We start from the raw sequence: 115,343 nt of genomic DNA, 5'->3' as shown, positions 1-115,343 counted from the left end.
CGGGTTGACGATCCAGCAGGCGGTAGGCGAGTTTGGCCGTCTGATCGCCCTCGTAGCGCCACTCCGCCAGTAGAGGCTTGCCGGTGGTGGCGTTGAATGCACTCACCACGTGCGAGGTGTGTGTATTGCGGTAGGAACTGGCGCTGTACCTGGCGCCGAACACACGCAGCGTGCCGCTACCGAGTTCGCTCTGAATGACGTAGCGCTGACCGGGACCAGACTCGACGGTCGTCGAGCCGCTGCGCTTGATCTCGTAGCGCAGACTCACCACCTTTCCTTCCAGCGCCTCGATGTAAGCCCCGGGAATTTCGACATTCAGCGCCCGGTTGGCACGCTCGGGCGGTACCGTGACTTCGAGGTGTCGGGAGGCATTGGATGCCTCGTCTTCGAGCCAGATCGTAACTTTATCCGAAGCCTGGAGTTTGGCATCGGCGCCAATACGCACTGTGGCCTTGTCAGGAACATCACCTGGGTTCAGATGCCCATCGACGCCTTCGAGAAAGTACGCCTGAGGCAATCCCCCTTTCTTGATGAACACCGTACGACTCAAGGAGCTGTCCACAGAACCAGAGAGCCGCGTGACCTCGTAGCGCACGTCCACTTTGCCGCCCAAATTGGCAATCACATAAGGGTAATCGATCACCAAACCCTCGGGAGACACACCCTCTTCGATCACGACATCGTTGACAACGGTGACACCGCCAGGATTGGAGCCATCCCAGTAGACATCGACGAAATCGCCGGCCTGCAATTGCACCGAGGCGGGAATGACAATCAATGCGCCATCGATCACGGCGCCCGGATCCAGGTTGTCCTCCTGAGCTGCCGGGATCTCGACAGGCTCCAGGTCAGTCACCTGCGACACGTCGATGACGAAGTCCAGGTAATCCGAATAGCGCTCCGTTTCCCCGGGCTCGGTCACGAAGTAGCGCACTTGTACAGAACCGCCGAAGTTAGCCATCAGTTGATCGTGAGGCACTTCGAATACCAAGGGTTCACCTGGCCAGACGACCGTGCTGTCGTCCCATGGCGGTCCCATCTCGGGTAGCCACTGAAGCGAGACATCCTGCATCTCGTTCATGTTGAGGAACGGGTCGATATGAATTTTCAGACCGTTGGCGAACTGCGGCAGGTTTGGATCGACGATGCCATTGATCAACTCAGGCTCCATTCGTGCCGCAGGCAGCGCCGCTTGGGCTTCGCCAACCTGAATGATCTGATGCTCGGAATAAAGAGGCAGCAACATGCCCCGGCGCTGGATCTGGTAACTCAGGTCCAGCTTCCCACCGTCAAGCGGGGCCAGGTACTTCAAGCCATCTGCGACTGGAAAGGTGAAAATCAGCCCCACATCCTTGGTGTTGACGACCTTGGTGAACTGTTCATAGAGCGCCGTCCCGTTGGCGCGTGTGCCCAACCACACCAAGGTCACCCGGTCACCGCGCTGCAGATCGGCGGCGACTGGAATCTGCACGGTCACCGACGTGAGCGAGGGGTCTACGTTGCCATCAGCATCGGCCTGGACCAACTCCGGCTTGATGGCCGAGCGCTGGAGGCCGGCGAACACCGCGAAATCCTTGCCCGAGACGAATCCGCGGGTAGTGAGGTTCTCGTACGATGCACTGGCGCGACCACCACGCAGCGGTAGCAGCGAGGCGCCACTGACGGCGAAGAACAAGGTACGCCCCAGCCGGCGGATAGGTTGTGCGGCCGTCGGTAGCGTCACATCCGGCCCTTGGGCAGGGCTGCCAGTCAAGGTCACACGGATGCTGTCACCCAGTTTAAAGCTGGGATGGACGGTATCGACCTCGACCTGCAAGTCGTTGCCGTCCAGTTGATCCAGATCGATGAGATAGCGTGGAACGGCCGTGGGGTCAGGGTTGGCGATATACGGCGAAGGCGTCAGATTGGCAACCAGCCGCACAGGCACTTCCACCTGCTGCGACCATCGTTCGGAAATATTGCCGACCTCGTCGATCACCCGATAGGCCAGCGCCATGCGCTCGCTGTTGCCCGCAGCGATCAGAGTCCGCTCATCGACCACCAAGTTGATGCCGTTAGTCACCTCGGCCATCGTTACCGTATGGGAGACCTTCTGCGTGCCCCAGGCAAACTCGACCAGATCGTACTGACGAATCCCGTCATAGGGTGGGATATGCACCTTGACGCCCTGGCGAGCATCGTCCGGTCCCACGAACCCTGAGGCGGGCACTTCCGGCACGAGCAACGACAACTCGCTTAGAGGCGTGATCTGACTGATGACGGTGAGTCGGGTCGATTCCTCGACGACACCCGAAACACGCTTGACCTGGTACCAGAGCTCGGTAGTCCCTTCCGGCACTTTGCTTGCCCTGACGAACAACGCGATGCGATTGCCCACGTCGCTTTGCACGACCACCATCGAGGCCACCGAGACCCTGGAATCGTTCCAGAAGACCTCGACCCAGTCGCCGGGACGCATGTCGTCATAGGCCTGGAGGACGATCAACAAACCGCTCGGATTGTCGTAGACCAGTTTGCGATTGATACCGATTGCCAGCCGCGGCGCCGATTTCAAGCCCGAGATATGCCCGGGGATGAAGATCGCCGGCATGATGGGGGTCAGGGAGGAAGCACCCATCACCGACATGGTGCCCATGCCCTGGACGCCCATGCTCTGGACACCGGCAAGCTGGATCCCCATGCCGTGACCAGCCCTGCTCTGGATACCCATCGGTGGTGCGTCGTCTTCCTGGAAGCGCTGGTTGTACTGTTGGAGGATCTGGTCGAGGGTTTGCACGCCATCGGCGTCATGGTCGAAGTCTGTGTCGTCTGTCATGGGAGTGCTCCTGATGTGAGGCAAGCCAACTGCAGGTCGGGTCAGCTGATTTCAGGGCACGGCAGCGAACGGCACAACTGGCAAAATTGTCAGGTAGGCGCTGCCAGGACGGGCTCGCAGGTGAAGCACGAGCACTGGGCACAGACACAGCGCGGCGCTATGCGGTAGTCTTGGGTTTTCTCTCACCCAAGGAAATCTTGTCATGGCACGTGCCACCGCCCGTCACATCCTCGTCAGCACCGAAGACAAGTGCAACGAACTCAAAGCCCAGATCGAAGCCGGTGCCGACTTCGGCGAAATTGCCAAGGCCAACTCCAGTTGCCCCTCCAACCGCCAAGGCGGCGACCTGGGTTCCTTCGGCCCCGGTCAGATGGTCAGGGAATTCGATACCGTGGTGTTCAGCGCGCCGGTCAACACCGTGCAAGGTCCGGTGAAGACCCAGTTCGGCTATCACCTGCTGGAAGTGACCAGCCGCCAGGACTGACCCTCTCTTGTCCGCCCGCCCCTGCAGTGCCCTTGTGGGAGCGGGCGCCGCCTGCCCCCGTCTGGCCGTGTTGCTGGTCGGGGCCTGGCTGAGCACCGCCAGCCTCGCCGCCCCCTCGCACGCGTTGACCGTCTACGACGAAGCGCCTCGCTACCGCGCCGACTTTGCGCATTTCGATTACGTTGACCCGGACGCGCCCAAGGGCGGCAGTCTGCGCCGCTCGGCGCTCGAAATCGGCCAGTACGACCATGTCCTGCCCTTCATCGATGAAGGCACCGGGGTCAGTCAGGTCGATGGCTGGCTCTATGCGCCCTTGGCCGTGCGCTCGCTGGATGAGCCGTACACCGTCTATGGACTGATCGCCCGACGCCTGGAGCGCGGCCCTGACGATGCCTGGCTGCGGGTGGAGATCGATCCCCGCGCGACCTTTGCAGACGGTAAGCCGGTACGCGCCGAAGATGTACGCTTCACCTTCGAGCTGCTGATGAGCAAAGGTAGCCTCAAGTACCGCACCCAGTTCGCCGACGTGACCGCCGTCAGCGTCGAAGGTCCGCGCAGCGTGCGTTTCGATTTTCGCCAACCTCACGGTCGAACCCTGGCACTGGACCTGGCCAGCCTGCCGGTGCTGCCTGAACATGACTGGCAAACCCGCGACTTCGCCCACGGTGGCGGCTTCGACACACCGCTGGGCAGCGGCCCCTACCGCATCGCGCGCCTGGACAATGGCCGCAGCATCACCTTCGAGCGCGACCCCAACTGGTGGGCCCGCGATCTGCCCGTCAACCGCGGACGCTACAACTTCCAGCGCATCCGCGTGGAGTACTTCGGCGACACCGAGGTGGCCCGCCAAGTGCTCAAAGGCGGCGGTTACGACTACAACCGCGAGTTTTCCGCCACCGGGTATACCCAAGGCTACAACGGTGCCGCGCTGGCCGACGGTCGCCTGCAGCGCGCGCAACTGGGGCCGGACAAACCGCAAAGCGCCCAAGGCTTCGTGTTCAACCTGTCCAGGCCGATGTTCGCCGACCGCCGTGTGCGCCAGGCCCTGGGCCTGCTCTGGGATTTCGAGTGGAGCAACCGGCAGATGATGCGCAACCTCTACATCCGCCAGCAGAGCCTGTTCTCCAATACGCCCTTGGCCGCCCGCGAACTGCCCGATGTCGAAGAACTGAAGATCCTCGAACCCTTGCGCGGGCAGATCCCCGACCACGTGTTCACCCAGGTGTTCAAGGCACCGGTGACCGATGGCTCGGGCATCATCCGCCCGCAACAGTTGCACGCGCTGCAGCTGCTGCAAGCCGCTGGCTGGCGCCCCGAGGGGGATCGCCTGGTCGATGCCGAGGGCACGCCGTTGAGTTTCACCTTCCTCAACGGCCAGGCCGGCCTGGAGCGCCTGCTGCTGCCCTGGAAGCGCAACCTGGCGCAGATCGGCATCGAGCTGAACATCCGCAACGTGGACTCGGCCCAATACATCAACCGGCTCATGGCGCGCGACTACGACATGGTCATCACCGGCTATCCCGTCACTCTGTCGCCTGGGGCCGAGCAGTACAACTACTTCGGCTCCGCCGCGGCCCACGATCCCGGCTCGAACAACCTCATGGTGCTCCAGGATCCTGCCGTGGACCGGCTACTCGACGGCCTGGTCCACGCCTCGACCCAGGCCGACATGCAGCGCTACGCCCATGCGCTGGATCGGGTGCTGCAGTGGAATTATTACTGGATCCCCAACTACTACCCGCCGGGAAGTTCCACCGTCTGGTGGAATCGCTTCGGACTGCCCAAGGTGCAGGCCAGGTATGACGAGGGGCTGGACACCTGGTGGGAGGTCAGCCCAACGGCGCTGACCGATGCGCAGATGGCCGAGCGCTTGAAGGCGGCACCATGACCGGCTATCTGCTGCGGCGTCTGCTGCTGATCGTGCCCACGCTGCTGGCGATCCTGCTGGTGAATTTCGCCATCGTCCAGGCCGCCCCCGGCGGGCCTGTGGAACAGGCCGTGGCCCGCCTGCAGGGCATCGGTGGCGGCGCGCCGGGGGCACGGGTCGAAGCGCTTCAAGGCCAGTCTCGCGCCAGCCGGGGCCTGGACCCGAAGATGATCGAGCAGATCAAACACCAGTACGGCTTCGGCAAGAGTGCCCCCGAGCGGCTCTGGCTGATGCTCGGCCAGTACGCCAGGCTCGACTTCGGCCACAGCTTCTTTCGCGGCGCCAAGGTCACCGACCTGATCCTCGACAAGCTGCCAGTCACCCTGTCGCTGGGCCTGTGGGCCACGCTCATCACCTACCTGGTGTCGATCCCCCTGGGCATCGCCAAGGCCGTGCGCCATGGCAGCCGCTTCGACGCCTGGAGCAGTGTGCTGATCGTGGTCGGCTACGCCCTGCCCTCGTTTCTGTTCGCCCTGCTGCTGATCGTCCTGTTCGCCGGCGGCACCTCGCTGAACTGGTTTCCCGTGCGCGGGCTGGTCTCCGAAGATTTCGACCAACTGAGCCTGCTGGGCAAAGTCGCCGATTACTTCTGGCATCTGGTACTGCCGGTCGGTGCCCTGGTGATCGGCGGTTTCGCCACCCTGACGCTGCTGACCAAGAATGCGTTTCTCGAGGAGATTTCCCGACACTACGTGGTCACTGCCAGGGCCAAGGGCTTGAGCGAGCGCCGGGTGCTGTACGGCCATGTGCTGCGCAATGCCCTGCTGCTGGTGGTCGCCGGCGTGCCGCAGGCCTTGATCAGCGTGTTCTTCGCCGGCTCCCTGCTGATCGAGGTGATCTTCTCCCTCGACGGCCTCGGGCGCCTGAGTTACGACGCAGCAGTGTCCCGGGATTACCCGGTGGTGTTCGGCACTTTGTTCATCTTCACCTTGGGCGGCCTGCTGATTCGCCTGATCGGCGACCTCTGCTACACGCTGCTCGACCCGCGGATCGACTTCGACGCGAGGGCGCACTGATGCTGTCGCCCATCGCCCGACGTCGCCTGCAACGTTTTCGCCGTAACCGCCTGGGCTGGGTGTCGCTGTGGCTGTTCGGCGCGATCCTGCTGCTGAGCCTGGGCGCCGAACTGGTCGCCAACGACAAACCGCTGCTGCTCAGCTACCAGGGCGAGCTCTACAGTCCGGCACTCAAACGCTACACCGAGCAGCAGTTCGGCGGTGAACTGCCCTTCCAGCCCGATTACCGCAGCACCTACGTGCGCCGGCTGATCGAAGCCCAAGGCGGATGGATGCTGTTCGCCCCCATCCCCTTCAGCGCCGATACGCCCAACTACGACCTGCAGGTGCCCACGCCCAGTGCACCGAGCACGGTGAACTGGCTGGGGACCGACGACCAGGGCCGCGACGTGCTCGCCCGGGTACTGTACGGCACCCGGGTGTCGCTGCTGTTTGCCTTCGCGCTGACGCTGCTCAGCGTGCTGATCGGCGTCAGCGCCGGGGCCTTGCAGGGCTACCACGGGGGTTGGGTCGACCTGCTCGGGCAGCGACTGCTGGAGGTCTGGTCGGGGATGCCCGTGCTGTACCTGCTGATCATCCTTTCCGGCTTCGTCGAACCGGACTTCTGGTGGCTGCTGGGCATCCTGGCGCTGTTTTCCTGGCTCACGCTGGTGGATGTGGTGCGCGCCGAATTTCTCCGCGGCCGCAACCTGGAATACGTCAAGGCCGCCCGCGCCCTGGGCCTGAGCGACATCCAGGTGATGCTCCGGCACATCCTGCCCAATGCCCTGAACGCGACGCTGACCTATATTCCCTTCATGCTCACCGGCGCCATCACCACCCTCACCGCCCTGGACTTCCTCGGCTTCGGCATGCCCGCCGGCAGCGCCTCCTTGGGCGAGCTGGTAACCCAGGGCAAGCAGCACCTGGAGGCGCCGTGGCTGGGCTTCACGGCATTCTTCGCACTGGCGACGATCCTTTCGCTGCTGGTGTTCGTCGGCGATGCACTGCGCGAGGCATTCGACCCGCGACGCTGACCCGGTCCCTGTTCATCCGTTCGCTACCAGGAGTTGCACATGACGCTCGCAGGCAAGACAGCATTGGTCACCGGTTCCACCAGCGGTATCGGCCTGGGCATCGCCCAGATGCTGGCGCGGGCGGGCGCGAACATTCTGCTCAACGGCTTCGGCGATCCACAGCCGGCCCTCGACGCGATCCGCGGCCATGGCGTGAAGGTCGGCCATCACGCAGCGGACCTTGCCGACGTGGCACAGATCGAAGCGCTGTTCGCTTTCGCCGAGCATGAGTTCGGCGGCATCGACATTCTCGTCAACAATGCCGGAATCCAGCACGTCGCACCGGTTGAGGCGTTCCCGGTACAGCGCTGGGACCAGATCATCGCGCTCAACCTGTCGGCCGTGTTCCATGGCATTCGCCTGGCCCTGCCGGGCATGCGCGCGCGTGGCTGGGGGCGCATCATCAACATCGCCTCGGTGCACGGGCTGGTCGGCTCCACGGGCAAAAGCGCCTACGTCGCCGCCAAGCACGGCGTGGTCGGGCTGACCAAGGTCGTGGCGCTGGAGACGGCGACCACCTCGATCACCTGCAATGCCGTGTGCCCAGGCTTCGTGCTGACCCCGCTGGTGCAGCAACAGATCGACGCGCGTGCTGGCGATGGCGATCCACAGCAGGCCGAGCATGAGCTGCTGGCCGAGAAGCAGCCTTCACTGGCCTTCGTGACCCCGCAGCAGTTGGGCGAATTGGCGCTGTTCCTGTCCAGCGAGGCTGGCAGCCAAGTGCGTGGCGCGGCCTGGAACGTCGATGGTGGGTGGTTGGCGCAGTGACAGGGAGCGCTGCGTATTGGGCAGGTCCGAAGCGACGTCATCAGGCATAATGCCCCCTTTTTTCGCCGCAGCTACAGGTACGCCATGAAAGCACAAGCCCGCCACATCCTGGTCAAGACCGCCGAAGAAGCCGAGCAGCTCAAGCAGCGCCTGGCCAAGGGCGAGGCGTTCGACGTGCTGGCCAAGAGGTTCTCCACCTGCCCTTCCGGCAAACGCGGCGGCGACCTGGGCGAAGTGCGCCCTGGGCAGATGGTGGGCGCCATCGACCAGGTGATTTTCAAGAAACCGCTGCGGGTGGTGCACGGCCCGATCAAGAGCAAGTTCGGCTATCACCTGGTGCAAGTGTTCTACCGCGATTGAGGGTGTTCACCGACGCACGGTTCAGCGCGGCCGCGCGACCAGCAAGCCGATCCCGGCACACCCCAGCAGCGAGGCACTGACCCGGTTGAACAGCCGCCGCGCGCGTGGGCGGTTGAACCAACGCTGCAGGAACACGCCCAGGCCGGCGTAGACGGCGATAGCGATCCACTCCAGCAACAGGAACCACAACCCCAGCCAAAGGAACTGCTCAGCGAACGGCGTGCTGCTGTCCACCGTCACGAACTGCGGCAGAAACGCAGTGAACAACAGGATCGCCTTGGGATTGCCAAGATAAGCTCAGCAACCCTAGCGCTTCAATCATATACATCACGCAAATATAAATTTTGTGCCAGCACATGACTCAAACTAGAGTATGGGAGGTTGCCATCCCTCCCCCTACCTAGGCTCTGAGCAATTCAACGCAGCTGCCACATAAAAAGCATAATTCTTGTCAAGCACTCTCAACTGAAGAAAGCCGATCAATTCTTGTCTGCAGCCTTGTAGCTTCTGACTTGAACTTCCAAAGCAAGGAGTCCTGTTGAGGGGCTTTGTCTATTGCAGCAAGAATGGCCTTTCGCGCTAGCCCTGGATTAGGAGGCATATGATTAACGTAAGCATAAGCAAGCTGGAGCAAGCACAGGTGTATCTGCTTACCGTAAGCACTTGACTTTGCAAGTGAGTCTTTGGCGTCTGATGCCAAACCTAGCCGGCTTTCGATCGCGCCTTTAGTAAACCATGCGTCTGGATCGTTTGGAATAAGGGCAATCGCCTTTCTCGACCAGTCAAGAGCTTCATCCAGACGATTATTAACCTTCGTGGATAGGAAGAAGGCAAATCTATCATACAACCAACCATTACCCGTATCGGAATTTACGGCAAGCTCATAGAAGAGCTCACAATCGTCCAGCCGACCTTCTTTGAAACTAGTATGGGCAGCTCGTGCATAAGGATGTCGATAAGCCTTCGCAACTCTATCAACAATCATCGAGGATTTACTTCTAAGAAACTCGTTGTACCTACTTTTAACCTGGTCAACCTCTTCCCGGGAAGGGAAATCAGCACCATCAACACTGACAGTACGACTCGCACAGAACTTCAAAAACTCCGGAGAGAATAGTATTTGCAGGTTGCCGTCATATTTCGACAACTGGGCGATACCGCGACTTTCTTCGAGCGCCTCATAAGCTTCAAGTACTGCTATTTTAGCAGCGCCACAGCACAACTTAAGCAGGGTATCATCATGGACGTCAGAAACTTTTGTCATTAACAGCAATAGCTTCTTCATGGAGTCTGACATTCGATTCCAAGCATCGGTATACAGGAACTCTCCTAAGTCCTGAGCTTGCATCCTCATCACCCTATCAAACGCTTGTTGCAGCCCGATTCCACTCTCTCCAAGCGCCTGAACGAACACTTCCAAAACCAGTGGCTTATTTCCAAGTTTTTTAGAGTAACCGAGCAATTTACTCCGGGCTGCTGAAAGTATGGGCTTTCGAGAAAGCGTTGAAGCGCGAGCCTTGAGAAAATCTACGGACTCATTATCACTTAGAGGTTTGATCTCAATCTGCTTCGCTTCAAGAGCTTCCCTACGCCTAGATGTCAAGAGAACTCGGCCAACGCGCCTAGACAACTCGTGAATTTGTTTTGATAGCAGCCTAACCTCTTCGTCATTGGAGGCCATCGTTTCAGTGTTATCCAGAACTAGCAAGTGCGAAGATTTATGAACACCCCACTCTTTAGTCAAATAAGTAGACAGCATTTGAATCAGTTCCATTGGGGGCTTGGTATACCAAGATTTATCCAAGGCGCCACCATCTAAACCCAAAGGTATAAATATCGCTACGTCCGCGACACCTACCTCATCGAGTCGGATAATTTCCAGCCCACCTATACCCCAACGTGTCTTCTTAGCGGTAAAGAAAGTAATAAGCTCAGGCTTAAAATCACACTTAACATGCCCTTCAAGCATCCGCCATATGAACTCAACAGCCAAAGTCGTTTTACCGATACCCCCATCACCATAAAGCATACATGCGCGAGACTCACCATCATTAGCCCATTCGGTGAGCTCTTCAAGTTCCCGCTGTCGCCCTGTAAACTCAGCAGTTAACCTTTCAGGAATGAGTGCTAATGGAGACCATTCATTATCTGATGTTTTTTTAATTTCATATTTGTGAGAATCACCCGCATGATCCGAATCAAAAAAATCCTGCGCCTCGTAGGAAGTCTCCTCTCGACCAAACCAGTTTCTTTCCACCTGAACCTTGAACACAAACTTCCCTGGGGAGCTCTTCCTTATAGATCTGTAGCAGACTAGGCATCCATTAAAAGGCCTCAACCCCTTTAGATCATAGACTTCACTATTCGGAAGGACAAAGCGATAGCTCTGCTTATCATCAGACATAACTGGAAGAACTGGACTCAAAATTTCTATGACATACGCCAGAGCATCACTCTCTGCTTCAATATCATTTGGCCCTGGTATACCATGCCCTTCCACACCATCATTGCGAAGAACTATTAGAGCACTTATCAAGCGCTCCGCATTCCTCCGCTCCCGCTCCTCCAGAAGCCGCCAGCAGGGGCGTTCTTCTGATGAATCTCTCCAGACGGCCTTGGCGTAACTTTGAAGATTTTCGTTGCCGGCAATAACCAACAAATCCAACATAACCCCAAACAGGGTGCCGTCGGCAGGATTATAAAGAAGGTCGGTCGGCAACCTTTTGAATCCAATATCCCTTTTTTTGGTTCTGCGTCTTTTTTCTAGGATCACCTCTACCAATGTCAAACATGAGTGCTGGAGAATTATCCTTAAGAGGGCAATATGTGCGGCTTTACGCTCAGTTTCAGAAACTAATTTCCCAGCCTCGGCATGCAGGTAGAGCAGACGATCCTTCATTCAACTATCCTTTTTCGCAAACAGTCAGAACACTATCCATCGCCTGAGCTTAATGACTCTACGCGCAAATTTCCAGAATCATTTTGCCACTATATATATTGACCATCGCTAGGCTTGCCCGCCGCCACCCAGAACTCTTGCCGTGCCAGGCGCCAGAGCCCCCTGCGCGGGCTATCGTCGACCGGCCCGGTCGCGACCGGGGCGCGCCACAGCTGCCAGGCGATGTAGAACAGATACGCCGCCCCCGCCAGCTTGATGCCCAGGAACAGTTACTCGCTGGTGTGCAACACCACGGTCAGCCCCATCGCCGCCAGGGCGATCATTGCGGCGAAGGCCAGCAGCCGCCCGCCTCCGGCCAGGCAGGCGGTGCGCAGGCCGTAACGGCTGGCATTGTGCAGCGACAGCAGGTTGTTCGGGCCCGGCGCCATGTTCAGGGCAAAACAGGCGGGGACGAATAGCAGCAGGTTCGACGCGTCCATTGTTGTTCTCCGTAGCGGACGGCCGCAGCGTCGCGCCGCAGCCCCCGCACGGTCAAGCACAGTGGCGCGTCATTTGGCCGGCACAGTAGCGCCAATCTGAGGCGATCAGAGCCTGCGCCTGGCCTTGAGGCCGGGGATCGTGGTGGCTGCGATCTGCACCTCGGCACGTGGCTGGCCGGCACTGGCCGCCAGTGCGGCCAGGGTCGGCTGACGGAACAACAGGCGGGCATCGGCCTGCAGCCCGGCTTGACGCATCCGCGCCACCACATTCACCGCCAACAGGGAATGACCGCCCAGCTCGAAGAAATTGTCGTCGCGGCCCACCTGTTCGACCTTGAGTACCTCGCTCCAGATGTGCGCCAGGGTGCACTCCAACTCCCCGCGTGGTGCCTCGAAAGCACGCGTGATCAGGGCTTGCGGGCCGGGTTCGGGCAGCGCCTTGCGGTCGATCTTGCCGTTGGGGCTCAACGGCATTTCGTCTAGCGCGACGAAAGCCGCAGGCACCATGTACGCCGGCAGCCGTGCCAGCAAATGATTGCGCAGCACTTCGAGCGACGGCGCACACTGCCCTTCGCGGCAGGTAAAGTAGGCCACCAGGCGCTCATCGCGCACCCGTACCGCACTCTGACCCAGCGCCGGATGCGCCGCCAGCAGGGCCTCGATTTCGCCCAATTCCACACGCAATCCGCGCAGTTTGACCTGAAAATCGTTGCGACCGACGAACTCCAGCTCGCCGTCTTCACGCCAGCGCGCCAGGTCGCCCGTGCGGTACAGGCGGTCGCCTTGGACGAAAGGACTGGCGATGAAGCGGTCGGCTTCCAGCGTTGGCAGCCCGAGGTAGCCGCGGGCCACCCCAATACCCCCGATCAACAGCTCTCCCACAACGCCCTTGGGCACCGGCCGGCCATGGGTATCGACCACGTAGAGGCGGGTATTGGCGATCGCACGGCCAATGGGCGGTGCCACCGACGGCAAGGGTTGATCAGGTTCCAAGGTCCAGGCGGTGCTGTCCACCGTGGCCTCGGTAGGGCCATAGACGTTGTGCAGGCGCACTTGGGGCAGGCGCTCGCGCAGCAGCGTGGCCAAGGCCAGGGTCAGCTCGCCGCCGCCGCAGAAGATGTCCCTCAGGCTGGTGCATTGCTCCACGCCCGCTTGCTCGAGGAAAACATGCAGCAGCGCCGGTACGAACTTGACCGTGGTCACCTGCCGGGCCTGGATCAATTGCATCAGGTAGTGCGGGTCGCGGTGCCCGTCCGGGCGCGGCAGCACCAGGCGCAGCCCGGCGCACAGCGGCCAGAACAGCTCCCAGACCGAGCCGTCGAAGCTGAACGGCGCCCGCTGCAGCAGCGCGTCACCTGGCCGTGGCGGACACAGCGTCGAGCTCCAGTGCATCAGGTTGCCCAGGCCGCGGTGCTCGACCATCACCCCCTTTGGCGTGCCGGTGGAGCCTGAGGTGTACATCACATAGGCCAGGTTCGACGCGCTCAAGGCCACCTCAGGCGCCTGCTTCGACTGCGCCTGCCAGGCCGGCAGGTCGAGATCGACCAGCGCCACCGCCTGCGCCTCGAACAAGCCACGGGTCGCGGCCTGGACCAGCACGGCCACAGGCGAACTGTCCTGCACCAGATAGCGCAGGCGCTCGTCCGGGTATTCAGGATCGAGCGGCACGTAGGCCGCCCCAGCCTTGAGCACGCCCAGCAGCCCTACCAGCAACGGCAGGCCGCGCTCCAGGCATACACCGACGCGGCTGTCGGGCTTCACCCCGAGGCCAATCAGATGATGGGCCAACTGGTTGGCCTGCTCGTCGAGCGCGCGGTAAGTCAGCGTGGCCTCGTCGGTCTGCAGGGCGATTGCCTCAGGCGTACGCTGCACTTGGTCCTCGAACAGCGACGGCAAGGTTCGACCCCGCAGTGCGTGGGCTTGCGCAGTATCGTTGAAGCCCTCCAGCAGCTCCCGCCGTTCGCCCGGCGGTACGCAGCACAGCCGCTCGAGGGGTTGCGAACTGTCCTGGTCGAGCGCCTCGCACAGCACCTCCAAGGCATGCTGCAGATACGTCAGCACCCGGCTGGCGCCCAGCGCCTGGGGCGCACGCACGCCCAGACGCAGGCTGTCGTGCTGATCGTCCACCGACAGCACCAGGGCGTGACTCTGCACCTCGCTGGCCTCCAGGAGTTGCGCACCGGGCAGCGTCGACTGTCCACGGGTCAGTCCATGGCGGAAATTGATCAGGCTGTTGAACAGCGGCACACCCGCAGGCAGACCACTGCACTGTTGGGCCAGCGAAAGCGGTGCGTCCTCGTGCTCCAACAAGGCAGCCAATGCGCCTTGAGTGTCACCCAGCGCCTGGGCCACGCTGCGTCCGGCCAGGTGCAGGCGCAGCGGCAAGCTGTTGACGAACATGCCCAGCGCGCGATCGGCGCCCTCGCCGGCCATCATCCGGCCCAGCAGCACCGTGCCGGTCACCACCTCGTCACGCCCGGCCAGCGCACCGAGGACCTGGGCCCAGGCCAGGTGCAACAGGCTGGGCAACCCGACGTCGTGCTGCCTGGCCAAGCGTCGCAGGCTCCCGTTCAGCCTACCGGACAGCGGCTGTTCGAGGCTTTCCAACGTTTGCGGCGACACATCGTGCGTCGGCATGCCTGGCAAGGATGGCGGCGCCTCGACCCCTGCCAGCAGCGCGCGCAGGAACACCTCGTGCTGCGCCTGGCGCGCCTCGGCGCCGCTGAGTGCGACGTAGTTGCGGTAAGGCACGGGCGTTGCCAAAGCCTGTTGTGTGCCGCTCAGCACGGCGCGCAACTCGCCCAGCAGCACCTGTACCGAGACGGCGTCGTTGACCAAATGGTGGAAGCGCAGCAAGCCCAGCCAGCGCCCGTGCTCGACGTCCTCGGTGCCGGCCAGCGCCATCATCGGGGCGTGGCGCAGGTCCAGGGAACGTTGCGCGATGGCGAAATGCGCGCGCAACTGCCCAGCCGCGTCGTGGGAGGCGATCTGCAGGACTTCCACGGGCAGGCGAGCCTCACGCCACACCACCTGCTGCGGCTGCTCCAACCCGTCCCAGTACAGGCTGGTGCGCAGAATGTCGTGGCACTCGACCACGTGCTGCAACGCCTGGGCGAAGGCCTCGAAGCCGGCGCGGTCGACGAAGGTGAACAAGGCCTGCTGCTGGTAGGGATCATCGCCGCCACGCAGGTGGTGATAGAGCAAGCCTTGTTGCAGCGGTGCCAGCGGGTAGATCTCCTGAACGTTGGCGGCGCCTCCCGGTACGCTGGCGACGATCTGGTCGACCTGGGCCTGATCCAGGCGGGCAAGGCTCAACAATTGCGGGGTTATGCGGGTGCAGCCGCGGGGTACGCGGTTCCCGGCGACCTCGATCACACCTGCCTGACTGGCGGCTGCCAGGCTCGCCAAGGTCGGCTGCCCGAACAGCACCTGGACATCGGCGCGCAGGCCCTGCTGACGCATGCGCTCGACCAGTTGCACCGCCAGCAGCGAGTGGCCGCCGAGCTCGAAGAAGTGATCGTGTCGGCCGACAGCGGGTACGCCAAGCAGTTCGCTCCACAGCGCCGCCAGACGCTCTTCCACGTCGCCGCGCGGCGCTTCGTGGACGCGGCGCACCCAAGCGTCCTGGCCCAACGCCGGCAGCGCGCGACGGTCGAGCTTGCCATTGGCGGTCAGTGGCCACTGCTCCACAGGCTGATAACCCGCGGGTAGCAAGGCCGGTGGCAGCATGGCGCGCAGGTGCTCGTGCAAGTCGCCCGGGGTTGGCGCATCGCCGATGAACCAGGCCTGCAACTGCTCGTCGCGCAGCAGCACCACCGCTTCGTGCACCTGCTCATGGCTGGCCAGCGCGGCCTCGATCTCGCCAAGCTCCACGCGCACTCCACGGATCTTCACTTGATCGTCGTTGCGTCCCAGGTATTCCAGGGCGCCGTCGTCACGCCAGCGCACCAGATCCCCCGTGCGGTACATTCGCGCTCCGGCTCGAGAGCTGAACGGATCGATCAGGAAACGCTCGGCGCTCATCTGCTCGCGTCCCAGATAGCCGCGAGCAACACCCAGTCCGCCGACGTACAGCTCTCCGGGTACGCCAATCGGCAGCAACCGTCGCTGAGCATCCAGGACGTACAACTGGGTATTGGCGATCGGGCCGCCGATGTGCAGCGCCGCCCCAGCGGTGACTCGCCCGGAACTGGCGACCACCGTTGCTTCGGTGGGTCCGTAGTTATTGATCACCGCATAAGTTCGCTCACACGACAGCGTGCGCAGGCGGTCTCCACCAATCAGCAGGGTGCGCAGGGTCGGATGATCTAGCTGCGTAAAGGCGTATTCGGCCACGGGGGTCGGCAGGAAGCTCACCTGCAGCGGCTGGGCACGCCACCAGCGCAGCAGCGCGTCGAGATCCTCGCCTGCTTCACCGACCGGTGCCAAGTGCAGGGTGGCGCCCGCGCACAGGGCGGGCCAGACTTCCCAGGCCATCGCATCGAAGCCGAAGCCTGCCAAGCTCGAGGTGTGCGTATCGACCGTCACATCGAAGGCGGCGCAATGCCAATCGACCAGATTGGCAAGCATCTGGTGTTCGACCATCACCCCCTTGGGCTGCCCGGTCGAGCCGGAGGTGTAGATCACATAGACCAAGCTGTGGGAATCAAGGCCGGCGACGCTAGGGTTATCCAGTGCGCCCTCAGGCAGCGGGCAGTCGTCCAGCATGATCACCGGTACGTCGTGGCGTGGCAGATGGTCGAGCAGTCGGCGTTGGGTCAGCAGCGCCACCGGCGCGCTGTCTTCGAGCAGATAAGCCAGGCGCTCGCGAGGATGCGCCGGATCGATCGGCACGTAGGCTGCTCCGGCCTTGAGCACGGCCAACAGCCCCACCAGCGTGTCGAGTCCGCGACGCGCCAGCACGGCCACCCGCTGCTCGGGCTGCACGCCTTGGGCGATCAAGCGCCAGGCCAGGGCGTTGGCCCGCTGGTTCAGTTCGCCGTAGCTCAGCGATTGCCCCTGATGGACCGCCGCCAACGCGTGCGGCCGCTGTGCGGCCTGGACTTCGATCCGTCGATGGACACAGGGTTCGCCTATCGGCTGCTGCGTCGCGTTCCAGTGACGTAGCCGATCATGTTCATGAGCGGTGAGCAGGTCGAAATCGGCAACCGTCAGCGTGGGCGTTCGCAGGCCTTGATCGAGCACATGCATCAAGCGCTCGCCCAAGGCGTGGGCCTCATCGGCCGAAAGCCAGGCACGGTGATGCACCAGGTGCAACCAGGCTTTGTCGGTGTGCCGGTTGCTGCGCAAATGGATGGCCAGTGGCGTGGATTCGTGGCTATTGGACACCTTGACCGTGTGGCCGCTGGCGGCGCCAAAGCGGTAGTCATGATCGTCCTGTTCGTAGGACACCGACACTTCGAACAACTGGCGGCGCTCTTCGCCCAGCAGACCCAGCGCTCGATTCAGTTCGCTGACCGGCAGACGCTGATGGCGGAAATCCTGGCGCAGGGTATCGCGGATGGCCGCGATCAGCTCGGCGAAGGACAGGCTCGCAGAGAACGCCAGCGGCACCGCGCTGACCTGAACGAAGGTGCCCAGGGTGGTCTTGAACCGCGCCCCACCCCGATTGAGTATCGGCAGCCCCACCACCCAGTCCTCGCGCTGGCCGCTGCGCGTGAACAGCACATGCAGCGCCGCCAGCAACACATGAAACGCCGAGGCCTTGTGGGTCTGCGCCAGTTGTTGCATGCGTGCGTGCAGGCTCGCGGGAAACGCCTGCACGCAGGTGCGTGCCGGGGCCTGGTCGGTGGCGCGGCGGTGATGATGACGCGCGGCCAGCAAGGGTTCGGGCACCTGCGCGAAGCGGGCCAGCCAGTAGTCGCGGTCGCGTGCCAGGCGGGGCGAATGGCAATAGTGGTGATCCTCGTCGATGAACGCCGAGTAACAGGTGTGCGCGGCCGGCGGCGAGGTGCCTTCGACCAGCGCTGTGTAATGTTCGCCCAGCGTCTTGATCAACTGCGCGAAGCCCCATCCATCGACGAGCAAATGGTGTGCATGGCTGGCCAGCCAATGGCGGTCCGGCGCCAGACGCAACAGGGTGAACGTCAACAGCGGGCTGCCGTCGAAGCGATAGGTGTGCTGCATGTACGCCTGTACCCACGTGAGCGCGGCAGCGGCGGGATCGGTTTCTGCGGACAGATCCAGCACTGGCAACTCGATGGCTTCAGCTTCACCGGCGGGCGCGAAGCGCTGTAGCGGCAAACCCTCGGCACCGGCGTCGAGCAGCAACTCGGTACGCAGTACCGGATGGGCCGCCAACAAGGCCCGTAAGGCCAGGTGCAGCTGGTGCGGTTGCAAGCCACCGCGTAGGTCGATGTACCCACCGATGGTGTAGAGCGGCGAGTCACCTCGACTCAACTGGTCGAGCCAGATGTCGCGTTGAGCACTGGTCAGAGGGTAAGTATCGGCGGCAGGCATGGGCTGGGAGGTCCTTCTCCGTTGTTCGTCGGTCGATTCAAGCACCCTGCCCCTGTGACGTATGGCCCATTAAACCCGGACACTGACGGGATAAGCGCAGTTTGCGGATTCTTCTGTAGGACATTGGCTATTTGTTCGCCGCCGAGATCACCTACTCGTCCGCACTTAGCCTGGAAACGTGTTGCGATCATCGGCATTTTGACGCCAATTTGCTGACCTTCACCGCGCAAACGTTTTACTCCACCTGAAACCGCTCGCCAATTCGCCGCTTATCGGTGCCATTTTCTGTCCCCGGTTTCCACTACAGACGCGACCTGCACCGCCGGTCTTGAATAGCGCCGCCTTCGCTCGGGCAGCTTCTGCGCCGGTGGGTGACTCTTCGGTGTGGTACACGAATCAAGGATGAACAGACATGAAACTCGACCCCCGCCGCCTGAGGCCGCACGATGCGCGCCTCTATCTGCAACTGGGTGAACTGATCGCCAGTGCCAGCGAGCCTGACTTCGCCGGTCACATGCTGCGATTCGTCGACGGACTCGTGCCGGTGCACCGGCTCGACCTGAGTGAGTGGACGATCGACAGCCGCCAGGGCTGCGTCGAGCGGACCAGGATGCTGGGCAGTGCCGGGGCGAGCGACGCGCTCTCCTCGGCAACCCCCACCGGCCTTGCCTTGCTGCAGGACATCGTGCAGATGAAAGACCCGCTGCTGATCCAGCACAAGCGCTCACAGCGCAAGGGCAGCGCACACCAGCACCTGCATCAGTGCAAGCTGGTGTCGCGCAGCGGTGACCGGCGCTGGGTGATCGGCTTTCATCGATCGCCCAACCAACGCGCCTTTTCGCTCACTGAGCTGTCGCTGCTCAAGCGTCTGGCCGACACTCTGCTGCCCTTGCTGGAGTATCACGCGCAGCGCCTGACACCCGGCGTCGACGAGGACTCGGACAGCGCCGACCTATTGCGCCAGGGCTTCGACGAGCGTTTGGCGCAGGAAGCTGTGCAGCTCTCCAGCCGCGAACAGCAGGTGTGCCTGGGCCTGCTGACCGGAGGCACCGTGCCGGAAATGGCGCAGCGGCTGAACGTGAAGAACAGTTCGGTGGAAACCTACCTCAAGCGCGCCACCGCCAAGCTCGGCGTCAGTGGACGCCACGGCCTGGCCCGATGGATGGCCGGCGCTTGAGCCAGACAGAGAACACCATGCTTAGATACCCTGCCGCCCTGCTCGTGTTGCTGCTCAGCGGCTGTACCCTCACGCCCGATTACCAGCGGCCACCCTCGCCCGTGCCAGCGCGCTTCGCCCAGACCGAGGCGGCCCCGGTCGAGCCTGGCGTTTCTGATGACCGCCTGCGCGGCCAGACGATCTTTCGCGACCCGCTGCTGCGCGAGTTGATCGAACGCGCCCTGCGCGACAACCGCGACCTGCGCGTGGCGGCGCTCAACGTCCAGGCCTACCGCGCGCAATTTCGCCTCCAGCGCGCCGAGCAGTTGCCGCACCTCTCCGCCGATGCCCAAGGCCAGCGCCAGTACCTGCCACGGCGGATGACCGGCAGCGATGAGGGCGCCATCAGCCAGACCTACTCCGCCACGTTGGGCCTGAGTGCATTCGAGCTCGACCTGTTCGGCCGCCTGCGCAGCCTTAGCGACAAGGCCCTGCTGACCTACCTGGCCAGCGAGCAGGCCCGCCGCAGCGTGCAACTCACCCTGGTGGCCAGCGTCGCCAGCAGCTACCTGACCTGGCGCGCCGACCTGGAATTGCTGGCGCTGTCACGCCAGACCCTGGAGGCCGATCAACAGCGCCTGCGCCTGACTCAAGGTCAGCGTCGTGCCGGCAGCGTGTCGGCCTTGCAGGTGCTGCAAGCCCAGACCCGCGTCGAGACGGGCCGTACGGCGGTTGCTCGCTACCAGCGCCAGGTCGCCCAGGACGTCAATCAGTTGTCCCTGCTGGTGGGCTCAACGCTCGACGAGCGCCTGCCGGGCTTGCCGCTGGCGGCCGAACAGGTGGTCGAGCTACCCGCCGGGCTGCCCGACGACCTGCTGCAACGGCGGCCCGATATTCTCGAGGCCGAGTACCGTCTGCGCGCGGCCAACGCGGATATCGGAGCAGCGCGCGCCGCCTTCTTCCCTGGCATTCGCCTGACTGCCAGCGCCGGCAGTGCCAGCCGCGAACTCTCCGGGCTGTTCGACGGCGGCAGCGGCACGTGGCTGTTCCAGCCGCAAATCAGCCTGCCACTGTTCACCGCCGGCAGCCTGCGCGCGAGTCTTGATTATGCGCAACTGCAGAAAACACTCGAGGTGGCGCGCTACGAAAAATCCATCCAGACCGCGTTCCAGGAGGTGTCCGATGGTTTGGCTGCGCGCTCGACCTATCGTCGGCAACTGCTGGCGCAGCGCGACCTGGTGGACGCCACTCAGCGCTACTACGACCTGGCGAGCAACCGCTATCGGGCGGGAGTGGACAGCAGCCTGACCTTCCTCGATGCGCAGCGTTCGTTGTTCAGCGCGCGTCAGGGGCTGATCGATGATCGACTGGCACAACTGCTCGCCGAGGTGAACCTGTATGTGGCCTTGGGCGGCGGGTGGGCAGTGGACGAACAGCACCGTCGGTCGGCCCCTTGAGCGTTCGCATGGACACTGCGGGTGTTGGCTGACTCACAGCCTATGAGGGCGGCCAATGGGCTGCCCCTCACTCCTGTGTTGGCCTGCCTGCGGGCAGGCCTTTTTTCCAGCCTGCGGTACAGCGAGAGTCTCGAGGTGAATACCATGAACGACAAACACCGGATGGGTGGCGGCGATGCGCAGACCGAATGGCCTGACCTGGATCCTGAACAGCGCAACGACCGCGTCGACGACCCCGACGCGGCACCTAACCTCACCGACGATGACCAGGAAAAGCACCCCACCGTGCCACGTGTCGACCCTGACTCGGGCGCCTGAGCCCAACGCCTGCCGTCACCCGGTGCCGGACACACGCATGATCAGCACTGCCTTGATCACCAGCAGATGCAAAGGATAGAACCCGTAGGCCCAACGTCCTACAGGGCTGATGCGCCAGCGGTTGCACGCGAGCATTCGCCACCCAAGCGGAATCGCCAAGGCAGCGCTGGCCATTACCATCCATGTGAAGGGCTGTGCCAGATGCGAGGCCAGCCAACTGTTGGTCATGTTGCCGGCGATGGCCAACACCATCGGCAACATGAGTCCCACCCGCAGTCCGTTCCACAGCAAAAGGCAACCGGCGGGCAGTAACACGCCCGGCAGCCCGTACATCAACCGATCACGGAGTAGCCATGCCACCAGCACCGCCGAGACTGCTGCCAGCCGCGCCAGCCGTTGCGGATGATGCACGCCCCATGCGCAGAGCAGGCCCAAGGTCAGCGTCGGCATCACGCTGAAGGTCGCTGTTCCCGTGTCCAGCCAGCGATAAGGCGGCTCCGAAAGCACGCAGAACGCCAGCATCCAAACCAAGTAGCGCGCATGGGTCGAGCGGTACAACTGCCCCGATGGCACGCGCATCACATGGCAGGCGATCACCAGACAGAACAACGGGAACGCCAGCCGACCGATGACGAACAGATCGACGGCCTCGGGCCACAGATAACGCAGGTGATCGGCGACCATGCTCAGGATGGCCACCCACTTCACCAGATCGAGCCCGGCCGAACGGCCGTTCAGCGAGACACCCCGGACGCTGCCGCAGGCGTCATCGCCCGTGCCGTCCATGCCTGCAACGGCAGCGGCGGGTGCTGGTCGAGGATGCGCCGCCCGATCAGCGCCAGATCACCGCCGTTGAACATCGAAGTGCCATTGTCGCGCCAGCGCGACGGCGTTTCGACCTGCCACTGACCTTGTGCGTCGCGACGGGCCATGGCGAAGCGGAAATTGTAATTACCGGGAATCCCCATGCGCAGGTCGGTGACTACCAGCGTACTGCCGACCACGTCGTAGCGCAGCCAGTCATCGGTAAACCAGCGCAGACGCGTGTACAACGGGTCGTCCTGCAACACCTTGGCCAGCGGCGCATTCAGCGACAGGTATTGCATCTCCGGCGGCTCGCGGTCGAACAGACTGCTCACCCCTTCGTAATAGCCGCCGTCTTCAGTCTTGGCCAGGACTCGCCAGAGCAGGTTGTTGAAAGCCATCGGCATGGCGCGAACTTCGCGCGGCGCCACGCCTTGCGCCTGCAAGGCCTGCTCGAAGCGCTGCTCGACGGTCATGCGCCCGGCCAGTCCAAAACCCAGGTACGCCGTGCTGAAGATCAACGCCGCCGTCATCAAACCCCGGGCTCTGCGCCCCGGCCCGCGCCAGAAGGCGTAAGCCACGGCCATCAGCAAGGGCAAGGTGTAGATCGGGTCGATGATGAACACGGCGGCCCAGCTCAGCGGCGTCAGTGTCAGCGGCCAGAACAACTGGGTGCCGTAGACCGTGAAGGCGTCCAGCAGCGGATGAGTGACCAGCACCAGCCAGAACGCCACGAACAGTCGCGGCCAGCGGTAGCCTGCATCGGGCCTGCGGCGCTGACCGATCCAGGCCACCAGCCAGGCGAGCAGCAAGGCCACCCCGGTGAGGACGAAGATCGAGTGGGAAAAACCGCGGTGATAGGTCATCTGCGACACCGGATCGGCATAGTGGATCACCACATCCAGATCCGGCACAGTGGCCAGTGCCGCGCCATAGACCAGCGCACGGCGTCCCTGCAGACGGCCGAGCAAAGTGCCCTGCAGCGCCGCGCCCAGTACAGCTTGGGTAATCGAGTCCAAGATCAGCGTTCCATTGACAGTATCGGAGAAAGCTAACCCTCCTACGCCACTGCGAGCAAGGACCGGCCTGGCTGTTGTGCCGTGAGTGACACAGCTTGTAACCCTGTCGCCGAACCGCTCGGGGAAAATTTCCTACAGCCAGCAGCGAGGTTCTGCTAAAACGCTTCGGTGCCTTGTCCTGCGACCTTATTCATGACCGCCACCCTGTTCTCTCATCTCAAACGCCGCTGGTTCACCTGGCTGGTGATGGCCCTGCTGGTGATCGGCCTGCCAACGGGCTGCGCCGTGCTGCAACATAAAGAGCGTGAGCTGGTGTTTCGTATCGAACCCGGTCAGGCCAGCTGGTTCCATGGCCTGCCGGCTGGCGTACAGGAGCTGGACTTGCGCGCGCGCAGCTTCACCCAGGGGCAGAGCCTGCATGCCTGGTGGTGGCCAGCCAAACGCGCGGATGCACCGGCGATCCTTTATCTGCATGGCGTACGCTGGAACCTGACCGGCCAGTTGTTCCGCATCCAGCAACTGCATGCCATGGGTTATTCGGTACTGGCGGTCGACTACCGCGGCTTCGGCCAGAGCCGGGGCGGCCTGCCGTCGGAAACCACGGTCTACGAAGACGCGCGCATCGCCTGGGACCGCTTTGCCCAGCTGCAGCCGGTACCGGGCAAGCGCTTGATCTTCGGCCACTCGCTCGGTGGCGCCGTAGCGGTTGAACTGGCCTCCGAGCTTTCCCGGCAGGCCCGCAGTGACGGCACGCCAGTGCCCGCACGCGGCCTGATTCTGGAATCGACCTTTACGACACTTGGCGACGTCGCCGCTGCCGTGGCCAATACCAGCCTGCCGGTGCGCTGGTTGCTGTCGCAGAAGTTCGACTCGCTGGGCAAGATCGGCGAAGTCGGCCTGCCCGTGCTGCTGGTGCATGGCCTGGACGATCGCTACGTGCCGCCGCGCTTCAGCCAGGCCCTGTTCGACGCCGCCCAGGAGCCCAAGGCACTGCTGCTGGTGCCCGGCGCGACCCACAACAACAGCATGAGCCTGGCGGGCCAGCGCTATCGGCGCGCAATCGAAGCCTTGCTGTAGGGGCGCCTGCGGCTCATTGCACGGGCAGGAAATTCATCAGCAACAGGCTTTGGGCGTAGTTCAGGCCAATGCGCCGATAGCGCTCGTCGAGCATCTGCGCCAGCAGGTCCAGGCGCGCGACGATCTTGCCGAACTCCACGGCGAAACTCAGGTTGCTGCCCTCCTCGGAAATCTCATTGGAGAACAACAGCAGCACGCCGTTGGCGTCCTGGCGTTGGCTGAGCATCCAAGTAGCCTTCTCGATGTTGCGCGCGGCGTTGTTGACGAACAATGGATCGATGGCGTCGGTCATGTAGAACTCGGTGCGCCCGCCATGGGCGGTCACCAGCATGCTGCCGATGGCATAGATGAAGGCGCCCACCCGGTCACCGCGAAACTCGGGGCTCAAGGCATAGCTCAGGGCCGCCAGGTCACGGCGTTGGCCCAGTTGCGCCAGCGGCTGGCGCTGCTCGATGGCTTGGCGGATCTGCCGCTCGGCGGTGGCAGCGTCCAGGTAGCCGGACTGACGCCACTGGTTGGGGTTGCGCAGGTACAGCTTGTTCATCAGCAGATAGAGGCTCTGCAGGTTGTCGCGCATCGACAGGGTCGCCATGCGGTCGACGCTGGTCTGGAACAGTTCGCTGGGATGGCCATTACCCAACTGAGTGAAGACATCCTGACCCTCCTCGCGAGTGCACGCGCACAGGGTGATCAACGCGCCCACCAGCAACAGGCGAGCGCCATGACGAAGAGCAGGAACAGGCATCGGCACCGTGGTCCGGGTCAGCGGCCAAGCCGGGAATCGGCGCAGCCAGGCCCTGCATAGAGCCTGCAAATGTAAAAAAGTGCGACGCCTGTGCACAAAGCCCGTCCATGGCGAGGGTATTTGGTAACAAGAATTGACGGCGCGCGCATGACCATGATCTGCTTACGCCCTTACGTTGGGTGCCCCTTGCAGGGGTGAAACGGGAAACCGGTGCGTCGAGGCCCATTCCAGGGTTCGATCAGTCCGGTGCTGCCCCCGCAACGGTAAGCGAGCGAGCGTCTGATCCACTGTGTCCAAGGCATGGGAAGGTGACGCTGCGGTTAGAGGCCTTGCTTCTGCTCGCCAGCCCGGAGACCGGCCTGACGTTCAGTCATCACACCCCGCGGTGGGCGGGCGCTGTTGCCGATTCCTGGGCGTTGTTGCTCCGGGCTCGCCGCGCTTGCTGTCGCCATGAAAAAAGCAGAGGAATGCGTCATGTCCGTCACCAGCGCCAAACACAGCATTGCCACGCCCGTCAGTCTCAGCCAACGCCTGGTGGTCGCCATCGGTGCCAGTCTGCTGGGCCTGTGCCTGGTCTACTTCGCCGGGTTCTCGCACCTGGAGGCCGTGCATAACGCGGCCCACGACACCCGCCACAGCGCCGCCTTCCCTTGCCATTGAGGGCCCAGCGATGATTACGCGTATTGCCCGCACCGCAGGCTTCAGTGGCCTGCTCGCCGCCCTGCTGCTGACCCTGCTGCAGAGCTTCTGGGTGGCCCCGTTGATTCTTCAGGCCGAAACCTACGAAAGCGCAGCCCCGGCCGAACAGCATGAGCACGCTGCAGGCCAAGCCGTGGCTGCCCATGAGCACGACAGCGAAGCCTGGTCTCCGGAAGATGGCTGGCAGCGTGTGTTATCGACCACCGGCGGCAACCTGGTGGTGGCGGTCGGGTTCGCCTTGATCCTCGCCGCGTTGTACAGCCTGCGCGAGCCGGGGCGCGTCAGCACGGGTGCGCTGTGGGGCCTGGGCGGCTTCGCAGTGTTCTGCCTAGCACCGACGCTGGGCCTGCCGCCGGAGCTGCCGGGCACGGCCGCTGCCGACCTGGGCCAGCGCCAGACCTGGTGGATCGGCACCGCAGCGGCCACAGCTGTGGGCCTGGCCCTGTTGGTGTTTGCCCGGCATTGGTTGTTCAAGGCATTGGGCGCCGCGCTGCTGGTCGTTCCCCACCTGATCGGTGCCCCTCAGCCCGAGGTACACGAGAGCTTGGCGCCCGAAGCACTCGAAGCGCAATTCAAGCTGGCCTCCTGGTTGACCAACGCGGTGTTCTGGATTGCCCTGGGCCTGCTCAGCGCCTGGCTCTACCGTCGTTCCGCTCAGGCCTGATGAGCGCGCTGTACGCAGGCTTCGGTTGCCGCCGAGGCTGCTCTGTCGAGGTGCTGGAGCACCTGCTACGGCGCAGCCTCGCGGCGCACGGCCTGGCCATCACGGCCCTGCGCGGGATCGCCAGCATCGCGTTGAAGGCCGATGAGCCGGGTCTCGACGCGCTGTCACGGCGCCTGGCCCTGCCGCTGGTGTGCTACGACGCACACCAACTGCAGCCCTTCCTGAACCAGCTCAGCCACCGCTCAGAAATATCCCACAAAAACACGGGCTGTTGGGGCGTCGCCGAAAGCGCGGCGCTGGCACTGGCCAGCAATCAAAGCGGTCAGCCGCGCTTGCGCATTCCCCGCCAAGTGTTCGCTAGCGCTACCCTGGCAATTGCCTGCAACGGCTAGCACTGCTTCTCCTACCCAAGGAAGTCTCATGACGGTCTACTTCATCGGGGCCGGCCCCGGCGATCCCGAGCTGATCACGGTCAAGGGCCAGCGCCTGATCCGCCAATGTCCGGTGATCATCTACGCGGGATCCCTGGTACCGGCAGCGGTGCTCGAGGGCCATAGCGCTCGCACCGTACTCAATAGCGCCGAACTGCATCTGCAGCAGATCGTCGACGCCATGCACGATGCCCACCAGCAAGGCCTGGACGTGGCTCGCGTGCACAGTGGTGACCCGAGCCTGTATGGGGCGATCGGTGAGCAGATACGCCATCTGCGCGAACTGGGAATCGACTACCAGATCATCCCCGGCGTCACCGCCACGGCCGCCAGTGCCGCCTTGCTCGGCTGCGAGCTGACGCTGCCGGATGTGGCGCAGACGGTGATCCTCACGCGTTACGCCGATGCCTCGCCCATGCCCGCCGGCGAGCAGTTGGCTGACCTGGCACGCCATCGCAGCACGCTGGCGATCCACCTGGGTGTGCGTCACCTGCCGAAGATCGTCGCCGAACTGCTGCCGTATTACGGCGCCGATTGCCCGGTTGCCGTGGTCCACCGCGCCACTTGGCCGGATCAGGACTGGGTGCGCGGCACACTGGCCGATATTGTCGAGGGTGTGGCAGCGAAGGGTTTTCGGCGTACCGCGCTGATTCTGGTCGGCCATGTCTTGGGCGATGCACCGTTCTCTGAATCGGCGCTCTACCGGGCAGGCCACGCCCACCTCTACCGGCCGCTCGGCTGACCGGGGCCCTTCCCTGCCCAGGCCGCGTCCTACACGCTCGCGACAGCGCTCGCCGCGAGCGTCATCTCAATCCCACATCCTCAGCCGCTTTTGTAGGGAATATCTACATCCTGTGGCGGCTTTTTCCACACGCCTATACTCGCCATTATCAAAGCGTTCTGATGGACGTATCGTGCGCGCAGCCAGATTGGCCCTACAGACGCATTCCTGGGTAATGCCAGGAACGAACATAAATTCTTACAGGAGCTTGCCCATGACCACCGTACTGATGGTCGATGATCACCCAACCGTCCGCCTGGCCGTGCGCATTCTGCTCGAGCGCGAACGCTTCGAGGTGGTCGGCGAATCCGGAAACGGGATCGAGGCCGTGCAAATGGCGCGTCAGCTCTCACCCAAGGTGGTGATCCTCGATATCGGTCTGCCGGGGCTGGACGGCATGGAGGTGATCAAGCGCCTGCAGATGCTGGAGCCGGCGCCGAAGATCATGGTCCTGACCGGGCAATCTTCCGAGCTGTACGTACGCCGCTGCCTGGATGCCGGCATCGCGGCCTTCGTCAACAAAGACGAAGACCTCGACGCCCTGCTGTTCGCGCTCAAGGCCTTGGTCAAGGGTTATTCGACGTTTCCGCAGATGTCGGTCAACAGCAACACGCTGGAGTCGGAGACGGTGCGCCTGAACAGTCTGTCGAACCGCGAGATGGAAGTGCTGCGCCGGCTTTCACGCGGGGAGAACAACAAGTACATCGGCACCGCCATGAACCTCAGTGCCAAGACCATCAGCACCTACCGTGGCCGGATCGGCGACAAGCTCAAGACCGAGTCGCTGGTGGAAATGGTCGATCTGGCCAAACGCAACAACATTACCTGAGCCCGCGCCCATGACGCCCTGGCTGCGCAGACTGTTGCTGATACTGACGCTCACAGTGTCGGCAGCCGCCCTGGCGGACAGCCAGCCGCGACAACTGCTGGCCCGCTCGCTCAGTGCCAGCCCTGCGCTGGTATTGAGTCAGGACGATCGGCAATGGCTCGATGAGCGCAAGGTGCTGGTGCTGGGTAGCTCCCAGCCCGACTATCCACCGTTTGAAATCAACGTCAGCCCGCAGGACTACGAAGGCCTGAGCGCCGACTATGCCGGTCTGATCGGCGAGCAGTTGGGCATTCCGATCACGGTGCGGCGCTTCGCTAGCCGTACAGAGGCCATCGATGCACTACGGCGCGGCCAGATCGATCTGCTCGGCAGTTCCAACGGCTTCGAGGCGGAAGATGGCGGTCTTGCACTGAGCCATTCCTACGCCGACGATCTACCGGTAATCGTGACCCGCCAGGACCGCCCTCAACTCGACGATCAAAGCCTGGCCGGAATGACTTTGGCCATGGTCGATCACTATGTGCCTGCCAGCACGGTACGTGCGCTTTACCCCCAGGCTCGACTACAGCTCTACCGCTCGACCCAGGCCGGCCTGAGCGCCGTGGCGCTGGGCAGTGCCGACGCCTATATCGGCGATGCGATCAGCTCGGACTATGCCATCGGCCGCGCCTACCAAGGTCTGGTGCGCATCGATCACTTCGTGCCAACGCCTGCCGGCAGCTTCGCCTTCGCGTTGGACCAGCACAACGTCAGGCTGCTGAAGCTGGTCGATCAGGCACTGGAGCGCATTACCGATAGCGAACGCCTGAACATTCTGCGCCGCTGGTCCAGCGGCAACACCAGCCTGCTGCTGCAACGTCGACTGGCCACGCTCACTGCCGAGGAGCAACAGTGGCTGGTCACGGCGCCGACGCTGCAGGTGCTGGTCAATCCCAGCCTGGCGCCCCTGACCTTCAATGACAGCCAACAGCAGCCAACCGGCATCACCCTGGAAGTGCTCAAGCAGATCAGCCTGCGCACCGGGCTGCGCTTCGAAATCGTCGAGCGCGATTCAGTGGCGGCCATGGTCGATGAGGTGGCAAGCGGCGCCGCACACATGGCCGGTGCGCTCGACTACAGTCGCGAACGCGCCTCGCGGGTGCGCTTCACCCGCCCTTATCTGATCAGCCCGACCGTGCGTGTTGTCCGCCGCAACGCACCGCTGACACAGCGCTTGGACGATCAGCGCATCGCCCTGGTGCGCGGCGCCTCCCCGCACGTGGCGCTGCTGCAACGCTACCCTGCGGCCAGGGTCATCGAGAGTGACAACGCGCTGACCATGATGGAGTCGGTGGCCAAGGGCGAAGCCGATGTCGCGCTCATCAGCTAGATCGCCGCGGCCTATTACCTCACCCACGTGTTCAAGGACAAGCTGCGCATCGCTGGCTTGCAAGACGACGAACAGTCCGTCGCTGCGTTTGCCGTGTCACCGGATCTGCCCGTGCTGCAATCGATTCTGGACAAGGCGCTGCTGAGCGTTCCGCCGGACGAACTCGACCAGTTGATCAACCGCTGGCGCACCAGCACCATCGCCAGCGATAGCCTGTGGGGCAACTACCGTTCACTGGCCCTGCAAGTGCTGGTGCTGTCGGCGGTCCTATTGGCCGGCGTGGTGTTCTGGAATGGCTACCTGCGCAAGCTCATCCACCAGCGCAGCGAGGCGCAACAGGCATTGCAGACGCAGTTGACGCTCAGTCGCAGCTTGCTCGAGCAATTACGTGTGGCCAAGGAGGAGGCAGAGCGCGCAAGCCAGGCCAAGAGCAGTTTTCTGGCGATCATGAGTCACGAAATTCGTACGCCGATGAACGCCATCATGGGGCTGCTGGAACTGGCGCTGAACGATCACCGCGAAGGCCGCAGCGATCCGCAGGGCCTGCAAACCGCGCATGATGCAGCGCGTGGCCTGCTCGACCTGATTGGCGACATTCTCGATATTTCACGGATCGAATCCGGCCATATGACCTTGCAACGCGTTCCAGCCGACCTGGTCGAGCTGGTCAGGTCCGTGCTGCGCGCATTCGAGGCCAATGCACGCCTGAAGGGTCTGGCGCTGCAGGCCAGCCTGCCAGACGCGCCGACCTGGGTCAGCGTCGATGCGGTGCGCTTGCGCCAGATCATCGCCAACCTCATCAGCAATGCCATCAAGTTCACCGACCAGGGTCAGGTCGATGTCCGGCTCAGGACCGAACCCGACGCCGAGGGCTGGCTGCACGTCGAGCTGCAGGTGCAGGACAGTGGCATCGGCATTAGCCAGGCGGACCAGGCGCGGCTGTTCAAAGCCTTCGGCCAGCTCGACAGCCAGCGCGTACGTCACGGTGCAGGACTGGGCCTGATCATCAGCCGAACCCTGTGCCAGCTCATGGCAGGCGAACTGCATTTGCAGAGCCTGGAAGGCGTCGGCACGCGGGTCGAGGTCAGACTCAGGCTACAGAGCGCCACCCCCGTGCCCAGCAGCGGCTCAGACTTGCCCATCGAAGTCGTCGGTGGCAACCCCTTGCGCATTCTGGTGGCTGACGACTACCCCGCCAATCTCATGCTCCTGGAAAAGCAACTGCATAGCCTCGGCCACCACGTCAGTCTCGCGGAAAACGGTGAGGCGGCGTGGGTCCTGTGGCAAGCGGAGGATTTCGACGTGGTGCTCACCGATTGCAGCATGCCGGTGATGGACGGCCATGAATTGACACGTCGCATCCGCGCCTTGGAGCGCGAACGCGGCCTATCGCCTTGCACCATTCTGGGGATCACGGCCAATGCCCAGGCCGAAGCGCGAGCGCAATGCCTGGCCGACGGCATGGACGACTGCCTGTTCAAACCCATCGGCCTGCAACTGCTCAAGGCCCATCTGCCACAGGCGCCCGCGCATGCGCCTGATCGCCCGGAAAGCGGTTTCGACCTTGCTCAACTGCGTCACCTGACCCAGGACGACGCCAGTCTCACCCGGCGCCTGCTCGAACAACTCGCACGCAGCACCGCCGAAGATCTCCAAGCCCTGCGCGCGCTCACACCCGACAGCGCGCCTGCCGAGCTGAAAGCGCTGGTCCATCGGATCAAGGGCGGCGCGCGCATGCTCAAGGTGCGTGGCGTGGTCCGCGACTGCGAGGCCTTGGAACAGGCCCTCGCCGATGATAGCCCCAGCGCCGAGCACCTACGGCGCCTGGAGACGAATCTGCAGGGGCTGGAGCTGCAACTGCGCCAAGGGCTCAATGCAATTGCAGGGTCGAACTGATCTGGCTGATGGCATCGACCACGTGCCGCGAGCCCTGCTGGATCTCCATGATCACTGTGCCGGCTTCATTGGCCAACTCAACGCCCATCCCCGTGCGTGACAGGCTCGACTGCATGCTGGCAACTGCAGTCAACGACAGATCCTGGTTCTGGCGCACCACCTCGACAATCTCCAGCGTCGCCTTGCTGGTGCGTGCCGCCAGGCTGCGCACTTCATCGGCGACCACCGCGAACCCTCGACCATGCTCCCCGGCGCGTGCCGCCTCGATGGCTGCATTGAGCGCAAGCAAGTTGGTCTGGTCGGCGATCCCGCGAATGGTCAACACGATCTGCCCGATCACCTGCGACTGTCGACTCACGGCATCGATGCTGCGCGCGGCATCGTTGAGCTCGACGGAGATCTGTTCGATCACCTGCACGGCCTGCTGCACCACCTCGGTGCCCTTGCGCGCGCAAGCGTCGGTCTGCACCGAACTGGCATGGGCGGCCTCGGCTGCGCTCTGCTGGGTGCTGATCTGGTCGGTGATATCGCTGGCGAACTTGACCACCTTGTACAGGCGGCCCTTGCTGTCGAACATCGGGTTATAGGAAGCCTCCAGATACACTGTCCGGCCTTGTCTATCGATGCGCTCGAAGCGGTGGGAATGGTACTCGCCACGGTTCAGCGATGCCCAGAACTGTCGGTACTGCTCCGATTCACGCTCATGGGGTTGGCAGAACAGACCATGGTGGCGTCCGACCACCTCGTCGAGCTGATAGCCCATGGTGTCGAGGAAGTTCTGGTTGGCGGTGATCACCCGCCCTTCGGGGGTGAATTCGATGACCGCCATCGAGCGCCCGATGGCCTGGAGCAGGCTCTCGCGTTCATGGGATTCGCGGGAGTGCTGGGTGATATCGGCCGCCACTTTGATCACGCTGGTCACCTGCTGCTGCTCGTCGAGCACCGGCATGTAACTTGCCTCCAGCCACACCTCGCAGCCCGCCTTGTCGAGGCGCTCGAAGGTGCCGCTGATGGCCTTGCCCTGACTCAGTTCGTGCCACAGTTGCTGATACTCGGCACTCTTGGCGTACTCGGGTTCGCAGAACAGGCGATGATGCTGGCCGAGGATCTCGTCGACCGTGTAGCCCATCGCAGCACAGAACTTGGCATTGGCTTGGAGGATGACGCCGTCAACGGAGAACTCGATCATGGCCATCGACCGGCTGATCGCGTCCAGCTTGGCTTGCACCGCAGCCAACGCCTCCCGGCAGCGCTCGTTGTGCATCGAATCGGACTTGCGCTGAAAACCGAACATGCGCCGAACCTCCTTGTATGGGCGGGAATGTGCAGAGCATATAACGGAATTGGCACCATGCAAGCGATGCGGCATCGCCGTTTGTCCAGTGCCCCGATGACTGCAGTGGGGGCTCAGGAACTCTCCCGCACGACCAGTTCGAAGCCCATGTCCTGGCGCTCATCGACCACGCGTTTTCCGTCGAGCAGGTTCAATAGCGCCTGGGCAGCATGGCGCCCCACGGCGGCGCGCGGGGTTCGGATGGACGTCAGTCGCGGCACCATGTGCGCTGAGGCCGGCAGGTCATTGAAGCCGACCATGGCCACCTGCTGAGGCACCTCGATACCCTGGCGAAGGGCTTGCAACACAGCGCCTTGAGCCAGGTCGTCATTGCAGAAGAAAATCCCGTCCACCTCCGGCGCCTGTTCCAGCAGACGACTGAACAATTCGCCGCCCAGGCCAATGGACGACGGTTGCGGATCAAGCACCTCCAGCGCCGGTGCGGCCAGCCCGGCTTCGCGCAGGGCCTGCCGGAAGCCCTCGGCGCGCTGCATCACCCTCGGGTCCAGCTGCGCCGCGATGAAGGCCAGACGCCGCCGACCACGGGCGATCAAATGCTCGGCGGCGGCGCGACCGGCGCACTGCTGGGAAAAACCCACCGACAAATCGCCCGGCTCACCGCCCAGTTCCATCATGTGCACGCAAGGCACGCCGCTGGCCGCGAGCATCTGCCGCGAGGCCTCACTGCGCTCGAAGCCGGTCAGCAGGATGCCGCAGGGCTGGTAGGCCAGATAATTGCGGATGAGGTTCTCTTCTTCGCCGACATCGTAGTGGTAGTTGCCGATCAGCACTTCCAGGCCACGCGGACGCATCACCTCATGGATCGCTTCGAGGGTGTCGATGAACAACTGGTTGGACAACGACGGAATCAGCACCACCACCGAGTGGCTGCGCGCCGAAGCCAGGGCGCGTGCAGCGGGATTGGCCACGTAGCCCAGGCTCGCGGCCGCTGCCATGACTTTTTCCACCAACGCCGGGGCAACGGTGCTGACGCCGCGCAACGCGCGCGAAGCGGTGATCGGGGAAACCCCGGACAATCTGGCGACTTCGGCCAGGGTGGGACGACCGGTGGTGCGGGAGCCGATGCGGGTCATGGATGTTGTAATTTTACTACTTGCAAGAAGGGGGAACGGTCTCTAAGGTAGCGCTGTCTCAGGATGCAGGCAACGCCTCAATCGTTGCAGCAGTCCGAACTGCGTATCACAAAATCAATAACACCCGGGAGGGTGGCGCCTGCACCACTGCTCGTCGAGCGTGAGACAGCGCTGTCTTACCCCGCAGGAGGTACCGATGAACCCTTCCCTTTGCGCCATCGTGGTCATGGGCGTGGCAGGCTGCGGCAAAAGCTGCGTCGGCTCGGCCATCGCGGCCCGAAGCGGCGGTCGCCTGATCGAAGGCGATGCTTTCCACCCTGCCGAAAACATCCGCAAGATGAGCGCCGGTATTCCCTTGGACGACAACGACCGCGCCGGTTGGCTGACGCGCCTGGGCGAAGAATTGCAGGCCATCGTCAAGGCCGGCGAGCGCCCCATCCTCACCTGCTCCGCGCTCAAGCGCCGCTATCGTGAAACCTTGCGCCAGGCCATGCCGGGCCTGGGCTTCGTGTTTCTCGAGCTGAGCCCCGAAGAAGCCGAGCGCCGCGTGCTGGCCCGCCCCGGCCACTTCATGCCCGCCAGCCTGATCGACAGCCAGTTCGCGGCCCTCGAGCCGCCTCACGGCGAACCCCTCACGCTTGCGCTGGATGCCACACGTCCGATCGCCGCGCTGGCCGAGCGTGTGAACGACTGGCTAAAGCCCTGCGGTGAGCGGAGCCTGGCGCGAACCGCCTGAATGCGGTTCTCCGGCTCACCAAAGATAGCGCTGTCTTGATGCCTTGCACTCAAGACCTACCCTGCTCCGCCACTACAACAACGACAAGACCGAGGCATAGACTCCCATGTTCGGACTGGCTACTGATACCTACCTGCTGCTCGACGCGCTGGTCACCATCGTCGGGCTGATCCTGCTGATCACCCATTTCAAGGTTCACCCCTTCGTCGCCCTGACCCTGGCTGCCGGCTTTCTCGGCCTGACCTCGGGCATGCCGGTGGCCAAGGTCATGAAATCGTTCCAGGACGGCTTCGGCGGCGTGCTCGGCTTCGTCGGCATCGTCCTCGCGCTGGGCACCATGCTCGGCAAGCTGATGGCCGACTCCGGCGGCGCCGACCAGATCGCGCAGACGCTGATCCGCGCCTTCGGCAAGCAAAAGGTGCACTGGGCGATGATGTTCGCCGCCTTCCTCGTCGGCATCCCGCTGTTCTTCGAGATCGGCTTCGTGCTGCTGATCCCGCTGGTATTCATCGTCGCGCGCCGATCGGGCGTGTCGCTGGTGAAGATCGGCATCCCGCTGCTGGCGGGTTTGTCAGTGGTGCACGGCCTGGTGCCGCCGCATCCGGGACCGCTGCTGGCGATCGGCATCTTCCACGCCGATATCGGCAAGACCATCTTCTATGGCCTGCTGGTAGCACTGCCCACCGCCGTGATCGCCGGCCCGTTGTTCGGCAACTTCATTTCGCGCTACATCCCCGGCAACCCCTCCCAGGAACTGATGGACCAGATCGCCCGCGAATCGGACCAGAAGAACCTGCCCAGCTTCACCGTCACTCTGGTCACCGTGCTGTTGCCGGTCGCGCTGATGCTGCTCAAGACCTTCGCCGACGTGGTGCTGCCGACCGACCATATCGTGCGCCAATGGATGGACCTGATCGGGCACCCGATCACCGCCCTGCTCGCTGCCCTGCTGCTGGCCTTCTACACCTTCGGTTCGGCGCGCGGCTTCAGCCGTCAGCAGATCATGAAGATGCTCGACCACAGCCTGGCGCCCACCGCAGCCATCGTGCTGATCGTCGGCGCCGGGGGCGGCTTCAAACAGATGCTGGTCGATACCGGCGTCGGCAACGTGATCGGGCAGATGGCGGTCCAGGCCGAAATCTCGCCGATCCTGCTGGCCTGGCTGGTGGCCGCGGTGATTCGTATCGCCACCGGTTCAGCGACGGTAGCCACCATCACCGGCGCCGGCATCGTCGCACCAGTGATCGAGCTGGTGCCTGGGGTCAACCGTGAGCTGCTGGTATTGGCCACCGGTGCCGGTTCGCTGATCCTCTCCCACGTCAATGACGCCGGCTTCTGGTTGGTCAAGCAGTACTTCAACATGACCGTCGCTGAAACCTTCAAGACCTGGAGCATGATGGAAACCCTCCTCTCGGTGGTCGGCATCATCTTCATCATGTTGCTGTCGACGGTTGTCTGACCGTCGGTCGGGATAATGGCACCTTGCCGCGCATGACAGGGCCCAAGGGAAACACGCCCTGTTCTGCGCAAAGGAGTTTGCCCCATGAAGCGATCCCTGACCCGTTCCTGCCTGATGGCTGCCCTGCTGTGCTCACCGCTGGCGATGGCCGTCGGCACTGGCACCACCTACCCGGACGACCCGCACAACCCAGGCCCTGCGCCTGGGGTGGACAGCACCCTCAATCCCATCCAGCAGCCCATGCCTCGGGACACCGACCCACGTGTGCCCAACGCCGAGAGCGAAAGCCCGTCGATCAAGCAAAAGGATGATGCTGACCTGCCAGGTATGGATCAAACCGGGTCAGAAGGCGCTGGCGCGCAGGGCGATGGCGGCGCCAATCGCTGAGTGGCATTGACGCGGTGCAATCCGCTACACCGCTGCCTGCCCAGCAATACTCACTCGTTGACGCGACGCAGTACTGGCGTGCCTTCATGGCGCGCCAGAATCCGCCCTATCTGCTCGGCCAAGGCTCGCTCAGGTTCATCGAGGTGAAAATGGTGCCCACCCGGGTACCACGACACCTGTGCATGAGGGGGCAAGGCGGATTTACGGCGGTTGAACACGGGGCCTGCACACATGCCCTGGCGGGCCAGAATCAGGTACAACGGGCAGTGAATCTGCTGGAGCAGTTTGCACGCCTCTTTCTCGGTCAAGGGCATGCTTTCCGGGAGCGCCAGCCGTTCATCATGGCGCCAGCGATAACCATCGCCCGTCTGCAGCAGGTCTCGCTGAGCCAGTAACCTGATTGCCTCCTCGGATACCTCAGCGCCCAATCGGTCGCGACGCTGTCCCATGGCTTGCTCGAGGTTCTCGAATCTACTGCCCGACAACGGTCCGGTGCTGCCTGCCTGGCTGCGCTGCACCATGCGCTTGAGCCGATAGGCGCGGGCCAGATGCGGCAGCCGCTCGCCTTCATCGACGGTAAAGGGCACTCCCATGCCATCGAGAAAGGTCATGCTGACGACAGTGCTGGTGAGCAGGGCGAGTATCGAGGCGATGCCACTGCCCATGCCGTGCGCCACCACATGGAAAGGCCCAAGCCCCAGGCGATCGACCAATGCCAGAACATCTTCGGCATGCTCCCAGAGGTAGTACCCGCTGTCTTCACGTCGGTGATCGGAGCGGCCGTGCCCAATCAGGTCAGGGGCCACGATGAAACAGTCCTCCATGAGCGGCGCCAGGCGCTCGAACGAGGCCGCGTTATCCAGCCAGCCGTGCAGCGCGAGCACCGGAATGGCTCCCTGCTCTCCCCACGTGCGGACTGCCATCTCGATACCGTTGAGGTCCAGTAGGTAATCCTTGGGCATGGACTGCGTAGGCATGGCGCGCTCCCTGGCATGGCCCGACGTCCGAAACAACGCGGGCGAGTGAACCACCTTGGACCATCAGGGAACTGGCCAAAGGCCCGAGCGCGACCGTCACTTAGGCAGACGCGACGCCGCCGGCTAGCTATTTACCGCTTAGGCGCACGCCGCGCAGTGTTCAATGCGGCCTCCTTCGAGGAGAACCGCCATGACCCCACCCCTGCACCAACGACAAATCCTCACCGCCTTGCCGAACTGGAGCACCCAACTGCATGCCGATCACGCCCGGCAACTGATGGCCAGTCAGCGCAAGCCTTATCTCGATGCGCAGGGTCAACCTCTGGCCTGGTATGCCGCCGCGCCAGACAGCGATCAGCGCGCCCTGGACAACGCGCTTGAGCAGCGCGACGGCAGCCTGCGCGAACTGCAGGGAGCGCTGGCGGGGCTACAGGGCGTCACAGAGTTCTGCCGACCGCTGCTGCAAGCGCGTGTGCCCCGCAACGTCTCGGTGGATCGCACGTACTACCGCAGCCAAGCGGCGCGGGTTGAGCAGCCAGGGAGCTCGCCGCAGCACATGGAGTACACGCCGACTGGCAAGCCGAGACTTTCGAGTCTGCTGGAAGCGGCCCTGCACAATTTCGCCGGCCCGCTGGACACCCCTGCATTCTCCAGCCTGCAGTGCGGCGACGATCCGCGCGTGGCGCCGCCGCTGAGCCTGCGCGAGTTCATTACGCTCTGCCGCGAAGTTGATCTGGGCCGGCGCTATCAGGAGCATCTGGCCTCAATCTACGACACGGCCGATGCCCAGCGTATCCACAGTTTGTCCATTCAAGCGCGACAGGATGAGTTACGCGTGCAGACGCGCCTGGCGCAGTTGAAAAACGATATAAGCCAGCGTGAATCGGTGGCTTTGCACGCCTTCTGCGTGGCGACTGCGCCATCGAACTGCGGCTTCACGCGGATCAGTTGCCAGCGCTTGGAACTGTTCGGCATCCCCCTGCATGAACTCCTCCTGCTCACCCTGCATGGCCCGGCTGGAAACCGGCATATCCTCTATCTGCCAGGTATCCAGACGGCTGCGCTCAGGAGTTTCGCCTCGCTGCCCGAGGCCCATGCCGACCTGGTCTGTCGGCTCAAGCAGGCGACCCAGCGCCGCGCGCTGCTCGGTCTGGCCCCACTGAGCCTGCAACCTGAGTTGGCCACTCATCTGCGTAGGGCCCTGTACAGCAACCCAAACGTCAGCGACGACAGCGCGCTGCAGCCACGTGATCAAGTGCATCTGCAGGCGCAGCTCAAGGACCTGCCGGACATGCCCTGGACACACCTGCAGCAGTTGCACCTGCAGCGGATCAAGGGCGATGCACGCTGCGTCGCCGTACCGACCGCCGACGTGGATGCTCAGGCGCGCCTGCGGCGCTTGGCGTTCTGGGAGGACATTGGCCTCAGCGTCCTCAATGTGGCGGCGGCCTTCATTCCCGCCCTCAATCCGTTGATGCTGTGGATTGCCGGATCGCAGTTGGTGGGCGGGCTGTTCTATGCCATCCAGTCCTGGGAGGCTGGCGATACCGCACAGGCCCTGGCCCAGGTCGAATCGCTGCTGGTCAACGTGGCCATCGCCGGGGTCAGCGTGGGGGCCGCCAAGGTCGTGGGTGCACGTCTGGTCGATGACCTGCAACCGATCGAGGTCAACGAGCGACCGCTGTTGTGGCGACCCGATCTGGAGCACTACCGCAGCGCTGCGACGTTGCCGCAAACCCTTGCCCCCGATGCCCAGGGTCTGTACTGGCAGCAGGGCCGCAGCTACATCCGTCTGCAGCAGTCCATGCATGAGGTGGTGTCGGACACGCAAGGCCAGTGGTACGTCCGTCATCCCAGTGATGAACAGGCCTATCGACCGCCCCTGCAACACAATGGTCGCGGCGCCTGGCGCTTGGCATACGACAACCCGCTGGAGTGGGAAACCGACGAACTGCTCGCGCGCCAGGGATCGGTGGGTGAATCACTGAGTGCCGCCCAGCGAAACGCAGCCCTGCAAATCACGGGCCTTTCGGCCGACGTGCTACGACGCCAGCTGATCGACGGTGCCGCGCTGCCCTCCCCCCTGGAAGATCTGCTGCTGCGTCTTGAGGGGCGCGAAACGGCGTTGCCACAAGGCACGTCCGCCGCCGCACGGCTGAGCGCTCAATTCCCGGAACTGCCCGCATGTGCATTGGACGAATTGCTCGACCACGCCAGTCCAGCCGAACGTCGACGCATGGCCCCGAGCGACGGCAGAATCCCCCTGCGTGTCCTTGAAGAAGCACGCCTGCTGCAAGCGACGATACGCTTGAACAGGGCCATCCTTGGGCTGTACCAGCAGCATCTGGCAACCCGCGATACCGCCTTGCTGCGCAGCGGGCTTTCAGGTGGCGCAGTAACGAGCGATGCCGAGCTGTTCGCTGTCGCGGTAAACGACCGCACGCGCGCAAGCCACGTCTTAGGCCAGCAAAGGCGTCCTGGAGGGTTCCGCTCGCCGCTGCGCTTGAGCGAGGGCCGTCTCGGCTATCCGCTGAGCGGTCGTGGCACCCCGCTCGACCATCCCACCGCCGCCCAGCGACGACTGGCACGCCTGTTCCCTGCCGCGTCGCCTAGCCAACTGCAGGATGTGCAGAGAACCCTGATCGCCGCAGGCGATCTTGGCCAGGGGCTGCTCGACCTGGAGCGTCAGTGGCAAGACTTGCACCAGACCCTGCTGCGCTGGAAACACAGTGAAGTTCGTCTTCTCGAGCGAGATGCCCGTATCGAGTGCGCCAGACGACTCTACCGCGCCTGGCGTCGGGAGACCGACGGCGAGCTGGTGCTGGACCGCATGGCGCTCGATGAGCTGCCCGAGCTGACGACGGTTTTCCCGACTATCCGCCACGTGCGCATCGACAGCCTGGGCCTGTTGCGCCTGCCCGCGAAGCTGTTCGAGTGCTTCCCGGCACTTGAGTCTCTCTCGATCACCGGGAACTTCGAGATCGACAGCGTCACATTGGCCGAGGCGCTGCAACAGGCGGTGGGCGTGCGCAGGCTGGACCTCTCCAGCAACGCCCTGACCGACCTCGGCGTGCTGGCGCCGGCGCTGCGTGCCATGCCGCACCTGCGTCACCTGGTGCTCAGCCGCAACGCGCTGAGATTGAGCGTGACGGACGTGGAAATGCTCGCCCAGCGACGGCTGGACAGCCTGGATCTGCACAACAACCGGATCCAGCTCGATGCCGCGACCGCCGAAGCGTTCCAAGGACTGATCGACTTGCGCGAGCTGGATTTGAGTATCAACCCACTAACAGTGGCACCCGACGTCAGCTACATGGCACGCCTGTCACGCCTCGACCTGTCCCGGGCCAATCTCGATCGCTGGCCCGATGGCCTGATCCTGCTCATGAGTCAGCTGCAGTACCAACTGCGCCAGGTCGATCTCTCCTTCAATAATCTGCACAGTCTCGAGGCGCTCGACACGGTGCTGGCCACGCCCTTCATGCGTGATGTCGCCCAGCAACGCCCAGGGCTGCGCCTGAGCCTGCACTACAACTTGATGGATGAAGCCCCGCTGAGCCGTCTGCGCCGCAGCGGCCTGACGGTCTACGAGCACGATGAGGTTCGGGCGTCGAATTGGCAGCAGTTCTACCTTGACGGACGCACGGATGAGCGCATCCAACTGTGGAACGAGTTGCACGGCATGCCAGAAAACCAGGCGCTGTTCGAGCAGTTGCAGATGGTGACCGACTCGGCCCAGGCGCAACGTCAGCCGCAGGCCATGAGTGCCCGTGCCTGGGCGATACTCGAGCAAGCGGCCGCCGACACCCGCTTGCGAGACCAACTGAACGCGGTGGCCGAGAGCTATCCGGTCACCTGTGGGGACGCCGGCACCGATGCGCTCAGCGCTCTGGAGACCGAGCTCTACCTGCACCAACTGGCCAACGACCCCACACCGCTACACAGTAAATGGCAGGCGCTGCGCAAGGTGTATCGACGCAGCCTGGTCAATCGGTTGGCCGACCGGATCGCTTTGGCACGGACCTTACGCAAAGCGGCCCTGCAAGCCGTCGAAGCCCACGCATCGATCCCTTCGCTCGATCCACTGGACGATCCCGAAGCGGTTCCCGATACCTGGCTGCGCCACGGGCTGGTCGATGATATCGAGATACGTCTGGCACTACGCCAGAGCCTGGCAGTGATACTCGACTATCCGGAGCCTGAGGCCGGCATGCTGTACGAAAGCACTGCCAACCTCACGCCCACCGTCAGGAACAAAGTGGTCAAAGAGGTGCGACGCCTTGAAGAAAGCTCGAATCTGCGGCGCGCCTGGCTGCTGGAACAGCCGACGTGGCGGTACAGTGTGCGACGCGCCCATGAGCAGGCCTTTAGCACAAGCACCGACTTCTGGCAGCCGGGCATGGACTACCTCGACAGTTGCGTGGACGCGCTAGCGCCCAGGGTGGACCACCTATCGGCCTCGGTGAAGGCCTGTCTCGAACAGGCGCTTGGCCTGGTCTTGCCGCAAGCAGAGGGCCGCTTGAGCCCGGTTTCGCTCACCGATGCTCAGTACACCCAGGCCGCCAATGCGCTGCTGGCAGAACAGCAGCGCGTGGAGCTAGGCTTGTTCGACAGCTTTACGCGCGAGGTGGAACAGGCGTGATGCCTGCCCCGTTCAGCCTCGCAGATCGTCGAAACATGGCAGCCGGGCATCGACCCTGCGCGCAGCGCTAGGCAGCGTCCTGGCCTCGCCATCCGGCCGTTCCACGTACCAATAGCAGTGCCTGATCGCCCTGGTCACGCCGACGTAGGCCAGGCGCTGCACTTCGTCTTTCTGCGCATTGTCGTAGCCTTGCGCATCGCCATCGCGAGCCAAGCCTGCCAGACGGTACAGCTGGTTCTTGTGGGGTGAGCGAGTGAGGTACTGGCAATCGCCAAGCATGAAGACGGTATCGGCTTGCAATCCCTTGGCACTGTGATAGGTCAGCAGGCGGATTCGCCGGCGGTCATTCGGCAGTTCAGACTCTACTTTAAGTAATTGCTCGATACTCTTTAGAATCAATGATTTATCTGATGATTTTCGAAACAGGATGAGGATGATTTCACCTTGTTCGTAATGCTCGGCCACGGTGCGCGCCATGGCCTCGTCGTCGCGCTCGAATACCTTCACAGCCGACAGCGGCAGCTCGGCGGCGGCGCCGCTGGCCCTGGCTTTCTTGCCTCCGATCGCCGGCGCGCCACGCACCAAGTGCTCGGCGGCGTCGATGATGTGCTGCTGGCTGCGGTAATTCTCGACCATCAACACACGGGTGTTGGCAGGTGATGGAAAGGTCTGGGTGAAGCCGATGAAGTAGTCGGGCGAGCTGCCGCGCCAGCCATAGATCGACTGCCAGTCGTCGCCCACGCACAGCAAGGAAGAATGCGCCGCCGTACGCCCCGTAGTCAGACTCGGACCGCGCCGGCGGATTTCAGCCAGTGTGGCGCGCAGCCAACTGACGATCTGTGGCGAGACGTCCTGGAACTCGTCGAGCATCAGGTGAGCCATCGGACGCAGCAGCGTATCAGGCAGCAGTCGTAGATTCTGCGGGTTGAGCTCGCCGAACAGCGCGAACATGCGGTTATAGGTCATGACCGGCGGCGACATGCCCAGCAGATGGTGTTCGAACGCCTTCCAATACAGCGCCAACGCTTCGAAAAATGACGCATCGACATCGCCTGACGGGAAGCTCAGGTCCGCCACCGCACGCCCTACATCGAGGCCCAGGTTCTCGATGAAACCGGCAGCGGAGACGAACGCGTCGAGCAAAGGGGCCGCTGCCAGTTCATCCTTGACCTTGAACTCGAACCCTGGCCCGGCGACGGCATCCCCGGCGAGGGAGCCGGCCAGGCGTTTGGCGCTGTCGTAGTTATCCAGCCAAATCAGTGGCTTGTCGCAGAAAGCTTGAAGCAATGTGCGCTTGACCGACCATTCTGCCCGCACCGAAAGCTTGGCGCCGGGTCGCTGATACTGAGCACTCTCGCCGGGGTCGAAGCCCAACACGACCCAGGTGTCCTGCCCTGCGAGGCGCCCATGCACGTGAAAGCGCTGCCCACGTATCTGCACGGTCTCACGGCACGGCTCGATTCCCTTGATGGGCCAGGCGCCGGCTGCGAACCACAGGTCTTCGATCACATCGCACAGTTCTTCGTCCCGCTGCGCAGCCAACTGGGTGACCTGCACGCGCTTCTGCACATCCGGATGGTCCGGATCCAACGGTTTGAGCAGCAGCGCCTCGCGACGCAAGGAGGCCACCAGTTCAGCGAAGCGTGGGCTTTCAGCGAGCAGATCGCGGTAGCACAGGTTCATGGCCTGGCGCTGGGCGTCATTCAGGCGCAGGTCGAACGCGGTACTTTCTGCCAACGCCTCGCTGCCTGCCGGCAGGTCATTGCCCAGCGTCTCGAACGCCCGCAGTTGGGAAAAGCCCGGCAGGCTGCGCACCAGCGGCAGGATGCGTGAGTGGAAGGTGCGCACCAGCTCGCGGGCAGTGGCCGGAGTCATCTCGACGTGCCACAGCCCGAACACCTGCACCAAGCGTTTGATGAAGTCCTTGCGCGACTCCCGGGTGAAGGTCACCACGGTCATGGCATCGAGTTCGAAGCCCAGGTAATGACGCAGCAGCAGGATGCGCAGCACCAGGGACGTGGACTTGCCCGCCCCCGCACCGGCCACCACGCAGGTGCTGGGCGTGTCGCTGAAGATCAGCTTCCACTGCGCCGCACTGGGCTGGGCGGTGGCCGGCAGGCGCTGGGCGACATCGGCCTTGAAGCGCTTTTTCAGGTCGGCGGTGAGCGGCAGACGCCAATCGTCGAACAGGTTGTTGTCCTGCCCCGGCACGGCAGGCGTGTCGTCGCGACAGTCACGAATCACCAGCACCTGACGCCCGGCTTCATAGCCTTCGGCGCGCCCACGCTCGTAGCCATCGCGCACACCGTCGGTGTGTCCGCTGCGCTGGCCGACGGCGTGACCCAGGAACCAGGAATCGCGATGCTGCGCCTGTAATCGGCTCAGTCCGCGACCCAACAGGCGCGCAGCCAGGCGGCGTAGCCACGGCAACTGCGCGGGCGGGGTCAGGTCGGGCGGCGACGATGGCGGCTGCTCGTGGGACACGGTCACTCCAGGGCTAAACGAATCAGGCGAGCATGTTCCAACGATCCGCCGAAAAGTACCAGCTTCGGCTTGCAGATCAGGCAATTAGGCGATGAAACGTAGAAAGCACAATATATTGATTAATCAATCCAGCCGATCAATCTGAGTCGATATTTACGCTTAATTTCGATATTCAATCGGCGCATCATGGCTCCATCACGAATTAACGAGGACCTCACCATGCTGCAACTGCGCCCCTTCGAGAGCCTGGGCCACGCCAATCATGGCTGGCTCGACGCCCACCATCACTTTTCCTTCGCCGAGTACTACGACCCGCAGCGTATGAACTGGGGCAACCTGCGGGTATGGAACGACGACCTGATCGCGGCCGGCAGCGGATTCCCACCCCATCCTCATCGGGACATGGAAATCATCACCTACGTGCGTGAGGGAGCAATCAGTCACCAGGACAACCTGGGCAACAAGGGCCGTACCGAAGCCGGGGACGTTCAGGTGATGAGTGCCGGAACTGGCATCGTTCATGGCGAGTACAACCTGGAGCCAGTCGACACGCGTATTTTCCAGATCTGGATCGTGCCGGAGAACGTCGGTGGAGCGCCGTCCTGGGGCACTCGTCCGTTTCCCAAGGGCGAGCGTGGCGAAGGCTTCGTCACCTTGGCCAGCGGCCGTGAGGAACCCGGCGATACCCTGCGCATCCGCGCCGATGCACGCTTGGTGGCGGCCACCCTGCACGCTGGCGAAAGTGCCGAGTACCGATTCGATGAGGGGCGCCGTGGCTACCTGGTGCCTGCCAAGGGTGTGATCGAAGTCAATGGCGTGCGCGCCCATGCACGAGATGGCGTCGCCGTCGAAGATGAACGGGTCGTGCGGGTCACGGCCATCGAAGACAGCGAGATCGTGCTGGTGGATGTCGCCTGAGGTTCGATTCCCCCTGAATGCATGAATCCGAGGGCTGCCAGGCAGTCCTCGGATTCTTGTTGACGCTCATGCATCAGCGGCTTCAGCGGATCGCGGCATCCACCAAGACCTGCGCTTCCTGTACCAGTCGCTGCAGGTGCGCTTCGTCGATGAAGCTTTCGGCGTAGATCTTGTATATGTCCTCGGTGCCCGATGGCCGTGCGGCGAACCAGCCATTGGCGGTCATCACCTTCAGACCACCGATGGCCTGACCGTTGCCAGGCGCGTGGCTGAGAATCTGCTCGATGGCTTCGCCTGCCAGCTCTTTGGACGTGACCTGCTCGGGCGCCAGCTTGCTCAGCAGCGCTTTTTGCCGGGCATCGGCCTTGGCCTCTACACGGGTGGCGTAGGGTTTGCCAAGGGTGGCGGTGAGGTCAGCGTAGGCCTGGCTCGGGTTGCGTCCGGTGCGGGCGGTCATCTCGGCCGCCAGCAGTGCTGGTATCAGGCCGTCCTTATCGGTGGCCCAGACGCTGCCGTCCAGGCGCAGGAACGAGGCGCCGGCACTTTCTTCGCCGCCAAAGCCGAGCGTGCCTTCGAACAGGCCTTGGGCGAAGTACTTGAACCCCACTGGCACTTCGTAGAGCTCCCGGCCCAGTTGTGCGGTGACCCGGTCGATCATGCCGCTGCTCACCACGGTCTTGCCGACGGCTGCGTCGTGACGCCAGTGCGGGCGATGACGGAACAGATAGTCGATGGCCACGGCCAGGTAGTTGTTCGGCTGCAGCAGCCCGTCAGCAGTGACGATGCCATGGCGGTCGTGGTCCGGGTCGCAGGCGAACGCCACGTCGAAGCGCTCGCGCAAGCCGATCAGGCCTTGCATGGCGTGGGGCGAGGATGGGTCCATGCGGATCTGCCCGTCCCAGTCGACGCTCATGAAGCGGAAGGTTGGATCGACCTCGGTGTTGACCACTTCCAGATCCAGGCCATAGCGCTCGGCGATGGCCGACCAGTAGCGCACGCCAGCGCCACCCAATGGGTCGACGCCCAGGCGCAGCTTGGCGTTGCGAATCACCTCGAAGTCGATGACGTTTTCCAGGTCGGCGACGTAGTTGCCGAGGTAGTCATGGCGCTCGGTGGTCGCGGCCTGCAACGCCTGGGCGTAGGGCATACGTTTGACGCCAGCCAGTTCGGCCGCCAGCAGTTCATTGGCCTTGGCCTCGATCCACTTGGTCACATCGCTGTCGGCCGGCCCGCCGTTGGGCGGGTTGTACTTGAAGCCGCCGCTCTGGGGCGGATTGTGCGACGGGGTGATGACGATACCGTCGGCCAGCCCCTGCTGGCGCCCACGGTTGTAGCAGAGAATGGCGTGGGACACTGCGGGTGTCGGGGTGTATTCGTCATCTTTGGACAGCCGCACCTGCACGCCATTGGCCGCCAAGACTTCGAGCGCGCTGGCGGCAGCCGGGGCTGACAAGGCGTGGGTGTCGGCGCCGATGAACAACGGGCCATCAATGCCTTTTTCCTGGCGATACAGACAGATCGCCTGAGTGATGGCCAACACATGGTGCTCGTTGAAGCTCAGCTCGAACGAAGTGCCACGGTGCCCCGAGGTGCCGAAGGCCACGCGCTGGGCGGCGATGGAGGCGTCCGGGCGACCGGTGTAGTAGGCCGTCAACAGGCGGGGAATATCGACCAGCACGCTGGCGGGAGCCGGCTTGCCTGCCAAAGGACTGAGCGTCATGCAAAACCTCGAGTTCTACGGATGTAGGTGTTGGAACGCGCAGTGTACTGGGAGTTGCACGGCGGCGCGATGGCCACACGCCGCTCACTCGGCGATCTGCCACCAGGCGGGAAACATCTGCTGCACGCGCGGTTCGCTGAAGCGCTCGTCGATCAGAAACAGCACGCCGCGATCCTGTTCCCCCCGAATCACCCGACCGGCCGCCTGGATCACCTTGCGTACGCCCGGGTACAGGTAGGTGTAATCGAAGCCGGCACCGAACTGACGCCCTAGGCGCGCCTTGAACTGTTCGTTGACCGGATTGACCTGCGGTAGGCCCAAGGTGGCAACGAAGGCGCCGATCAGACGCGTACCGGGCAGGTCCACACCTTCACCGAACGCACCGCCGAGCACCGCGAAGCCGACCCCCTGCCCCTGCTCGACGAAGCGCGCCAGGAAAGCTTCCCGCGCCGCCTCGTCCATACCCGGGGCCTGACACCATTGCGTCACCTCGGGGTGCCGCTCGGCGAACAGCGAAGCGACCTGCTGCAGATACTCGAAACTGCTGAAGAACGCCAGGTAGTTGCCGGGTTGACGACGATATTGCCCGGCGATCAGCTCGACGATGGGGGCCAGGGAGCGCTGCCGTTGCTGGTAGCGGGTCGACACTTGGCTGACGATGTGCACCTGTAGCTGCTCGGCACGAAAGGGCGCGGCGACCTCCAGCCAGCCGGTGTCGGCGGGCATGCCCAGTAGATCGGCATAGAACCGTCGCGGGCCGAGGGTCGCCGAGAACAGCGTGACGCTGCGCGCGGCGGCCATGCGCGGTGCGAGCAAGCGCGCAGGCACCACATTGCGCAGCGTCAGCGTCGCCAGCCGCCGGCGCCGGGGGCCGTTGCGCAGTTGAATGTCGAACAGGAAGTGTTCGTCGAACAGCTCCGCCACTCGGGTGAACTGCAGGAGCTGGAAATAGAACTGCAACACCTGTGGATCGACTTGGGCAGGCATCTGTTCCAGGTGCTCCTGGATCACCCCGGTACACTGTTGCGATGCCCTGATGAAGGCGTCGGGGACCGGCTCGCTGGCGTGATACGGGGCCTGTTGCTCTTTGTACAGGGCGTTCCATTGACGATTGAGGCGCTCCAGCACAGTGGTCAATCCGGCCGGTTTACGCTGACGCAGCGCCATCAACTGACCCTGATCGAGACAGGCGCTGTACATGGCCCTACCGCGCTCGACCAAGTTGTGCGCTTCGTCCACCAGCACCGCCACGCGCCACTGGTTGAGCTGGGTCAGGCCGAACAGCAGCGCGTGGGCATCGAAGTAGTAGTTGTAGTCGGCAACCACCACGTCAACCCAACGCGCCATCTCCTGCCCCAGGTAGTAAGGACAGACCTCATGGGCCAGGGCCACCTCGCGCAGCGCGGCGCGATCGAGCAGCGGCACGTGCGACGCCGCCTCGCGCGCCGCCGGCAGACGATCGTAAAAGCCCTTAGCCAGTGGGCAGGACTCGCCGTGGCAAGCGCGGTCGGGATACTCGCAAGCTTTGTCCCGGGCAATCAGCTCCAGCGCTCGCAGCCCAGGTTGTGCGGTGGCGGCGCTGATCTGGCGCAGTGCATCGAGCGCCAAAGCCCGGCCCGGGGTCTTGGCCGTGAGGAAGAACAGTTTGTCCAGTTGCTGCGGGACCATGGCCTTGAGCAGCGGAAACAGCGTACCGAGTGTCTTGCCGATGCCGGTGCTGGCCTGGGCCATCAGACAGCGCCCGGTGGCGACCGCCTTGTACAGGGTTTCGGCCAACTGGCGCTGGCCCTGGCGAAACTGCGGGTAAGGAAACGCCAGACGTTGCAAGTCGCGGTTGCGTTCGGCCTGGCGCAGGCGCTGGGCCTGGGCCCAACCAATGTAGCGCTGGCACAGCGTCTCGAAGAAACGCTGCAGATCGTCGGCCTGCTGCTGCTCGCTGAACAGCGTCTGGCGGTCGCTGTCGATGTCCAGGTAGACCAGGGTGACCTCCATCTGCGCCAGCCCTCGCGACTGACACAACAGCCAGGCATAGACCCTGGCCTGGGCCCAGTGCAGTTGGCGGTGGTTGTCCGGCTGGCGGGCCAAGTCGCCACGGTGGGTCTTGATCTCTTCCACGCGATTACGCACCGGATCGTAGCCGTCGGCGCGGCCACGCACACGCAAACCTTGGTACTCGCTTTCGAGCGACACCTCCGACTGATAGCCGGGGTCGCGGCGTGCAACCACCTGTCGATGGCCTTCCATGCCTTGCTGGGCGGTGGGCGACGGGGTGAAACGCAGGTCCAGATCGCCCACCTTGGCGGCGAACTCGCACAGTGCTCGGACGGCCACGCTCAGGCTCACGCCACCGCCTCGCACCAACGCACATGACACACCGCCACCGGCATGGCGTGCTCCCGACAGAACTCCAGCCAGCGCAACTGGTTGTCCTGCAGGCGATCGCCCGGCCCCTTGACCTCGATCATCTGGTAGCGCGCCTGTTCGGGCCAGAACTGGATCAGATCGGGCATGCCGGTGCGATTGTTGCGAATGTCCTGCAACAGCCGCACGAAGCAGTGCTTCAGATGCTGCGCCGGCACACAGGCCAGCGCTTGCTCGATCAGGTTTTCATTCAGCGCGGCCCAGAATACGAAGGGCGACTGCAACCCGTATTTGGCGGCGAAGCGGTCGCGGATGGTCTGGCGATAGCGACCGTCGTCGAGCTGAGCGAAGCAGGCCTCGAACAACGCGGCGCGGCGGGTCTGGAAGTCGTCGTCGTGAAGGTCCTGCGGCGCGGCTTGGTAAGGGTGGAAGAAGGCGCCGGGCAGCGGCGCGAAAACCGCCTCCCAGCACAGCAGGCCGAACAGGCTGTTGAACAGGGTGTTCTCCACATAGTGCACCTCGCCCCCGGACTGCTGCAGATGCGCACGCACGGCACGCTCGACGCCTTGCCCGGCACTGTCCAGAGGCAATTGCAGCTCGATCAGTTCCTGCACCGCCGAAGCCCTGCGCCGATGCGGTGGCCCGCCGAGCTTGCGGTTCAGGCGCGGCAGCATGCGCGCCAGTGCCTGCACCTCCAGCGGGTTGGCCGGCGCCTGGGCCATGTGCAGAGCAAGTGCATGCGCCCTCTCCCACTGCTCGCTGCGCTCGAACACCCGCACCCGACGAATCCGCGCCTGCGGGTGGGCGAGCCCTTCATACACCGTAGCCGCCTGCGCCCAGTCACCCAGACGCTCACAGCGCTGGCCGATGGCATACAGCAACCGGGTGCGGCGCCGCGCCAGCCAGGGGTTATCACTGACCAGCCGACCCAACAGCAGCACCAGCCCCTCCGGCGCCTCGCCCTGTTCCAGCCGTTCGGCGCAGGCGTGCAGCGCCATGGCCAGATCGACATCGGCGCGCTGGCGCAGGGTGCGCGAGTCGCTGCTGAAGCTGACCTGCTCGTAGCGCAGCAGCCCCAGATCGGCCAGCACGAATTCGGACCAGTCCTGATACAGGTTGCCGAAGAACAACAAGCGCAAACGGTCGCACAACGGTTGCAGGCGCCAGTGCAGGATGCGCACCGGCGCCTCGGCGTACCAGGCGTGCAACGGGCGCTCGACCAATTCCAGCGCTTGCAGCTCAGCCAAAAGTCGCGCTTTGGTGGCCTTGGGCTGGCTGAGGTGGCCGGCGAAGCAGCACGCGAGTTCGTCCTTGCGCAGCAGCGCGAACAACTGCTCCAAGGTCAGTACCGGCTCTGCACAGACCCAGCCGAGACTCAGCAACGGCGCCAGGGCCTGGGCGGTATCGCCGATCTCGGTATAGTGCAGGCGATCATCGCGAAACAGGTCGCCCTTGCGCATCACCATGCGTACCAGCAGGGCCTGGGCAGGCTGGGGCAGGCGTGCAAACTGTAGGAGAAACGCCTGATCTTCGGCGTCGAGCAGGTCGGCATAACGTTGCTCGACCCAGCGCAGCACTTGCCGGAAGTTGTGCAGGTAATAGAACGGGTCGTCGACGGAGTGGGCAATCACGGCGAAGGATCGGAAGCTGAACAAAGAAGCACTGGTTATACATACAGATCGCCGATTCTGGCAAGCGCGCCGGATCGGCGGTCATCCCGCAACCGGGTGGTCGGCACCGTGGAGGTCTGACAAGGCTCGGGCCAGGTCCGCGAGTGCCTGACCCAGTGCCGCTGCATCGTCGCCCTCCCAGCTCAGCGCCAGGCTCTGTTCAAACAGCCCCTGCACACTGAACCGAGTTCCGGCAAGCACCCGCAGCGCCGGACTGTGCAGGCGGGCGCAGAGGCTATCGATGTCGATGGAACGATGCAAACGGCACCATAGCGTGTATCCGCCCTGCGGTGCAGCATAGGCCAGCCAGTCACCGAGGTGGTGCTGATCCATCAACTGGCAGAGTGTCGCCATGCGCCCTCGCAGCGTCGATCGTGCCTGCTCAAGCTGGCTGTCCAGATCGGACCGGCTCAGCACACGCGCCAAAGCCAACACACGTCGGGGTGGAAGCCGGAAGTTGCGCCGCGCGATGGCTTCGCGCACCTCAGGATGCGGGCTGAGCAGATAGGCAATGGGGGCTTCTGCGCCGACAATCGCCTCCAATGTGCCGTGCACCAACAGCCGGCGCGGGTCCACCCAATCGCGAAGGTGCGATGCCGGCGATCCTGCGAAACACTGTTCGCTGTCCTGATCGTTCTCCAGCAGCCAAACCCCATGAAGGCCCAGCAAGCGTGCCAACTCGCGTTGTTCGTCAGGCGAAAGCCAGCGCCCGGGCGGGCTGGCAAGGCAGGCGGGCATTACTACCAAGTGCACCTTTTCCGCCTCCAGCAGCCGCGCCAGTGCGTCGAAGTCCGGCACCTCAAGGGGCCACTCCACAATCCGCATGTCCAATTGCTCAAGCACCTGAACGTCTCGTGCGCAACAGGGCGTGGCCACCAGGATCGTGCTGCCCTGCAGATTCAAGGCGTGCAACGAGGTAGAGAGCAATGCCGGTAAGTCGGGCGACAGACTGACGTCTTCGGCCCGCCAGTAACGGCCTGATGAATGCGTCAGCCGCGCGGCAATCGCGCGGCGCAGCACCGCCTGAGCGACCCGCTCCTCCTGCGCCTGACCACCCAGGCGCCGCTCGTGGGCCAACAGCAACGGTTCGAGCGTCGCGCAGGGTGGCGGGGAACCGCTCAAAGGCAGGACCTGGTGATGAACTGTCTCATTGGGCCCCAGGTGCGCGGGTCGAGCGTAATAGCCCGACTTGGGCACCGTATGTACGCGACCCTCGGCCTCCAGCAGGCTGTAGGCGCACTGCACGGTAGCCAGCGAAACGCGCAGCCGTCGTGCCAGATCGCGCAACGAAGGCAGACGTTCATCCTCAGCCCCCCGCATTTGCGTGATCTGCGTCAGCAGATAGCGATAGACCGCCTGATAGGCGAACTCCCCACGTACCGAACGCCCCATCAGCAGGCAATCGGCGCGGTGACGCCTACGCGCAGCATCGGTGGTAGCACCAGGCGCAGACGCGCATCGCGGCGAGCCACTCGGTGCATCAGCCGCGCGGCCGTCGGATCGATACGTCCGTTATAGATACCGCGCAGTTGAGCCAGGCTCAGCCCACTGGTATCGAGCAACCACTGCACCACCGCTTCCGGGCACGGCTCGCCCTGAAGCGCCCGGTGCAGATACGGCAGCGCCACACGCATGGCCGGATGACAGCGCTGGACGAAGGCCGCCAATCCTTCGCCTCGCTCGGCGAAGGGGGCGAACAGCAGGCAGGTGGACTGAACGTCGTCGATGCCGAAAGCGCGCTGAAGCATGGCGAGCCCGGGCTCGCTTGCCAACCACGCGGTATCGCTGGCGCTTCCCAGCCAGTGGGTGCGCAGGCGTTGCAAGTGCGCCAGATAGGCAGGATCGGAGAACGCGGCCAGAGGTGTCGGGCTGGCAGATGATGCCGCGCCGAGGCCCAGCGCCTCGACCAGATGATCATCGTCGCGCCGCTCGTTGAGCAGGTCATCGACGGCGATGATGCGCAGCGCCAATTTGCCATTACGTCCGTAAGGCACAGGATCCGGCCGCTGCATCGGGGACGCTAGCGTGCAGTGCATGCGCCCGAGCAACTCGCACAAGGCACCTGCACAGCGATGCAAGGCCGCGTCGCCACGCTCACCGCTGACACGCATGGCAGCGCGGCTCCAGGCCAGGAAGCGCTGACGCTGTCGCAGGGGCACGGCAGTGATCACGGCGCTGGGTTGCGCCACGCGCTGCAATAGCGTGCGCACGGTATCACCCAACTCCAGGTGCAAGCGACTGCCCAGCACCGCCTCAGGCTGGCCTGCACACAAATGGCCAAACATCAGCAAGGCGTCGCGGTCGGCTTGCTGCGACTCGGCTGTACACGAAGGGTCGCGACTGAACGGCTGCACGTAGCCTGCACCTGCCAGCAGCAACTCGACCCGCGGGTCGTCATGCAGAAACAGTGCGCCGAAGGTTCGTTCCAGGTGGTCGAGCAGCATGTCGGTCAATGCCGGCCTGGCATTGACGACCACTTGCAGGCGAAAGGTCTCGGGGCCGCGCAAGGCAATACTCAGTTGCGCCGCCCGTAGAAACGCCAACAGACTGACATTGCTGCGGTCGTGCCCCAGCAACACCAACAGCCGGAAATCGCGCAGATACTCGACGCCGCCAGCCGACACCAGCAGCCGCTGGATCAACAACTGAACCGAGGCACGCTGGGCTTGGGTCATATGGTCGAGCAACCGCTCCAGCACTTGCTGATAGATGTAGTGCATTGCTTGATCATGGATACTGCTCATGTGTTCCACTCCATTCCTTGAGCGCAATAAAGCCTCGGGTCATCGAACTGCTGAATATGTTTTGTTCAGCATTCCGGAGATTTCCTACAGCTAACTAGGAAAACTTGAAGCAGCTTCTCGCAACTATTTTGGGTTAGTGACGCGCCACAGCTTCAATCCCCGCGCTCGCTAGCCGAAAACTGAAGCAACTGGCCACTCCGCAGGCGTTCAGCCTGGGTGTCACAGGGCCATTATCGAGGGTTGTACGCTGAATAACAGATACAGATGAGCGTAAAAAAACCATTCAGATAGTCGTAATTCAAAGGTGACTATAGAGATTAAGCCCCTTGTTTTAAGGATATGAGCCGCCGCATGAGATGCCGATAATATTGCATGCGTTTTAGATATCAGATACACACTAAATATTTGTAGGAAGTTTCAGTGCTTGACCAGCAAACGAACAGTCTATGCGCATCAATGCAAAAAGCCGCCCCTGTAACCCCGCGCCCGACAGGGCACATAGTGGGATTACAGGGGCGGCTGTCGGGGACACCCAATCAGCGCATCGCTTCGATCAGGGGGCGGCCCCCAAGTCCAGCACGATCCGTCCGCCGCACGGGCAATCATCCATCAGGCGGTGCGCCTGCACGACCTCCTCGAAGGGGTAGACCCTGATGATCTGTGGTGTCAGCAGCTTATCGGCAGTGAACTGATTGATATCGCGCAGCGCACGCTGCATCGCCACCTGATCCTGAGCAATGCCCAGTTCAGGCTTGCCGGTGAAGTTGCCGATGCAGTGCACATGGAACTGGATGTTCTTCTGAAACGCCGCACACGCCGGGAAAGGCGTCTGATTGCCGCCTTGCAGGCCATAAAGCACCAGGCTGCCACGCGGCGCAAGGACATCGCCGAGCAGTGACATCTGCGGACCGCCCATGCCGTCGAGCACCATATCCACGCCGCGGCCATCGGTGTACTTGCCGATCTGCATCAGCAGGTCCTGCTCTTCGGTGACGATCACCTTGTCAGCGCCCAGGCCCAGCAGATAGTCGCGCTGCTCGGGCTCCTTGGTGGCCGCGATCACCTTCAGGCCCAGGGCCTTGCCCAATTGCACGAAAGCCGGGCCTGCGCAGTGGCTGGCATCGGTCACCAGCGCCGACTGCCCGGCCTTGGCCCGTGCCAGGTCGACATAGGCGAAATAGGCGATCAGCAGCGGCGTGTAGTGCACGCTCGCTTCGATGGGCGTCAAGTGTTCGGGGTAGCGGGTAATGGCCGTGCGCGGCAAAACGATGACATCGCCGTACACCGGATGCTCGTTCGGGCTGGTGGCCGGGAAGCTGGCGACGCGGTCGCCCACCGCGATGTCATCGACACCCTCGCCGACCTGGGTCACCACCCCGGCCATTTCATGACCGATACCGGCCGGCAGTCGCGCGTGGGACGGCGCCAGGTTCTGCCGCCAGAGCACGTCGTACCAACTCAGGCCAATGGCCTGGACGCGCACCTGGACTTCGCCGGCGGCCGGCGACGGCTCAGGCTGCTCTTCGCAGCGCAGCACGTCGGCCGGGCCGAACTTGTGGAACCGGATCATGCGGGACATCGCATACCTCGCCTGTGTGAATCTCGTATTACCACGAACTTTATCGGGGCTTTGCCGGTTAGACCATCAGTGGCCATTAATAGTCGACATGCCTGCGATTGATCCGAGGCCGGTAAATCCGTGCAGGTTAACAGCCTTTGGCCGTACTATTCATCCCGACCCACCAGAGCAAGGCGACACGCACCGATGAATCGCAACGACCTGCGCCGAGTAGACCTCAACCTGCTGATCGTGTTCGAAACGCTGATGCACGAGCGCAGCGTGACCCGCGCTGCCGAGAAATTGTTTCTCGGCCAGCCGGCGATCAGTGCGGCGCTGTCACGTCTGCGCAACCTGTTCGACGACCCGCTGTTCGTGCGTACCGGCCGCAGCATGGAGCCCTCGGCCCGCGCCCAGGAGATCTTCGCCCTGCTCTCCCCCGCGCTGGACTCGATCTCCACCGCCGTCAGCCGCGCCGCCGAGTTCGACCCCGCCACCAGCACCTCGGTGTTTCGCATCGGCCTGTCCGACGACGCCGAATTCGCCCTGCTGCCGCAGTTGCTCAAGCGGATCCGCGCCGAAGCGCCGGGCATCGTCCTGGTGGTGCGCCGGGTCAACTACCTGCTGATGCCCACCCTGCTGGCCTCCGGCGAAATCTCGGTGGGCGTCAGCTACACCGCCGACCTGCCCGCCAACGCCAAGCGCAAGGTCCTGCGCCGCAGCAAGCCCAAGCTGCTGCGCGCCGACAGCGTACCCGGCGCCCTGACCCTGGACGACTTCTGCGCCCGCCCGCACGCATTGGTGTCGTTCGCCGGCGACCTGTCCGGCTTCATCGACGAAACCCTGGAAACCCTTGGCCGCAAGCGTCATGTGGTACTGGCCGTGCCTCAGTTCAATGGCCTGGGCACCCTGCTCGCGGGCACCGACATCATCGCCACCGTGCCTGACTACGCGGCAGAGACGCTCACCGCGGCGGGAGGACTGCGAGCCGAGGACATGCCGCTGGACGTGCAGACGTTCGAGTTGCACATGGCCTGGCGTGGCGCACAGGACAACGATCCGGCGGAGCGGTGGTTGCGGTCGCGGATACAGATGTTTTTTGGGGATCCGGAGAGTCTTTAGGGGCTTCGTGCATGCTTGTTAGCTGGTCATTTCTGCCTTTTCCTAGCCTCGAAGAGCCATTTACTTCCAGCGAATTGCTACATCTGGGGCAATTTGAGGTCATGATTTGGATGGTTTGAAAAGGATGCCCCCAGCCTGAGGCCAAGCAGGCAACTGGTACGGAGGGTGGACTGAGGGGGATATGACTCCTCGGCCCTACTCCGTATCAATGGCCGAGCCGTACTATAGATGCTGTATTTTTTGCAGTTAACGTCGAAGCAGCGTGCCGGTCAATTCTCAGCGGATTGTTCACGACAAGCGGAGCCACCGAGACCAGGAAGCCTAAATATTGAACGCTTTAGTAAATACCGTCTTGACACCCACACTGGTCGCCGTGTCTCCACTAACATCGTGCTGTTTGAATTCAAGATGTTCTCAAGCTACTCTCGCGGACGTCTACTGAATTAACCGTTATCCTCCCAAGGAGAAAGACATGCCACATCCAAATGGAAGCATGGGGAATGCACTGCCAGTTTTGCATTCATTTGCGCAAACGTATGCGCACGTTGGACGCACAGGCGTAGCGTTTTTATCCACCACAGGTGAAACCATCACAGCCACACAAGGTTTCGCACGTGGTGGCGTAACTCCAACAATTGTTTTTCAGGGGCAGAATCATGTGCATGGAAGGGTATGTGCCGCCTGCTGGGGCTACGCAACGAGTTGTACCGGCGAGCGAATAGGGCAAGCCGTAGCCCCGCTTGATTTAGTAGTTCCGTAGGTTCCCAGTGATCACAGGGGTTGATATGCCAACTGTATCCCGACAGCAGGCTCGCTGGCCCACATGATGGTGGCCAAGTTTGCCGATCACTTGCCACGGCACCGCCCCCAACACCGCCGCTGCCACATGAATCCCCTTCCCCACCACAAACACCCGATACCGAAGATCCCGCTCGCCCCCATAGGGAATCGTATCGATCCAGCTCTGCACCCCCAATTCACCCAGCTCGCGCCGCAACGCCACAGCCTCGTCTTCGCGGTCGAAAAAACCCACGCAGTGGTCATGCCGCATCGCCATGACGTGCTCAAAAAAGAATTGGCAAGCCTCTGACTCACTCGCCGATACATAGATCGGCTCAGCATCCCGCCCGCGCTCCGTATAGCAAACCTGCCAACGCCCACCCACTTGGCTCAGATAAAAAACATCGGACGCCGGACCCCGCGTACCGATGGCGTAAAGCGACGGGTTGCAACCTTGCGCCAACAGCCGCTCGGCGAGTTCATCGACAGTCATGGCATCCAAGATGGCGTCCTCCAGAACGTACCTGTGTCGATCTTAAATCACAGGCCCTTACACTCAATATTTCCCAGAGGAATACAAATAGGATTTTTTATTATTTTTTAAAAGCACCCGACCCCTTTATAACCCTCTGGCTAGCAAATCGTTTATCCACGCCAAGCCGCGTGCGCAACTGATAAGGATCGCCATGCAACTGCTGACCCTCCCCCCCTCGCCGACTCTGGCGACCTCGATCCGGGCGACCGCGCAGGTCTTCGAAGACCCTCGTTCGCAAGCGTTGCTCGCCCATTTGCAACAAGTCGCGCCGAGCGAGGCCAGCGTGCTGGTGATCGGCGAAACCGGCACCGGCAAAGAGCTGGTCGCCCGTCACATCCACCATTTGAGCCGCCGACGCGAAGGCCCGTTCGTGGCGGTCAACTGCGGCGCTTTCTCTGAATCACTGGTCGAGGCCGAGCTGTTCGGTCATGAGAAAGGTGCGTTCACCGGCGCCCTGAGCGCCAAGGCTGGCTGGTTCGAGGAAGCCAATGGCGGCACCTTGTTCCTCGACGAGATCGGCGACCTGCCCATGGCGATCCAGGTCAAGCTGCTGCGCGTGTTGCAAGAGCGCGAGGTGGTGAGGCTGGGGTCGCGCAAGAGCCTGCCAATCGACGTGCGCGTGGTCGCCGCCACCAACGTGCAGTTGGACAAGGCCATCGGCGCAGGTCACTTCCGCGAGGACCTGTATTACCGGCTCAATGTGGTCAGCCTGCAGTTGTATCCACTACGCGAGCGTCCGGGCGACATCCTGCCGCTGACCCGGCACTTCCTCGACACCTACTGCAACCGGCTCGGCTACGGCCAGGTGCGCCTGACGCACGAGGCCGAGCGCAAGCTGTTGAGCTATGACTGGCCGGGCAACATTCGTGAACTGGAAAACGTCATCCACCACACCCTTCTGGTGTGCCGCAACGGTCTGGTGCGTGATGACGACCTGCGCTTGTCGCACCTGCGCATCGAGCGCCAGAGCTCGGTCCAGACCGCTGCGCCGCAAAGCGCCGAGGATCAGTTGCTGCAGGCGTTCCATCGGTTGTTCGAGGAACAGGCGGGGGATCTGCATGAAAAGGTCGAAGACAGCCTGTTGCGCACCGCCTACCGCTTCTGCCACTGCAACCAGGTGCACACGGCCAGTTTGCTGGGCTTGAGCCGCAACATCACCCGCGCGCGGCTGATCGCCATTGGCGAGTTGGTGGTCAATCGGCGCGGCGCGCCTTCCCTGGCGCGTCCGCAGCGGACCCTGCAATTCTCGATCTGAGCATTCGCAAGAGAGGTGTCCTAGGCCACCGCCCGGGGCGCCACCACCTCCTGCTCAAGCTCGCGCACCAGCGGCAGAACCCGCCGACCGAAATACTCCACCTCCTCCTGGAAGTGCAGGAAACCTGAGAGGATCAGATCGACCCCCACGGCCTTGAGCGCGACGATGCGCTCGGCGACCTGCCGGGGCGTGCCGATCAGGTTGGTCTTGAAACCATCGTTGTACTGCACCAGGTCCTCGAAACTGGACTGCGCCCAGTTGCCCTCGCCTTCGGGACTGGCCGCCCCGGCGTTCTTCGCTTCGCTGGCAAAGCCTCGCACCGCCTCGGGGTCGGCCTTGGCGATGATTTCAGCCAGCACCGCCTGGGCCTCCTCCTCGCTGTCGCGGGCGATGATGAAGGCGTTGACGCCCACCTTCACCGAATGACCGTTGGCTGCCGCCTTGGCCCGCAGGTCATCGATCTGGGCCTTGATACCGGCCACGCTGTTGCCGTTGGTGAAGTACCAGTCCGACACCCGCGAGGCCATGTCGCGTGCGGCCCGCGAACTTCCGCCCTGGAAAATTTCCGGGTGCGGTCGCTGCAGCGGCTTGGGTCTGAGGCTGTAGTCGTTGAAGCGGTAGAAGTCGCCGTGGAAGCTGAAGTTGTCCTGGGTCCAGATGCCCTTCAGGGCCCGAATGAATTCTTCGGAGCGCCGGTAGCGCTCGTCGTGGTCCAGCCAAGGCTCGCCGATGGCGCGAAACTCGCCCTTGAACCAGCCGGACACCACGTTCACCGCGATGCGCCCGCCGGTGAACTGGTCGATGCTTGCCAGTTGCTTGGCGGCCAAGGCCGGCGTCCAGGGGCCGGGCAGGATCGCGGCAATCACCTTGAGTTTCTCGGTGGCCGCCAGCAGCGCGTGGCTGATGGTCACCGACTCATGCTGATTGTCGGCCCCGTAGCCTGCAGTGAAGCGAATCTGCGACAGCGCGTAATCGAATCCGGCACGTTCGGCGATCTGCGCCAGCGTGCGGTTGTAATCGATGTCCCAATGGGTGCGCTGCTCGATCTTGCTGACGACAAGACCGCCGCTGACGTTGGGCACCCAGTAGGCAAATTTGATCGCTTGGCTCATGACGAAGTCTCCTGTGGCTCGAAAGTCAGGCCGCACTGGCGACCGCACAAGGGCTGGAGCAGCAACCGTGCCAATACCAGAAATGTCTTCGAATCAATAGCTTGTGAGAATTCGAGGTGATCGTTACTGCCCTGAGACACGCACTCTGCTGAACCCCTGACCACCAGGCAACATCCTCGTCGACAAGCACTGCTGCCTTGCTGCCAACAGTGATTCAGCAAGCTGTTGCGCGCGCCACAGCTCAATCGCCCATCTGAATCACCAAGTTCCTGATTTACGGAGGTTTTCTTATAGGGCACGGAGTTTGCGAGGCCACTGCCGACTGCATTCGCATCCTCAGGAGAATTGCCATGACCGCTCACGCCCACGTTCCCACGCTGTCCACCGGCACCGACTACGACACCCTCGCCGCACGCTTTCGCCCCTTGTTCGCCCGAATTGCCGAAGGCAGCGTCGAGCGCGAGCGTGAGCGCCGCCTGCCGTTCGAGCCGATCCGCTGGCTCAAGGACGCGGGCTTCGGCGCCGTGCGCGTGCCGATCGAGCATGGCGGTGCGGGCGCGTCGCTGACGCAACTGGTGCAGCTGCTGATCGAACTGGCCGAAGCCGACTCGAATCTGCCCCAGGCGCTGCGCGGTCACTTCGCCTTCGTCGAAGATCGCCTCAACGCCCATGCCAGCGCCGCCCAGGACCGCTGGTTCAAACGCTTCGTGGACGGTGACCTGGTGGGCTGCGCCTGGACCGAAATAGGCGCGGTCAAGATCGGCGACGTCCTCACCCGGGTGTCGCGCCAAGGCGACCAGTGGGTGGTCAACGGCACCAAGTACTACAGCACCGGTAGCATTTTCGCGGACTGGATCGACCTGTTCGCCCGTCGCGACGACACCGGCGCCGACGTGATCGCGGCGGTGCGGACGCGGCAACCGGGCGTCACCTTGAGCGACGACTGGGACGGTTTCGGCCAGCGCACCACCGGCAGCGGCACCTCGGTGTTCGACAACGCCGTGGTCGAACCAGAGGACATCATCGATTTCGCCACCCGTTTCAAGTACCAGACGGCGTTCTATCAACTGGTGCTGCTGGCCGTCATCGTCGGCTCCGGACGCGCTGCGGTGCGTGACTTCAGCAGCGAAACCCGTACCCGCACGCGGGTGTTCAGCCATGGCAATGCTCAGGCCGTAAGCCAGGATGCCCAGGTGTTGCAAGTGATCGGCAAGGCCAGCGGCCTGGTCTACGCCGCCGAGGCCGCGACCCTGCGCGCAGCCGAAGCGGCGCACCAGGCCTACCTGGCCCATTGGGCGGAGGCACCCGCAGCCGAACGAGACGCCAACGTGCTGGCCGAACTGACCTCGGCGCAGGCCCAGGTCGCCGCCGTGGACTTGGTGCTGCGGGCCACCAGCGATCTGTTCAACGCCCTGGGCGCGTCCAGCACCCGCATCACCCGTCAGCTCGATCGCCACTGGCGCAATGCCCGCACGGCCGCCTCGCATAACCCGGTGATCTACAAGGAGCGCATCGTCGGCGACTGGGAAGTCAATGGCAGCGAACCGCCGTATGTCTGGCAGATCGGCGGCGGCGCCCAGGCGTCCTGAACACCGACCTGCGGCCAGCGTCCAGACGCCCCACAGAGAACGGGCTCAGCCGGCCGCAGGTGCAGTACCGTTGAGATAGTGATCGCCGAGCAGGCGCCGCTGGGTCGGCAGCGCCGGCTCGGCCTCGGAGGGTGCGGGCGCCGGCAGGCCGTGCCCGACCAACTCCAGGTGCGTCTGCCCGGCCAGGCGCACAGCCTCCGCCGCCGCCAACCGAAAAGCGATGGCCGCCGCAGGCGAGTCGTCGGCGCGGGCGCGCAAGGCGTCGGCTGCGTCGATACGAATACGCAGGTCACCGACAGCCGCAATCACCAGCGCTTCATGGCGGGCGCTCTGCCCGCGCAGGTAGTCCAGCAGCGAGGCTTCGACATGGCGAGCATGGGCCAGGTCACCACGGCCTTGAGCATGTGAAATAGACATGGAAAGGTCCTCAGTTCCAGGCGTGACGGGGTGGTGCGATGCCATTGAGCAGTCGGTTGCCGACCAGGTGATACTTCCAGCGCACCGGATCATGCAAGGTGTGGGTCCGGGCATTGCGCCAGAACCGGTCAAGCCCCTGGCTGGCCGAGACGCTGCGCGTGCCCCCAAGCTCCAGCAAACGACTGGACGCTTGCAGGGCAATTTCGGTGGACAGCACTTTGGCCTGGCCGACGATCACCGACGCCTGCGCCACCCGCGCCTCGCTGGGCTCGGCGACGGCGTCATCCACCGCCTCGCCGGCACGTTGCAAGACCGCCTCGGCGGCGTGCAGGCGCCAGGCCAATTCGCCGATCAGCGCCTGGGCCAGCGGGTCCTGCCAGGCGTGCTCCAGGCCGCTGTCGACCCAGGGGCGGGCCAAGCGCGCCACGCGCAGGGTTTCGGCAAAGGCGCCACGGGCGATGCCAGTGTCCACGGCAGCCTGGATGATCTGCGAGATCGGTCCATCGGCGGTGGGCTGCTCGTAGGCCTTCCAGGCCGGTATCACGGCACTTGTCGGCACGCGCACGCCCTCGATGCGCACCTGGCCGCTGGCGGTGATGCGCTGGCCGAAGCCGTCCCAGCTGTCGATCACACTCAGGCCGGAGGCATCGCGGGGGACGAAGGCGATGTGCGGGCGGTCGTGTTCATCGACGCCCGCCACCGGCACGATATGGGCGAACAGCGCGCCGGTGCAGTAGGCCTTCTCACCGTTCAGCACGGCGGTGTCGCCCTCGAAGCGAATCTGCGTCTGGAAGGTGGTCACGTACTGGCTGCGCGCTTCGGAGAAGGCGTTGCCGAAGCGATAGCCCTGCAGCACCTTGGCGTAATAGGCGCGCTTCTGCGCCTCGCTGCCGGTCAGGGCAAGGTTGCTCAGCACCCCGAAGTGGTTCTGCGGCAGTTGCCCGAGTGAAGAGTCGGCGGCGGACACCGTGGCGATCACTTCACTGAGGGTGCGGTAGGACACGCCAGCACCGCCGTAGGCCTTGGGTACGGTGATCGCCCACAGGCCGCTGTCGGAGAAGCGCTCCAGTTCTGCCCAGGGCAAGCGCCGCTCACGGTCGCGTGCGGCGGCCTCGCGGGCGAAATCCGCAGCCAGGCGCTGTGCCACTTCGATGGCTTCGCTGTCGCTACCAATGACCTGCGCCGCACGCAGCGGCGCCGCGCGCGTCTGCGCAGGGAGATCGGGTGAGAGTGCAGTGCTCATGTCTACTCCTGTCGAGTCGAAGGTTCTTGAATCGATTGCCCCTGGCCACCCGCCTTGCCGCCCAGGTAGAAGTGGCGGATGTCCTCGCGCGCAGCCAGCGCTGCGGCCGTGCCTTGCCCCACCACACGACCGTTTTCGAGGATGTAGGCATAGCTGGCGTGGCGCAGGGCGACGTTGATGTTCTGTTCGGCCAACAAAAAGCTCATCCCTTCCTGGGCGTTGAGTTGAGCGACGATGGCGAAGATTTCCTCGACGATCAGCGGTGCCAGTCCCATGGACGGCTCGTCGAGCAGTACCAGGCGTGGCTGGGTCATCAGCGCCCTGCCGAGAGCGAGCATCTGCTGCTCGCCCCCGGAGGTCAGCCCGGCCTGGGTTTTGCGCTTGGTCTTCAAGCGCGGAAACCAGGCGTAGATCCGCTCCAGGTCCTGCTCCAGTTGCCGTCGCGAGGGCTTGCGCAGGAAGCCGCCGCTGCGCAGGTTTTCCTCGATGGTCAAGTGCGCAAAAACGTGACGGCCCTCCAGCACATGCACGATGCCCTGGCGCGCCAGCCGATTGGCCGCCACGCCCGCCGTATCCTGCCCCTGAAAACGGACAGTCCCTCGACTGACCCGCGCCCGATCGGCCTGGAGCAACCCGGAAATCGCCTTGAGCGTGGTGCTCTTGCCCGCACCGTTAGCCCCAAGCAAGGCGACGATATCGCCCTGCCCCACCTGCAACGAAACCCCACCCACGGCAAGAATGGCCCCGTCATAAATCACCTCGATGTCGTCCACACTCAACAGCGCCATCCGCTCAGCGCCGACATCCCGTGCCTCGATCATGTCCCGCTCCCTTTTTGCAGCGCTGCAAGCCATACGCAGCAAGCTCACTTGTGGCTTGCCGCTTACAGCTTGCGGCTTGAATGGCTGACGATTCAGGCACCGGTGCAATCGCGTGGCGTGATGCCCTTTTGCTTGGCGTAGTCGGCGGCCTTGTTGTCGATCAGTTCGCGCAGGGTGGCGCGGTCGGCGCGTACCCAATCGGTGATCAGGTTCCAGCGCTGGCCATCCCACTGCTGGACCTTCGCCGCGCCGCCCCCCTCGTGGTCACTGCACGACAGCTTCAGCGGCTGCATCAAGCCCAGGAAACCGATCGCTTTCAGGCGCGCATCGTCCAGGTCCAGGTGCTCCAGCCCCCATCGACCTTCCTCGCCGTTGAGTGGCCGATTGCCGAAGCGCTTCTGCCCGGCGCGGATCGCCTCCACGGCGATGGCGGCGTTCACCAGGCCCGAGTTGTAGTACACGCTGCCGAAGCTGTGCGGGTCTTTCAGGTCGCTCTTGCCCGCGTCGAGGATGTGTTGCTTGAGGCGCTGGTGGATGTCGAACCCGGTGCCACCGGGGTACGGCGTCAACGCCAGGTAGCCCTTGCCCGCGGTACCGGTGGGCAGCACGTCCTCGTCGGAGCTGGCCCAGATATCGCCGACGATGCGCTCGACCGGGAAGCCGAAGCGCGCAGCCGTCTTGATCGCCACCGGAGTCGATACGCCCCAGGTGCGCAGGAACACCCAGTCCGGCTTGAGCTGGCGAACCTGACGCCACTGCGCGGCCTGCTCGTTGCCGGGATCGGCGACGGGAATCTGGATGTTCTCGAAGCCGTATTTCGCCGCCAGCAACTGCAAAGGCCCCTGGGTTTCCCGGCCATAGGCCGAGTCGTGATAGACGGTGGCGATCTTCTTGCCCTTGAGCTTGTCCAGCCCGCCTTCGCGCTCGGCCACGTAATTGATGAAGGCCGACGCCTCGCTGTAGAAGGTCAGCATCACCGGGAAGTTGTACGGAAACACACGGCCATCGGTGGCCTCGGTGCGGCCGTAGCCCAGGGTGATCAGTGGAATCTTGTCAGCCTCGGCCTTGTCGCTCAGGGCATAGGCGGCCGGCGCACCGTTGGGTTGATAGACGGCCACGGGGGCGCCGTCCAGGCCATTCTTGAAACGCTCGTAGCACTCGATGCCCTTCTCGGCAGTCCACTCGGTCTCGCACTCCTGCCAGACCAGCTTGACGCCATTGATCCCGCCCTCCACTTCGTTGATGTAGCGCAGATAGTCGATCATCCCGGCCCATACCGGAATGCCGCTGGAGGCGTAGGCGCCGACCCGGTAGGTGGCCAGGGGAATGAACTGTTGATCGGCGCCCGCCTCGGCGCTGGCCGGCAGAAGAGCCTGACCGCCGAGCGCGAGCAGGCTGGCGAACAAGTAGCGATGCAAGGTTTTGCCCATGATGTGCACGTCTTCTTGAAGGAGTGAGAACCTCCTTTCCCGAGGCCGGGTCAAGGCATGTGAGTGAAACAGGTGAGTTCAGAACCGCAGCGGCCAGGCCCGTATGCGTTGCCGCGCGGTGGTCAACAAGCGCGCCAGTCCTTCTGGTTCCTTGATCAGCAGCACGATGATCAGGGCGCCGAAGAGGATCTTCTGCAGGTTCTGCAACTGCCCGGCGTCGACGTGACCGTCGAACAGCCATTGCCCCAGGTGGCTGAGCAGGATCGGTACCAGGCTGATGAACGCGGCTCCGATGAAGTTGCCGACGATGCTGCCCATGCCGCCGATGATGATGATGAACAAGATCTGGAACGAGCGGTTGATGTCGAAGCTGCCGGCGCTGGCAGTACCCAGGTAGGCGAACGCCCACAGCGCCCCGGCGATCCCCAGGTAGAACGAACTGACAGCGAAGGCCAGGCGCTTGTAACGCTCCACCGGGATGCCGATGACCGCCGCGGCGGTGTCCATGTCGCGAATCGCCATCCAGTTGCGCCCGACCTGGCTGCGCACCAGGTTGACCGCGACCCAGGTCAGCAACGCCACGCAGCCGAGCGTCAGCAGGTAACGCCCCGCCGGCGTGGCCAGGCTGTAGCCGAACAGTTCCAGGCGTGGGGCGCTGATGGTGCCGGAGGAGGCGTAGTTGTAGAACCAGGGAAACTTGGCGAACACCCATTCCAGAAAGAACTGCGCCGCCAGGGTGGTCACCATCAGGTAGAAGCCCTTGATCCGCGCACTGGGAATGCCGAACAGCAGCCCCACCGCGCCCGCGATCAGCCCGCCGCCCAGCAGGGCCAGCGGTAACGGCAAGCCCGGCACCCGCAGCAACAGCCCATAGGTGGCGAACGCACCCACCGCCATGAAGCCAGCGGCGCCGACCGAGGTCTGGCCGGTGTAGCCGGTGAGCAGGTTCAGGCCCAGGCCGGCCAGCGACAACACGAGGAAGGGGATGAGGATCGCATTGAGCCAATAGTCACTGCCCAGCCAGGCCAGCCCGATGAAGACGGCCAGCGACAACAGCGGTAAAGCTCGCGAGCGGCGGCGTCGGATGAGGATCACTGGCGCTTCGCCAGCGCCTGAAACAAGCGGAGAAACGGTGGCGGTCATGGCGTCATACCCGTTCGATGACCCGGTCGCCGAACAGGCCGGCCGGGCGGATGTAGAGGAAGATCAGGGCGAGGAAATAGGCGAACCAGGGCGTGATGCCACCGCCGATCAGCGGGCCGATGTAGGCCTCGGCCAGGTTCTCCGCCGCGCCGACGATCAAGCCGCCGACGATGGCCCCGCCAATCGACGTGAAGCCTCCAATGATCAGCACCGGCAGCGCCTTGAGCACCACCAGCGAGAGCGAGAACTGCACGCCCTGGCGCGCGCCCCAGAGCAGCCCGGCCACCAGCCCGACCACCCCGGCCACGGCCCAGACGATCTGCCAGATACGGTTCAGGTCGATGCCCAGCGATAACGCCGCGCGGGTGTCGTCGGCCACCGCGCGCAGGGACACGCCGATGCGGGTCTTGTTGAACAGCAGCGCCAGCACCGCCACCAACACAGCGGACACCCCGGCGGCGATCAGGTCGAACTGGCTGACCATGATCTCGCCCAGGAACAGCGGAACATCCTCGATCCCCAGGTCCAACGCGCGCACCTGGGCACCCATCAGTCCCTGGGCCAGGCCCTCGATCACGAACGACAAGCCCAAGGTGGCCATGAACAGGGTGATCTGCGAGCGATTGACCAGCGGCCGCAGCACCAGGCGCTCGATCAACCAGGCGCCGAGGATCATCACCCCCACCGTGATCGCCAGCGCCAGGGCGAACGGCAGCCCTTGCCCCAGCAGGCTGACGAAGGTCAGCGCAGCGAACAGCAGCATGGCGCCCTGGGCGAAGTTGAACACGCCGCTGGCCTTGTAGATCAGCACGAAGCCGATGGCTACCAACGCGTACATCGAACCGGCGAGCACGCCACCGATCAGGGTTTCGAGAAAGAAATTCATCCGTGCGGCGCTCCCAGGTAAGCAGCGATCACCTCAGGATTGGCCTGGACCTCGGCCGGCGTGCCGTCACCCACCTTGCGTCCGTAATCGAGCACCACCACATGGCTGGACAGGCCCATGACCACCTGGATGTCGTGTTCGATGAGAATCACCGTGGTGCCCAGATCGCGGTTGATATCGGCGATGAAGCGACTCATATCGCGCTTTTCCTGGGCGTTCATGCCGGCCATGGGTTCATCGAGCAGCAGCAACCTGGGCTGGGCGATCAGCGCGCGCCCCAGTTCCACGCGCTTTTGCAGACCGTAGGCGAGACTGCCCACCGCCACCTCGCGCCAAGGCTGAAGGTCGAGAAACTCCAGCACCGCCTCGGCCCGTTCGCTGAAGACGCGCGCCTCGCGCCGCGCACGGGGCAAGCCCAGCGCCTGTTCGAGAAACAGGCTGCGCTGGAAGCGCGACAGCCCGGTAAGCAGGTTGTCCAGCACGCTCAGCGGCTTGAACAGCGCATTGTTCTGGAAGGTCCGGCCGATACCGAGCCGCGCCGCGTGCAAGGGGTGCGCGCGGCGCAGGGGCTTGGCGTCGAACAGCAGCTCGCCCGCATCGGCCCGGTAGACGCCGTTGAGGATGTTCAGCAGTGAACTCTTGCCGGCGCCGTTCGGCCCGATCAGGGCACAGACCTCGCCGCGCCGGACGCTGAACGACAGGTCCGAGATCGCCTTCACGCCCTGGAATGCCAGCGACACATTGCGCACCTCCAGCAAGGCCGTCATGCCGCGCGCTCCAGATACTGCGCCAGCCACGCGCCGGAGACAGGCTGTGGCTGCGCCGTGCCCAACGCAGCGCTCGGCACCTCGATGCGGCGCAAGCGCTGAAAGCCGAGCAAGCGCCGCACGCGCGCCTTCACCACGCGGGCGAACAGCCGCTGAGGCTGGGCCAAGGTCCAGTCGCACCAACGTCGCCGCCAACTGCCCGCCGGCGCCAGGCTGGCCTCGATCTCTTCGGCCAACGTCTCGACCCTGGCCGACGACAGCAGCAGCCCGGTCGGGGCTATTTCGCGACGGTCGCGGCTGGACGACTCGCGGTTTTCAGGAAACGCGACGCTGATCCCCTGCTCCAGCCAGTGCTGCAACAGGTGCCCAAGGCCGTCCTGCCACTCGGTGCCCTCGTCTACCCACAACACCTCATCACCGGCCACCTGCGTCCAGCCTTGCCGCTGGGCAGGCGCCGCCTCGGCGACCAGCAGCGCCGACAGCGGCTGCACCTGCCACAGCGCCTTGCCCAGGGTCGTGGCCTGGGCGCAGAACAGCTGCAGCGGCCATTGCTCGGCCAAGCCACTGTGCAGCCAGTGCGCCAGGCTCTCGCGGCGCTGGACGAACGCGAAGCTCGGGCGCGCCTGACGCAATTGCCGTTGCAACGCTTGGCCACGACTGTGCGGGCTGATCACCTGGCTGTGGCCACCCAGTTGCCGCGCGGCCAGTGCCAGCAGCAGCAGGCTCGGCTCCAGCGCACCACTCAAGGCCAGCCGCGCACCTGCGCTAAAACCCTGCTGGCGCAGGCCATCGGCCAGGCGCTCGACGTCGCGCTGCACATCGATCCAGCGCCAGGCGTGCCACGCCCCGCGACGGCGATGGCGCAGCGCGATCTGCGTCGGCCGCTCCCGGGCCCAGCGTTGCAACGCCACCAGCGCGCGGTCACTGACGGCCTCGGCGGGCGATGGGTGAAGTTCATGAAGAGTCATGGGCAAGGTCTCCTCAGGCTCATGCCAGCTCGACGCTGTCGGCGCGGGCCGGTTGCAGGTGCGCACGCAGATCGCGGTAACCGGCCGCCGGATGGTTGGACGGCAAGCGGGGGCCGTCGCCGAAGAGCTTCTCGCGCAGGGTTCCGGCGCGGTACTCGGTCTTGTACACCCCGCGCCTCTGCAACTCAGGCACCAGCCACTCGACCACATCGCGGAAGGTTTCATGGGCCAACGCATAGGCAAAGTTGAAGCCGTCCACATCGGTGTCCTCGACCCAGGCCTGCAGTTCGTCGGCCACGGTCTGCGGGCTGCCGACGATCAGCGGGCCGAAGCCACCGATGCCGACCCAGTCGGCCAGCTCCTGTACCGTCCACTGTTTGTCCGGATCCGCCGTGGAGAAGGTTTCCACCGCCGACTGAATGGCGTTGGTGTGAATGTGCTTGAGCACCTGGTCGGGTCGGTACTGGTTGAAGTCGATGCCGGTCCAGCCGGAGATCAGCGCCAGCGCGCCTTCGTAGCTGGCGTATCCCTTCAGTTCACGCCACTTGGCCTGTGCCTTGGCGTCGGTCTCGTCGACGATGACCGTGAGCAGGTTGAAAATCAGCACCTTGCGCGGATCGCGCCCAGCCTCGGCGGCGCGACGGCGGATGTCGGCCACGGTCTTCTTCAGGGTGACTTTCGACGGCGCGGCCACGAATACGCATTCGGCATGGCCCGCCGCGAATGCCTTGCCGCGACTGGACGCCCCCGCCTGGTAGAGCACCGGGGTGCGCTGCGGCGACGGCTCGCAGAGGTGAATGCCGGGCACCTGGAAGTGTTTACCCTGGTGGCGGATTTCGTGGATCTTGCCGGGGTCGCTGAAAATGCCGCGTTCACGGTCACGCAGCACCGCGCCGTCCTCCCAACTGCCCTCGAACAGCTTGTAGAGCACTTGCAGGTACTCATCGGCGTAGTCGTAGCGCGCATCGTGGTCACTGAGCGCCTTCTGCCCCAGGTTGCGCGCACCGCTGTCGAGGTAGGAGGTGACGATGTTCCAGCCAATGCGGCCCTGGGTCAGGTGGTCCAGGGTCGACAGACGGCGGGCGAAGGGATAGGGATGCTCGAAGGTCAGCGACGCGGTCAGGCCGAAGCCCAGGTGTTCGGTGACCAACGCCATGGGAGTAATCAACGCCAGCGGGTCGTTGACCGGCACCTGGGTGGCCTGGCGCAGCGCCGCATCGGCATTGCCGCCCAACACGTCGTAGAGGCCGATGACATCGGCGATGAACAGTCCGTCGAACTTGCCGCGTTCCAGCAGCTTGGCCAGGTCGGTCCAGTAAGACAGGTCCTTGTACTGCCAGGCGCGATCGCGCGGATGGCGCCACAGCCCTGGCGACTGATGGCCCACGCAGTTCATCTCGAAGGCGTTCAAACGGATTTCACGTGGCATGGGGACTCCTGAGCGATAAGCCGCGCACGCTGGGACGTGCAGTTCAAAGGCTTACCAACAGGAATCGTGCCAAGTGAAAATAGCTTTCTAGAACAGTGACTTAAAAATTAAATCGACAGTGTTGGTGTGGCCCTCGGCGCAGCGCTGTTGATCGGCTGCACGCCGATCAACAGCGTCCGATTCACGCGTGGGCCATGCGCTCGGGCGCGCGCAGGCCCGCCACGGCGGCCTGCACCGCGTTGCGCAACCGCTGCGCCAATTCATCGACCTCTTGCTCGGTAATGATCAGCGGCGGCAACAGCCGCACCACCGCGCCGTGGCGACCGCCCAACTCGACGATCACCCCCAGACGCAGGCACTGCTGCTGAATCGCCTGGGCTAGCGCCGTATCGGCCGGCGGGCGCCGCTGTCCCTGCTCCAGCGCCGCCACCACCTCGATGCCGAGCATCAGGCCACGGCCTCGGACATCGCCCAAGCAGGGAGAGTCGGCCTGCAGTTGGCGCAAGTGATTCATCAGGCGCGCCCCCAGTACCTCGGCACGCTCCGCCAGCCCTTCGTCGATGATATGGCGCAAGGTCGCGCTGCCGGCCGCCATGGCCAGTTGGTTACCGCGGAAAGTGCCGGCGTGCGCGCCGGGCTTCCAGGTGTCGAGCTCGCGGCGATACACCACCACGGCCAACGGCAGGCCGCCGCCGATGGCCTTGGACAGCACCAGCACATCAGGCTCGATGCCGGCATGTTCGAAGGCGAACAGCGTGCCGGTGCGGCCCAGCCCGGTCTGCACCTCGTCGATCACCAGCGCGACACCGTGTTTACGGGTCAGGGCGCGCAGCCCCTGGAGCCAGCGCACCGGCGCGGGGATCACCCCGCCCTCGCCCTGCACCACCTCCACCACCACGGCGGCCGGGGGCAACACCCCGGATTCCGGGTCGTCGAGCATCTGCTCCAGGTAATGCAGCCCAGCGTCCACCCCGGCTTCGCCACCGAGGCCAAACGGGCATCGGTAGTCGTAGGGATAGGGCATGAACTGCACGTCGTTGTTGACCGCCCCAGGCCCTTGCTTGGGCGCCAGATTGCCCATCAGGCTCAGGGCGCCCTGAGTCATGCCGTGATAACCACCGCTGAACGACAGCACCGTCCTGCGTCCAGTGGCCGTACGCACCAGTTTCAGCGCGGCCTCGATGGCATCCGAGCCGCTGGGGCCACAGAACTGAATGCGCGCGTCCCTGGCCAGGCCCTCGGGCAAGGCCGCGAATAGCGTTTCGACGAAGCGATCCTTGACTGGGGTGGTGAGGTCCAGCGTGTGCAGCGGCAGGCCGCTGTCGAGGGTCTGGCGCATGGCCTGCAGGGTCACCGGGTGGTTGTGCCCCAGCGCCAGGGTGCCGGCACCCGCCAGGCAATCCATGAACAATTGGCCTGAGGTGTCCTGCACGTAGATGCCATGGGCCTGTTGCAGCGCCAGCGGGATGCGCCGCGGATAAGTCCGGGCATTGGATTCCCGAGCAGCCTGGCGCTGCAGCAAGGCATTGCTCTCCAGCACGCGGGGGGCCTGCAGCCGGAAGGCTTCCAGGCTGAAGCCGTGGGTGGACACTGATGACATGACGAAACTCCCTGGGCAGTGTGAAGCACAGCGAACTAGTGGTTCTGCGGGTTTTCCTGCATCGCCTTGCGCAGGCTCAGCGGGCGCATGTCGGTCCACACCGCTTCGATGTGGGCCAGGCAGGCTTCACGGCTGTCGGCCTCGCCGACGCCACGCCAGCCCTGGGGAATGTCTTTGTAGGCAGGCCAGAGGGAATACTGCTCTTCGTCATTGACGACGACCCGGTACAGCGCCTGCGGATTTTCTGAACTCATCGTGTGACTCCTTGACTGACTGAGTGAGTGTTTCGACTGCTGGTACGACCAACGTGATCAATTCTCATTAAGGCTCGACGGTTTCACCTGTTATCCTTCACCTCGCCGATATCGCCAGCGCCGTGCTGCTCAGCACACCGCCTGGCCTTGATGAACAGGGATGGAGCACCGCCCACCATGGTTTCCCGGACAACCCGATGATTCCCAGCCTCGCACCGCTCTACGTCGGGCCGCTGGCGGATTTCGCCGAAAAACTGCAATGGCGCCAGACGCCGCGTGTCGATCAGGCGGGCGACGCCTTCTTCGCGGCCAAGCCGTTCGCGCGTTTTCTCGATGGCCTGCAGGTGCGCCACCGCACCGATGAGCGCATCGCCCTGGCCTCGCTGTGGTCGAAGTGGTACTTCAGCACCTTCCTCGGCCCGTACATGGGCGCCAATCTGCTGCTGCAGCGGCAGTTGCCGATCGCCCTGGAACAGACGGGCCTGGTGCTCGGCGACGACGACCGTCCGCAGGCGTTGCACCTGGCCAGCGACGGCCAGCTCATCGAGCACCGCGAAGGCTTCGCGCGCTTCCACGACCTGATCGAGCATCACCTCACCCCTGTGATCCAGAGCCTGGCCTCGGCCACCGGCGCCTCCCCCAGGCTGTTCTGGAGCAATGCCGGCAACACCTTCGAGTTCGTCACCACGCGCCTGGAATTGCATCCGCTGGCGGTGAGCGGCTGCACCGCTGCCGCCCATGAGGTGCTCAACGCCCGCCTGCTGCCCGATGGGCGACGCAATCCGCTGTTCGCCCCGGTCCGCTATCTGCCCGCCGCGCCCGGTGATGAAGAGCCGCCACGCCTGCGGCGCATCTGCTGCATCCGCTACCGGCTGGCCGGGGTTGGCTACTGCAGCAGTTGCCCGCTGGAGTGCCGACACGCCGCCCGCACGCGCTGAAGCATTCATCCCTTGGCCAACTGGAAGGGGCTCTCGACGCTGCGGTCGTAGTCCACCAACTGACCGTAATCGAGCCGGTAGATACGATCGGCCACATCGAAGTAGCGGTCATCGTGGGTGATGGCGATCACCGTCTTGCCTGCGGCCTTGAGCTCGGGCAACAGCTCCTTGTAGAACACGTGGCGGAACACCGGGTCCTGGTCGGCGGCCCATTCGTCGAGCAGGAACACCTCGCGCCCCTCCATCATCAGCAACAGCAGGGCCAGGCGCTTGCGCTGCCCTTGCGAGAGCGAAATGGTGGACAGCCGACCCTCAACGAAGCGCACCTTATGGGTCAGGCCCAGGCGCTCCAGGTAATGCTCGACCCGCGCCTGCAACCCCTCGCTTTCCCCCAGCTTGCCCAGCACATCGGCGAACAGGTAGAAATCGGCGAAGATCGCTGCGAAATGCTCGCGATGCGCGTCACTCTGCTCAGCGGACATCGACACTCCGTTGAGCAACACCTGCCCCGCACTGGGGCTGTAGAGGCCGGTGAGCAGCTTGGCCAGGGTCGACTTGCCGCTGCCATTGCCGCCGACGATGAAGATCAGCTCACCGCGACGGATCGTCAGGTCGATCGGGCCCAGCTCGAAGCCGAAGTCGTCGCGCTGACCGGGATAGCGGTAACGCACCCCGGACAGTTGCAGCTTCTGGAACGGCTCGACCGCCCGGGCTGCCGTGCCCTGGCCGAAACCCTCGCCCAGGTCCAGGGCATCGATGGCCTGCAACGCCACATGGCCGCGAATCACGGCCGGAATGGCATCGAGGATCATCGCGATCGGCGTGCGCAGAAACATGATCGCCAGCACGTAGCCCACCACCACCTCCTGGCTGAGCAGCGCCAGGCCCTGGCCGAGGAAGAACAACGTACCGATGAGCAGGAACACCAGCAGCGTGGTCCAGTTCAGGTTGATCGCCCACAGTGTGTCGGCACGCACCGAGGCGTCCAGCGAGGCGCGGGCGATCGGTTCGAGCTTGCCGTCGTACAGGAAGTAGCGACGGCGACGGCTCAGGCCCAGCTCGCAGCGGCCCTCGATGGCGGCCTCGTACTGCTCGGCCAGCTCGTCGTCCTGCCGTCGCACCGCCTGCATCAGCGCCTTGACCCGGCGTCCCAGGAGGATGTCCAGGCCCACACCCGCGGCGATCACCGCCAGCGTCAAGGCGAAGAACGACAGGCTCAGCCACGCCATGTAGCCCAGACCGGCCAGCAGCAACAGGCCGTTGTACAGCGAGATGGGCAACTGCTTGAACGCCGTGGCCACGGTGTTCACGTCCTTGGTCAGGGCGTTGTAGATGCGCGGCGTGCCCAGGCGCTCGATCCGCTCCAGCGCCGTGACCAGCACCTTGCCGACCAGGCGCATGCGCAACTGATACACCAGACGATGGCCGATCTGCACCAGCAACCACTGCGAGCACACGCCGCTTGCGAACAACAGCACCAGCAAGCCGCCGAACAGCAGCAACGCCGCGCCGAAGTCCACCACGCCCTGGTCCAGGCTGCGGTTGATGTAGCCGATCAGCCCGATGCTGGTGGCGGCGCTGACCGCGCTGGCGAGCACCGCCAGCAGGATGCGCCAGCGGGCCAGGCGCAACAGCTCTTTCATCAGGTTCATGGCATCGACTCCATCCTGGCCGCGAACGGCGCCAGCAGCGCCACCAACCGTTCGGCCAGGCGTGTTTCATCCAGCAGTGCTCGGTGACCGACGTCCAGGGTCCATTGCTGGACCTGAGCGCTGGTGTGCGCCTGCCACTGGGCAGACAGATCGCCATGGGCATTGCCGCGCCACAGCCACACCGGCACATCGACCTGCGGCAAGCGCTGCTGGTAGAGCTGCGTCTTGATCGCCCGCTGCGCCGTCAACACAGCGTGCAGGTGATGCTCGTCAGCCAGCGCGCCCAGGTGCTCACGCGCCCGAGGGTCTTGCAGCAGGCGCGCCACGGCATCCGGATAACTCAGCCCGGCCAGCGTGCGGTCGAGGTGCTCATGCAGCGCCTCGCCCATGGGATGACCCTGCTGACGGCAGTACCAGGCCACATCGGCGGTCAATTGACCCACCTCGTCGTCCTCGCCCGCCAGGCTGCGCTGCGGGTCGTGGTCGATCACCGCCAGCGCCGCCACCTCGAAGCCCTGGGCTTGCAGCACCGGCACCAGCAACAGCGCCAGGCGCGAGGCCACGCTCCAGCCCAGTAACACCAAAGGCCGCGACTTCAGGTGCGCGGGCAAACTGAGCACGTATTGATCGAGCAGCGCCGTCATATCGCGGTCATCCCAGGCCTGCTCCGGAGCACTGAGCCCATACAGCGATACCCGGCCACCGAGCCGTTCGACCAGCGGCTGATAGGTGTGCACGTGGCCTTGGGCGCCGTGCACCAGCAACACGCAGGGCGCGTGCTCACCCGCGTCGTGCAGCACCTGGAACGGCGTGTCGCTACCGTCCTGCAGCCCTTCGACCAGCGCCCGCACCGTGTGCCGTTCAAACAGGAGCTTGGTCGGCAGGTCCAGCCCCAGCCGCTCGCGCAGCAGCGAGACCACCTTGATCGCCGCCAGTGAGTGGCCGCCGACCGTGAAAAAGTTGTCGGTGACGCCCAGCTCGGTGTTGTCGAGTACCTCGCTCCAGATCTGCAGCACCGCTGCCTCCTGGGCATCGCGCGGGGCGACGCGGGTGTGTTGCAGTCGCTGCCGGGCCAGGGCCAGCAGCCCCTGGCGGTCGAGCTTGCCGTTGTTGGTGAGCGGCAACGTGCGCAGTGCGAACACGGCGCTGGGCAGCATGTAGTCCGGCAGGCGCAGCGCCAGGCTGTCACGCAGCGACTCGACCTGGCCTGCATCGTCGGCCGTCACGACGAACGCCAGCAACCGCGCGTGGTCGCCCTCGCCGTCCAGCAGGACCGCCGCCTGCTCAACGCCTGGCTCGCTGCGCAGCGCCTGCTCTACTTCTCCCAGTTCCAGGCGCAGGCCACGGATCTTCACCTGCTGGTCATTGCGCCCGAGCAGGCGCAGCGCACCATCGGCCTGGCGCAGGGCCAGATCGCCGCTGCGGTAGCGGCGCCGGCCGTCCTGCGGATCGACGCCAAACGTGCTGCCTTCCACACTGCCCAGGTAGCCGCGCCCGACGCTCGCGCCGGTGATGCACAACTCTCCCGCTTGACCACTGGGCACCGCGCGTCCCTGCTCGTCCAGCAAGGCGATGCGGTTATCGCCCAGCACCTGGCTCAATGCGCTGTCGGTGCGCTGGCCGTTGAGGTCCAGCGCGCGCCAGAGCACGCCGACCGTGGTTTCCGTAGGTCCGTAATGGTTGTACACGCGGCAGCCCGAACGCGCCTGTTGCAGGCGCTCCAGCAGCGTATCGCTGACCGGCTCGCCACCCAGCACCAGGACCTGACGCGGCAGCGACTGGGCCTCGGTGTGCCCGCCCAGCAGCGCCAGCAGGTGCGACGGGACGATTTTCAAGACATCCAGCGGGTGCTTACGCATGGCCTCGGCGAAGGCCTGGGCGTCGGTGACCACCGATTGTTCCAGCAGGTGCACACAGCCGCCTTGCAGCCAGGCTGGGAACAGCACGGTATTGCCCAGGTCGGCGAGCAGCGACGACACCAGCCCGTAGTGGCCGCCCTCGGGCAGTTGCAAGGCGTGGGTCACCTGCGTCGTGTAATGGCGCAGTTGGCCCTGCTCGATCTGCACACCCTTGGGCCGACCGCTGGTGCCGGAGGTGTAGAGCACGTAGGCCAGGTCATCGGCGGCGGCGGCTTCGACGCCTTCGATGGGCGGAGCCTGCACGGCAGTTGCCCAGTCCAGGCAGGGCACATCGCTGTCCGGCGCAGCATCTGGCGCGTGCAGCAGCACGCACGGCTGCGCATCCTGGAGGATGCTCGCCAGGCGCATCGGCGGCTGTTGCGGATCCAGCGGCAGGTAGGCGGCCCCGGCCTTGAAGCAGGCGAGCATGGCCACCAGCATTTCGGCGCCCCTGGGCAGGTAAAGACCGACCCGCTGATCGCGCCCGGCCCCGTGCTGGCGCAGGCTGGCGGCCACCTGATCGCTCAAGGCATCGAGCTGGGCATAGGTGAACGACTGGCGGGCGAAGCGCAGGGCCGCACGCTCGGGATGTTCGCGGGCGTGGCGGCGCACGGCGGCAACGATGTCCAGGTCCGCCGGCAGCGTTGGCGTCTCTGGCGCGACGCGCTCGTCATCGAGCAAGGCGTCGACGGCATCCAGCACCTGCTGCGGCGCCAGCAGCAGCCGTTCGAGCCACTGGGCGAAGCGAGACAGCAGGCGCTGCACCTGCGCTTGGCGGTACAGCCCCGCGTCGTAGACCAGCGCCAACTGCCCCCGCCCGGCCGAGTCGAGGCTCAGGTGCAGCAGCAGCTCGACCGGGGTTTCACAGGATACCCACTGCACCGCCTCCAGGCCCTCGACACGGCTTACCTGCACCGCCGCCTGCAAGCTGGCGCGGCAGTCCGGCAGCAACTGCGCCTGCCCCACGTATTCCTGCCACGCCACGGCCTGTTCGAGTTGACGCGAGAGCTGGCGCGACAGGCTCCCCAAGGTGCTGTGCTCAGACAATTGCACCACCATCGGCAGCACCTGCTCGAACACCCCGCAGGCGCCTTGCAGTTCTTCATAGTCGTCGCGCGGATCGTGGACGATGCCGACCTGCGCCTGGCGCTGGCCGTTGAGCCGCGCCAGCAAGGCCGCCCAGGCGGCCAACAGCGTGGTCTGTGAATCGCCCTCAGCAGCCAACAATGCCGATATCACTGCCTCAGGCAGCACCCGTCGCTGCTCGCCGCGCTCGCCGCTGGCCACGCCGTAACGCTCCACCAGGCGCAGGCCCGGCAGCGCGTGCAGCCCCAGGTTGCGCCAGAACTGCGTGCCCTGTTCGGCATCCTCGTCCTGTTGCAGGCCGTTGATCCACAGCACGTAGTCCTCGTACTGCATCGGTTCCTCGACGCCACAGGGCACGCCGAGCAGCGCATCGCGCAACTGCGCCACACTGCGCAGGTCGGCCGAGTAGGCTGGCAGGGCCAATAGCAGACGCTCGCCGAGCAGCCAGGCCAGCAGGTCCGGCTGTTCGGCCGCGCAATGGACGCGGGCGTCGGCCAACCATTGATCGGCGCTGGTCAGCCGCTCATCCTCCGCGCGGCGCCAGCTCAAGGTCAAGGCGCCTGTCGCCGCACGGCGCTGGCGCAGGCCGGTGGCCCCTTGTGGGCGCTCGTAGCGCATGTGCAGGGCCTGGTGCGCGTGCAGGTAGTCCTGCAGCCGCGTCCAGGTGTGCTCGCCCGCGCCGCCCAGTTGCAACCACGCCCAGCGGTATGGCTGCGGGTTGGCCTGGGCCAGTTGTTTCTGTTGCGGTGACAGATTCAGTCCAAGGTCCATCATGGGTTCGACTCTTCCAGTTGCTGCACGGCAGGCGCCGGGGCCGCCGTGACCTGATCACGGCCATAGATCTCGCCCATGGCCACCACGATCTTGCGTTCGCCCTCGAAGGGGTCGCGGGCATGGGCGGCGAGCATGTTGTCGAGCATCACCACATCGCCCTGCTGCCAGTCGAAACGCACGGCGCAACGTGCGTAGGCGGCGTTGATGGCGTCGATGGCGGCTGTCTCCAGTTCACTGCCGTCGCCGTAGAACACCTGGCGTGGCAGGGCCGCTTCGCCGTCGCGCAGGAACTGCTGGCGAATGTCGTCGTCGAGGAAAGCCGGGTGATACAGCTGGATCTGGTTGAAGAAGCTCTCTTCACCGGTCAGCGGATGCAGGATCACCGCCGGGCATACCTGACGGGTATGCAGGTCGTCGGCGCCCTGCCAGTGGAACTGGATGCCGGTGTCCAGACACAGCCGCTCCACCTCGCTGCGCGACTCGGTCTGGAAGAAATGCTGCCAACTCACATCAAGGCTGCGGCTGAAATTGCGCACGTACATCAGTTGCTTACGGCGCAGGTTGTCCTGCAGCCACGCGGGCAGTTCGCGGAACACCTCGCGGCTGTCGACGATCGGCGTGGCGCCGCCCACGCGGGCCGGCACCTCGCAGTAGAACCATTGCCGACGCGGCCAGCGGTGCTGGTGCGCGCTTTCGTTGTGGAACAGGATCATGCGGTCCTTCGGATAGGGCGTGGACTTGTAGATGTTCTTGCCACCCTCCTTCTTCGGCAGGTCGCCGTACTGGCCGTACAGCTGCGGGCACAGGGCCTGGCAGAACGCCTCGAAAGCCGCCGGGTCGGGCAGGTCGAAGCCCCGGAACAACAGGCCGCCATGCTCGCGCAGCCACTGTTCAACCTGCTCTCGGTTGCGCTCGGCCCACACCGCCGGGGCCAGTTCACTGTCGCGCAACTGCACCAGCAGCGGGAAACGCGAGCCCTCGCGCAGCGGCCGCGTGTCGATCGGGGCGCGCGGCGCGGCGCCTGCGCCCTGGCGCATCCGCCCCAGCTTGCTCATCTTGCGTTGCAGAGGGTTGTCGGTGGACATGGTGACAGCTCCGGTAGACGTCGGAATCAGTGCCTCCAGGCTGCTGTCCGGCGCGTGCAGCGCCTGCTCCAGCAGCGTGAGGAAGGTGTCGCGCAGGCGCTCGACGGTGGCTGCGCGGAACAAGCTCGGGCGATAGACCCAGCGCAGCGCCAGCGCATCGCCCTCGGCACGGGCGAACAGCGCCATGTCGAACTTGGAGTGACGCTGCTCGTGCAGCAGCGGCTCGACCTCCAGCTCGCCCAGGCGACGGGTCTGGCGTGGCGTGTTGTCGAGCACGAACAGGGTCTGCAGCAGCGGATGCTGGTTGGCGATGCGCGGCAGTTGCAGGCACTCCACCACCTGGTCGAAGGGCGTGTCCTGCCAGGCGAAGGCCTCCAGGCAGGTTTCACGCACCTGCAGCAGATGCTCGCGGAAACTGCGCTCCGGTTGCAGCGCCAGGCGCAGCGCCAGCAGGTTGACGAAGAAGCCGATCAGCGATTCGGTATCCGGGTGTTCGCGGTTGGCCAGGTCGGTGCCGATCACCAGGTCGCGTCCGTGGCTTTCGTGGTGCAGCACGGCGCCGTAGCAGGTCAGCAGCACCATGAACAACGACGTACCGGTGGCCTGGGCCAAGGCGTTCAGACGCGCCACGGTGGCCGCCGGAAGTTGGAAGTCCACCGCCGCGCCGCGGCTGTCGCTGTGCTCGGCGCGCGGGAAATCGAACGGCAGCGGCACCTGCGCGGGCATGCCGGACAAACGCCTGCGCCAGAATGCCAGGCCTTCGCGGTGCCGCGCCTGGGTCGCGCTGGAGCGCTCCCAGACGGCGTAGTCCACGTACTGGATCGGCAGTTCGGTCAATGCCGGCACGCGCCCCGCGCACGCCTGCTCATAGCCTTCGACGATCTCGCCGATCAGCACCGAGCCAGACCAGCCATCGGAAGCGATGTGGTGCAGCACCAGTTGCAGCACGTGCTCATGCTCAGCCAGGCGATACAGCACGGCGCGCAGCGAGGGCTCCTGGCTCAGGTCGAACGGGCGTGTCGCCAGTTCCAGCGCGGCCTGCTCCCAGCCCTGGCCATCGCTGTCGATGCACTGCAGCACGCCCGCCTGGGGCGCGGCGATACGCTGGCGCGGCTCGCCGTCGCGGCCATGGTAGGTCGTGCGCAGAATGGCATGACGTTCGACCACGCGCTGGATCGCGCCGCGCAGCGCCTCGACGTCTAGCGCACCGCGCAGGCGGATCTGGCTGTTCATGTTGAAGCTGCTGTCAGCCGGTTCGAGCTGCTGCATCAGCCACACCCGCTGCTGCGCCGAGGACAACACCTGCTCCTGCGCCAGGTCGACGCGGGTCATCGGCGCCGACGCCCCGCTCTGCCCGGCCTGCAACGTATCGAGGCGGGACGCTAGCGCCGCCAGTTGCGGGGTTTCGAACAGCCAGCGCAGGGGCATGTCGAGCCCTTGCTCGCGCAGCCGCGCCCGCACTTGGGCGGCGTTCAGCGAGTGGCCGCCAAGCCTGAAGAAGTCGGCCTCGGCGGCCAGTACTGGCACGCCCAGCACCTGCTGCCAGACCTCGGCCAGACCGGCTTCGCGGGGTGTCAGCGCCCGCCCCGAAGCCTCTGCTGACGGTATCGACACCTGGGCCAACGGCAACTGCTTGCGATCGACCTTGCCATTGCTGTTGAGCGGCAAGTGCGCCAGGCGCTGCAGATGGGTCGGCACCATGTATGCCGGCAAGCGCGCCAGCAGGTGCTCGCGCAGTTGACCTTCCTGTTCGAGCGCACCGACCCAGAAACCGGCCAGGTGCTCGCCCTGCACCGCCACCACGGCCTGGCTGACCTGGGCATGGGCCAGCAGCGCGGCTTCGATTTCACCCAGCTCGATGCGGAAACCACGCAGCTTGATCTGGTCATCGTTGCGGCCGAGGAAGTACAACTGACCATCCGCCTGCCGACGCGCCAGGTCGCCGGTACGGTACAGGCGCCCGCCATCGGCGGCGAAGGGATCGGCGATGAACCGCTCGGCAGTCAGCCCTGGTTGCCCGGCATAGCCCCTGGCGAGTCCTGCCCCGGCGATGTACAGCTCGCCCACGGCGCCCAGCGGCACTTCGCGCAGGTGCTCGTCGAGCACATGGCAGCGCGTATTGAGCAACGCGTGGCCGATGGGGGCGCTGGCTTGATCCAGCGTCTCCAGCAGGGTCTGGGTCGACCAGACGGTGGTCTCGGTCGGTCCATAGACGTTGTGCAGGCGCGCAACCCGCGCCGTCAGCGCCTGGGCGAGCTCGGCCGACACCGCCTCGCCCCCGGCCAGGGCAATGCGCCCGTCGAGCACCTGCGGGGCGCTGTCCAGCAGCAGGCGCCAGGTGGCCGGGGTGGCCTGGATCAACTGCACCTGATGGTGCTCGATCAGGTGCGCCAGCAGCAACGGGTCCTGGCGCTGGGCGTCATCGGCCAGCACCACGGCCGCGCCACGCACCAGCGGCAGGCACAGCTCCAGGCCGGAAATGTCGAAACTCACCGTGGTCAGTGCCAGGTAGCGCTGAACACCGTCCAGGGCCAGCGCCTGCTCCATGGCCAGCAGGAAGTTGGCGAAGTTGCCGCGACTGATCTGCACGCCCTTGGGTTGCCCGGTGGAGCCGGAGGTGTACAGCGTGTACGCCAGTTGCGCCAACGCGCGCGGGACGTCAGGCGCCAGGGCCGCGAAGTGCTGCACGTCCAACGCGCTCCAGCGCCACCAGCGCTCAGGTCGCGTCAGCGCAGTCAAGGGTTCATCGCAGAGCACCAGCAGCGGCTGCGCACGCTCGAGGATCTGCGTCAGGCGTGCGGGGGGATGGGTGGGGTCCAGCGGCAGGTAACAGGCCCCGGCTTTCTGGATGGCCAGCAGGCAGATCAGCAGGCGTTCGTCGCGGGGCAGGCAGAACGCGACGGTGCTCTCCGGCCTCACGCCCTGTTCGAGCAGCCAATGGGCCAGGCGGTTGGCCTGGGCATCGAGCTCGCCGTAGCGCAGTTGCCGGTCGGCGCAGTAGACCGCCACCGCGTGCGGCTGCTGCTTGGCCATGGCCTCGAAGCGGCTGACGAAGTCGTCACAGGCCAGCAGCGGGCGTTGCGGCCCTTGTTCGGGTGATGGCGCGAGGCTGCGCAGCGGCAGTTCCAGCAGTGGCGCGTGCAGCTCGCCATGGGCCAGCACCTCGAGCATCCCCAAGTAGTCGTCGACCAAGCGCTGCACGGTCGGCGCGTCGAGCAAGGCACAGGCCCGCTCGACGATCAGTTGGGTGCGGGCCTGCTCGCCGCGCCCTTGGCTGAACAGGTTGAAGGTGAGGTCGAACTTGGCGCTGACCACCCCTTCAGGCAGCGGCAACGCCTGCACCTGCACATCCGCCAGTTCCAGGCGCCGCGCCTGATCATGGTCGACCTGGAAGTTGAACAGGGTCTGGAACACCGGCGTGCGGTCCAGGCTGCGCTGCACGCCAAGCACGTCGAGCAGGTGCTCGAACGGCAGCGACTGGTGCTCCAGGTCGTCTGCCAAGCGATCGCCCAACTGGCGCAGGAAGTCCTGCACGGCCTGCTGGACGTCGATCCGCACTCGGCAGACCAGGGTGTTGACGAACAACCCGACCCAGTGCTGGCCTTCCACCGACTCGCGTCCGGCCACCGGCAGACCGATGGCGAAGTCCTGGCTGCCGGTGTGACGCGACAGCAGCAGTTGGTAGGCCGCGAAATACAGCACGAAGGGCGTGACGCCCAAGGTGGCGGCGCGGCTGGCCAGGGCCGCGTCCAGTGCCTGCGGCACCACGAAGCTGTCGCGCGCGCCGCGGTAGTCCTGCACCGTGGGACGTTGCGGTTGCTGCGGCCATTGCAGCGGCTCATCGGGCAGGCCCTGCAAACGCGTCTGCCAGTAGGCCAGCAGCGCGTCGCCCTGCTCACCCTGCAGGTGCGCGCGCTGCTGGGCGATCCATGGCAGCAGACCGTGCGGCGCGGGCGTGGCTTGGCCCTGATAAAGCTGCGCGAGGTCCTTCACCAGCAAGCCCATGGACCAGCCATCGACGGCAATGTGGTGGACGTTGAACAACAGGCGGTAGTCCTGCGGCCCCAGGCACAGCAGATCCACCGCCAGCAGCGGGCCTTCGCCCAGATCGAAGGCGCGCCCCGCACAGCGGGCGATCACTGCCTGTTGCTCGCCCGCGTCGAGATCGTGCAGCGCATGCTGTTCGAAGTGCAGCGCGGCGCTCTGCTCCAGGCGCTGCCAGACCTCGCCGTCGGCCTCGAAGAAGCGGCAGCGCAGCGCCTCGTGACGCGTCACCAGCGCCTCGCAGGCACGTTGCAGGCGCGCCACATCCAGCAGGCCCTGCAGCGATAGCAATTGGGTGACGTTGTAGGCGGTCTGCTGCGGGTCCAGTTGCTGCATGAACCACACCCGCTGCTGGGCGTGGGACAGCGGATAACGGCCACTCGTGGGCGTCGGCGTGTCAGCGACCGGCACGGCCTCGGCGACCGGCGCTGACGGCGCCAGCACCCCGGCCAGGGCGCGCGGCGTGGGATGGGCGTGCAACTGACGCGGCGTGAGGCGCATGTCGGCACGCCGTAGCCGGGCGATCAGTTGCAGGGCCAGGATCGAATCGCCGCCGGCGCCATGAAAATCGTCGTCGGCCCCCAGCGCAGGCTGTGCCAGCACCTCGCGGAAGGCTTCCAGCACGGCCCTCAGGGCCGGCTGCGCCTGGCAATCCAGATGCAGCGCCAGGTCCGCCAGCACCGGGTGCTGCTGGACATCGCGGGGCTTGAGGCGCAGGCCTTCACGGCGGGCCTGGGCGATCAGTTGCAGGCTGAGAATGGAATCGCCACCCAGGGCGAAGAAGTCGTCGCCGCGTCCGATAGCCTCGACGCCCAGCAACGCTTGCCACAACCGCGCCAAGGTCGCTTCGGTCCCACCCTGCGGCGCCTGGGCCGCACCGCGTTCAGCCTCGGCAGGCGCAGGCAGCGCGCGGCGGTCGAGCTTGCCGTTGGCCGTCAGCGGCAAGGCGTCGAGCAGCACCCAGTGCGCCGGGATCATCGCCTCGGGCAGCGCAGCACGGGCGCTGGCTTGCAGCTCGGCAAGGTCGTGCGCCGCCAACGCCGGGCTCAGGTAAGCGAGCAATTGCACGCGGCCCTGATCTTCGCTCGGCACCACCGCTGCTTCGCGCACCTGGGGCTGAGCGTTGAGCCACGCCGTGACCTCGCCCGGCTCCACGCGAAAGCCCCGGATCTTGACCTGTTCGTCGCGCCGACCGAGAAAGGTCAGCCGACCCGCGCGGTCCAGACGCACGCGGTCGCCGGTGCGGTAGTGGCGCTCGCCATCGGCGTCCACGCCAAACACCTGGGCACTGGCCTCGGGCTGATTGAGGTAACCCAGCGCCACCTGCGGGCCGGCGATGATCAGCTCGCCGGCCACGCCACGCGGGACCCGGTTGCCCTGCGCATCGACCACCCGCAGGCGGCAACCGGCCAGGGGCTGGCCCAGGGGCAAGTACTGGCTGCTGGCGCAGTGGAGGGATTCGTCGACTTCACCGCAGACCACACCGACCGTGGTTTCCGAGGGGCCGTAGTGATTGAACACGCGCAGCCCCGGCGCCAATCGGCGCACCTGCGCCAGCAGCGCCGGATCGAAGCCTTCGCCGCCCACGATCAAGCGCTCGCGGGGCAACACCCGCTCGGCATCGGCCAGTGCCAACAGGCCGCGTAGGTGCGAGGGGGCGATCTTCAGGCAATGGACTGGAGACTGGTCGAGGAAGTCGGCCCAGGCCGGTGGATCGAAGGCCAAGGCTGGCGGTGGCAGCACCAACGTCTGCCCGGCCTGCAAGGCGGCGAACACCGAGGTCAGGCCCAGGTCCGCCGCGACCGTGGCCAGGCTTGCCCAGCGGCTGCCCGCCGGTGCCTGCAGGCGCTCGACCACGGCCGCGGCGTAGTGCGCCAGGTTGCCGTGGCTGACCCGCACGCCTTTGGGCTGACCGCTGGAACCCGAGGTGTAGATCAGGTACGCCGCCAGCGCCGGGTCGCTGAGGCTGGCGACAGCGGTGGGCGCTGCGGCGCTGTCCAGGTCGGCGCGGGTCAGCGTCAGGCTGGCCAAGTCGCTGCCCGCGGGCGGCGCTTCACCTAGGCTCAGCCACAGGCAGGCACCGCTGTCGCGCACCAGTTGCTGATGACGCTGAGCGGGCTGCGCGGGGTCGAGGAACAGGCAGACTGCGCCGCGATGCCAGCAGGCCAGGGTCGCCACCACCTGCTCAGGGCAGCGGCTCATGCACAAGGCCACTACCGCGCCGGGTGCGACGCCACTGTCAGCCAAGCGCTGGGCCAACGCCTGGCTGGCGCCGCCCAAGGTGGCGTAGTCGAGGGTGACGTGCGGCCCGTGCAGCGCCACGGCCTCAGGCGTGCGCCGGGCATGCTCGAGGACCTGGCGGTCGAGCGGCTGCGTGGGCGCCTGCAAGGCGGGCGCGCACAGTTCACTGCCCGGCGAGGCCAGGCGCAGGTCGCCCAGCGCCACGGCAGGATCCTCGCAGACCTGACCGAGGAGCGCCGTCAGATCGTCCAGCATCTGCTCAACGGTCGCGGCGTCGAACAGCTCCTCGCTGTATTCCAGTTCGCAGCGCACGGCGCCCTCGGCGCTGCGTACCAGACGCAGGGTGAGGTCGAAGCGGGCATGCCGCTGCGGCGGGTCCAGCACCTCCACGCCCACGCCCGGCAGCGCCAGCGTACGACTGGCCGGCAGGTCGACCTGTACGAACATCACCTGGAACAAGGCGCTGCTGCGCGGCGGTTGCAGGCTCTGCAGCATGTTCTCGAACGGCAGGCGCTGGTGATCGTAGGCCCCCGCCACCCGGTCGCGAGTGCTGCGCAGGGCGCTGGCGAAGTCGGCGTCTTGCTGCAGCGTCTGGCGGATCACCAGGGTATTGAGCAGCGGCCCGATCAGCGGCATCAATTCAGGCCGGTCGCGCAGCGCCACCGAGGTGCCCAGGCAGAAATCGCGCTCGCCGCTGTAGCGCGCCAGCAGCCAACTGAAGGCGGTGAGGCCATACAGGTACAGGGTCACGCCCTGGCGGCGGATGGCCACATCGAGCGTCTTGGTCAGGCTGTCCGGCAGCACCCGGGTGATTACGGCGCCAGCATGGCTACGCTGGCTGGGCGCAGGACGCGGGCGGTCCAGTGGCAAGCTCAGCGGCGCCGGGGCATCGTCGAGCTGCGCACGCCAGTAATCGACCTGGCGCTGGCATTCGTCGCTGTCCAGCCATTCCTGCTCCCAGGCCGCGTAGTCGGCGTACTGGATGCTCAGCTCAGGTTGTTGTGCCGTGTCACCGGCCTGCAAGGCCCTGTAGGCCTCGGCCAGTTCCTGGGTCAGTTGCTGCGCCGACCAGGCGTCGTAGGCCACGTGATGCAGGGTCAGGAACAGCCAGGTCGTGCCGGCCTCGGCGTCGCTGAAGGCCTGCCAGCGCCAGGGCACCTGCTGCGCCAGATCGAAGGGCTCGGCCAGTTGCCGGGCGTATTCGTCGGCGCACCAGGCGTCTGTGTCCTGCGCCGTGATGGGTGACATCGGCGGCAGCGCCACCGCCACCGGCGTGCACAGCGCCTGCCACTGGCCTTGGGCATCGGCGACGTAGCGTGTGCGCAGGATCTGGTGACGGTCGCTGAGCTGTTGCATGGCCTGGCGCAACCGCTCCAGGTCCAGGCGGCCGTCGAAACGCAGCACCGAGGCGAGGTTGTACAGCGCGCGATTGCTCAGCGCCTCGGCGGCGAGGAAACGCCGCTGGGCCTGGGACAGGCAGGGGCCAACCCCCTCGCCCGCGGGCTGCGCGACGATGGGCAGGCGCCAACTGTCGATGCCCTTTTCGGCCAAGCGCTGGCGGAACAGCCGCTTCTTGTCCGCTGGCAACGAGGCCAGGCGCTGGGCGATCTCAAGGAAGCCGTTTTGCGTCATGCCACTCATCCTTAGTCTTCCATCTCTGATAACAGGCGTTGCATCTCGTCCAGCGCCTGGTCACCGAGCAGGCCCTGGGGCTGCTCGATCTGTGCGGCCAGCCCGGCGATGGTCGGGTCCTGGAACAAGCTGCGCAGCTCGATGCGCACGCCAAAGCGTGTCTCGATCTGGGTCATCAGGCGCATCGCCAACAACGAGTGCCCGCCCAGTTCGAAGAAACTGCTGGTCACCCCCACCTGCGGCACCTGCAACAGGTCCTGCCAGAGCTCGGCCAACTGCGTCTCCAGCGGCGTACGCGGCGCCACGCCGATCGCGCGGTCGAGTGTCGGCAACGGCAGGGCCTTGCGGTCGATCTTGCCGTTGCTGTTGAGGACGAAGCGGGGTTGCTCGACGAAGGCGGTCGGGATCATGTAGGCCGGCAGCCGCGCTTCCAGCTCGCGGCGCAAGGCCTGTTGATCGAGCGCCGAGGGCGTCTGCAGCCAGGCGAACAGCCCCTGGCCGTCGGGCGCGGGCATGACGACCGCCTCCTCCACGCCCGGATAACCGCGCAGCAGCGTCTCCACCTCACCCGGTTCGATGCGGAACCCACGCACCTTGATCTGGAAGTCGCTGCGCCCGACATAGGCCAGGCGACCATCGTCCCGGCGGCGCACCAGATCGCCGGTGCGGTACATCCGCGCGCCCGGCTCGGGCGCGTACGGGTCGGGCAGGAAGCTGGCGGCGGTCAGTTGCGGCGCATGCTGATAGCCGCGCGCAACGCCGCTGCCGGCGATGTACAGCTCGCCGGTAGTGCCCAGCGGCACCGGACGCAGGTGCTCGTCGAGCACGTAGCAGCGGGTGTTGAGCAACGGCGTGCCGATGTCGGCGATGCCCTGGGGCGCTGTTTCCAGCGGTTGTAGCGTGGACCAGACCGTGGTCTCGGTCGGTCCGTAGGCATTGATCAGGCGCACCCCCAGTGCCGACAGGCTGCGCACCAGCTCGCCCGGCACCGCTTCGCCGCCGATCAGGCCGCGCAAGGCTGGCCAGTGACGCTGTCCGGTTTCCAGCAGCAGTTGCCAGCCGGCCGGCGTGGCCTGGAACACGCTGGCGCGGCGCAGCAGCTCGAACAGCCGATGACCATCGACCACTTGTTCACGCCGCGCCAGCAGCAGCGAGGCACCGTTGACCAACGGCAGGAAGAGCTCGGGCTTGCACATGTCGAAGGCGTAGGTGGTGCTGGCCAGCCAGACATCTTCGGCGCTCAGTGGCAGGTGCCGGTCGAGACCGGCGAGCAGATTGCCCAGGCTCTGCCGAGTGATCTGCACGCCTTTGGGCAGCCCGGTGGAGCCGGAGGTGTAGATCACGTAGGCGCGCTGCAACGGGTGTACGCCAAGCTCAAGGTTGTTTGCCGGCTGCGAGGTCAGCGCCAGCCCATCGACCTCGTGCACGGCAGCCTCGCCCAGCACCTCGGCACTGCCCTGCTCGCCCAGCGTCAGCACTGGGCGCGCGTGGGCGAGGATACTGCGCAGGCGTTCGCCGGGCTGCTGCGGGTCCAGCGGCAGATACGCGGCGCCTGCCTTGAGGATGCCCAGCAGGGTCGGCAACAGCCAGGGGCCACGGCTCAAGCAGACTGCGACCAGGTCGTCGCGACCGACGCCCTGCGCGCGCAGCCAGTGAGCCAGGCGATTGGCCCGCGCGTTGAGCGCAGCGTAGCTCATCCGTTCATCCTGGCAGTCCACCGCCAGGGCCTCGGGGGTGAGCGCCGCATGCCGTTCGAAGCGCTGGATGAGATCGTCGGTGGCTTGCTGCGTGCGACCGGGCAGGTTCCAGGGGCGCTCGGCCAGTGCGTGGTCGGCATTGGCCAGGTCGATGTCCCACAGCGCAGCCTGCGGACGCTCGAGCATGCCGTGCAGCAGGTGCAGGTATTCATCGACGTAACGCTGGGCCGTGCTCGGCAGGAACAACTCGGTGTTGTACTCCAGCACGCAGGGCCAGCTTGCGCCCTGTTGCTCGACATGCAGCCCCAGGTCGACCAGCGCGCTGTCGCTCTCCACCGCCAGACGCTGCGCCGACAGGCCAGCGAACTGCTGCGAACCTTGGGTCAGATCGCTCTGGATCAGGTTGAACAGCGCCTGGAACAGCGGCGTGTGGCTCAGGTCGCGACGCACCTGGAGGGCGTCGACCAGGCGCTCGAAGGGGACGTCGGCGTATTGCTGGGCCTGGAGATGGTCAGCCTGCAGTTGCTGCCAGAACGCCTCGACCGTCTGCGTCGGCTCGATGACGCTGCGCACCACCTGGGTGGTGGCGAAGTAGCCGATGAGGGGGTCGGTGTGCGCCTGGTGACGGTGCGCCACCGGTAGCCCCACCCACAACTCGCGCTGCCCACTGTGGCGCGCCAGCAGCACTTTCCAGGCAGCCAGCAACGGTGCGAAGGCCGTCAGGCCTTGCTGGCGAGCGCTGTCACGCAGGCGCTGCACCAACGCCTGCGGCAGCGTGAAGCGCAGGCGCCGGCCCTTGAAGCCCTGCACTGCCGGACGCGGCAGGTCGGTCGGCACATCCAGCACGGGCGGCTCACCCGCCAGCTTGTCACGCCAGTACTGCAACTGCTGTTCGATCTGTGCTTGCCCGGCAGGGCCTTGCCAACTGTCGGCGATGTCGGCGAACTGCAACGCCAGCGCGGGCAAATCGGCGCTGCGCCCTTCCAGCAGCGCCTGGTAGAGGGCTTGCAGTTCGTGGCAGAAGACCTCCAACGACCGCGCGTCGGCGATGATGTGATGCAACGTCACCTGCAACACGCTGTGCGTCTGGCCCTGATACAGGCGCACGCGCCACAGCGGCGCAGTGCCCAGGTCGAAGGCGCGCTTGGCCTCGTCGCTGAGGTACTGGGCGAACGCGGGCGAATGGGGATCGAGCGACAGCGTCTGCACGTCCAGGCGCCCCGTCGAGGTGTCCTCGACCCGCTGCACAGGCCCCGTCTCGTCGTCAACGAACAGGGTGCGCAGGCTGTGTTGACGCTGGGCGAGTTGCTCCAGGGCCTGTTCGAGCAGTTCCGGGCGCAACACGCCGTCCAAATGCAGGGCCACCGACAGGTGATACGCCTGGGTGTCGCCTTGCAGGCGGTCGAGGAACCACAGGCGCTGCTGGGTGAAATGCAGCGGCGCGCTGGACGTCTGCCGCGGGCGTAATAGGCTGTCGCCCTCGGTTTCGGTCTGTTCCAGGCACTTGGCCAGATCGACCAGTCGAGGGTGCTCGAACACCGCCCGCAGCGGCAGGCGTCGACCCTGCTGCTCGGCGAGGCGCGCCACCAGTCGCGCCGCCAGCAGCGAGTGGCCGCCCAGCTCGAAGAAGTGATCGAACGCACCGACTTCGTGGCAGCCCAGCAGCTCCCGCCAGAGACGGGCCAGCACCTGCTGCCAATGGCCTTCGAGCGCGCTGGCCTGCCCTTGCTGCACGCTCGGCGCCGGCAGAGCCTTGCGCTCGACCTTGCCGCTGGGGCTCAGCGGCAGGCGCTGCAGCCAGACGAACTGGCTGGGCAGCATGTAGTCCGGCAACTGCGCGGCGAGCGCCTCGCGCAGCACGCTCGCCGAGCGCTCGTCGCCGCTGTGGTAGGCCACCAGACGCTGCTGTTCACCCTGCCCCAGCAAGGCCACGGCCGCTTCCTCGACACCGGCGATGGCGGCCATGGCCGCTTCGATCTCGCCCAGCTCGATACGCAGCCCGCGCAGCTTGACCTGGAAATCCACGCGCCCCAGGTAGTCCAGGCTGCCGGCGGCGTTGCGCCGGACCCGGTCGCCGCTGCGGTACATGCGGGCGCCGGGGACGAACGGGTCGGGCAGGAAAGCGCTGGCGGTCAGCGTGGGGGCGGCGAAGTAGCCACGCCCGAGATGCTCACCGGCCAGGTACAGCTCGCCGATCACGCCCTCGGGCACCGGTTGCAGGTCGGCATCGAGCACATAGGCGCGGGTGTTGGCCACAGGCATACCGATCGGCACCTCAGTGCCCCGCAGCGCCGCACTGCACACCTCGAAGGTGCTGTAGACCGTGGCTTCGGTGGGACCGTAGCCGTTGATGACCGACGCCCCTCGCGCCTGCATCGCTTCGGCCAAGGCCGCCGGCAGCGCCTCGCCACCGGAAATCGCCCGCACGCCCTCCCAGGTGCTGTGGGTGTGCGCGACCAGCATCCGCCAGGTCGCGGGCGTGGCCTGCATCACGCTGGGACGCAGGTGCTGCAACAGCGCATCGATGGCCTGCGGATCGCGGGCCTGCTCGCGGTCGGCCAACAGCACGCTGGCGCCACGCGCCAACGGCAGCAGCAGCTCTACGATGGCGATGTCGAAGGTCGCGGTGGTCAGGGCCAGCACGCGATCGCCGGTGGTCAGCGGCAGCACCTGGTCCACCGCCTGCATCAGGTTGTCGAGGTTGCCACGGCTGATGGCCACGCCCTTGGGTTTGCCGGTGGAACCTGAGGTGTACAGCACATAGGCCAGTTGCCCCGGATGCGGCGGGTTCGGGCATAGCGGCGCGTCGCAGCGCAAGGTATCGAGGTCCAGCAGCGGTGCCTCGGTGGCTGCCCGCAGCGCCGGCAAGGTGTCGGCGGTGCCCAGGCACAGGGCCGGGGCACAAGAGGCGAGGATGTGCCGAGCGCGCTCGCTGGGCGTGTCTTCGGCAAGCGGTACGTAGGCGGCGCCGCTCTTGAGCACGGCCAGCATCGCCAGCGGCAGGCGATGGTCGCGCGGCAAGCACAGCACGACGCGCTGCTCAGGCCCGGCGCCATGGGCTTGCAGGGCGGCGGCCAAGTGGCTGGAGGCCTGGTCCAGTTCGGCGTAGTTCAACTGCCGCCCGGCGTCCTGCACGGCCAGCGCCTCGGGGTGGCGGGCCGCGTGGGTGGCGAACGCCTGCAACAGGCTTTGCCCAGGCGGCACCGCCACGCTAGGCAGACGCGCAGCGTCGCGCCCTGCCCCGGCCTGGTTCAACTCGCCCAGCGCGCGCTCGGGGTGGGTCAACAGGGCCTCGAGCAGCGACAGGTAGTCCTCGGCCATGGCCTGCACGGTCGATTCGCGGAACAAGTCGGTGCTGTATTGCAGGCTCAAGGCGATGCCATGCTCGCTGTCGCGCACGTCCAGGTTCAGGTCGCACAAGGCGCTGTCGGGCCGATTGTCGATCGGCTCGGCGATCAGCTCCGTCAACTCGAAACGCTCCAGGGCATTGCCGGGGAAGTAGTTGAACATCACTTGGAACAGCGGGTTGTAGCTGACCTGACGCACCACACCCAGTTGTTCGATCAGGTAGTCGAATGGCAGGTCCTGATGCGACTGCACCGCTACCGACAAGGCCTGCAAATCGCCCATCAGTTGCAGCAGGCTGCGCTCGCCCGGCAGGTGCTGGCGGTAGACCAGGGTGTTGACGAAGCAGCCCACCAGCGGCTGCAGCACGGCATGGTGACGGTTGGCCGCCGGCACGCCGATCAGCACGTCCTGTTCGCCGCTGCGGCTGCGCACCAGCAGCTGGAATGCGCTCAGCAACGGGATGAAGTTGCTCCAGCCGTGGCGCGCACTGAAGGCGCGCAGGCGTGCGGCCAAGGCTTCTGGCAGCCGGACCTCGACACGCGCACCGGCCTGGCTGGCCTGGGTTGGACGCGGGAAGTCCGGCGACAGGTCGAGCACCGGCAGCTCACCGGTCAGTTGCTCGCGCCAGAAGGCCAGTTCCTGGCGGCAGTCCTGGCCCTGCATCCACTGGTGCTGCCAGACCGCATAGTCGGCGTACTGCAATTGCAGCGGCGTCTGCTCAAGGGCCTGGCCGCTGCGCAGGGCGCGGTAGTGCTGGCACATGCCGTCGATCAGCAGGTGCAGCGACCAGCCGTCGGCCACGATGTGGTGGCAGTTCAGCGACAGCACATGCTGGTCTGCTTGCAGCCGGTACAGACGCACCCGCAGCAACGGCTCGTGGTCGAGCCGGAACGGCGTCATCGCGTCTTGGCGCAGCTTCTGGTGCAGCGCCGCTTCGTCATCGACCTCGATTACCGGCAGCGCCAGGTGCAGGTGCGCCAGCACGTGCTGGACGGGACCGTCGGTGCCGTCATGGAAGCGAGTGCGCAACACCTCGTGCTGGTCCACCAGGCATTGCAGCGCCTGCTGCAGGTCGTCTACCGCCAGCGCGCCGCTCAGGCGCACCGCGCCGCTGAGGTTGTACGCCGGGCTCTGGGGGTCGAGCTGCTGGAGGAACCACAGGCGTTGCTGGGCGAAGGACAGCGGCACCGGCGTCGGCCGTGGCAATCGGCGCGGCCCCTGCTTGGCCGGCTGCTCGCGCGTGTCGAGCCATTCGGCCATCGCGGTGATGGTGGGATGCTCGAACACCACCCGCAGAGGCAGGTCCTTGCCGGTCAGCTTGCCGACCAGGCCGATCAGTTGCGTGGCCAGCAGCGAATGGCCGCCCAGCTCGAAGAAGTTGTCCTGCACGCCCACCTGCGCCAGCCCCAGCACCTGCTGCCAGGCGTCGACCATCTGCTGTTGCAGTGCACTGCTCGGCGCCACGTAGCGGGCCAGGCTCTGCGCTGCGAAGTCCGGCGCCGGCAGCGCCTTGCGGTCGACCTTGCCATTGCCGTTCAGCGGCAAGCGCTCGAGCAACATGAAGGCGCTCGGCACCATGTACGGCGGCAGGTGCGCCAGCACATGCTCGCGCAGCGCCTCGACGCTCGGCTCGCCGTCAGCGGTGACGTACGCCACCAGCACCTTGGCGCGCTGGGTATCGTCGCGCGCGACCACCACCACCTCGCGCACGCCCGGATGACGAGCCAGGCAGGCTTCGATTTCATCCAGCTCGATGCGGTGCCCGCGAATCTTCACCTGATGGTCGGTGCGCCCGACGTATTCCAGATCGCCTTCAGGCAGCCAGCGCGCCAGATCGCCGGTGCGGTACAGGCGACTGCCGTCGTTAGCCAGCGGATCGGGCAGGAACACCGCGGCCGTGCGCGCCGGATCGGCCATGTAGCCACGCCCGACGCCGACCCCGGCAACGAAGATCTCGCCCACCGCACCCAGAGGCACCGGCTGCAGGTCGGCATCGAGCAGGTACAGCCGGTTGTTCAGGGTCGCCTTGCCGATCGGCACGTTGCTGCGCGTCTGCGGCAGGCGCTCGAACAAGGGGTGGAAGGCGACGTCGTCCGAACATTCGGCCGGGCCATAGGCGTTCATCAGCACGATCTGGGGGTGCTGGTCGAACCAGCGCCGCGCCAGGGCGGCGGGCAAGGCCTCGCCAGTGGCCAGCAGCCAGCGCAGGCGCGTGTGCTGCAGGTCGATGTCGAGCAGGCTCTGCATCAACGAAGGCACGGCTTCGAGCACCGTGATCCCTTGCGTGACCAGGGTGTCGGCCAGTCGCTGCGGATGCTGCATCACGCAGTCGGCCAGGATCACGGTGCGCGCGCCGAAGATCATTCCGGCCAAGGTCTGCCACACGGAAATGTCGAAGCACTGCGGCGCGCTCTGGGCGATGACATCGTCGGCATTGAGCGCCAGACCTGGCAGCTTGCCGAGCATGTTGTTGAGCATCCCGGCCTGGGCGACCATGGCGCCCTTCGGGGTGCCGGTGGAGCCGGAGGTGAAGATGCAGTAGGCCAGCGACGCGGGATGGACCGGCAGGTCGAGGTCGGTGTCGCTGTAGTGCACCAGCTCGGCAGCGTCATAGCGCAAGTGCCGTGGCGGCGCGTCAAGCAGCGCCAGCGCTTCGGCGGACAGCTCGGCCATCTCGGCGCTGTGCAGCAGCAGTGGCGTGCGGCTCTGGCGCAGCACCTGGGCCAGACGCTGCGCCGGGTTGCGCGGATCCAGCGGCAGCCAGCCGGCGCCAGCCTTGAGGATGGCCACGATCATGACCACCAGGTCCAGCCCGCGCTCGTCGAGCACGGCAATCAACTGGTCGGGCTGCACGCCCTGCTCGCGCAAGTGGCGCGCCAGGCGGTTGGCGGCGCGGTTGAGCTGGTCGAAGGTCAGTTGCTGCTGATCGTGGATCAGGGCCACGTGGTGCGGGGTGGCGCGCACTTGTCGCTGCAAGCGCTCGATGTACAGCGGTTGCAGTGCCTCGGGTTGCGCGGCCAGTTCGCCGCCGGCCCAGGCGTGCTGGGTGGCGATTTCGCTGTCGTCGAGCATGCTCAGGCGGTGCAGCGGCGTGTCCGGGTCACGCCCCAGGGCTTGAGCCATCTCCAGCAGCAACCGGCGCAGGTGACCGAGCATGCGCTCCACTTCCGGGCGCAGGAACCAGTCGGTGAGGTAGGTCAACTGCAGGTGCAGGCACTCGCCGGGGATGATCACCACGGTGATCGGGTAGTTGGTGTGGGTTCGGTTGTGCATGTCGCTGATCAGGTAATCCAACTGCCCCTGCCGGACATCGTCGGTGATCGGCGCGTTTTCGAAGACGAACAGGCTGTGGAACAGGTCCTGGCGCTGCACGTCGCTCCAGCCCTGAATCTCGGCCAGCGACACGCTCTCGTGCTCGCGCAGGCTCAGGCTTTCGTCCTGCAGTCCGCGCAGCCAGGCGCCGAGGCGATCCTGAGGATTGCACTGCCAACGCAGCGGCAGGCTGTTGATGAACAAACCGACGATGCTGTCCATGCCCGCCAGGTGCACCGGGCGCCCGGCCACGGTGATGCCGACCACCAGGTCGCGATCGCCGCTGTAGCGGCTCATGAGCAAGGTCCAGGCGCCCTGCACCAGGGTGTTCAGGGTGATGCCATGCTGCGCGGCGACCTGTTGCAGGCTGCGGGTCTGTTCGGCGCTGAGCCGCTGCACGCAGTCCTCGACCGGCTCGGCGGCCTCGGTGACGCGCCCGGCGTAGCCGAAGCCGAATTCGTTGGGCGTGTCGAAACCGGCCAGGCGCTGTTGCCAGAACTGCCGGTGGTCCTCGCTGTTCTGGCTTTCCAGCCAGCGCACGAAGTCGCGGTAGGGTCGCGGCTTGGGCTGCTCCAGGCGCTGGCCTTGCGAAGCGGCGCGGTAGTTCTTGAAGAAGTCGACCATGATGATCGAAAAGCACCAGGCATCCATGAGGATGTGGTGATAGCTGCGCACGAACTGATAGGTGTCTGGCGCCAGCTTGTACAGGCGGATGCGCATGAGCGGCGCTTTGGTGAAGTCCAGGCCTTCGGCGCGTTCTTCGGCCAGCAGGCGGTCGAGGCGCTGCTGCTGGGTGGCGGCGTCCAGGTGCGACCAGTCCTCGAAGGTCAGCGGCAGCTCGACCTGTTTGTGCACCACCTGCATCGGCCGCTTCTGCTGCTTCCAGACGAACGAGGTGCGCAACAGTTCGTGGCGCTCGATCACCTGGGCCCAGGCCTGGCGAAAGGCTTCCAGGTCCAGGTCCGGAAGCACCATGACATGCCGGTACTGCAGCAGGTACATGCCTTTGCCGGGATTGAGCAGGCTGTGGAACAGCAGCCCCTGCTGCATCGGCGCCAAGGGATAGATCGCTTCGATGTTGCGCGAAAGTGCTTTGACCTTGTCGTTCATGCTGTCGGTATCCAAACCTTTGAAAGAAACACCGCAGGGGTGGTCACTGCTCCAACTGCTCGAGCAGGGCGAGGAATTCGTCGTCGGACAGGCCTGAGTCGGCGAAGTCCGAGGCGGTCGCGCGGCCTGCCGAGGGGCCTTGGCAGTGTTCCAGCAGCGCCTCCAGCGTCTGCACCATCTGCCTGGCCAGCTCGCCGACCTGCGCCGTGCTGTGGCGCTGGGGGGCGTAACGCCACTCCAGGTGCAACTGGCCCTGCTCCACCAGCGCGGTGACATCCAGCCAATGGGTGCGCGCGGTGCTGGCGGCGCGCATCCCCGGACACAGCGGACGCGCCAGTTGCCAAAGCTGCGACTGGGCGAACCACTGATCGGCGCGGCCCAGGTAGTTGAAGGTCAGCAGGTCGGCAGCGCCCAGGCCATGGGCCGGGTCGGCGCGCAGCAGGCCATAGCCGATGCCTTGTTCGGGCACCTCGCGCAGCGCTTCCTTGGCCTGGACGATGGCGCTCGCCGGATCGTCGCTGGCCTTGATCGCCAGCGGATAGCGGCTGGTGTGCCAGCCCACCGAGCGCGACAGTTCGGGGCTGTCGTCCCAGGCGCTGCGACCATGGCTCTCCAGCTCCAGGGTGACCTGCCCGCGGCCCAGCCAGCGGGCGATCACACTGCCCAGTGCCGCGACCAGCAGGTCCTGGGTCTGGGTGGCATAGGCGCTGTTGGCTTCGCCCAGCAAGCGGTCGGTGTGCTCGGCCGACAGGCGCACCTCAAGCGTGCGGCTGTCGCCGTAGTGATTGTCACCTGCGGCATTGATCACACTGTCGGTGAGCTGGCGGCGCCAGTACGCGGCCTGGGCCTGCACGCGGGGTTCGGCGGCATGCTGAGCCAAAGCTGCGCTCCAGCGGTGGAAATCCGCCGAGACCGGCGGCAACGCTTGCTCGGGACGCAGATAGAGCTGTTCGAGCTCCTCCATCAGCACTTGCCATGACACCGAATCGATCAGCAGGTGATGGGCATTGCACAGCAGTTGCTGGTCGTGGGTGAAGTACACCCAGCGGATCATCGGTGCCTGGTCCAGCGACCAGCCGCCTTGCCAGTGAGCGAGCAAGTCGTCATCCAGCGGGCGCGTTTCGAGGTGCAGCACGTGCAGGTCAGGCGTGGCGGGCTGGTAGCGCTGGGTCCAGCCCGTCGCATCGCGTTCGAAGACCAGTCGCAGGCTGGCGTGACGCACCACCAGACGCGCCAGTGCAGCGGCCAGGCGCTCGGTGTCCAGGGGCTGCTGCACGGCCAGCAAGATTGACTGATCCCAGTGACCCGGCGTCTGCTGCTCCTGCTCGAAGAACCAGCGCTGGATCGGCGTGAGGGCGAACGTCGTCTTCGGTTCGACGGTATCGGCAGCGCTCGCGGCGGGCGTATCCTTGCGCACGGCGACCTCGGCCCAGCCGCGCACGCTGGGATACTCGAAAATCTGCTTGGGCTTGAGCGTCAGCCCGGCCTGCTTGGCCTTGGCGATGATCTGCAGGCTGAGGATCGAATCGCCGCCGACGGCGAAGAAGTTGTCGTCCAGTTGCAGCGCCGGCTTGCCGAGAACTTCCTGGGCAATGGCCAGCAGACACTGTTCGGTTTCGCTGCGCGGGGTGCGGGCGACCCGCGCCAGTTGCCGCACGGTGGGCTCGGCGAACAGTTGCTTGGGCGTCAACGTGATCTGCTGCTGGCGCGCCAGGGCGATGATCTGCAAGCCCAGGATGGAGTCGCCGCCGTGCTGGAAGAAGTTGTCGTCCACGCCCAGCGTCGGCTTGCCCAGCAGCGTGCGCCAGATCTCCAGCAACTGGGCTTCCAGCGCGTTGGACGGCGACGCATCGGCCTGCGGCTGGGCCTCTGTGAGCGGCACCTGATCGACCCGGCGCAGCAGCGCCTGACGGTCCACCTTGCCGTTGGCCAGGCGCTCGAAGCGCTCGACGCGATGCCACTGGGCCGGCTGCATGTAGTCCGGCAACAGCGCTTGCAAGCGTGCCTGGATCGGCTGGAGGTCGTCGCTGTCGCTAATGAGGAAGGCCACCAGGCGGTTGCCGGTCAGGGCAACGGGCGCGTTCAACACCTGGGCATCGTGCACACCGGGCAGGGCTCGCAGTTGCTCGGCCACCTCGCCGGGCTCGACGCGATAGCCGCGAATCTTCACCTGTTCGTCCAGGCGGCCGAAGAATTCCACCCGCCCGGCAGTGTTGATCTTCACGCGGTCGCCGGTGCGATAACCGTGGGCGGTGAACCGGGCTCGGTCGGCCTCGCTGGCCTGGACATAGCCCAGCGCAACGGTCGGCCCCTGGATGCACAGTTCGCCTGCGACACCAATCGGCAGCAACCGCCCGGCGGGGTCGCGCACGCTGACCTGCACATTGGCCAGCGGTCGTCCCAGCGGGGCCGTGCCCACGCTGTCCACCTCGTGGGTGAGCACGCCAATAGTGGTTTCACTGGGGCCGTAGTGGTTGACGATGCGCAGCGCGGGACGCAACTCACGCACCCGAGCGATCAGCTCGGCGCCGAGCGCATCGCCACCGCACATCAGGCACAGGCGCGGCAACACGCGCTGCGGCTGGGACGCCACCAGCAAGGCGTTGAGGTGCGATGGCACGATCTTCAGCAGGTCCACGGGCTGGTCTTGCAGGGTATCGGCCAGGCCCTCGGCATCGAACGCGAGTGATTCGTCCAGCAAGCGCAGGCGTCGGCCGCTGAGCAGCGCACCGAACAGCGCCGTGTGTCCCAGGTCGGTGGCGCAACTGGCCAGGCTGGCCAAGCTGGCATCGACAGGCAGGTCCAGTCGGGCCAGGCAGGCGCTGACGTAGTGGATGAGGTTGCCGTGGCTGACGATCACGCCCTTGGGACGGCCACTGGAACCGGAGGTGTAGACCACGTAGGCCGGCGTCTCGGGCGCCAACTGCGGGCGCAGGCCGATGGCCGGAGCGTCTTTCAAGGAGGTGGGCTCCAGACAGGCGATGGCGGCCGGCAGCCACTCAGGTCGCGCCGCTTGGCCAATCCACAGACACGGCTGCGCGTCTTCGCAGATGGCCTGCTGGCGCGACGCGGGCCAGGCCGGGTCGACCACCAGGAAGGTCGCGCCGCACTGCCACGCGGCCAGCATGTGCAGCACCAGCGCGCGGCTGCGGGGCAGGCACAGGGCGATGCGCTGGCCTGGCAGAGGCGCGCCCTGCCCTTGCAGGTGGGCGGCGAGCACGGCGACCTGGCGACCCAGGGTGGCATAGTCCAGGCAGCCGTGCAGGTCTTCGAGGGCCACGGCCGCAGGGCGCTGCACGGTCTGCTCGACGAAGGCCTGCCAGGCATTGTCGAACACCGGCGCGCAGGTCTCGCCCTGCAATTGCGCCTGCTCGTGGGGCGCCAGCCAGTCCAGGTCGGCGAACGGCACATCCGGGCGCTCCAGCACTGCCTGCACCAAGCCGATGAACTGGTCACGCAAGCGGTCGACAGTGTCCTGCCGATACAGCGCCTTGCTGAAACGCCAGCGGCAATGGAAATGCCGGTCTTCGTCGTTGATCACCAGGTTCAGCGCATGGGCAGCGCCGCGCTGCTCGGCGAACAGGCGTTCGACATGCACCTCGTAGGGCATGGAGCGGTCCTTGTTCAGCGTGAACATGTGCTGGAACAGGGCGCGGCCGTGCTCGCGCGGCAGCTCCAATTGCTGCATCAGGCGGGCGAATGGGTAATGCCGGTGCTGCAAGGTCTCTTTCACCTCGCGCTCCACGCAGCGCGCCCAGTCGATGCTCGATAGCGTCGGTTGCAGGGTGCAGCGCAAGGCCAGCGGATTGACCAGGTAGCCTGGCATGCGCAGGTGCTCGCGACGCAGTCGCCATCCGGCAGGCGTGCCCAGCACGAAATCGGTCTGCCCCGACAGCACGCCGAGGTATTGCTGGAATAGCGAAAGCAACAGCACGTAGGGCGTCACGCCAATGGAACGGGCCAGGGCGCGAATGCGTGCAGTATCGGTCTCGTCGAACCTGGCCGAGGTATCGCCGCCTACGTGGGCGGGCGTGTCGCTGGTAACGAAGTCAGTCGGCAGCACCAGCGCCGGGGCGTCCTGCAAGCGCGCCTGCCACCAGGCCAGCTCGCTCGCCTGCTCGGCCTCGCTGCGCCGATACAGGGCGCTGCCGAAGTCGCGGTAGGCCTGCGCATCGACCGGCGCCAGGGGCTGGCCGGCGAGGTGCGAGATCAGCTCGTCGACGATGATCTGGTAGATGGTCGCACCATCGGCGGCGATGTGGTGGATGCCCAACAGCAGGATGTAGTCGCAGCCTTCGGCGTGCCGGTTACAGACCAGCGTCAGGCGGCTGACGTCGCCACGGGCCAGATCGAACGGTTCGTCGGCCAAGTCCGTGAGACGTTGGTGCAGGGCCTTCGGGTCGGCCGCCTGCAACTCGACCTGGCGCAACCCAAGCCACTGGGTCGGCGCGTCGCGCTGCACAGGTACGCCGTCGCGCTCGGCGAACGGGCTGCACAGCAGCGGATGGCGGTGCTGGACATCATGCCAGGCGCGTTGCAGACGCGGCATCAAATCTTCATCGAGCAGCGACGGCTTGAGCCGTGCGGCATAGGCGATGTTGTAGGCGCAGCTTTGCGGCTCCAGGCGGTGCAGGAACCACAGCGCCTGTTCGTTATCGGTCAGCGCACGGTCGCGGAAATACGCCGGGTGGGCGTCGAGCCAGCGCACCACGTCGGCGCCGTGGCTGCGTAGCGCCTGGGCGGTCGACTCGTCCAGCGCGCCAGGTGGCGCATGGTCGACAACCACTTCACCTGCGCGGGCGGACAGACGAATGCCGCGCAGCCAGCAACCCTGCATCAGACGATCGAGCATTGGAGATCCTTCATGTATGAATGCGGTCAGGGCCGATCGCTCGGCCCGGCGAATGGATCACTGGCCGGCGAACGGCTCTGCCATGGCGACCACGACCTTGCGTGGACCCTGGAAGGTCGAACGGCCATGGGCCACGAGCATGTTGTCGAGCATCAGCACGTCGCCGGCCTGCCACGCGAAGGTGACCTGGCACTGCTCGAGAACCTCGCGGATGTGCGCCAGCGCCTGCTCTTCGATGGGCGAGCCGTCGCCGTAGAAGACATTGCGTGGCACCCCCTGCTCGCCGACGATCGACACCAGGGTTTCGCGTACCGCAGGCGCCAGGTTGGAGAGATGGAACAGGTGGGCCTGGTTGAACCAGACCCACTCGCCACTGACCGGGTGTTGAGCGACCGCCTGGCACACCTGGCGGGTGGACAGTTCGCCCTCCTCGTCCCACTGGAAATCGATCTGGCTGGCGCGGCAGTAACGCTCCACCTGATCACGGTCGTCGGTGCTGAAGGCCTGTTGCCAAGTCAGGTCCAGGCCGTTGCCGTAATTGCGCACGTACATCAGGCGCTTGTCGGCGAAGCGCTGGCGAATGGCGGGGTCGAGTCGCTGGAACACCTCGCGGCTGTCGGCAATCGGCGTTTCGCCGCCGACCGGCGAGGCGGTGATGCAGTGGAACCAGATCTTCATCGGCCAGCCCAGCGAGTAGGACTGTTCGTTGTGCAGGGGAATGACTTGGTGCGCGGGGTATTCGGTGGAGGTGTAGACGCGGCTGTTGAGCCGGGTGCGGGGCGTGGATGCGTAGTCGTAGGTCAGCAGTTCGTGGCCGAAGCTGCGGGCGAAGGCTTCGAAATCCGTCTCGTCGGAAAAGTCGAAGCCCCTGAGCAGCACGCCACCGACCTGTGGCAACTGCTGCTCGATGCGGTGTACGAGCTCCGGCAGTTCACCGCGCCAACCGGCGCCGGGCTGTCGGGGCGTGATCACCAGCGGGAGGGCCCTCTGGCCCTCGAGATCGACTGCCCGCTCCTGCACCCGTACCAACATGCTCTCCATGGACCAGTCCTCGCCTGAAATTACTGTGCGATTTTTTACCTGGCCGACAACCTAATACAAAGATGTTACGAATTCAATTCCGAATCATTTGCATTGGCGATAGCAAAATGAAGGCATCACGGCGCATCTTGCAGCAAATAATCACGTTCGGCGATGTGTGACATCAGCAGATACGCCGAGCCGATCAGACCTTGCATCGTGTCTGGGAAACGGCTGCGGTTGAAGTAAAGAAACTGTCGATTCTTCACCGCGAACAGGTTCTGCCATTGCGCCGAGCGGCGGAACGCAGCGGTGCTGGCCTCGGATCCGAGCATCTCTTCGTAGGTGTCGATGATGAAGTCGCTGTTGAAATCGCCGATGCGCTCAAGGCTGTAGGGCACATTGCGACGCGCCTCGCGGTAGGCCGCCACGCGGCCCAGGCCGAAATCGGCGATCACATCGTCCATGCCGCCACGACCGATCAATTGAAAGCCGTCCGGGTATACCTCCAGGGTGGTCACGGTAATGCGCTCGGGCTGCTTGACGCGCTTTTTGAACTCACTCACCACCCATTGGTATTCCTTGAGCAATTCCTGATAGCGCGACTGCTTGCCGACCAGGTCGGCGAGCTGACTGGCGTAGGTCTTGATATCGCCCTCGCGTACCGGCAGCAGCACCACTGGCGCAATGCCCGCGAGCTTTTCCTTGAGGTCGGCCTGGTAGGACAGCCCGACGATCAGGTCGGGCTTGAGCGCGGCGATGGCTTCGATATCCGGTGCCTGATGCGAGCCGACATAGCGGATGGCACTGACATCGAAACGCTCCTGCACGCCACGCAGGGTGACATCGGAGAACAGCTTCTTGCGCCCCGTGGAGCCGCAGGGCGTGACACCCAGTTCGAGCAACTGCGCTGTCAGGCTGAAATCATGCAGCGACACCACGCAGCGCGGCGCCACGGGCACTTGCACGCGGCCGAACTGATTCTCGAAGGTGCGGGTCTCGGCTGCGGTGGCGGGCGGTATGAGGCAGGTCAGCAGCAGGCACAGCAGACCGGTCAATTGGCGCAACATCATCGGTTCTCGGCTCTCTCTTGAATGAATATTCAGGGCATCAACGACTGCGTTGGCGCGCCAGCAGCAACATCAGGTACGGCGCACCGAGCAAGGCCACCACCAGCCCCGCCGGGATCTGCAATGGCGGCAGCAGGCCTCGCCCGAGGGTATCGCCTGCCAGCACCAGCAACGCACCGAACAGGGCCGACAGCGGCAGCAACGCGCCGTGTCGATCGCCGGCGAGCTGGCGGGCCAGATGCGGCGCCACCAGGCCGACGAAGGTCATGGTACCGACGTTGGCCACCGCTGCCGCGGTCAGCATCACACTGCTCAACAGCAGCGAGCCCATGGTTCGGGTCACGTTCAGGCCGCGACTCAAGGCCACGCTCTCGCCCAGTTGCAGCAGGTTCAGCAGCCGATGGCACAGCAGCAGCGGCAGGCCCGCCAGCAGCAGCCAGAGGCCGAGGCTGTACACCTGGGGCCAGCCGCTGCGGTGCAGGCTGCCACCCAGCCACATCAAGGCCGACTCGACATGATCGATATCGCCGTAGGTGATGATCAGGTCGGCGACGGCGCTGAGAATGGCGGTGAGCCCTACCCCGATCAGGATCAGGCGCAATGGCGAGATGCCCTGGCGCCAGGACAGCACCGCAACCAGTGCCGCCACCGCCAAGCCACCGCCCAGTGCGGCCAACGGATAGAGCGCAGGGGGCAGCCACTGCGGCCAGAGCACCATGATCAGCAACATGGTGACGCTGGCGCCCGACTCCACCCCCACTAGACCAGGCGCGGCCAGCGGATTGCGCGTCAGTGACTGCATCAACAGGCCGGCCAGGGCCATGGCGGCGCCGGCCAGGACCGCCAGCAGCACGCGCGGCAGACGCAACTCCCTGACCAGGTTGAGCACCGTCGGGTCAGCCCGCTCAGGTTGGGTCAACGCCTGCCAGACCGTGCTCAGGCCCATGGGGTAGCTGCCCACGGTGAGCGCGTAGAGTCCAAGCGCCACCGTGGCCAGTATCAATAGCAGCGTCCAGATCAGATCGATGGGGCGACCGAACACCGGCAGCGGATGCCAGCGTCGAGGCAACAGCAGAACGCTTTTCATCAACGTACCTTTCTCAAGACCAGCACGACGAAGATCGGCCCGCCGATCAGCGCGGTGACGATGCCGGTGTTCAGCTCGAACGGCCGCACCAGGGTGCGAGCGGCGAGGTCGGCCAGCATGACCAGTTGCGCGCCCAGCAATGGCGCTGCCAGCAGCAGCCGCCGGTAGTCGTTGCCGAACAGCAAGCGCGCCGCATGCGGCACCACCAGCCCGACGAAACCGATGGGCCCGGCCAGGGCGACGGCGCAGCCGGAAAGCAGCACCACCGCCAGCAGACCCAGCAGACGCATCTTCAACAGATTCACGCCCATGCCGGCCGCCGCCTGGGCACCCAGCCGGTGGATATTCAAGGCGCGCAGGTTGATCAGGCACAGCAGCAGGCCCAGGGCCATCCACGGCCAGACCCAGCGCTGCACCGAGCTGTCGGTCAGGCCGATGGAGCCGGTGAGCCAGCGCCGCAGGCTGTCCATGCCTTGCTGATCGAGCAGCAACAGGATCGCGGTAATGGCACTGAACAGCGCCGCGGTCATCGCCCCGGACAGGGTCAGGCGTACCGGGTTATGCCCTCGGCCAGCCAGCGCCAGGACGCCGACCGCCGCGACCAGGGCGCCGGTGAAGGCGAACAGCGGGATCATCGACAGGTCGTTGCCGGGCAGCACCAGCAGGCCGAACACCACGAACAGCGCCGCGCCACTGTTGATGCCGAGGATGCCGGGGTCGGCCAGTGGGTTGTCGCCGATCGCCTGCATCAGGGTACCGGCCAGGCCGAGGCTGGCGCCGACCATGATCGCCACCAGCAAGCGCGGCAAGCGCGAGCCGCGCACGATGCTCTGGTCCGGGTCCGAGGGCACGTAGGCCACCAGCGCCTGCCAGGCCTCGCTCCAGGGAATCGACTTGGCGCCGAAGGCCAGGTGCGCCAGCGCCGTGACCAGCAATACCGCCAGCACGGCGAACCACAGCGGCAGGCGCAGTGAAGTGGACGGCTTCACTGCGCCACCCGCAGCGCACTGGCACGCAGCGCGGACTTGGCGGCTGGCACGCACAGCGGCACGCCCGTGTGGGGGTCGGTGATGATGTGGGCGTCGAGGTCGAACACCGCTTTGAGATTGGCGGCGGTGAACACCTCGCGCGGCGGGCCTTCGGCTTGCAACTGACCGTCACGCAGCATGACCAGATGGTCGGCGTAGCGCGCGGCCTGGTTGAGGTCATGCAGCACAGCGACGATGGTCTTGCCCTGCTCGCGCAGGCTGACCAGCAGTTCGAGCAGGGTCACTTGGTGGGCGATGTCGAGGAAGGTGGTGGGTTCGTCCAGTAGGATCACCGGCGTGTCCTGCGCCAGCGTCATGGCGATCCAGCAGCGCTGCAACTGCCCGCCCGAGAGCGTGGCCAGGGAGCGGTCGAGCAAGGGTTCGATGCCGGCCAGGGCGATGGCCTGATCGCAGGCCTGCTGATCGGCGGGCGACCACTGTTGCCACCAGCTCTGCCAGGGAAAACGCCCCTGCATCACCAGTTCGCGCACGCTCATGCCTGCCGGCGAGGTGGTGCGCTGGGGCAGCAGCGCCATGCGCTGGGCCAGCTCGCGACGGGAAAAGTGCGTCACGGGTTGGCCGGCCAACCGCACCTCGCCGGCCTCGGGGCGCAACATCCGCGCCAGCACGTTCAACAAAGTGGTCTTGCCGCAGCCGTTGGCGCCGATCAACGCGGTGAAGGCCCCTTGCGGAACCTCAAGCGTCACGCCCTTCAACACCTGTTGCTCACCGTAGCTCAGCTTGACTCCGCTGGCCTCGAGCATCTGTTTCTCCTAGCCCTGCGGCGCGCGCGGCGCCTGTTTTGCGTGCGAAACCCGGAGCTCATCGTGTCGTGTCCGGGCGGATAAAAGGCCACAGGATAAGACGAAAAGCGCCGCAGCCGCCACACGGCAACAGAATAGTAATGTGAACATTTATCATTTGGCGTTAAAGTATCGGCCGTCGTTCCGGCCCGGGTTCGGCCAGAGTCGTCGTGGATCAAGGGCACATTGGCATTCAACTGCGTCAATTCAAGGACATTTAGATGCTGCGCATAACAACAGCCCGCACTCGCAAGAACCTTCCTGCATTCAAGTTGACGACGATCGCCCTGGCCCTGGGAGGGATGCTCTCGGCGCAGGCTCACGGGGCCGAACAGAGCGCCGCGCCCGGCGCCGCCGTCATCGAGCTGGGCGACACCACCGTCAGCGCCCAGGCCCTGGAAAACCCCACCGGCACGCTGCCCGGCAAAGTCGCCCTGCGCAACGCCAGTGCCACCAAATCCAATGCAGCCATTACCGAAACGCCGCAGTCGGTGTCGGTGGTGACCGCCGATGACATGAATGAGCGCAAGGCCGACACCTTGGCAGACGCACTGAGCTACACGCCAGGGTTCACCAGCCAGCCGAGCAGCTTCAACCGCACCGCCGACCGCTTCCGTATGCGCGGCTTCGATGTGGAGTCCGCGACCGGCGGTTCGATGCGCGACGGCATGCGCCTGCAGAACAACTCCTACGAGGGCGTGCAGGAGCCGTTCGGCCTGGAGCGCGTCGAAGTGGTGCGCGGCGCGGCCTCGGTCCTGTACGGCCAGTTGTCGCCCGGCGGCTTCGTCAACGGCATCAGCAAGCGCCCGACCGAGACGCCGTTGCACGAGCTGGGCCTGCAATATGGCAACCACGACCGCAAGCAGTTGACCGGCGACTTCAGCGGCCCGCTGGGTGACAGCGACACTCTGAGCTATCGCCTGACCCTGTTGCAGCGCGACAGCAACACCTCCCAGGACCATATCAACGACGACAAGCTCTACATCGCCCCGGCGCTGACCTGGCGCCCCAATGAAGACACCTCGCTGACCCTGCTGTCGTTCTACCAGAAGAGCGACACGCGCTTCTCCGCGCCCCTGCCCTACCAGATGGTCAAGCATGTGGGTAACGGCCCGTTCACCATCGGCCGTCACGACTTCATCGGTGAGCCGTCCTACGACGACATGAATGGCGAGATGTCCGCCATTGGTTACGAATTCGAGCATCGGTTCGATGAGCACACGCGCATCAGCAACAAGCTGCGGTACTACGAATCGGATGTGAAGTGGAAGTACCTGCAGGCCACCCCCGCCTCGGTGGCTGCCTCGGCCAGCACCGGGGTGTTGCGTCGCCAGTACAGTGATCGTCGTGAGCGTTCACGCGCACTGGCCAGCGACACCAACGTGGAAAGCCGCTGGAACATCGCCGGTATGGAGCACACCTTCCTGGTGGGCCTGGATACCTACGATGCGTCTTACGACTCGCACAACTTCCGCGGCAATGCGCCCAGCCTCGACCTGAGCCGCTACAACTATGGTCAGCCCGTTGTGGTCAACAAGAACCCAAGCCAGGACCGCGGCTCGCAACTCGACACCCTGCAAACCGGCCTTTATTTCCAGGACCAGATCCGTTTCGACGAGCGCTGGTTGCTGTTGCTCGGCGGTCGTCGCGACTGGGCCGACCAGGATCAACGCGCCTTCCGCAACGGTCAGAAGCTCAAGCAAGACGACCAGGCTACCACCTGGCGCGCAGGGCTTGTCTACCAGGCCGACAACGGTCTTGCGCCGTACGTCAGCTACAGCGAGTCGTTCTTCCCGGTGGGCGTGGCCGAATTCACCGGGCAGACCTTCGACCCGACCAAAGGCAAGCAGTATGAAATGGGCATCCGCTACCAGCCCCATGACAGCAACATGCTGCTCAGCGCGGCGGTGTACGAGTTGACCCAGGAAAACGTGGTGAAGACCGATTTCAACGGCAATGCGCAGCAGATCGGCGAGCAGCGCTCGCGTGGCCTGGAACTGGAAGCCAAGGCGGACGTCACACCCCAGCTGACCCTGCTGGCGTCGTACGCCTACACCGATGCGCGCATCACCAAGAGCGCCAACCCCAGCGAGAAAGGCCAGCGCAGCGAAGACACGCCCTACCACCAGGCGGCCCTGTGGGCCGACTACAACTTCGGCCTGTTCGGCGTGCCGCAACTGAAAGTCGGCGCCGGAGCCCGTTATAAAGGCACCACCCAGGCCTCGGGCATCGACTCGCAGATGCCCGCCTACACCTTGTTCGACCTGCGCGCCAGCTACCAGTTGAACAAGAACTGGGACGTGGCCATCAACGCCAACAATGTCACCAACAAAACCTATACGTATTGCGAGTACGCCATCTGCCGCTACGGTGACGAACGCGAAGTGATCACTTCGGTGAATTTCCGCTGGTAAAGGCCTTTGAGCAGCGCAGCACGCCGCCTACGGCGGCTGCGCTTTAAATGTCAGGGACCTGCGCTTTGTACCCCAGGCTGCGCATCAAATCCCGCGCCGTCTCGAAGAATATCTGCTTGAGGCTTTCAGCATAATCCTCGGTCAGCCGACTGGCAGGTCCCGAGATGACCAACGCCCCCATCAACTCCCCCTGCGCCCCATAGATCGGCAAGGCTATTGAAGCCGCGTGCGGATCGGTGGCGCCCCGGGAAAAGAACGGCTTCTGCAGAGCGATACCGATGTCATACGGTGCCCGCAACGCCTGCGCACCGGCCGCCTCATCCATGGGACGCATGTCCCCGGGCTGAAGGTTCAAGCGCAGCCGGTGCGACGAGTTCACTCGGTACTGGCACATCCGGTAGGCGCCGTGCCTGACGTAGAACGACGCCGTCTCGCCGGACTGCTCGGCCAAGTGATGCAGGCGCGGCATGACATGCCGCTCCAGATCCAGTGCCTCTTGATACACCGTATTCAAACGCATGACCTCGCTGGCCAGTTGGTAGCGGCCATCGGCCATGCGCGTGATGAAGCCGTGGGTTTCCAACGAGACCATCAAACGCATGATGGTGCTCTTGATCAACCCGGTGCGCTCCACCAACTGCACCAAGCTCAGGGCGGTATCACCGATCTGGAACGCCGTGAGCACGGTCAGCACACGGTCGGCCGATGCCACACCATTGACTGCGGGACGTGGCCGCGCTTTTACCATTTGAACAACCTCGTCTGTCGAATGATTCAGTCCCCCTATGGGCCAGGGAGGGGATTATCCGACAATGCTCGGGCGCACGCCAATTTTGCACCTGGGGTACCTCACCGTCCGACTCTTTCATAGGGCGGCGGCTGGCTGGATCAACAGGGAGCGCCGGTGACTCCCGACCCGATAACCGAACAACGCAAGCAGCACCGAACCCATGCCCAAGGCTTTGGCAGACCCGCCGCAGCCTAGGGTCAGGTGCCGATGCTGTAAACCTGGCGCGCTGTACCACTGAACAAGCGATCCTTGTCGGCCTCGCTGAAGTCCATGACGACACGCTTGAAGGCGTTCCACATCACGCCATAGCTGAACATGCCCTTGTCGACCGGAAAATTACTCTCGAACAGGCAACGCTCCACGCCGAAGCTGTCGATCGCCTGCAAAAGGTAGGGCCGCCAGGCAGTCGCCAATTGTGTCGAGTCCGGCGGTTTCGGCGCCAGATGATGATCGAAGCCTGCCACCTTCATGCCCAGCCCACCCAGTTTCATTCTGACGTTCGAACAGCATGCCAACCGTCTCAGCGCCACTGACCACTCAGCGAATACCGCCTCTCGGTGACCCGCGTAGGGCCCGATACCCAGGGGGCCTCCCAGATGATCGACGACGATGGTCAGCTCCGGAAACGCCCGCGCCACCGTGAGCACCTCGTCGAGTTGGGTGTGATAGGCCCAGATATCGAGGACCAAGCCATGCCGCTGCAGGTGCGCCACTCCACGATGGAAGGCTGGATCGAGCAACACCCCAGGTGGCGGTGGCTTGGGATTGGAAATCAAACGAGGATCGGCATGCCAGGCGGTGGTGTTGCGCACCCCGCGCAGGCGCGGACCGGCCCGCTCCAGCATCTGCTCCAGCACCGGCGCCACCGCGTCGCCAAGCGAGAGGTCCGCTCCGCCCACGATAGCGGCGCACAGCCGCACCTCCCCCAGCAAGCCACTGGCGCTGTAGGCCGCTACGCCGTTGGCGTACTCCACCTCACCCACCGCCTGGAACGCCTCTGGACGGTCGATCGCCAGCATCGAACGGCATTGCACGTAAATCGACCCCACCAACCGATGGCCAGAGGCCATATCGGCCAGATAGTCCTGGGTCAGGTAACGCTGGCCAGGTCGCTCCCACAGGTGGTGATGGGCATCGATGATGGCCCGCCCAGGATCCAGAGGCGCCTCGCTGAGCTGCGCGAGCCAGTCCGGACGAATCGGCAGGTGGGGCGATTTCATGCCGGCACCGGACGCCGTCATCCCTGCATGCCCCAGCGGCGCACCGTGAGCAACTCGATGCTGCGGAACACCAGCCCCTCGACCACCAGGCCGATGATGATGACCATGAGCAGACCAGCGAACACATTCGGCGTCTCCAGCGCATTGCGGTGCTGGAACACGTACCAGCCCAGGCCGCCCGAGTTGCCCGAGACGCCGAACACCAGTTCGGCCGCGATCAGGGTGCGCCAGGCGAACGCCCAGCCGATCTTCAGACCCGCCAGTATCGAAGGCACCGCTGCTGGAATCAGGATCCGCACGACCAGGCGCAGGCCGCGCAAGCCGTAGTTGCGCCCAGCCATGCGTTGAGTCTGGCTGACCGACTGGAAGCCCGAGTAGGTGTTGAGCGAAACCGCCCACAACACCGAGTGCACGATGACCAGCATCAGGCTCTGCACACCCAGGCCGAACCAGAGCATGGCCAACGGCAGAATAGCGATGGCTGGCAGCGGGTTGAACATGGCGGTCAGGGTGGCCAGCACATCGGTACCCAGTCGCGTGGAAACCGCCAATGAGGTAAGGATCGCCGCCAGACCGATGGCCAGGGCATAACTCATCAGCAACACCTTGAGCGAACTGACCACTGCCTGCGGCAAGACGCCGCTGAACAGATCCTGGGTCATCGCCACGAGGGTTTCACTGAACGTGGGGAACATCAGTGGGTTGTCCAGGTAGCGTGCATAGAGTTCCCAGCACACCGCCATGGCTATCAGCACCAAGGTTCGGCGGATTCCGGCGTGGGCGAACAGGCGCTCGAACACACCGAGTCTGCGCGCGATGTCTCCCACCTGTCCCGGGGCCACGGGCGCGTATTCGATGTCGGCGCGGGGTTGGATGACGGGCTTATTCATGGGCTGTCTCACTATGACCGAACAGCATGTGGCTGATGCGTTGGTGCAACTGGGCGAAGGCGTCGCTGCCCTGCTCGGCGAAACCGAAGGCGCTGGCGTCGAGTTCGGCGCGTACCTGGCCGGGATGAGGCGTGAGCACCAGGATGCGCGTGCCGAGCACGATCGCCTCGTCGATGGAGTGCGTCACGAACATCAAAGTGAAAGGCGACTGTTCCCACAATTCCAGCAATTCTTCCTGCATCCGCCGTCGGGTCAGGGCATCCAGCGCCGCGAACGGCTCATCCATCAGCAACATGGCCGGTTCCATGGCCAGCGCTCGGGCAATTGCCACCCGCTGCTTCATCCCGCCGGAAAGCTGGTGAGGATAGGCGTCGCGAAATTTTTCCAGGCCGACCTTGGCCGCAACGCGCGCGGCGCGGTCGGCCACCTCATGACGCGGAAAGCGTCCGGTGACCTGCAGCGGAAACATGATGTTGCCCATCACCGTTTTCCACGGCATCAACTGATCAAACTCCTGAAACACCATCATCCGGTCGGGTCCAGGCTCGCGCACCACCTGGCCGTCGAGGCAGATCTGCCCGGCGACAGGCTCGATGAAGCCGGCCACGCCCTTGAGCAGGCTCGACTTGCCGCAGCCAGACGGCCCCAGCAAGACGAAACGATCGTTGCGCTTGACCTCGAACGACACCTGGTGCGTGGCGGTGATGAGTTGATCGCGGGTCTTGTATTGCAACGTGACATTGTCGACGCTGAGCAGCGCGCGTGAGTCGACCTGATCGGACAAGGTAATCGCGGTTAGGCTGCTCATCAACTGCCCTCCCCGTTGGCCACCGGCGCGAAGAACACCGCTCGCCAATCGGCGGGCGCTTTCTTCAACGCCCCTGAGCGCACCATGAAGTCAGCCAAGGCCATTACCCCACTCGGCTGCACGGACCACTCGCCGCTGACCTGGCGCAGCATGTCCTCGACCTGGTCCAGCGACAGACTGGACGGTTCGCTGGCCAGGAACAGTTCCGCGGCCTTGCGCGGCTCCTGGCGGATGTAGGCGTTGGCTTCGTCGATGGCCGCGACTACAGCAGCGCTCAACTGCGGATTGTTGTCGACGAAGCGGCCGGTGCTGGTCAGCACGCCGCTGGTCATGTGCAGGTTCAAGGCCGAGGAGAAATCGAACAGTTTGCTGACTCGAGTATCCCGAGTCAGTTGGTAGCTATAGGGATTGGGGCCGATATAGCCCTTGATACCCGCCTTGTTCACCAGGCTGGCAGTGGCGTCCGGGTGTGGCAGGCTGACCATCAGCTTGTCGAACTTGTGGATCTGGTCGGCACCAAACTGACGCTCGGCAGCCATCTGCAGCAAGAGCGCCTGCTGGCCGCTGGGAGAGCTCACCGCAATTTTGTCGTCGTCCTTGAAGTCGGCCAGCGACTTGATCGCAGGATCATTGACGAAGAAGCCGTTATCGCCTGCGACCAACGCACAGAGTGCCCTGATGTCTAGCGAACGGCGGGTTTTCTCCCAGGCGATCAGGGTACCCGAGAGACCGTAGCCACCAATGTCGACGTTACCGCTGATCAACGCGTCGTTGATGGCAGGTGCACCGCTGATGCGTTTGATCTCGAACGTGGTACCCGCTTGACCATGGGCCTTGGCCTGCTGCTGGAACAGCCCGAGCTTGTCGGCAACCGTCACCGGCAGGTAGGCGTAGCCGTACTGGATGGCCAGGGTTACGCGTGCCTGCTCGGCGTGAGCGGCTGCGCTGATCGCAGTCAGCCCCACTGCCAGAGATAGCGCTTTGAAGGTAAGTCGGGGAAAGGCGCGCGGACGCCAGGAGGTGTCGTGCATAGCAAACTCCAGTTTGTTGTTATTTTGGAACGCCATTCCTTTAATAGAAGGTCATATCTTCAAGGTGTCGTCAATAGCCCTTTTTCCCAGCGAAAACTTGCAAAAAGTCTTGACTTAATGATTTATTTTGAAACGATGTTGCGATAAATAAACCAACAATCTGCTGAACGTTGCCACGTTCGGTCCACCCGAATGGAGCGCCCATGAGCTTCTTTTCTGCCCCGCCGCGCGTCGAAACCCAGGTATTCACCCGCCTTCCCGATCGATTCCGCGATGCGCGCCCCACCGCCTGGGCCAACGCCAATCGTCAAGGCCGAGCAATCGATTCCTTCCTCGAAGGGCCGTCTTTTGATCGGCAAGGCCGGCTGTACGTGACGGACATTCCGTTCGGGCGCATCTTCCGTATTTCACCTGCCGGTGAATGGGAGCTGGTCTGCCAGTACGACGGCTGGCCCAATGGCCTGAAGATTCATCAGGACGGGCGAATCTTCATCACCGACTACAAGCGCGGGATCATGGTGCTGGATCCAGACAGCGGCGCCATCGAGCCTTTGCTTGAGTCTGCGGGTTCG

Annotated in this window: 69 protein-coding genes, 5 pseudogenes and 1 riboswitch (2 of these 75 cut by a window edge); of the genes and pseudogenes, 27 read left to right on the top strand and 47 right to left on the bottom strand. The window is 64.8% G+C overall.

Translation table 11 applies throughout. The features are described 5' to 3' along the window. Window positions 1-2,815, bottom strand: partial view of an RCC1 domain-containing protein gene (locus Q6A47_RS09680; RefSeq protein ID WP_304484170.1) — the 5' portion only. Its footprint begins 1,313 nt before the window's first position; the window shows 2,815 of its 4,128 coding nt (coding positions 1-2,815); it begins with the start codon at window positions 2,813-2,815; the stop codon falls past the left edge of the window. A gap of 202 nt (window positions 2,816-3,017) precedes the next feature. On the opposite strand from Q6A47_RS09680, the gene Q6A47_RS09675 reads away from it, so the two are divergent. The 6 genes from Q6A47_RS09675 to Q6A47_RS09650 all read left to right on the top strand — a co-directional run bounded on the left by Q6A47_RS09675 (window position 3,018) and on the right by Q6A47_RS09650 (window position 8,425). After that, window positions 3,018-3,299, top strand: coding sequence for a peptidylprolyl isomerase (locus tag Q6A47_RS09675; protein ID WP_304484169.1), 282 nt, complete (start codon window positions 3,018-3,020; stop codon window positions 3,297-3,299). 61 nt (window positions 3,300-3,360) lie between these two features. After that, window positions 3,361-5,187 carry an extracellular solute-binding protein gene (locus Q6A47_RS09670; protein WP_162889591.1) on the top strand — a complete coding sequence of 609 codons (1,827 nt, stop codon included), beginning with the start codon at window positions 3,361-3,363 and terminating at the stop codon, window positions 5,185-5,187. Next, a complete protein-coding gene (locus tag Q6A47_RS09665; protein WP_304484168.1) occupies window positions 5,184-6,242 on the top strand; it encodes a microcin C ABC transporter permease YejB in 1,059 nt (352 codons plus the stop codon). Before Q6A47_RS09670 ends, Q6A47_RS09665 begins: the two co-directional genes overlap by 4 nt. Then, a complete protein-coding gene (locus tag Q6A47_RS09660; protein WP_304484167.1) occupies window positions 6,242-7,258 on the top strand; it encodes an ABC transporter permease in 1,017 nt (338 codons plus the stop codon). The genes Q6A47_RS09665 and Q6A47_RS09660 overlap by 1 nt, the downstream gene beginning before the upstream one ends. A gap of 39 nt (window positions 7,259-7,297) precedes the next feature. After that, window positions 7,298-8,065: a 3-hydroxybutyrate dehydrogenase gene (gene hbdH, locus Q6A47_RS09655; RefSeq protein WP_304484166.1), complete on the top strand. Its 768-nt coding sequence runs from the start codon at window positions 7,298-7,300 to the stop codon at window positions 8,063-8,065. An 84-nt stretch (window positions 8,066-8,149) separates the two neighbouring features. Further along, window positions 8,150-8,425 carry a peptidylprolyl isomerase gene (locus Q6A47_RS09650; RefSeq protein ID WP_304484165.1) on the top strand — a complete coding sequence of 92 codons (276 nt, stop codon included), beginning with the start codon at window positions 8,150-8,152 and terminating at the stop codon, window positions 8,423-8,425. 21 nt (window positions 8,426-8,446) lie between these two features. Here the strand turns inward: Q6A47_RS09650 and Q6A47_RS09645 are convergent. From Q6A47_RS09645 to Q6A47_RS09630, 4 genes and pseudogenes are all read right to left on the bottom strand, one after another. Continuing rightward, window positions 8,447-8,713: pseudogene (locus Q6A47_RS09645) on the bottom strand (LysE family translocator); the annotation flags it as partial. Between the two features lie 163 nt (window positions 8,714-8,876). Next, window positions 8,877-11,324 carry a hypothetical protein gene (locus tag Q6A47_RS09640; protein WP_304484164.1) on the bottom strand — a complete coding sequence of 816 codons (2,448 nt, stop codon included), beginning with the start codon at window positions 11,322-11,324 and terminating at the stop codon, window positions 8,877-8,879. Window positions 11,325-11,434: 110 nt separating this feature from the next. Next, a pseudogene (locus tag Q6A47_RS09635) lies at window positions 11,435-11,803 on the bottom strand (LysE family translocator); the annotation flags it as partial. Between the two features lie 105 nt (window positions 11,804-11,908). Further along, window positions 11,909-18,262, bottom strand: a complete 6,354-nt coding sequence (locus Q6A47_RS09630; RefSeq protein WP_304484163.1) for a non-ribosomal peptide synthetase — start codon at window positions 18,260-18,262, stop codon at window positions 11,909-11,911. A 412-nt stretch (window positions 18,263-18,674) separates the two neighbouring features. On the opposite strand from Q6A47_RS09630, the gene Q6A47_RS09625 reads away from it, so the two are divergent. From Q6A47_RS09625 to Q6A47_RS09615, 3 genes are all read left to right on the top strand, one after another. Next, the gene (locus Q6A47_RS09625; RefSeq protein ID WP_304484162.1) at window positions 18,675-19,439 is read left to right on the top strand and encodes a helix-turn-helix transcriptional regulator; all 765 of its coding nucleotides are present in this window, start codon (window positions 18,675-18,677) and stop codon (window positions 19,437-19,439) included. A gap of 17 nt (window positions 19,440-19,456) precedes the next feature. Beyond that, window positions 19,457-20,875 carry an efflux transporter outer membrane subunit gene (locus tag Q6A47_RS09620; protein ID WP_304484161.1) on the top strand — a complete coding sequence of 473 codons (1,419 nt, stop codon included), beginning with the start codon at window positions 19,457-19,459 and terminating at the stop codon, window positions 20,873-20,875. Between the two features lie 144 nt (window positions 20,876-21,019). Continuing rightward, on the top strand, window positions 21,020-21,193 hold the full coding sequence (locus Q6A47_RS09615; protein ID WP_162889535.1) for a hypothetical protein: 174 nt from the start codon (window positions 21,020-21,022) through the stop codon (window positions 21,191-21,193). A gap of 15 nt (window positions 21,194-21,208) precedes the next feature. Here the strand turns inward: Q6A47_RS09615 and Q6A47_RS09610 are convergent, their stop codons facing one another. Both Q6A47_RS09610 and Q6A47_RS09605 read right to left on the bottom strand, forming a co-directional pair. After that, entirely contained in the window at window positions 21,209-21,979 is a 771-nt protein-coding gene (locus Q6A47_RS09610) for a TraX family protein (protein WP_304484160.1), read from the bottom strand. Beyond that, a complete protein-coding gene (locus Q6A47_RS09605; RefSeq protein ID WP_304484159.1) occupies window positions 21,928-23,016 on the bottom strand; it encodes a metal-dependent hydrolase in 1,089 nt (362 codons plus the stop codon). Before Q6A47_RS09605 ends, Q6A47_RS09610 begins: the two co-directional genes overlap by 52 nt. A gap of 192 nt (window positions 23,017-23,208) precedes the next feature. Between Q6A47_RS09605 and Q6A47_RS09600 the strand changes: the two genes are divergently transcribed. Then, window positions 23,209-24,093: an alpha/beta hydrolase gene (locus Q6A47_RS09600; protein ID WP_304484158.1), complete on the top strand. Its 885-nt coding sequence runs from the start codon at window positions 23,209-23,211 to the stop codon at window positions 24,091-24,093. Between the two features lie 13 nt (window positions 24,094-24,106). Here Q6A47_RS09600 and Q6A47_RS09595 read toward each other — a convergent pair whose 3' ends face one another. After that, a complete protein-coding gene (locus Q6A47_RS09595) occupies window positions 24,107-24,838 on the bottom strand; it encodes a hypothetical protein (protein ID WP_304484157.1) in 732 nt (243 codons plus the stop codon). Between the two features lie 160 nt (window positions 24,839-24,998). Beyond that, window positions 24,999-25,215: riboswitch (cobalamin riboswitch) on the top strand. Window positions 25,216-25,312: 97 nt separating this feature from the next. Here Q6A47_RS09595 and Q6A47_RS09590 point away from each other — a divergent pair. The 6 genes and pseudogenes from Q6A47_RS09590 (at window position 25,313) to Q6A47_RS09565 (ending at window position 31,507) form a co-directional block, all read left to right on the top strand. Next, window positions 25,313-25,498, top strand: a complete 186-nt coding sequence (locus tag Q6A47_RS09590) for a CbtB domain-containing protein (protein WP_039578008.1) — start codon at window positions 25,313-25,315, stop codon at window positions 25,496-25,498. 10 nt (window positions 25,499-25,508) lie between these two features. Beyond that, a complete protein-coding gene (locus Q6A47_RS09585; protein ID WP_304484156.1) occupies window positions 25,509-26,201 on the top strand; it encodes a CbtA family protein in 693 nt (230 codons plus the stop codon). Then, window positions 26,201-26,593 (top strand): cobalamin biosynthesis protein, encoded by a 393-nt coding sequence (locus Q6A47_RS09580; RefSeq protein ID WP_304484155.1) that lies wholly within the window; start codon window positions 26,201-26,203, stop codon window positions 26,591-26,593. The genes Q6A47_RS09585 and Q6A47_RS09580 overlap by 1 nt, the downstream gene beginning before the upstream one ends. A 28-nt stretch (window positions 26,594-26,621) precedes the next feature. After that, entirely contained in the window at window positions 26,622-27,374 is a 753-nt protein-coding gene (gene cobM / locus Q6A47_RS09575; RefSeq protein ID WP_039578022.1) for a precorrin-4 C(11)-methyltransferase, read from the top strand. Window positions 27,375-27,627: 253 nt separating this feature from the next. Next, entirely contained in the window at window positions 27,628-28,242 is a 615-nt protein-coding gene (locus Q6A47_RS09570; RefSeq protein ID WP_039578027.1) for a response regulator transcription factor, read from the top strand. A 10-nt stretch (window positions 28,243-28,252) separates the two neighbouring features. Then, a pseudogene (locus Q6A47_RS09565) lies at window positions 28,253-31,507 on the top strand (transporter substrate-binding domain-containing protein). Here Q6A47_RS09565 and Q6A47_RS22975 read toward each other — a convergent pair. The 3 genes and pseudogenes from Q6A47_RS22975 to gntR all read right to left on the bottom strand — a co-directional run. Beyond that, window positions 31,482-31,913, bottom strand: a pseudogene (locus Q6A47_RS22975) (methyl-accepting chemotaxis protein); the annotation flags it as partial. The pseudogenes Q6A47_RS09565 and Q6A47_RS22975 sit on opposite strands and share 26 nt — an antisense overlap. Before the next feature lie 105 nt (window positions 31,914-32,018). Beyond that, window positions 32,019-32,771 (bottom strand): annotated as a pseudogene (locus Q6A47_RS22970) (PAS domain-containing protein); the annotation flags it as partial. Between the two features lie 143 nt (window positions 32,772-32,914). Beyond that, window positions 32,915-33,934 (bottom strand): HTH-type transcriptional regulator GntR, encoded by a 1,020-nt coding sequence (gene gntR, locus Q6A47_RS09555; protein WP_029613503.1) that lies wholly within the window; start codon window positions 33,932-33,934, stop codon window positions 32,915-32,917. Window positions 33,935-34,130: 196 nt separating this feature from the next. On the opposite strand from gntR, the gene Q6A47_RS09550 reads away from it, so the two are divergent. The 3 genes from Q6A47_RS09550 to Q6A47_RS09540 all read left to right on the top strand — a co-directional run bounded on the left by Q6A47_RS09550 (window position 34,131) and on the right by Q6A47_RS09540 (window position 36,516). Beyond that, window positions 34,131-34,670: a gluconokinase gene (locus tag Q6A47_RS09550; RefSeq protein ID WP_039578034.1), complete on the top strand. Its 540-nt coding sequence runs from the start codon at window positions 34,131-34,133 to the stop codon at window positions 34,668-34,670. Window positions 34,671-34,776: 106 nt separating this feature from the next. Beyond that, on the top strand, window positions 34,777-36,129 hold the full coding sequence (locus Q6A47_RS09545) for a GntP family permease (RefSeq protein ID WP_029613501.1): 1,353 nt from the start codon (window positions 34,777-34,779) through the stop codon (window positions 36,127-36,129). A gap of 84 nt (window positions 36,130-36,213) precedes the next feature. Beyond that, window positions 36,214-36,516: a hypothetical protein gene (locus Q6A47_RS09540; protein WP_029613500.1), complete on the top strand. Its 303-nt coding sequence runs from the start codon at window positions 36,214-36,216 to the stop codon at window positions 36,514-36,516. Window positions 36,517-36,566: 50 nt separating this feature from the next. On the opposite strand, the gene Q6A47_RS09535 is transcribed toward Q6A47_RS09540, so the two are convergent. Further along, a complete protein-coding gene (locus Q6A47_RS09535; RefSeq protein ID WP_295481932.1) occupies window positions 36,567-37,493 on the bottom strand; it encodes an alpha/beta fold hydrolase in 927 nt (308 codons plus the stop codon). 190 nt (window positions 37,494-37,683) lie between these two features. Between Q6A47_RS09535 and Q6A47_RS09530 the strand changes: the two genes are divergently transcribed. Next, window positions 37,684-42,135 carry an NEL-type E3 ubiquitin ligase domain-containing protein gene (locus tag Q6A47_RS09530; RefSeq protein ID WP_304484152.1) on the top strand — a complete coding sequence of 1,484 codons (4,452 nt, stop codon included), beginning with the start codon at window positions 37,684-37,686 and terminating at the stop codon, window positions 42,133-42,135. A gap of 12 nt (window positions 42,136-42,147) precedes the next feature. On the opposite strand, the gene Q6A47_RS09525 is transcribed toward Q6A47_RS09530, so the two are convergent. Then, on the bottom strand, window positions 42,148-44,619 hold the full coding sequence (locus tag Q6A47_RS09525; protein WP_304484150.1) for a UvrD-helicase domain-containing protein: 2,472 nt from the start codon (window positions 44,617-44,619) through the stop codon (window positions 42,148-42,150). Window positions 44,620-44,838: 219 nt separating this feature from the next. Between Q6A47_RS09525 and Q6A47_RS09520 the strand changes: the two genes are divergently transcribed. Beyond that, window positions 44,839-45,537, top strand: coding sequence for a pirin family protein (locus Q6A47_RS09520; RefSeq protein WP_029613496.1), 699 nt, complete (start codon window positions 44,839-44,841; stop codon window positions 45,535-45,537). Between the two features lie 82 nt (window positions 45,538-45,619). Here the strand turns inward: Q6A47_RS09520 and pgm are convergent, their stop codons facing one another. The 6 genes from pgm to Q6A47_RS09490 all read right to left on the bottom strand — a co-directional run bounded on the left by pgm (window position 45,620) and on the right by Q6A47_RS09490 (window position 55,611). Next, window positions 45,620-47,257: a phosphoglucomutase (alpha-D-glucose-1,6-bisphosphate-dependent) gene (gene pgm / locus Q6A47_RS09515; RefSeq protein WP_304484148.1), complete on the bottom strand. Its 1,638-nt coding sequence runs from the start codon at window positions 47,255-47,257 to the stop codon at window positions 45,620-45,622. An 84-nt stretch (window positions 47,258-47,341) separates the two neighbouring features. Next, entirely contained in the window at window positions 47,342-49,600 is a 2,259-nt protein-coding gene (locus Q6A47_RS09510) for an ATP-dependent DNA helicase (RefSeq protein WP_304484147.1), read from the bottom strand. Further along, complete coding sequence (locus Q6A47_RS09505; protein ID WP_304484146.1) at window positions 49,597-51,249, bottom strand: VRR-NUC domain-containing protein; 1,653 nt, start codon at window positions 51,247-51,249, stop codon at window positions 49,597-49,599. The genes Q6A47_RS09510 and Q6A47_RS09505 overlap by 4 nt, the downstream gene beginning before the upstream one ends. An 81-nt stretch (window positions 51,250-51,330) precedes the next feature. After that, the gene (locus tag Q6A47_RS09500) at window positions 51,331-52,680 is read right to left on the bottom strand and encodes an aminotransferase class I/II-fold pyridoxal phosphate-dependent enzyme (protein ID WP_304484144.1); all 1,350 of its coding nucleotides are present in this window, start codon (window positions 52,678-52,680) and stop codon (window positions 51,331-51,333) included. Then, complete coding sequence (locus Q6A47_RS09495; RefSeq protein ID WP_304484142.1) at window positions 52,680-54,032, bottom strand: hypothetical protein; 1,353 nt, start codon at window positions 54,030-54,032, stop codon at window positions 52,680-52,682. The genes Q6A47_RS09500 and Q6A47_RS09495 overlap by 1 nt, the downstream gene beginning before the upstream one ends. Window positions 54,033-54,585: 553 nt before the next feature. Then, complete coding sequence (locus Q6A47_RS09490; protein WP_304484140.1) at window positions 54,586-55,611, bottom strand: zinc-dependent alcohol dehydrogenase family protein; 1,026 nt, start codon at window positions 55,609-55,611, stop codon at window positions 54,586-54,588. Between the two features lie 186 nt (window positions 55,612-55,797). Between Q6A47_RS09490 and Q6A47_RS09485 the strand changes: the two genes are divergently transcribed. Then, window positions 55,798-56,712, top strand: a complete 915-nt coding sequence (locus Q6A47_RS09485; protein WP_116888376.1) for a LysR family transcriptional regulator — start codon at window positions 55,798-55,800, stop codon at window positions 56,710-56,712. A gap of 745 nt (window positions 56,713-57,457) precedes the next feature. Here the strand turns inward: Q6A47_RS09485 and Q6A47_RS09480 are convergent. Then, complete coding sequence (locus tag Q6A47_RS09480; protein WP_304484138.1) at window positions 57,458-57,994, bottom strand: SPOR domain-containing protein; 537 nt, start codon at window positions 57,992-57,994, stop codon at window positions 57,458-57,460. Between the two features lie 184 nt (window positions 57,995-58,178). Here Q6A47_RS09480 and Q6A47_RS09475 point away from each other — a divergent pair, with 184 nt between their 5' ends. Next, window positions 58,179-59,282: a sigma-54 interaction domain-containing protein gene (locus tag Q6A47_RS09475; protein WP_304484136.1), complete on the top strand. Its 1,104-nt coding sequence runs from the start codon at window positions 58,179-58,181 to the stop codon at window positions 59,280-59,282. A gap of 20 nt (window positions 59,283-59,302) precedes the next feature. Here Q6A47_RS09475 and sfnG read toward each other — a convergent pair whose 3' ends face one another. After that, a complete protein-coding gene (gene sfnG / locus Q6A47_RS09470; protein WP_304484134.1) occupies window positions 59,303-60,394 on the bottom strand; it encodes a dimethylsulfone monooxygenase SfnG in 1,092 nt (363 codons plus the stop codon). A 350-nt stretch (window positions 60,395-60,744) separates the two neighbouring features. On the opposite strand from sfnG, the gene Q6A47_RS09465 reads away from it, so the two are divergent. Next, window positions 60,745-61,983, top strand: coding sequence for an acyl-CoA dehydrogenase family protein (locus tag Q6A47_RS09465; RefSeq protein ID WP_304484132.1), 1,239 nt, complete (start codon window positions 60,745-60,747; stop codon window positions 61,981-61,983). Between the two features lie 45 nt (window positions 61,984-62,028). Here Q6A47_RS09465 and Q6A47_RS09460 read toward each other — a convergent pair whose 3' ends face one another. From Q6A47_RS09460 to Q6A47_RS09410, 11 genes are all read right to left on the bottom strand, one after another. Beyond that, window positions 62,029-62,400 (bottom strand): hypothetical protein, encoded by a 372-nt coding sequence (locus tag Q6A47_RS09460; RefSeq protein WP_304484131.1) that lies wholly within the window; start codon window positions 62,398-62,400, stop codon window positions 62,029-62,031. A 10-nt stretch (window positions 62,401-62,410) separates the two neighbouring features. Then, entirely contained in the window at window positions 62,411-63,643 is a 1,233-nt protein-coding gene (locus Q6A47_RS09455; protein WP_304484130.1) for an SfnB family sulfur acquisition oxidoreductase, read from the bottom strand. A gap of 2 nt (window positions 63,644-63,645) precedes the next feature. Next, window positions 63,646-64,464, bottom strand: a complete 819-nt coding sequence (locus Q6A47_RS09450; RefSeq protein ID WP_052192056.1) for an ABC transporter ATP-binding protein — start codon at window positions 64,462-64,464, stop codon at window positions 63,646-63,648. A 92-nt stretch (window positions 64,465-64,556) separates the two neighbouring features. Next, the gene (locus Q6A47_RS09445; protein ID WP_295481884.1) at window positions 64,557-65,894 is read right to left on the bottom strand and encodes an ABC transporter substrate-binding protein; all 1,338 of its coding nucleotides are present in this window, start codon (window positions 65,892-65,894) and stop codon (window positions 64,557-64,559) included. Between the two features lie 78 nt (window positions 65,895-65,972). After that, window positions 65,973-67,037, bottom strand: coding sequence for a branched-chain amino acid ABC transporter permease (locus Q6A47_RS09440; protein WP_304484128.1), 1,065 nt, complete (start codon window positions 67,035-67,037; stop codon window positions 65,973-65,975). Window positions 67,038-67,041: 4 nt separating this feature from the next. Next, window positions 67,042-67,923, bottom strand: coding sequence for a branched-chain amino acid ABC transporter permease (locus Q6A47_RS09435; RefSeq protein WP_304484126.1), 882 nt, complete (start codon window positions 67,921-67,923; stop codon window positions 67,042-67,044). After that, window positions 67,920-68,690 (bottom strand): ABC transporter ATP-binding protein, encoded by a 771-nt coding sequence (locus tag Q6A47_RS09430; RefSeq protein WP_039578094.1) that lies wholly within the window; start codon window positions 68,688-68,690, stop codon window positions 67,920-67,922. Before Q6A47_RS09430 ends, Q6A47_RS09435 begins: the two co-directional genes overlap by 4 nt. Continuing rightward, a complete protein-coding gene (locus Q6A47_RS09425) occupies window positions 68,687-69,658 on the bottom strand; it encodes an AMP-binding protein (protein WP_304484124.1) in 972 nt (323 codons plus the stop codon). The genes Q6A47_RS09430 and Q6A47_RS09425 overlap by 4 nt, the downstream gene beginning before the upstream one ends. Before the next feature lie 19 nt (window positions 69,659-69,677). Then, window positions 69,678-71,087: an LLM class flavin-dependent oxidoreductase gene (locus Q6A47_RS09420; protein ID WP_304484122.1), complete on the bottom strand. Its 1,410-nt coding sequence runs from the start codon at window positions 71,085-71,087 to the stop codon at window positions 69,678-69,680. 181 nt (window positions 71,088-71,268) lie between these two features. Further along, a complete protein-coding gene (locus tag Q6A47_RS09415; protein WP_304484121.1) occupies window positions 71,269-72,687 on the bottom strand; it encodes a diaminobutyrate--2-oxoglutarate transaminase in 1,419 nt (472 codons plus the stop codon). Between the two features lie 35 nt (window positions 72,688-72,722). After that, window positions 72,723-72,941 carry an MbtH family protein gene (locus Q6A47_RS09410; RefSeq protein ID WP_029612477.1) on the bottom strand — a complete coding sequence of 73 codons (219 nt, stop codon included), beginning with the start codon at window positions 72,939-72,941 and terminating at the stop codon, window positions 72,723-72,725. A gap of 197 nt (window positions 72,942-73,138) precedes the next feature. Between Q6A47_RS09410 and fhuF the strand changes: the two genes are divergently transcribed. Further along, window positions 73,139-73,879 carry a siderophore-iron reductase FhuF gene (gene fhuF, locus Q6A47_RS09405; protein WP_029612479.1) on the top strand — a complete coding sequence of 247 codons (741 nt, stop codon included), beginning with the start codon at window positions 73,139-73,141 and terminating at the stop codon, window positions 73,877-73,879. Between the two features lie 5 nt (window positions 73,880-73,884). On the opposite strand, the gene Q6A47_RS09400 is transcribed toward fhuF, so the two are convergent. The 10 genes from Q6A47_RS09400 to Q6A47_RS09355 all read right to left on the bottom strand — a co-directional run bounded on the left by Q6A47_RS09400 (window position 73,885) and on the right by Q6A47_RS09355 (window position 107,579). Then, complete coding sequence (locus Q6A47_RS09400; protein WP_304484120.1) at window positions 73,885-75,531, bottom strand: cyclic peptide export ABC transporter; 1,647 nt, start codon at window positions 75,529-75,531, stop codon at window positions 73,885-73,887. Next, complete coding sequence (locus Q6A47_RS09395; protein WP_304484119.1) at window positions 75,528-79,289, bottom strand: non-ribosomal peptide synthetase; 3,762 nt, start codon at window positions 79,287-79,289, stop codon at window positions 75,528-75,530. Before Q6A47_RS09395 ends, Q6A47_RS09400 begins: the two co-directional genes overlap by 4 nt. Further along, the gene (locus Q6A47_RS09390) at window positions 79,286-88,291 is read right to left on the bottom strand and encodes a non-ribosomal peptide synthetase (protein ID WP_304484117.1); all 9,006 of its coding nucleotides are present in this window, start codon (window positions 88,289-88,291) and stop codon (window positions 79,286-79,288) included. The genes Q6A47_RS09395 and Q6A47_RS09390 overlap by 4 nt, the downstream gene beginning before the upstream one ends. Before the next feature lie 11 nt (window positions 88,292-88,302). After that, on the bottom strand, window positions 88,303-97,758 hold the full coding sequence (locus Q6A47_RS09385) for a non-ribosomal peptide synthetase (protein ID WP_304484116.1): 9,456 nt from the start codon (window positions 97,756-97,758) through the stop codon (window positions 88,303-88,305). Window positions 97,759-97,801: 43 nt separating this feature from the next. Then, window positions 97,802-102,610 (bottom strand): non-ribosomal peptide synthetase, encoded by a 4,809-nt coding sequence (locus Q6A47_RS09380; RefSeq protein WP_304484115.1) that lies wholly within the window; start codon window positions 102,608-102,610, stop codon window positions 97,802-97,804. 57 nt (window positions 102,611-102,667) lie between these two features. Continuing rightward, complete coding sequence (locus Q6A47_RS09375) at window positions 102,668-103,642, bottom strand: TauD/TfdA family dioxygenase (protein ID WP_369811454.1); 975 nt, start codon at window positions 103,640-103,642, stop codon at window positions 102,668-102,670. 125 nt (window positions 103,643-103,767) lie between these two features. Continuing rightward, window positions 103,768-104,700: an ABC transporter substrate-binding protein gene (locus Q6A47_RS09370; protein ID WP_304484114.1), complete on the bottom strand. Its 933-nt coding sequence runs from the start codon at window positions 104,698-104,700 to the stop codon at window positions 103,768-103,770. Window positions 104,701-104,740: 40 nt separating this feature from the next. Beyond that, a complete protein-coding gene (locus Q6A47_RS09365; RefSeq protein WP_304484113.1) occupies window positions 104,741-105,787 on the bottom strand; it encodes a FecCD family ABC transporter permease in 1,047 nt (348 codons plus the stop codon). Beyond that, window positions 105,787-106,776 carry a FecCD family ABC transporter permease gene (locus tag Q6A47_RS09360; RefSeq protein ID WP_304484112.1) on the bottom strand — a complete coding sequence of 330 codons (990 nt, stop codon included), beginning with the start codon at window positions 106,774-106,776 and terminating at the stop codon, window positions 105,787-105,789. The genes Q6A47_RS09365 and Q6A47_RS09360 overlap by 1 nt, the downstream gene beginning before the upstream one ends. Next, entirely contained in the window at window positions 106,773-107,579 is an 807-nt protein-coding gene (locus Q6A47_RS09355; RefSeq protein ID WP_295481860.1) for an ABC transporter ATP-binding protein, read from the bottom strand. The genes Q6A47_RS09360 and Q6A47_RS09355 overlap by 4 nt, the downstream gene beginning before the upstream one ends. Before the next feature lie 260 nt (window positions 107,580-107,839). Between Q6A47_RS09355 and Q6A47_RS09350 the strand changes: the two genes are divergently transcribed. Continuing rightward, the gene (locus tag Q6A47_RS09350) at window positions 107,840-110,032 is read left to right on the top strand and encodes a TonB-dependent siderophore receptor (protein WP_304484111.1); all 2,193 of its coding nucleotides are present in this window, start codon (window positions 107,840-107,842) and stop codon (window positions 110,030-110,032) included. 43 nt (window positions 110,033-110,075) lie between these two features. Here the strand turns inward: Q6A47_RS09350 and Q6A47_RS09345 are convergent, their stop codons facing one another. From Q6A47_RS09345 to Q6A47_RS09325, 5 genes are all read right to left on the bottom strand, one after another. Continuing rightward, window positions 110,076-110,780, bottom strand: a complete 705-nt coding sequence (locus Q6A47_RS09345) for an IclR family transcriptional regulator (protein WP_304484110.1) — start codon at window positions 110,778-110,780, stop codon at window positions 110,076-110,078. 239 nt (window positions 110,781-111,019) lie between these two features. Then, window positions 111,020-112,042, bottom strand: coding sequence for an amidohydrolase family protein (locus tag Q6A47_RS09340; protein ID WP_304484109.1), 1,023 nt, complete (start codon window positions 112,040-112,042; stop codon window positions 111,020-111,022). Between the two features lie 17 nt (window positions 112,043-112,059). After that, window positions 112,060-112,932, bottom strand: coding sequence for an ABC transporter permease (locus Q6A47_RS09335; protein ID WP_304484108.1), 873 nt, complete (start codon window positions 112,930-112,932; stop codon window positions 112,060-112,062). Beyond that, window positions 112,925-113,740, bottom strand: coding sequence for an ABC transporter ATP-binding protein (locus Q6A47_RS09330; RefSeq protein ID WP_304484107.1), 816 nt, complete (start codon window positions 113,738-113,740; stop codon window positions 112,925-112,927). The genes Q6A47_RS09335 and Q6A47_RS09330 overlap by 8 nt, the downstream gene beginning before the upstream one ends. After that, on the bottom strand, window positions 113,740-114,771 hold the full coding sequence (locus tag Q6A47_RS09325) for an ABC transporter substrate-binding protein (RefSeq protein ID WP_304484106.1): 1,032 nt from the start codon (window positions 114,769-114,771) through the stop codon (window positions 113,740-113,742). The genes Q6A47_RS09330 and Q6A47_RS09325 overlap by 1 nt, the downstream gene beginning before the upstream one ends. 203 nt (window positions 114,772-114,974) lie before the next feature. Here Q6A47_RS09325 and Q6A47_RS09320 point away from each other — a divergent pair, with 203 nt between their 5' ends. Beyond that, a protein-coding gene (locus Q6A47_RS09320; protein WP_304484105.1) for an SMP-30/gluconolactonase/LRE family protein crosses the window boundary here: on the top strand, window positions 114,975-115,343 show its 5' portion. It continues 552 nt past the right edge of the window; 369 of the gene's 921 nt are visible here — the first part of the coding sequence; its start codon is at window positions 114,975-114,977; its stop codon lies beyond the right edge, outside the window.

Origin of the sequence: Pseudomonas boreofloridensis, from assembly GCF_030580795.1 — a bacterium.
In the GTDB taxonomy this organism is placed as follows: Bacteria; Pseudomonadota; Gammaproteobacteria; order Pseudomonadales; family Pseudomonadaceae; genus Aquipseudomonas; species Aquipseudomonas boreofloridensis.
Note: the sequence above shows the minus strand (reverse complement) of the source record. Positions and strands in the feature narration are given on the sequence as shown.

Coding starts and splice junctions, on each gene's coding strand:
- Q6A47_RS09675 (WP_304484169.1), top strand. CDS start 3,018: ATGGCACGTGCCACCGCCCGTCACATCCTCGTCAGCACCGAAGACAAG.
- Q6A47_RS09665 (WP_304484168.1), top strand. CDS start 5,184: ATGACCGGCTATCTGCTGCGGCGTCTGCTGCTGATCGTGCCCACGCTG.
- Q6A47_RS09660 (WP_304484167.1), top strand. CDS start 6,242: ATGCTGTCGCCCATCGCCCGACGTCGCCTGCAACGTTTTCGCCGTAAC.
- hbdH (WP_304484166.1), top strand. CDS start 7,298: ATGACGCTCGCAGGCAAGACAGCATTGGTCACCGGTTCCACCAGCGGT.
- Q6A47_RS09650 (WP_304484165.1), top strand. CDS start 8,150: ATGAAAGCACAAGCCCGCCACATCCTGGTCAAGACCGCCGAAGAAGCC.
- Q6A47_RS09640 (WP_304484164.1), bottom strand. CDS start 11,324: ATGAAGGATCGTCTGCTCTACCTGCATGCCGAGGCTGGGAAATTAGTT.
- Q6A47_RS09630 (WP_304484163.1), bottom strand. CDS start 18,262: ATGCCTGCCGCCGATACTTACCCTCTGACCAGTGCTCAACGCGACATC.
- Q6A47_RS09625 (WP_304484162.1), top strand. CDS start 18,675: ATGAAACTCGACCCCCGCCGCCTGAGGCCGCACGATGCGCGCCTCTAT.
- Q6A47_RS09620 (WP_304484161.1), top strand. CDS start 19,457: ATGCTTAGATACCCTGCCGCCCTGCTCGTGTTGCTGCTCAGCGGCTGT.
- Q6A47_RS09615 (WP_162889535.1), top strand. CDS start 21,020: ATGAACGACAAACACCGGATGGGTGGCGGCGATGCGCAGACCGAATGG.
- Q6A47_RS09610 (WP_304484160.1), bottom strand. CDS start 21,979: ATGGACGGCACGGGCGATGACGCCTGCGGCAGCGTCCGGGGTGTCTCG.
- Q6A47_RS09600 (WP_304484158.1), top strand. CDS start 23,209: ATGACCGCCACCCTGTTCTCTCATCTCAAACGCCGCTGGTTCACCTGG.
- Q6A47_RS09595 (WP_304484157.1), bottom strand. CDS start 24,838: ATGCCTGTTCCTGCTCTTCGTCATGGCGCTCGCCTGTTGCTGGTGGGC.
- Q6A47_RS09590 (WP_039578008.1), top strand. CDS start 25,313: ATGTCCGTCACCAGCGCCAAACACAGCATTGCCACGCCCGTCAGTCTC.
- Q6A47_RS09585 (WP_304484156.1), top strand. CDS start 25,509: ATGATTACGCGTATTGCCCGCACCGCAGGCTTCAGTGGCCTGCTCGCC.
- Q6A47_RS09580 (WP_304484155.1), top strand. CDS start 26,201: ATGAGCGCGCTGTACGCAGGCTTCGGTTGCCGCCGAGGCTGCTCTGTC.
- cobM (WP_039578022.1), top strand. CDS start 26,622: ATGACGGTCTACTTCATCGGGGCCGGCCCCGGCGATCCCGAGCTGATC.
- Q6A47_RS09570 (WP_039578027.1), top strand. CDS start 27,628: ATGACCACCGTACTGATGGTCGATGATCACCCAACCGTCCGCCTGGCC.
- gntR (WP_029613503.1), bottom strand. CDS start 33,934: ATGACCCGCATCGGCTCCCGCACCACCGGTCGTCCCACCCTGGCCGAA.
- Q6A47_RS09550 (WP_039578034.1), top strand. CDS start 34,131: ATGAACCCTTCCCTTTGCGCCATCGTGGTCATGGGCGTGGCAGGCTGC.
- Q6A47_RS09545 (WP_029613501.1), top strand. CDS start 34,777: ATGTTCGGACTGGCTACTGATACCTACCTGCTGCTCGACGCGCTGGTC.
- Q6A47_RS09540 (WP_029613500.1), top strand. CDS start 36,214: ATGAAGCGATCCCTGACCCGTTCCTGCCTGATGGCTGCCCTGCTGTGC.
- Q6A47_RS09535 (WP_295481932.1), bottom strand. CDS start 37,493: ATGCCTACGCAGTCCATGCCCAAGGATTACCTACTGGACCTCAACGGT.
- Q6A47_RS09530 (WP_304484152.1), top strand. CDS start 37,684: ATGACCCCACCCCTGCACCAACGACAAATCCTCACCGCCTTGCCGAAC.
- Q6A47_RS09520 (WP_029613496.1), top strand. CDS start 44,839: ATGCTGCAACTGCGCCCCTTCGAGAGCCTGGGCCACGCCAATCATGGC.
- pgm (WP_304484148.1), bottom strand. CDS start 47,257: ATGACGCTCAGTCCTTTGGCAGGCAAGCCGGCTCCCGCCAGCGTGCTG.
- Q6A47_RS09500 (WP_304484144.1), bottom strand. CDS start 52,680: ATGGGGCGTTCGGTACGTGGGGAGTTCGCCTATCAGGCGGTCTATCGC.
- Q6A47_RS09495 (WP_304484142.1), bottom strand. CDS start 54,032: ATGAGCAGTATCCATGATCAAGCAATGCACTACATCTATCAGCAAGTG.
- Q6A47_RS09490 (WP_304484140.1), bottom strand. CDS start 55,611: ATGTCCCGCATGATCCGGTTCCACAAGTTCGGCCCGGCCGACGTGCTG.
- Q6A47_RS09485 (WP_116888376.1), top strand. CDS start 55,798: ATGAATCGCAACGACCTGCGCCGAGTAGACCTCAACCTGCTGATCGTG.
- Q6A47_RS09475 (WP_304484136.1), top strand. CDS start 58,179: ATGCAACTGCTGACCCTCCCCCCCTCGCCGACTCTGGCGACCTCGATC.
- sfnG (WP_304484134.1), bottom strand. CDS start 60,394: ATGAGCCAAGCGATCAAATTTGCCTACTGGGTGCCCAACGTCAGCGGC.
- Q6A47_RS09465 (WP_304484132.1), top strand. CDS start 60,745: ATGACCGCTCACGCCCACGTTCCCACGCTGTCCACCGGCACCGACTAC.
- Q6A47_RS09460 (WP_304484131.1), bottom strand. CDS start 62,400: ATGTCTATTTCACATGCTCAAGGCCGTGGTGACCTGGCCCATGCTCGC.
- Q6A47_RS09455 (WP_304484130.1), bottom strand. CDS start 63,643: ATGAGCACTGCACTCTCACCCGATCTCCCTGCGCAGACGCGCGCGGCG.
- Q6A47_RS09450 (WP_052192056.1), bottom strand. CDS start 64,464: ATGATCGAGGCACGGGATGTCGGCGCTGAGCGGATGGCGCTGTTGAGT.
- Q6A47_RS09445 (WP_295481884.1), bottom strand. CDS start 65,894: ATGGGCAAAACCTTGCATCGCTACTTGTTCGCCAGCCTGCTCGCGCTC.
- Q6A47_RS09440 (WP_304484128.1), bottom strand. CDS start 67,037: ATGACCGCCACCGTTTCTCCGCTTGTTTCAGGCGCTGGCGAAGCGCCA.
- Q6A47_RS09435 (WP_304484126.1), bottom strand. CDS start 67,923: ATGAATTTCTTTCTCGAAACCCTGATCGGTGGCGTGCTCGCCGGTTCG.
- Q6A47_RS09430 (WP_039578094.1), bottom strand. CDS start 68,690: ATGACGGCCTTGCTGGAGGTGCGCAATGTGTCGCTGGCATTCCAGGGC.
- Q6A47_RS09425 (WP_304484124.1), bottom strand. CDS start 69,658: ATGACTCTTCATGAACTTCACCCATCGCCCGCCGAGGCCGTCAGTGAC.
- Q6A47_RS09420 (WP_304484122.1), bottom strand. CDS start 71,087: ATGCCACGTGAAATCCGTTTGAACGCCTTCGAGATGAACTGCGTGGGC.
- Q6A47_RS09415 (WP_304484121.1), bottom strand. CDS start 72,687: ATGTCATCAGTGTCCACCCACGGCTTCAGCCTGGAAGCCTTCCGGCTG.
- Q6A47_RS09410 (WP_029612477.1), bottom strand. CDS start 72,941: ATGAGTTCAGAAAATCCGCAGGCGCTGTACCGGGTCGTCGTCAATGAC.
- fhuF (WP_029612479.1), top strand. CDS start 73,139: ATGATTCCCAGCCTCGCACCGCTCTACGTCGGGCCGCTGGCGGATTTC.
- Q6A47_RS09400 (WP_304484120.1), bottom strand. CDS start 75,531: ATGAACCTGATGAAAGAGCTGTTGCGCCTGGCCCGCTGGCGCATCCTG.
- Q6A47_RS09395 (WP_304484119.1), bottom strand. CDS start 79,289: ATGATGGACCTTGGACTGAATCTGTCACCGCAACAGAAACAACTGGCC.
- Q6A47_RS09390 (WP_304484117.1), bottom strand. CDS start 88,291: ATGACGCAAAACGGCTTCCTTGAGATCGCCCAGCGCCTGGCCTCGTTG.
- Q6A47_RS09385 (WP_304484116.1), bottom strand. CDS start 97,758: ATGAACGACAAGGTCAAAGCACTTTCGCGCAACATCGAAGCGATCTAT.
- Q6A47_RS09380 (WP_304484115.1), bottom strand. CDS start 102,610: ATGCTCGATCGTCTGATGCAGGGTTGCTGGCTGCGCGGCATTCGTCTG.
- Q6A47_RS09375 (WP_369811454.1), bottom strand. CDS start 103,642: ATGTTGGTACGGGTGCAGGAGCGGGCAGTCGATCTCGAGGGCCAGAGG.
- Q6A47_RS09370 (WP_304484114.1), bottom strand. CDS start 104,700: ATGTTGCGCCAATTGACCGGTCTGCTGTGCCTGCTGCTGACCTGCCTC.
- Q6A47_RS09365 (WP_304484113.1), bottom strand. CDS start 105,787: ATGAAAAGCGTTCTGCTGTTGCCTCGACGCTGGCATCCGCTGCCGGTG.
- Q6A47_RS09355 (WP_295481860.1), bottom strand. CDS start 107,579: ATGCTCGAGGCCAGCGGAGTCAAGCTGAGCTACGGTGAGCAACAGGTG.
- Q6A47_RS09350 (WP_304484111.1), top strand. CDS start 107,840: ATGCTGCGCATAACAACAGCCCGCACTCGCAAGAACCTTCCTGCATTC.
- Q6A47_RS09345 (WP_304484110.1), bottom strand. CDS start 110,780: ATGGTAAAAGCGCGGCCACGTCCCGCAGTCAATGGTGTGGCATCGGCC.
- Q6A47_RS09340 (WP_304484109.1), bottom strand. CDS start 112,042: ATGAAATCGCCCCACCTGCCGATTCGTCCGGACTGGCTCGCGCAGCTC.
- Q6A47_RS09335 (WP_304484108.1), bottom strand. CDS start 112,932: ATGAATAAGCCCGTCATCCAACCCCGCGCCGACATCGAATACGCGCCC.
- Q6A47_RS09330 (WP_304484107.1), bottom strand. CDS start 113,740: ATGAGCAGCCTAACCGCGATTACCTTGTCCGATCAGGTCGACTCACGC.
- Q6A47_RS09325 (WP_304484106.1), bottom strand. CDS start 114,771: ATGCACGACACCTCCTGGCGTCCGCGCGCCTTTCCCCGACTTACCTTC.